Annotated in this window: 98 protein-coding genes and 2 pseudogenes; 53 read left to right on the forward strand and 47 right to left on the reverse strand. The window is 38.2% G+C overall.

Annotated features, from left to right (window positions below; genetic code table 11):
• On the forward strand, nt 1-295 hold a 295-nt coding region (locus UXI14_RS04500), incomplete at its 5' end, for a hypothetical protein (RefSeq protein ID WP_335965061.1).
• Between the two features lie 7 nt (nt 296-302).
• Here UXI14_RS04500 and UXI14_RS04505 read toward each other — a convergent pair.
• From UXI14_RS04505 to UXI14_RS04540, 8 genes are all read right to left on the reverse strand, one after another.
• On the reverse strand, nt 303-971 hold the full coding sequence (locus tag UXI14_RS04505; RefSeq protein WP_277900078.1) for a response regulator transcription factor: 669 nt from the start codon (nt 969-971) through the stop codon (nt 303-305).
• A gap of 8 nt (nt 972-979) precedes the next feature.
• Nucleotides 980-3,013, reverse strand: coding sequence for an ATP-binding protein (locus UXI14_RS04510; RefSeq protein WP_335965062.1), 2,034 nt, complete (start codon nt 3,011-3,013; stop codon nt 980-982).
• A gap of 12 nt (nt 3,014-3,025) precedes the next feature.
• Entirely contained in the window at nt 3,026-3,262 is a 237-nt protein-coding gene (locus UXI14_RS04515) for a hypothetical protein (protein WP_277900076.1), read from the reverse strand.
• 210 nt (nt 3,263-3,472) lie between these two features.
• Entirely contained in the window at nt 3,473-4,366 is an 894-nt protein-coding gene (locus tag UXI14_RS04520) for a UPF0489 family protein (protein ID WP_277900075.1), read from the reverse strand.
• Nucleotides 4,367-4,370: 4 nt separating this feature from the next.
• Complete coding sequence (locus UXI14_RS04525) at nt 4,371-6,797, reverse strand: outer membrane beta-barrel protein (protein WP_277900074.1); 2,427 nt, start codon at nt 6,795-6,797, stop codon at nt 4,371-4,373.
• A gap of 172 nt (nt 6,798-6,969) precedes the next feature.
• Entirely contained in the window at nt 6,970-7,101 is a 132-nt protein-coding gene (locus tag UXI14_RS04530) for a hypothetical protein (protein ID WP_277900073.1), read from the reverse strand.
• A gap of 720 nt (nt 7,102-7,821) precedes the next feature.
• On the reverse strand, nt 7,822-8,115 hold the full coding sequence (locus UXI14_RS04535) for a hypothetical protein (protein WP_335965063.1): 294 nt from the start codon (nt 8,113-8,115) through the stop codon (nt 7,822-7,824).
• Between the two features lie 347 nt (nt 8,116-8,462).
• On the reverse strand, nt 8,463-9,017 hold the full coding sequence (locus UXI14_RS04540; RefSeq protein WP_335965064.1) for a hypothetical protein: 555 nt from the start codon (nt 9,015-9,017) through the stop codon (nt 8,463-8,465).
• 223 nt (nt 9,018-9,240) lie between these two features.
• Between UXI14_RS04540 and UXI14_RS04545 the strand changes: the two genes are divergently transcribed.
• From UXI14_RS04545 to UXI14_RS04650, 22 genes and pseudogenes are all read left to right on the forward strand, one after another.
• Entirely contained in the window at nt 9,241-10,458 is a 1,218-nt protein-coding gene (locus tag UXI14_RS04545) for a site-specific integrase (RefSeq protein WP_335965065.1), read from the forward strand.
• A 41-nt stretch (nt 10,459-10,499) separates the two neighbouring features.
• Nucleotides 10,500-10,687, forward strand: a pseudogene (locus tag UXI14_RS04550) (IS5/IS1182 family transposase); the annotation flags it as partial.
• Nucleotides 10,688-10,721: 34 nt separating this feature from the next.
• The gene (locus tag UXI14_RS04555) at nt 10,722-10,868 is read left to right on the forward strand and encodes a hypothetical protein (RefSeq protein WP_277900068.1); all 147 of its coding nucleotides are present in this window, start codon (nt 10,722-10,724) and stop codon (nt 10,866-10,868) included.
• 191 nt (nt 10,869-11,059) lie between these two features.
• On the forward strand, nt 11,060-11,572 hold the full coding sequence (locus tag UXI14_RS04560; RefSeq protein ID WP_335965066.1) for a hypothetical protein: 513 nt from the start codon (nt 11,060-11,062) through the stop codon (nt 11,570-11,572).
• Nucleotide 11,573: 1 nt separating this feature from the next.
• Entirely contained in the window at nt 11,574-11,999 is a 426-nt protein-coding gene (locus UXI14_RS04565; RefSeq protein WP_277900066.1) for a hypothetical protein, read from the forward strand.
• A 272-nt stretch (nt 12,000-12,271) separates the two neighbouring features.
• Nucleotides 12,272-12,520, forward strand: coding sequence for a DUF6364 family protein (locus UXI14_RS04570; RefSeq protein ID WP_335965067.1), 249 nt, complete (start codon nt 12,272-12,274; stop codon nt 12,518-12,520).
• Nucleotides 12,517-12,951 carry a PIN domain-containing protein gene (locus UXI14_RS04575; protein ID WP_335965068.1) on the forward strand — a complete coding sequence of 145 codons (435 nt, stop codon included), beginning with the start codon at nt 12,517-12,519 and terminating at the stop codon, nt 12,949-12,951. The genes UXI14_RS04570 and UXI14_RS04575 overlap by 4 nt, the downstream gene beginning before the upstream one ends.
• Before the next feature lie 399 nt (nt 12,952-13,350).
• A complete protein-coding gene (locus tag UXI14_RS04580; protein WP_335965069.1) occupies nt 13,351-14,034 on the forward strand; it encodes a galactosyltransferase-related protein in 684 nt (227 codons plus the stop codon).
• Nucleotides 14,027-14,740, forward strand: a complete 714-nt coding sequence (locus tag UXI14_RS04585) for a glycosyltransferase (RefSeq protein WP_335965070.1) — start codon at nt 14,027-14,029, stop codon at nt 14,738-14,740. The genes UXI14_RS04580 and UXI14_RS04585 overlap by 8 nt, the downstream gene beginning before the upstream one ends.
• Before the next feature lie 2 nt (nt 14,741-14,742).
• Nucleotides 14,743-15,513 (forward strand): glycosyltransferase family A protein, encoded by a 771-nt coding sequence (locus UXI14_RS04590; protein ID WP_335965071.1) that lies wholly within the window; start codon nt 14,743-14,745, stop codon nt 15,511-15,513.
• 8 nt (nt 15,514-15,521) lie between these two features.
• Nucleotides 15,522-16,364: a hypothetical protein gene (locus tag UXI14_RS04595; protein WP_335965072.1), complete on the forward strand. Its 843-nt coding sequence runs from the start codon at nt 15,522-15,524 to the stop codon at nt 16,362-16,364.
• A 188-nt stretch (nt 16,365-16,552) separates the two neighbouring features.
• On the forward strand, nt 16,553-17,149 hold the full coding sequence (locus UXI14_RS04600; protein WP_335965073.1) for a DUF6088 family protein: 597 nt from the start codon (nt 16,553-16,555) through the stop codon (nt 17,147-17,149).
• 3 nt (nt 17,150-17,152) lie between these two features.
• Nucleotides 17,153-18,163, forward strand: coding sequence for a nucleotidyl transferase AbiEii/AbiGii toxin family protein (locus UXI14_RS04605; protein WP_335965074.1), 1,011 nt, complete (start codon nt 17,153-17,155; stop codon nt 18,161-18,163).
• A gap of 715 nt (nt 18,164-18,878) precedes the next feature.
• On the forward strand, nt 18,879-19,607 hold the full coding sequence (locus UXI14_RS04610; RefSeq protein WP_335965075.1) for a GntR family transcriptional regulator: 729 nt from the start codon (nt 18,879-18,881) through the stop codon (nt 19,605-19,607).
• A complete protein-coding gene (locus UXI14_RS04615; RefSeq protein ID WP_335965076.1) occupies nt 19,604-20,515 on the forward strand; it encodes an ROK family protein in 912 nt (303 codons plus the stop codon). The genes UXI14_RS04610 and UXI14_RS04615 overlap by 4 nt, the downstream gene beginning before the upstream one ends.
• Nucleotide 20,516: 1 nt before the next feature.
• Nucleotides 20,517-21,659 carry an MFS transporter gene (locus tag UXI14_RS04620; RefSeq protein ID WP_335965077.1) on the forward strand — a complete coding sequence of 381 codons (1,143 nt, stop codon included), beginning with the start codon at nt 20,517-20,519 and terminating at the stop codon, nt 21,657-21,659.
• A gap of 6 nt (nt 21,660-21,665) precedes the next feature.
• The gene (locus UXI14_RS04625; RefSeq protein ID WP_335965078.1) at nt 21,666-24,038 is read left to right on the forward strand and encodes a GH92 family glycosyl hydrolase; all 2,373 of its coding nucleotides are present in this window, start codon (nt 21,666-21,668) and stop codon (nt 24,036-24,038) included.
• 75 nt (nt 24,039-24,113) lie between these two features.
• Nucleotides 24,114-27,122 (forward strand): TonB-dependent receptor, encoded by a 3,009-nt coding sequence (locus tag UXI14_RS04630; RefSeq protein ID WP_335965079.1) that lies wholly within the window; start codon nt 24,114-24,116, stop codon nt 27,120-27,122.
• 11 nt (nt 27,123-27,133) lie between these two features.
• Nucleotides 27,134-28,705, forward strand: coding sequence for a RagB/SusD family nutrient uptake outer membrane protein (locus tag UXI14_RS04635; protein ID WP_335965080.1), 1,572 nt, complete (start codon nt 27,134-27,136; stop codon nt 28,703-28,705).
• Nucleotides 28,705-29,934: a SusE domain-containing protein gene (locus tag UXI14_RS04640; RefSeq protein WP_335965081.1), complete on the forward strand. Its 1,230-nt coding sequence runs from the start codon at nt 28,705-28,707 to the stop codon at nt 29,932-29,934. Before UXI14_RS04635 ends, UXI14_RS04640 begins: the two co-directional genes overlap by 1 nt.
• A gap of 11 nt (nt 29,935-29,945) precedes the next feature.
• The gene (locus UXI14_RS04645) at nt 29,946-31,169 is read left to right on the forward strand and encodes a glycoside hydrolase family 76 protein (protein ID WP_335965082.1); all 1,224 of its coding nucleotides are present in this window, start codon (nt 29,946-29,948) and stop codon (nt 31,167-31,169) included.
• A gap of 8 nt (nt 31,170-31,177) precedes the next feature.
• The gene (locus UXI14_RS04650) at nt 31,178-32,947 is read left to right on the forward strand and encodes a class I mannose-6-phosphate isomerase (RefSeq protein WP_335965083.1); all 1,770 of its coding nucleotides are present in this window, start codon (nt 31,178-31,180) and stop codon (nt 32,945-32,947) included.
• 424 nt (nt 32,948-33,371) lie between these two features.
• On the opposite strand, the gene UXI14_RS04655 is transcribed toward UXI14_RS04650, so the two are convergent.
• The 20 genes from UXI14_RS04655 to UXI14_RS04750 all read right to left on the reverse strand — a co-directional run bounded on the left by UXI14_RS04655 (nt 33,372) and on the right by UXI14_RS04750 (nt 63,311).
• On the reverse strand, nt 33,372-34,037 hold the full coding sequence (locus UXI14_RS04655) for a TrkA family potassium uptake protein (protein WP_335965084.1): 666 nt from the start codon (nt 34,035-34,037) through the stop codon (nt 33,372-33,374).
• Between the two features lie 12 nt (nt 34,038-34,049).
• On the reverse strand, nt 34,050-35,609 hold the full coding sequence (locus tag UXI14_RS04660) for a TrkH family potassium uptake protein (RefSeq protein WP_335965086.1): 1,560 nt from the start codon (nt 35,607-35,609) through the stop codon (nt 34,050-34,052).
• A 27-nt stretch (nt 35,610-35,636) separates the two neighbouring features.
• Nucleotides 35,637-35,987 (reverse strand): hypothetical protein, encoded by a 351-nt coding sequence (locus UXI14_RS04665; protein WP_335965087.1) that lies wholly within the window; start codon nt 35,985-35,987, stop codon nt 35,637-35,639.
• Nucleotides 35,988-36,107: 120 nt separating this feature from the next.
• On the reverse strand, nt 36,108-36,785 hold the full coding sequence (locus UXI14_RS04670; protein ID WP_335965088.1) for a response regulator: 678 nt from the start codon (nt 36,783-36,785) through the stop codon (nt 36,108-36,110).
• Entirely contained in the window at nt 36,778-37,872 is a 1,095-nt protein-coding gene (locus UXI14_RS04675; RefSeq protein ID WP_335965090.1) for an ATP-binding protein, read from the reverse strand. Before UXI14_RS04675 ends, UXI14_RS04670 begins: the two co-directional genes overlap by 8 nt.
• Before the next feature lie 440 nt (nt 37,873-38,312).
• On the reverse strand, nt 38,313-38,675 hold the full coding sequence (locus UXI14_RS04680; protein ID WP_335965091.1) for an RloB family protein: 363 nt from the start codon (nt 38,673-38,675) through the stop codon (nt 38,313-38,315).
• The gene (locus UXI14_RS04685; RefSeq protein WP_335965092.1) at nt 38,676-39,935 is read right to left on the reverse strand and encodes an AAA family ATPase; all 1,260 of its coding nucleotides are present in this window, start codon (nt 39,933-39,935) and stop codon (nt 38,676-38,678) included.
• 385 nt (nt 39,936-40,320) lie between these two features.
• Nucleotides 40,321-41,367, reverse strand: coding sequence for an HlyD family efflux transporter periplasmic adaptor subunit (locus UXI14_RS04690; RefSeq protein ID WP_335965094.1), 1,047 nt, complete (start codon nt 41,365-41,367; stop codon nt 40,321-40,323).
• A gap of 955 nt (nt 41,368-42,322) precedes the next feature.
• Nucleotides 42,323-44,509 carry a peptidase domain-containing ABC transporter gene (locus tag UXI14_RS04695; RefSeq protein WP_335965095.1) on the reverse strand — a complete coding sequence of 729 codons (2,187 nt, stop codon included), beginning with the start codon at nt 44,507-44,509 and terminating at the stop codon, nt 42,323-42,325.
• Between the two features lie 176 nt (nt 44,510-44,685).
• A complete protein-coding gene (locus UXI14_RS04700; RefSeq protein ID WP_335965096.1) occupies nt 44,686-44,847 on the reverse strand; it encodes a hypothetical protein in 162 nt (53 codons plus the stop codon).
• 191 nt (nt 44,848-45,038) lie between these two features.
• Nucleotides 45,039-46,673 (reverse strand): vitamin K epoxide reductase family protein, encoded by a 1,635-nt coding sequence (locus UXI14_RS04705; RefSeq protein WP_335965097.1) that lies wholly within the window; start codon nt 46,671-46,673, stop codon nt 45,039-45,041.
• A 284-nt stretch (nt 46,674-46,957) separates the two neighbouring features.
• Nucleotides 46,958-48,376, reverse strand: a complete 1,419-nt coding sequence (locus UXI14_RS04710; protein WP_335965098.1) for a TolC family protein — start codon at nt 48,374-48,376, stop codon at nt 46,958-46,960.
• A gap of 117 nt (nt 48,377-48,493) precedes the next feature.
• On the reverse strand, nt 48,494-49,165 hold the full coding sequence (locus UXI14_RS04715; protein WP_277900059.1) for an ABC transporter ATP-binding protein: 672 nt from the start codon (nt 49,163-49,165) through the stop codon (nt 48,494-48,496).
• A 75-nt stretch (nt 49,166-49,240) separates the two neighbouring features.
• Nucleotides 49,241-51,661 carry an ABC transporter permease gene (locus UXI14_RS04720; RefSeq protein ID WP_335965099.1) on the reverse strand — a complete coding sequence of 807 codons (2,421 nt, stop codon included), beginning with the start codon at nt 51,659-51,661 and terminating at the stop codon, nt 49,241-49,243.
• Between the two features lie 21 nt (nt 51,662-51,682).
• Complete coding sequence (locus UXI14_RS04725) at nt 51,683-54,082, reverse strand: FtsX-like permease family protein (protein ID WP_335965100.1); 2,400 nt, start codon at nt 54,080-54,082, stop codon at nt 51,683-51,685.
• A gap of 21 nt (nt 54,083-54,103) precedes the next feature.
• Nucleotides 54,104-56,491 (reverse strand): ABC transporter permease, encoded by a 2,388-nt coding sequence (locus tag UXI14_RS04730; RefSeq protein ID WP_335965101.1) that lies wholly within the window; start codon nt 56,489-56,491, stop codon nt 54,104-54,106.
• Nucleotides 56,492-56,502: 11 nt separating this feature from the next.
• Entirely contained in the window at nt 56,503-58,884 is a 2,382-nt protein-coding gene (locus UXI14_RS04735) for an ABC transporter permease (RefSeq protein ID WP_335965102.1), read from the reverse strand.
• 11 nt (nt 58,885-58,895) lie between these two features.
• Entirely contained in the window at nt 58,896-61,322 is a 2,427-nt protein-coding gene (locus UXI14_RS04740) for an ABC transporter permease (RefSeq protein ID WP_335965103.1), read from the reverse strand.
• 28 nt (nt 61,323-61,350) lie between these two features.
• On the reverse strand, nt 61,351-62,028 hold the full coding sequence (locus UXI14_RS04745; protein WP_277900052.1) for an ABC transporter ATP-binding protein: 678 nt from the start codon (nt 62,026-62,028) through the stop codon (nt 61,351-61,353).
• Between the two features lie 32 nt (nt 62,029-62,060).
• On the reverse strand, nt 62,061-63,311 hold the full coding sequence (locus UXI14_RS04750; RefSeq protein ID WP_277900051.1) for an efflux RND transporter periplasmic adaptor subunit: 1,251 nt from the start codon (nt 63,309-63,311) through the stop codon (nt 62,061-62,063).
• A gap of 208 nt (nt 63,312-63,519) precedes the next feature.
• On the opposite strand from UXI14_RS04750, the gene UXI14_RS04755 reads away from it, so the two are divergent.
• Together UXI14_RS04755 and UXI14_RS04760 are read left to right on the forward strand one after the other, a co-directional pair.
• Complete coding sequence (locus UXI14_RS04755) at nt 63,520-64,866, forward strand: sigma-54 dependent transcriptional regulator (protein ID WP_335965104.1); 1,347 nt, start codon at nt 63,520-63,522, stop codon at nt 64,864-64,866.
• A 49-nt stretch (nt 64,867-64,915) separates the two neighbouring features.
• A complete protein-coding gene (locus tag UXI14_RS04760; protein ID WP_335965105.1) occupies nt 64,916-66,199 on the forward strand; it encodes a HAMP domain-containing sensor histidine kinase in 1,284 nt (427 codons plus the stop codon).
• Nucleotides 66,200-66,397: 198 nt separating this feature from the next.
• Here the strand turns inward: UXI14_RS04760 and UXI14_RS04765 are convergent, their stop codons facing one another.
• Entirely contained in the window at nt 66,398-67,003 is a 606-nt protein-coding gene (locus tag UXI14_RS04765; protein WP_335965106.1) for a mobile mystery protein B, read from the reverse strand.
• The gene (locus tag UXI14_RS04770) at nt 66,994-67,458 is read right to left on the reverse strand and encodes a mobile mystery protein A (RefSeq protein WP_277900047.1); all 465 of its coding nucleotides are present in this window, start codon (nt 67,456-67,458) and stop codon (nt 66,994-66,996) included. Before UXI14_RS04770 ends, UXI14_RS04765 begins: the two co-directional genes overlap by 10 nt.
• A gap of 619 nt (nt 67,459-68,077) precedes the next feature.
• Between UXI14_RS04770 and UXI14_RS04775 the strand changes: the two genes are divergently transcribed.
• The 7 genes from UXI14_RS04775 (at nt 68,078) to UXI14_RS04805 (ending at nt 73,711) form a co-directional block, all read left to right on the forward strand.
• A complete protein-coding gene (locus UXI14_RS04775; protein ID WP_335965107.1) occupies nt 68,078-68,287 on the forward strand; it encodes a hypothetical protein in 210 nt (69 codons plus the stop codon).
• A gap of 892 nt (nt 68,288-69,179) precedes the next feature.
• Nucleotides 69,180-69,521 carry a single-stranded DNA-binding protein gene (gene ssb, locus UXI14_RS04780; protein ID WP_335965108.1) on the forward strand — a complete coding sequence of 114 codons (342 nt, stop codon included), beginning with the start codon at nt 69,180-69,182 and terminating at the stop codon, nt 69,519-69,521.
• Nucleotides 69,522-69,594: 73 nt separating this feature from the next.
• Nucleotides 69,595-70,050 (forward strand): JAB domain-containing protein, encoded by a 456-nt coding sequence (locus UXI14_RS04785; protein WP_335965110.1) that lies wholly within the window; start codon nt 69,595-69,597, stop codon nt 70,048-70,050.
• Between the two features lie 11 nt (nt 70,051-70,061).
• Nucleotides 70,062-70,220 carry a hypothetical protein gene (locus UXI14_RS04790; RefSeq protein ID WP_335965112.1) on the forward strand — a complete coding sequence of 53 codons (159 nt, stop codon included), beginning with the start codon at nt 70,062-70,064 and terminating at the stop codon, nt 70,218-70,220.
• Nucleotides 70,221-70,680: 460 nt separating this feature from the next.
• Nucleotides 70,681-71,073, forward strand: a complete 393-nt coding sequence (locus UXI14_RS04795; protein WP_335965113.1) for a BfmA/BtgA family mobilization protein — start codon at nt 70,681-70,683, stop codon at nt 71,071-71,073.
• 12 nt (nt 71,074-71,085) lie between these two features.
• Nucleotides 71,086-72,072 (forward strand): MobB family relaxase, encoded by a 987-nt coding sequence (gene mobB, locus UXI14_RS04800; protein WP_335965114.1) that lies wholly within the window; start codon nt 71,086-71,088, stop codon nt 72,070-72,072.
• 55 nt (nt 72,073-72,127) lie between these two features.
• Nucleotides 72,128-73,711: a type IV secretion system DNA-binding domain-containing protein gene (locus tag UXI14_RS04805; RefSeq protein ID WP_335965115.1), complete on the forward strand. Its 1,584-nt coding sequence runs from the start codon at nt 72,128-72,130 to the stop codon at nt 73,709-73,711.
• Nucleotides 73,712-73,771: 60 nt separating this feature from the next.
• On the opposite strand, the gene UXI14_RS04810 is transcribed toward UXI14_RS04805, so the two are convergent.
• Nucleotides 73,772-74,035, reverse strand: a complete 264-nt coding sequence (locus UXI14_RS04810) for a hypothetical protein (RefSeq protein WP_335965116.1) — start codon at nt 74,033-74,035, stop codon at nt 73,772-73,774.
• A gap of 246 nt (nt 74,036-74,281) precedes the next feature.
• Between UXI14_RS04810 and UXI14_RS04815 the strand changes: the two genes are divergently transcribed.
• From UXI14_RS04815 to UXI14_RS04825, 3 genes are all read left to right on the forward strand, one after another.
• On the forward strand, nt 74,282-77,038 hold the full coding sequence (locus UXI14_RS04815) for a hypothetical protein (RefSeq protein ID WP_335965117.1): 2,757 nt from the start codon (nt 74,282-74,284) through the stop codon (nt 77,036-77,038).
• Nucleotides 77,039-77,194: 156 nt separating this feature from the next.
• Nucleotides 77,195-77,671 (forward strand): SRPBCC family protein, encoded by a 477-nt coding sequence (locus UXI14_RS04820; RefSeq protein WP_277901427.1) that lies wholly within the window; start codon nt 77,195-77,197, stop codon nt 77,669-77,671.
• A gap of 248 nt (nt 77,672-77,919) precedes the next feature.
• Complete coding sequence (locus tag UXI14_RS04825) at nt 77,920-80,214, forward strand: restriction endonuclease (RefSeq protein WP_335965118.1); 2,295 nt, start codon at nt 77,920-77,922, stop codon at nt 80,212-80,214.
• A 94-nt stretch (nt 80,215-80,308) separates the two neighbouring features.
• On the opposite strand, the gene UXI14_RS04830 is transcribed toward UXI14_RS04825, so the two are convergent.
• Nucleotides 80,309-80,578, reverse strand: coding sequence for a transposase (locus UXI14_RS04830; protein ID WP_335965119.1), 270 nt, complete (start codon nt 80,576-80,578; stop codon nt 80,309-80,311).
• 147 nt (nt 80,579-80,725) lie between these two features.
• Between UXI14_RS04830 and UXI14_RS04835 the strand changes: the two genes are divergently transcribed.
• The 5 genes and pseudogenes from UXI14_RS04835 (at nt 80,726) to istB (UXI14_RS04855) (ending at nt 85,821) form a co-directional block, all read left to right on the forward strand.
• Nucleotides 80,726-81,052, forward strand: a complete 327-nt coding sequence (locus tag UXI14_RS04835; protein ID WP_335965120.1) for a helix-turn-helix domain-containing protein — start codon at nt 80,726-80,728, stop codon at nt 81,050-81,052.
• A gap of 230 nt (nt 81,053-81,282) precedes the next feature.
• Nucleotides 81,283-82,806, forward strand: a complete 1,524-nt coding sequence (gene istA, locus UXI14_RS04840; protein WP_335965121.1) for an IS21 family transposase — start codon at nt 81,283-81,285, stop codon at nt 82,804-82,806.
• Nucleotides 82,807-82,828: 22 nt separating this feature from the next.
• Nucleotides 82,829-83,548: an IS21-like element helper ATPase IstB gene (gene istB, locus UXI14_RS04845; RefSeq protein WP_335965122.1), complete on the forward strand. Its 720-nt coding sequence runs from the start codon at nt 82,829-82,831 to the stop codon at nt 83,546-83,548.
• 101 nt (nt 83,549-83,649) lie between these two features.
• Nucleotides 83,650-84,888, forward strand: a pseudogene (gene istA / locus UXI14_RS04850) (IS21 family transposase); the annotation flags it as partial.
• Between the two features lie 75 nt (nt 84,889-84,963).
• On the forward strand, nt 84,964-85,821 hold the full coding sequence (gene istB, locus UXI14_RS04855) for an IS21-like element helper ATPase IstB (protein WP_335965123.1): 858 nt from the start codon (nt 84,964-84,966) through the stop codon (nt 85,819-85,821).
• 68 nt (nt 85,822-85,889) lie between these two features.
• Here istB (UXI14_RS04855) and UXI14_RS04860 read toward each other — a convergent pair whose 3' ends face one another.
• Together UXI14_RS04860 and UXI14_RS04865 are read right to left on the reverse strand one after the other, a co-directional pair.
• Entirely contained in the window at nt 85,890-86,243 is a 354-nt protein-coding gene (locus UXI14_RS04860) for a helix-turn-helix transcriptional regulator (RefSeq protein ID WP_335965124.1), read from the reverse strand.
• Between the two features lie 308 nt (nt 86,244-86,551).
• Entirely contained in the window at nt 86,552-86,908 is a 357-nt protein-coding gene (locus UXI14_RS04865) for a hypothetical protein (RefSeq protein WP_277900559.1), read from the reverse strand.
• Nucleotides 86,909-87,013: 105 nt separating this feature from the next.
• Here UXI14_RS04865 and UXI14_RS04870 point away from each other — a divergent pair, with 105 nt between their 5' ends.
• From UXI14_RS04870 to UXI14_RS04880, 3 genes are all read left to right on the forward strand, one after another.
• Nucleotides 87,014-90,040 carry a SusC/RagA family TonB-linked outer membrane protein gene (locus tag UXI14_RS04870; protein WP_335965125.1) on the forward strand — a complete coding sequence of 1,009 codons (3,027 nt, stop codon included), beginning with the start codon at nt 87,014-87,016 and terminating at the stop codon, nt 90,038-90,040.
• A gap of 10 nt (nt 90,041-90,050) precedes the next feature.
• Nucleotides 90,051-91,469 carry a RagB/SusD family nutrient uptake outer membrane protein gene (locus UXI14_RS04875; protein ID WP_335965126.1) on the forward strand — a complete coding sequence of 473 codons (1,419 nt, stop codon included), beginning with the start codon at nt 90,051-90,053 and terminating at the stop codon, nt 91,467-91,469.
• A 112-nt stretch (nt 91,470-91,581) separates the two neighbouring features.
• Nucleotides 91,582-94,455 carry an insulinase family protein gene (locus UXI14_RS04880; RefSeq protein ID WP_335965127.1) on the forward strand — a complete coding sequence of 958 codons (2,874 nt, stop codon included), beginning with the start codon at nt 91,582-91,584 and terminating at the stop codon, nt 94,453-94,455.
• Between the two features lie 49 nt (nt 94,456-94,504).
• Here the strand turns inward: UXI14_RS04880 and UXI14_RS04885 are convergent, their stop codons facing one another.
• From UXI14_RS04885 to UXI14_RS04910, 6 genes are all read right to left on the reverse strand, one after another.
• Complete coding sequence (locus UXI14_RS04885; RefSeq protein ID WP_335965128.1) at nt 94,505-94,822, reverse strand: DUF6520 family protein; 318 nt, start codon at nt 94,820-94,822, stop codon at nt 94,505-94,507.
• A gap of 198 nt (nt 94,823-95,020) precedes the next feature.
• A complete protein-coding gene (locus tag UXI14_RS04890; protein ID WP_335965129.1) occupies nt 95,021-95,464 on the reverse strand; it encodes a MauE/DoxX family redox-associated membrane protein in 444 nt (147 codons plus the stop codon).
• Nucleotide 95,465: 1 nt separating this feature from the next.
• Nucleotides 95,466-95,726 (reverse strand): MauE/DoxX family redox-associated membrane protein, encoded by a 261-nt coding sequence (locus UXI14_RS04895; RefSeq protein WP_335965130.1) that lies wholly within the window; start codon nt 95,724-95,726, stop codon nt 95,466-95,468.
• Nucleotides 95,727-95,888: 162 nt separating this feature from the next.
• On the reverse strand, nt 95,889-96,659 hold the full coding sequence (locus tag UXI14_RS04900) for a response regulator transcription factor (protein ID WP_335965131.1): 771 nt from the start codon (nt 96,657-96,659) through the stop codon (nt 95,889-95,891).
• Between the two features lie 3 nt (nt 96,660-96,662).
• Nucleotides 96,663-98,477 carry a tetratricopeptide repeat protein gene (locus UXI14_RS04905; RefSeq protein ID WP_335965132.1) on the reverse strand — a complete coding sequence of 605 codons (1,815 nt, stop codon included), beginning with the start codon at nt 98,475-98,477 and terminating at the stop codon, nt 96,663-96,665.
• A complete protein-coding gene (locus UXI14_RS04910) occupies nt 98,464-99,006 on the reverse strand; it encodes a hypothetical protein (RefSeq protein WP_335965133.1) in 543 nt (180 codons plus the stop codon). Before UXI14_RS04910 ends, UXI14_RS04905 begins: the two co-directional genes overlap by 14 nt.
• Nucleotides 99,007-99,335: 329 nt before the next feature.
• Between UXI14_RS04910 and UXI14_RS04915 the strand changes: the two genes are divergently transcribed.
• Complete coding sequence (locus UXI14_RS04915) at nt 99,336-100,367, forward strand: hypothetical protein (protein ID WP_335965134.1); 1,032 nt, start codon at nt 99,336-99,338, stop codon at nt 100,365-100,367.
• A 354-nt stretch (nt 100,368-100,721) separates the two neighbouring features.
• On the opposite strand, the gene UXI14_RS04920 is transcribed toward UXI14_RS04915, so the two are convergent.
• The gene (locus UXI14_RS04920; protein ID WP_335965135.1) at nt 100,722-102,422 is read right to left on the reverse strand and encodes a helix-turn-helix domain-containing protein; all 1,701 of its coding nucleotides are present in this window, start codon (nt 102,420-102,422) and stop codon (nt 100,722-100,724) included.
• Nucleotides 102,423-102,748: 326 nt separating this feature from the next.
• Here UXI14_RS04920 and UXI14_RS04925 point away from each other — a divergent pair, with 326 nt between their 5' ends.
• The 7 genes from UXI14_RS04925 (at nt 102,749) to UXI14_RS04955 (ending at nt 107,020) form a co-directional block, all read left to right on the forward strand.
• Complete coding sequence (locus UXI14_RS04925) at nt 102,749-103,429, forward strand: hypothetical protein (RefSeq protein ID WP_335965136.1); 681 nt, start codon at nt 102,749-102,751, stop codon at nt 103,427-103,429.
• Nucleotides 103,430-103,526: 97 nt separating this feature from the next.
• Complete coding sequence (locus tag UXI14_RS04930; RefSeq protein WP_335965137.1) at nt 103,527-104,330, forward strand: helix-turn-helix domain-containing protein; 804 nt, start codon at nt 103,527-103,529, stop codon at nt 104,328-104,330.
• 98 nt (nt 104,331-104,428) lie between these two features.
• Nucleotides 104,429-104,743 carry a hypothetical protein gene (locus UXI14_RS04935; protein ID WP_335965138.1) on the forward strand — a complete coding sequence of 105 codons (315 nt, stop codon included), beginning with the start codon at nt 104,429-104,431 and terminating at the stop codon, nt 104,741-104,743.
• On the forward strand, nt 104,724-105,272 hold the full coding sequence (locus UXI14_RS04940; RefSeq protein ID WP_335965139.1) for an RteC domain-containing protein: 549 nt from the start codon (nt 104,724-104,726) through the stop codon (nt 105,270-105,272). Before UXI14_RS04935 ends, UXI14_RS04940 begins: the two co-directional genes overlap by 20 nt.
• Nucleotides 105,273-105,536: 264 nt before the next feature.
• A complete protein-coding gene (locus UXI14_RS04945) occupies nt 105,537-105,815 on the forward strand; it encodes a helix-turn-helix domain-containing protein (RefSeq protein ID WP_335965140.1) in 279 nt (92 codons plus the stop codon).
• Nucleotides 105,816-105,818: 3 nt separating this feature from the next.
• Nucleotides 105,819-106,361, forward strand: coding sequence for a hypothetical protein (locus UXI14_RS04950; protein ID WP_335965141.1), 543 nt, complete (start codon nt 105,819-105,821; stop codon nt 106,359-106,361).
• Nucleotides 106,358-107,020: an ATPase gene (locus UXI14_RS04955; RefSeq protein WP_335965142.1), complete on the forward strand. Its 663-nt coding sequence runs from the start codon at nt 106,358-106,360 to the stop codon at nt 107,018-107,020. The genes UXI14_RS04950 and UXI14_RS04955 overlap by 4 nt, the downstream gene beginning before the upstream one ends.
• Before the next feature lie 16 nt (nt 107,021-107,036).
• Here UXI14_RS04955 and UXI14_RS04960 read toward each other — a convergent pair whose 3' ends face one another.
• The 4 genes from UXI14_RS04960 to UXI14_RS04975 all read right to left on the reverse strand — a co-directional run bounded on the left by UXI14_RS04960 (nt 107,037) and on the right by UXI14_RS04975 (nt 110,684).
• Nucleotides 107,037-108,419: a Sau3AI family type II restriction endonuclease gene (locus UXI14_RS04960; protein WP_335965143.1), complete on the reverse strand. Its 1,383-nt coding sequence runs from the start codon at nt 108,417-108,419 to the stop codon at nt 107,037-107,039.
• Nucleotides 108,412-109,650, reverse strand: a complete 1,239-nt coding sequence (dcm, locus tag UXI14_RS04965; protein ID WP_335965144.1) for a DNA (cytosine-5-)-methyltransferase — start codon at nt 109,648-109,650, stop codon at nt 108,412-108,414. The genes UXI14_RS04960 and dcm overlap by 8 nt, the downstream gene beginning before the upstream one ends.
• A complete protein-coding gene (locus tag UXI14_RS04970) occupies nt 109,640-109,948 on the reverse strand; it encodes a helix-turn-helix transcriptional regulator (RefSeq protein ID WP_335965145.1) in 309 nt (102 codons plus the stop codon). Before UXI14_RS04970 ends, dcm begins: the two co-directional genes overlap by 11 nt.
• Nucleotides 109,949-110,150: 202 nt before the next feature.
• A complete protein-coding gene (locus UXI14_RS04975; protein ID WP_335965146.1) occupies nt 110,151-110,684 on the reverse strand; it encodes a dihydrofolate reductase family protein in 534 nt (177 codons plus the stop codon).
• Nucleotides 110,685-111,065: 381 nt separating this feature from the next.
• On the opposite strand from UXI14_RS04975, the gene UXI14_RS04980 reads away from it, so the two are divergent.
• Nucleotides 111,066-111,869 carry a hypothetical protein gene (locus UXI14_RS04980; protein ID WP_277900042.1) on the forward strand — a complete coding sequence of 268 codons (804 nt, stop codon included), beginning with the start codon at nt 111,066-111,068 and terminating at the stop codon, nt 111,867-111,869.
• A 735-nt stretch (nt 111,870-112,604) separates the two neighbouring features.
• On the opposite strand, the gene UXI14_RS04985 is transcribed toward UXI14_RS04980, so the two are convergent.
• Nucleotides 112,605-112,859 (reverse strand): DUF983 domain-containing protein, encoded by a 255-nt coding sequence (locus UXI14_RS04985; RefSeq protein WP_277900041.1) that lies wholly within the window; start codon nt 112,857-112,859, stop codon nt 112,605-112,607.
• Between the two features lie 277 nt (nt 112,860-113,136).
• Between UXI14_RS04985 and UXI14_RS04990 the strand changes: the two genes are divergently transcribed.
• Nucleotides 113,137-113,940, forward strand: coding sequence for a helix-turn-helix transcriptional regulator (locus UXI14_RS04990; protein ID WP_335965147.1), 804 nt, complete (start codon nt 113,137-113,139; stop codon nt 113,938-113,940).
• A gap of 91 nt (nt 113,941-114,031) precedes the next feature.
• On the opposite strand, the gene UXI14_RS04995 is transcribed toward UXI14_RS04990, so the two are convergent.
• Entirely contained in the window at nt 114,032-115,264 is a 1,233-nt protein-coding gene (locus UXI14_RS04995; RefSeq protein ID WP_335965148.1) for an NAD(P)/FAD-dependent oxidoreductase, read from the reverse strand.
• Nucleotides 115,265-115,343 lie beyond the last annotated feature (79 nt).

Consider the following 115,343-nt stretch of genomic DNA (forward strand, 5'->3'; position numbering starts at 1 on the left):
TATAGCAGTTGACTTTTTAAGCCGAAATAAGATAGCTTTTTTTACTGCTGATAGTCCAACTAGGAAGGATAAGGAATTATTTAAACTCTATGATATCTGGTACAGAAATTATTTAACCCAATACATTAATAAACTCAATAAGGTTGTGGTGATAGGTACAAATGAAATATACTTCTCCTGCATTATGCGAAAGGATTTCGTACTAACCCATGAAGAATTGGATAAAATTTTTGAACAAGTGCTTTTAGAATTATATCCAAATTCTTATATCAGAAAATATGAAGATTCTATATAGTCATTTTTTAGATAAAGCCATTCTCTCTCGACCTTTCGATCAGTGCCTGATCACCTGCCGAAGAGACATCGAAAATAATTTTTAGATTCTTTTTCCTCTTTTCAATAGCAGCTAAGGATAATGGGACATAATTAGGCAAATCCTTAGTTTTAACACCCTTTGAAATATGAAATAGAATTCCCCGGTCAAAGTCATCCAATAAAAAATCATTAGATATTTGAGTCCTCAAATGCCTATTTACCGTATGGCTATAATATGGTGGTCTCTCAAGTATCGTTTTAACAGCTGTTATTATTTCTTCTGAATCTACATCCGATTTAATTAACAAGCCTTCTGGGTCTATATTTTTTAGAATATTATATATTCTGTAATTATTGTTGAACATAGTTAATATGGCAATTTTAGCCTCAGGCAACAGTCTTTTTGCTCTTAATGCTAAATCTTCCCCTGAAACTATTTTACCGTCTTTGGAAGGGGGGAGTTTTATGTCTAAAAGTATAATATCATAACCAATGGATACAGACGCTTTTTTAATTTTATGCAAACCCGTATCACAGGAATCCGCTATATCAATTTTAAAAATATAATCACCGCCATCCATATTTTCAATAGCATTTTTGTATCCTTCAACAATCATTGGATGATCATCCACAATTAAAATTTTAACTTCTTTCATAGCCTTAATTAATTTACACTTGGAATTGTAATAATAATTGATGTACCCTCTTTTTCTTTGGACTGGATACTTAAAATCCCATTCATTTTTGAAACCCTATTTCTCATACTATTAATACCAATGCCTTGAGCGTTTTTAGCGGTATTGAAACCTTTTCCATCGTCTGAAATAGTTAAAATCAAGTCATTCTTTTTATTCTCAAAATTAATATAAACATTTTTTGCATTAGCATGTTTAATGACGTTTTGTAAAGCTTCTTGAATAAGACGATAAATATTAATTTTCAAATCATTCCCTAGATAATGCCAAGGTATATCATTTGCAATATGTACATGAAATTTGAATTTTCCTAATTTTGACTTCCTTTCAATCAATTCTTGGATTAAATCACCAAAATCAGTTTCTTTAATTTTAGAGTCATTGAATAATTCATGTGATAAATCCCTAATTTCTTCTTCAATTTTGCGAATTTCATCAATATAACGGGCCCTTACCCCTATAGAATAGTCATCCTTCTTGTTATTCAGACCATCCAAGCTTAATCGAAGTCCAAATATTTTCCCCAAAATGCCATCATGTAATTCAGAGGAAATCCTATTTTTTTCCTGCTGTCTGACCTCTTGCAATTTTGATTGCAGTGATAGCATCAAGGCGTAAACTTCTTCATTTGCTTGTTGTCTTTCCCTTTCAGACTGTAATATTTTATATTTACTACGGTTATTTTTGATAACGAAAACGAGTCCAACGGAGACAGCAAACATTACTAATAGTCCAATCAAATAAATTTTTTGTTTTCTTAACTGCTGATTCCTATATTTAAATTGCTCTGTCTCGTAGGCTATGCGTATAAACTTATTTCGTTGTGCTCTTTCAACCCTGTTTAGGCTATCGGCAATCTTCGAATATTCATTTAAATATTTAAATCTGGTTACAGCTCGAATTTCGGATAAAATTTTTAATGACCTCAATAGATTTTTATAGTCCTCTATTTTTTTTGAAATGTCTCTAGCGTCTAATGCATATTTATATGCTTCAACTGAATTACCCTGTTCTTTAAAATATTCGGATAAATGAATATTGCTAATGGCAAGACCATTATAATCTTTAATGCTATCTCGGATATGTTTTGCTAGTTGAAAGTTATGTTCTATTTTTTTATTTATAATCTTTCCTTTGAACTGATTGTAGGTCAGGTTATCTAAGATCATAGCATATAATTTTATATTTCTATGCCGTAAATTATTATCTTGAAGCAATCCCTTAAATATGGCTATTGCCTGAGGGTAAAAGCCCTGATTTTGCCTAACAATCCCAATATTATTTTTCGTGTTTTCTTCAAAATTATTATTGTTATCTGTTCCCTCAATAATATTTAAGGCTTTTTCATGATAGGAAATAGATTTCTGGTATTCTCCCAGCTCATTGTATATAATACCCAAGTTATTATAGCACCTATAAAGTTGAAAAGGTTTTTCTTCATTTGCCTGATTTAGTAATTCGAGCGCCTTTATAGAATTAATTTCACTTCCTACATAATCTTTTATTGAACTTTGAACAATGGCTTTATTTATCAACATTCGACTTTCTAAAAAAGATCGATCCAAATTTTTAAAGAGTTTTTGAGCTTGAGAATAGTAAAAAAATGCACTATCCTTCAGTATCCCTTTCGCATAATAATTTCCAATATCCCAGTATAAATTCGCTAAAGAAATGGAATCTTGCTTTTCTCTGGCAATTTTCTGAGATTGATGATTGATTGCCAAAAAGACAGAATCTGTATGTTCCTTATATAAATTATAGGATATTTTGCTAAGCAGCCTTGACTTTATAGAATCGTTTGCATTTTCAATGATAAGATTATAAGCCTTTACAAGGCTATCCTTTCTTGCCGAGGAAGTTTCCAGATTGTCTAGATTATCAATTAATTCTGTAATTCTACCAATCAAGTGATCCTGTACTGAGGGATCATTCTTTTCCAAAAATTCTTCAGTACAGGATATTAATAAAAAAAGTAAAGTGAAAAGAAATAATTGTCTTTTCATAAATGTTAAAATTTAGTCTTCAGTTTCTCTATCGTCATCTATAGGATTTCCTTGGTCCCCGGTATCATCTGCTCTTGTACTATCTACAACATTATTAACTAAGCTATCAATCGTTTTTTCCGGGATAGAATCAACAGGCTTGGATTGAATTTCTACAGGATAATAATCAATTTCTTCTGGTTCACAGGAAACAATAAAAGTCAAAGATAATAATACAGTTAATACCGCGATAAAATTTAGTTTATTCATTTTAGCTTTATTTTTAAGTTATTATATGCTAAAATTAACATCGATTTAACGGTTTATGGAACGTAAAACTGTATCAAAAGTACAGATAAACAGTACTTTACAATATCTCGATTTATAATGTATATTCACTTTTAAAATCACTAAGGACGACATAAAATGTCGCCCTTAGTGATAGATTATGATGATCTGACCGTTAAATATATAAATTCATTAAAAACTTGCGATGGAGTTTTCTCTCATCTTATATATTTGACTTAAACCATTCTTTAATTCCTGTTCTATAAATCTCCACTGATCTCTGGGAGTATATCCGCTATAAACAGATCTGCATATAGTAATTAAATCTGGATTGATGGAAAATTCTTTTAATTTCCCTATGAAATCCTGAATTCTTTTTTTAATAATTGCCTCACTCACCTTTCTAGGACTGGGAAATATATCTTGATAATAATTAATAATTAAAAAATATGAGTTTTCATGAACTCTGGATTGTATACTATTACAAATAAATCTAATAGGATGATATTTATCGTGGTTAAAATTCAAGTATTCTTCTTCGCTTACTTCAATTATAATTTCATTATTATTTTCTGGTTGTATAATACATGAAAAAAAATCTAAATCAATATCCAGCAATACTTTTTTAGCATCATGTTCTTCAAAATCTTTTAACCCGACAATTTCGTAATTTACGATTTGGTGAGGGTTATTTAATAATGGATTAGCGTCCAATTGGTTGCCTGAAATTAAATTTTTCGCATCATTATTATAAGAGGTGATAAAAAAATCTTTTTTCATTTTGACCTTATGGTCCACTTTGCACCAGATAATTTTATTAAACACACCAATAAATGATGCTACTTTTATGAAAGATGCGATTGTTAATTCTTCGTATGTAAATCTGCTTAACTTCTTATCTGACCATTCAAAGACGTTTTCGAGTGGAGTATTCACCCTTAGCGTTGTCATATCACTATGATCATCAAAATGCAATAGGGTATAATTTTTTTTATCCTTTCTATGTTTTAAAAAATTAATCCATATATAAAAAGCTTCATTGTGCTCTTCAACAATAAATAAAGGAATAGTGGCTTTATTTTTCATATATCTAATTCTTAAATCTCGTTATCTCTTTTGAATTATCCGTAGATGTTGATTTTTTATTTTTATTCCATCCCGTTGAAAAAGAATATACTACCGATAGTTTAAATCTGGTAAGGCTTAAATCGGTTTCATAATTATTTTGATAGCCATCAAAATAGGAGATATTGTCATAATTATAAGTATTAAATATGTCATCAACACCTGCGGTAATTTTTAAAGAATCATTAAATAGATTTCCTGTAACCCCTAAATCAAGTCGCCATCGACTGGCCTGATAAATCTGGTAAAATGTTGAATTGGATCGGTACGAAAAACGATTGAATATTTCAATATTTGGAGTAATCTCATAACTATTATTAAATTTTACGGAGTAATATTGAAATTGATCCAAATCCCTCGTATCTGTAACGAATTGTGGTTTGATATCGTAATTGTAGGTTTCTCCATAGAAGCTTAACTGACCACTCCATTTATTATCAAGTAAACGATAATAAATACCTACACTAGCATAAAAATCATTGATAGAAGTGGCATTTTCGGGTCTAGTTCTGGTATAAAGACTATTCTCAAGTCGACGACTAACCAACATAATCATATCATTATAACGATGGTAGCCCAAATCAATATCCAAAAAATCAAATAGTGAATTTTCCAAAGAAATGGTGTTTCTTTTAACTGGTTTTAAATCTGGATTACCTACCCTATAAGAAAATTCTGAGATATAATATTCATATGGATTCAAATAAACATAGTCAGGTCTAGTTAGTCCTGATGTGAATTTTAAAGCAGAAGAAAGATTTTTTGTTTTGTAACTTACAACAAAATTAGGCAAGAAATTTGTATAAGAGTTCGCAGAGATGGTTTGCGTTGATAGAAATGCGGATGCATTCTCTGTATGTTCTATTCTAACGCCTCCTTTAAATGACATATTACCAACAGAGGTACTCAAAAGACTATAACCTGCAAAAACCTTTTCATCGTATATTAGACTATCTGACCTACTACCGTTCAGCATTTCTAAGCCATCAATATCGTCAAAATAGGTTGCGTTATTTTCAATCTCACTATCGGTATATTTTGCACCGGCTTCAATTAAAAAAACCGAAACGGGTATTTCAAAATCAAGACCCATTATAAATTGGTGTCCATCTAAAGGAATTTCTGCACGGCCTTTATTAAGAGAATCAATTGTACTTCCCGTAATAAACTTATTTTCGAAGTTTTGTGTTTCATCTATAAAACCTGTTAGGTATCCTATATTTGATTTAATTTTAAAATCAGAGCTATCTTTTGTGTAAGTATGTGAGAGATTCATACTTGTTAGGTTGTCCTCAGCATTTTTTAAATTTTTAAATTTTAGGATAAAATTTTGTTCGCCGTAATAAGAATTTTGCTGTTGTATGTTGGTCTGCTTATTTGTACTATAGCTACTAAAATTGAAATTCAACTCGTTGCTTTGATCTATTTTGTAATTTAGATTTGAATATAAGCTGAGAACCTTACTATCTATATCATAGTTTTTTAGGTAGTCTTGTTGAGTATCTTCATCAGAATTATCGTAAAAAATATTTCCGTTTTCAGTTCCATAACTTTTTGAATTTCTATAGCCAACAGATGCTGACCCGCTGAATCGTCCGCTAACTAAGTTTACATAAGCATTTTGAAAATCACTTATCTCTTCATTCACATATGAATAACTTGATAGATTAACACTCAATCCATCTACAGCCTTATTCTTGGTTATAATATTTACTATTGTCCCTCTATCTGCGTCATATTTGGCCGATCCACCCGAAATAACCTCAATCTTTTTAATGTTATTTGCAGGAATAGTTTTAAGAAGATTTAAGTCTTGGGAGTTTTTAAACCCCTGCCTTCTACCATTTATAAGAATCGTTACTTCACTACTGCCATTGAAAGCTATGGAAGATTCATTTTCAATCCAAAACCCAGGTAATTTTCCCAACAATTCTATTCCATTATCTCCCTCAATACCCGGAATTCTCTCCACATAAATACTCTTTTTATCTCCATCCAAAACCGCAATGGGTCTAGTTGCTTCAACGATCACTTCGTCTAATTCATTTGTGTTTTCTTCAAGTGAAAAAATTTTATTGCTTACATTGTGAACAAGATTAATTGGCTTGCTTATATATACAGCATATAATGGATGCGATATTCTCATGAAGTATTTCTCCTTTTCTATTCTTGAAATTTTAAAATTCCCCTGATCATCTGTGTTTTGAGCAAATACGAAAGTTGAATCGCTCATCTTAAATAATTCAACAAATGCATTTTTCAAGGGTTCACCGCTTTGATTTACCTGTACGACCCCGGCTATTGAATGTAGAGATTCTTGGGCATGGAGATTGTTTATAATTAAGGAAAGCCCCAACATTAATTGACTAAAAATTATAACTTTATTCTTCATTGTATTCTCGAATTATTAAGGAGCTTCTAAGTTTTAAAATCTCTTTTTATAATTATTTTAGGAATATCCCAGCCCCTTGTGAGCTGGAATATTTCCATTGAAATGACAGGCTACTGAATATATCGAATCCTAGCCTGATCTAAATTCCAAATTTTCATTGCTGATTTGAAGGTTAACATGACCTTCTGCAACAACTTTCTTCAACCGCAGGCAATTTTATTGTTGCATCGCAAGTGGCTCCAGAATCTCCGGACATATCTTCAGCACCAATTAGTGATTTCATTTGGTCTTCCTGAAGATTCATCAGGGACGTTTTTTTAAGAGTTATCTTCTTTTTTTTCATTTTAATGAATGTTAAGGTTGTTAATTTCGACAGGATCTTCTACAACAGGAGTCATCTACAGCTTCTAATTTTACCGTGGCTCCACAAGTTGCACCCGAATCATCGGACATATCATCCGCCCCTATAAGGGATTTCATCTGATCGTCCTGTAAATTCATTAAGGAGTTTTTCTCAAGAGTGATTTTCTTTTTTTTCATAAAAAAGTTTTAGGATTAATAATTAACAAGATCTTCTGCAGCATGATTCATCAACTACTGGTAACTTAATAGTTGCATCACAGGTCGCTCCTGAATCGTTAGACATTTCTTCGGCACCGATCAGAGATTTCATCTGATCATCCTGAAGATTCATTAGGGATTTTTTCTTTAAAGTGATCTTCTTTTTTTTCATCACATTATTGGATTTAATTAAACATTTAGTTCTACTTCTTGGCCTTCGAAGCAATTTTGTTGAAAATCAACATTTCAAACTTATGCTATGTCATAAATTATTAGATGAGTTTTACCAATGTGAATTTTAGGGGAATACCGTAATTTTTTATATTAGTTCCTGCATTTCATGAACTGATCGTGTGATTAAAAGAAATGTGGCTGTATATGTTTCTGAGAATTTATGCCTTAATTTTACAAAAGTATTGGAATGCAGCAGGTAAAAGGATCACTAAAAATGCCTTTATAAACTTCAATTACCATTAACAAAAAAGAAAGATCTTCTGGTCTTTTGGGATGATTTGTCTATTAATAATAATACCATTAAATAAAATGAAACTTTCAAATGGTTGTATGCAAAAGGCACAATATCCTGTTGAAGCGTATCTTTATAAATGAACCGTTGCTTTTGGTCATTGTCCTTGGTGAAATTTTCAAGCTTTAGGAGTTCTTGTTCAACGCTTAACCATTGTTCCCAATCGTTCACCGTAATCGCAATATCAAGATCGTAAGTTAAGCGTCCGGACTGCATATGGTGTAATTCCATAATGATATCCCGTGCGGTGGCACCGATTACAAAAAGAAATACCTGCTTCTTTGTAATATTCTGTAAGTTCCAACAAAATAGGTTTTAATAGCGGATGCGTAAATTTCCCGCTAGATATACGGTAGTTCATTCTCTAGTATTTTTTTGCGGTCTCTATATTTCTTCCATAGCCACTATTTATTAAATCTGCATATACTAAAAGTGGGGGGCGGCTTGGTTGTTCGTATTGTTATCTTTCCAAAATTTTTGCAAGATTTCAACGGTACCGGTTTCACTTGGAATTAAACGTAATGTTTTTGCGACTTGAGAAAGTTCTAAATCTGTAAATAGGGTAAATTGCTCAGGTCTTAAATTGTCTGTATAAAGCCCCCTCCAGGTTCACCTCCCCAAAGGATAGAACCATTTTCTGAATGTAAATCTATAGTGTGCCAGTTTTTTAGTTGTTCCTGATCTATAAAACGCATTCGTTTTCTGAGAATTCGAGGTCTAAGGGTTGCATTAAAATCGACCACCCAACGTTCTAATAATTCTCTTTTATTTTTAAGAACTCGTTTATTACTTGTTTTCAATAAGTAATTTAAGGCTTCTAGTTCGTCCATTACATTGCTTACCGATCCTATGGACACATCAGCTCGTTCCGAAATTCTTCTGTAAGAATCATGGAGGCCTTCGGGCTTATTTAATAAATGAAAAATAATTTTTAACCCTGTTTCTTGAAAAGCTCGTGATTGATTTGTCTTGTCTTTCTTTGCATTCTTTTGACCTTCTACGAAGATCGTTAAATCATTATACCTTATAAACGCATTGCCGGCAACATCGATATAATTAATCCCACGTTCCTTCAGTTCCTGAGCTGCTTTTTTTGAAATATATTCAGCTATTAATATAATTTTAAACCGCAAATGAATCGCTGCTTAACCAATCTAAGTAACTATGTGTACACAACAAAATATTTAGAAATATACCTTTTTTAGGAGTTTTTTAAAATAGGGATTTTCGGAAACTTATAAAATTGCAATATACTTATTGTCAGTATATTGATAATTTTTGTGTTTAAATCAATACAGAAAACATCAAACTTTTGTTTGCAAATGGCGTGCAAATTTTTTCAGTAACTTGTTGCTTATGAAAACATTTTTATCACTCACACTAGATACGCGAAGATGCAAAATGGACGGGACTTTTCCAATTATTTTGCGGTTGACCCATCACCGAAGAAGTACTTCGATAGCCACCGGATTTTCAGTGAAGGAGATGTACTGGGATTCCAGAAAAAATGAAATCAAAAATAAGTATGAGGGGACCGAGTCGGTAGGAAGGCTTAACAATATTTTGCTGAAAGAGAAAGCAAAGGCCGCCGATATCATAAACAAGCTTCACGATAAAGGGATGCTGAACTATATGTCCATCAATCAGGTGAAGTCCCGGATAACAAGAAGCGATGTGTACAGTTCCTTTTTTAAATTCGGGGAGGCCAAGGTCAGGGAACTTAATGAAATGCAGCGTTATGGTTCTGCCAAGGCATACGGTGTGCTGTTATCGGTGCTTAAGAATTTTACCAAGGGAAAGGATGTTAAGTTCCATGAGGTGAATTATGAATTTTTAATACAATTTGAAAAACACCACCTCTCCAAAGAGGGCAACTCGATCAACGGCGTTGCTTGCTATATGCGTACCTTAAGGGCCATCTATAACAAAGGGATCAAAGAAGGACTTATCGAACGGGAGGCCTACCCTTTTTACCATTATAAAATCAGAATGCAGCCCACACAAAAACGGGCCTTGCCCCTGGAGAGCATCCGTAAGATTATGCAATTGAAGACCAAAAGGGGATCGGCTATCTTCCATTACCGGAATTTCTTTTTAATATCCTATATGCTGTACGGAATGTCCTTTGTGGACCTGGCTTTTTTAAAAAAGAAGAACATCGTAAACGGACGGGTTCAGTTTCGCAGAAAGAAGACCTCTAAAATCTATGACATCAAGATCTCGGGCCAGTTGCATGAAATCCTTAAGTATTACCTCGAGGGCAAGAAGAAGGAAGATTTTATCTTTCATATCATAAAGCGGACGGATTTAAAAGCGCAGTACAAGGATATCATGTGGGAGCGACACCGTTATAATAAAGGGCTCAAGACCATAGCCGGGAAATGTAATATAGAACACAGGCTTACCTCTTATGTGGCCAGGCATAGCTTTGCCACCCAGGCGATGCTCCAGAACATTCCTTTGGAGGCTATTTCGGCGATGATGGGGCACAGTAAGTTGAACACCACGCAGATATACCTAAAATCACTACCCACGGATATTTTAGATCAGTATCATGAAAAGCTTGAAATATAAGTTTTCAATATTTTAGTGAACAGCAACATCAATAATGGGGACAGCCCTGTGCGGCCAGTGACCTGGTGCACTTTAGGCAACGTATTGGTGAGCCCGGGATAGCAAAAATCCTGAAGCATTTGATAGACAGGCGCGGTAAGGACAGGCCACCCGTGTGAGTGTAGATAGCACCGCTCAGGAAAAGAACATCACGTATCCTACCGATGCCAAGTTTTACAAAAAGATTATCGACCAATGTGTGAAAAAGGCAAAAAAGGGAGGATTTGTTTTACTCAGCAGCTTCAGCCGATTTTGGACTGATCACCTTGGTCCATAATGTACGTAGGCTGTCCAATAGTAAAATCGACTTACAGCAACTGATCGTAGCACTGTTTTTAATCTCTAAGGAGCTTATAAAAGCCTCTATATGACTAGAATAAAGCTTTTACTGAATCGCAATTAAGCAAAACATCACACACAAAACGGCAGAAGGCTATATCACCAAATTTATAGAAGCAGGATTAATATATAGAGAAAACACAATAACTATCTTGTAGTTGAAACCAAATAAAAATTTATTAAATTTGCATATCGCGAATCGCGAATCACAAATATATAGGTAATGAAAAAACATAGTGGAATGCGACCTCATGACATAGTTATATTATTGAAAATTATAGCCAAAGGAAAGGAACAATGGTATATGAAAGATATAGCTAATGAACTTTATATAAGTCAAAGTGAAGTAAGCGAGTCCTTAAACAGAAGTATGATGGCAGGTTTAATCGCAAGTAATAAGAAAAGAGTACTAATGTCAGCAGTTCAAGAGTTTGTATTTTTTGGCCTCAAGTATGTGTATCCGCAAAAACCCGGAGCAATGGTAAGAGGTATGGTTACGGCTCATAGTGCTATGCCTTTGGTAAATAAGATTCAAAGTAACCAAAATTTTGTTTGGCCATATAGCGAAGGGTGTCAAAGAGGTTTTTCTGTTGAACCGTTACACCCGAATGTTCCAAAGGCTTGTTTAAAGGATGTAAAACTTTATGAATTATTATCTTTATTAGACGCTATACGTATAGGTAGTGTAAGAGAACAGAAAATGGCTATGGATGAATTAAAAGAGAGACTTAATTAGAATGAAAAATACCATCATAAATAGAAAAGTTATCCAAAAGGTTGCTAAAGCTTTAGGAGACCTCAATAGTCAAGTAATATATGTAGGAGGAGCAACAGTAAGCCTATACATTAATGACCCAGCAGCAGATGATGTTCGTCCTACAAAGGATGTTGATATCAGTATAAAAGTAGCTTCCGTAGCTCATTTAGAAGAAATAGGGGAAGAACTATCTAAAAGAGGTTTTAAACAAACAGCCGATTTAGATGTTATATGTCGTTTTAAATTTGATGATGTTTTGGTTGATGTTATGGCAACGAAACCTGTAGGTTGGGCACCAGCTAATCCTTGGTTTGAAGACGGCTTTGATAATCTACAACAAGTAGATATTGATGGTTTAACCATTCAAATAATGCCATTGAATAATTTAGACGAAGCAGTTTGTTGAGTTTCCATATCTTTTGATTTTAGTGAATCTTAAAGATATTCGATAGGCTCTTTTTCATAGATGCTAACCGTAATTACGGCGTGCTGACTGTAAATGTCAGCACGCTCGGAAATAGACAAAACTCGGTGATTTTAGTTATCTTAGTTTTTAACCAATCAGCAACTGATTGTTATAAGACAGTTGGGTGTAATTAAAGCGCATATCAAAAATCATTGGCAAAACAAATCATACGGATTATTTTATTATATTTGTACGTATAAATTAATTTTGTTATGGATACTAAATTAACACTAAAGCTTGATCAACATATTATTGAAAAAGCTAAAGCGTATGCTTCTAACAAAAAAATGAGTTTGTCTCGTATTGTAGAAGCCTATTTACAATCTTTGACTTCTGAAAATGACCCCGCTGAGTTCGAAATTTCACCTTTCGTAAAAAGTATCACAACCGGAACTGAAATTCCAGTTGATTTGGACTATAAAAAAGAATATTCTGATTATTTATTTGAGAAATATAAATGAGCAAAAGGATTTTTATAGATACAAATGTGATGTTGGACTTTTTAGGGGAGCGCAAACCTTTTTACGAACCGATAGCTAAAATAGCAACCTTAGCTGAAAAAGAGAAACTAACAATGGTTGTTTCGCCTATTTCGTTTGCTACAGTTAACTATTTTCTAGCAAAATTTGAGAACGGAAAAATAGCGAGGGAAAAACTAAGAAAATTTAAGATAATCTGTGAAATATGCTCTCTCGATGAACAAACGATTGAAAAAGGACTCAATTCTTCGGTTAAGGATTTTGAAGATGCTTTACAATATTTCAGTGCAACAGAATCAGAATGTGAAATAATAATAACAAGAAACGGAAAGGACTTTAAAAAATCATTATTACCTGTTATGACGGCAGATGAATTTTTAAAATCTTTGGATAAAAATAACTACACCCAATAACTAGAACACCGGCTATAGTTATCATTGCTTCTGACTTTCCTCTCGGAAAGTCCTCGCGGATTTTCCCTCAACGAGCCATACACGAGAAACATCGGCGGTAATTTGGCAAAACTTAAAAACCTAGGGCCTAAGAATTAATTTTTTACTATGAACCTTTTTAAAACAATAGAAGTGAAATTATTGATTTTATTCATATCTGCACTTGATTCTATTAGTTTCGTGCCAAGAAAAAATCACAAAAACTCAAAAGAATACTGAAATTAGCACAAATTTTGTTTTCAATCCCAATTTCAATTATTTTTAAACCAAATCAGGTGGTTTTGAGACAGGCTGCCCCTCAGCAAATATTTGAATTCAAAATCCGACAGTTATTGTATGATAATTAAAACAATCTAATACATGATAAATATTATCATACCGACCAAAAAAAAGCAATGTTTAAAAGAAACTTTAGAACATTTCTCTAAATATTTCCCCTCAGAAAAAGGAAAAATAATTTTAGTTATTGATTTAGATGATGATGAAAATATTGCTAGTCTATGCAACAGTCTTGATATACATTATGTCGGATTCTACAGTGAAAAATTTAACAAATCTTTAGCTTTAAATATTGGTATTAGCAAAATAGTAAAACTAGTTCATGAAAATGATAGTCTTCTTATTTGTGATGCAGATGTAACCTTATCAACAAAGACTATTAGCTTATTTAAAAAACATTCTCATATTATTCTTGATAAAGTTATTGAGACAAAAGATAATTCTTCAAGAGATGCTTATGGGATAATAAAGTGCCCATTAAAAGACTTATTAGAGGTTAATGGTTATGACTCGAATTTTCGCGGATGGGGTTTTGAAGACCATGATGTTATATGGAGAATATCTCAATTAGGAAGGACATTTATTAGACTTGGGATTGGAAAACATAAATCACATGATGATATTGAAAGAACTAGAAATTATCATTCAAATAATAGATTATTAATGCGAGAAGAAAATAAAAGGTATTTTGAAAAGAAAAAAAAGAATAAAACTTTAATAGGGACGCTAATACAAGACACGCAAATTTTAAAATCAAGTGAATAAAGATACGTTAACATTAATTATTCCTTACAGGAATAGAGAAAACCATTTGGGAATTTTTCTAAAGTGGTTTAAAGAATACTCCAACAAAGAATTAATTGAGGTGCTTTTTATTGAATCTGATATAGAAGCATATTCAGAAGATGTCGTTAAAACGATTCCTAATGCTAAGTACATACATGTAAAGGAGAGTAGAAACAGCCAGTTTCATTTAGCTAGGTATCTCAATATTGGGCTTAATAACGCAACTGGAACTTATATTTGTCCTTACGATATTGATTTAATCCCCTATAAGAATTCATTATTTATTCATCTCGAAAGGGCAAAGCAAATAAATGAAATAATATGTGGATATAGACTTGACATACACGAAAAGGATTGGTTAAAACCAAATTTAAATAATACATGGCAATGTTCTGAAGATTCTGAAAAAGCTTTAAAAAAACATTTATTAACAACAGAAAAATTTGGTGTTTGTCCAATATTTAAAAAAAGTATCTCTGAAAAAATAAACGGTTGGGATGAAAATTATATAGGCTGGGGAGGAGAAGACCAAGATTTCATTGAAAAATATATGAATGCAACAAATCAGATAATATTAAGGTCCCCAAACATCTTATATCTGCATATAAAGCATGATTACGAAGAGTACTGGAAATCGAATAGTATTGTAAATAAGAATCGTGAATATTATTATAAAAAATTATAATTATGTCTGCTCATTTCTATATAATTTGCACATGTCGAAATGTAGAAAACTGGATAGAAAAAAACATAAATTCAGTTAAAAATCAACACATTAAAAGTTTTACATTTTTAATATGGTTTGACAACCCTACGGATGATAGTGTCAATATTGCAAATAGATGTATTGGTAATGATGTGAGATTTAAAATATTCGTTTCAAAGGAACAGGTTTACGCGACAGAAGCTAGATGGAACCTCTTAAAGTCCATTAAGGGTGCTAAGCCTACAGATATAATTATACTTCTTGATGGAGATGACTGGTTATACTCAAATAATACGCTCTCAATTTTATTTGAAGCATATAAAGAAAATGAAATAATTACAACTCATGGTAATTATATATCTACAAATAATATTGTTTGTTCATGGTCTAAAGATTATAGCCATGAAATAAAGAGTAATAATACTTTTAGAGAGTCTCCTTGGATTGCAACACATCTTCGAACTTTTAAATATGGAATATTGAAATACGTTAATGAAGAAATCTTAAAAGATTCTTCGGGTGATTTTTTTAAATCTGCCACAGACATGGCCTTGTTTCTTCCTATTTTAGAATTATCAGGAAAATATTCCATGTTTATTAATGAAGTGTTGTATGTATACAACCATAGAAATAACTTAGCGAATTCTAATCTACGAATAGCTAACCAAAGAAAAAGTGAAAAAGAAATCCGACAAAAGAAAAAATTACTTTCTTTAAATAAAGATATAGTAAAAAATATGATAGTAAAATGATATACTTTTTGACATTTAAAGAACATTCTTATACAGTAAGTCCATTTATTGACTATACAAAAGCTAAAAATCTTACTGTAATAGGGTATGAAGATTTATATGTAAATCAATTAAGTGTTGATGATATAGTAATTTTTTGTGATATTGATAGGTGTAATACTAAAAGGCTTAACACACTAAAAAAAATATTTGAAGAGGTAGAGAAGGTCGGCTGTAGGACAATGAATAATCCGAATAAAGTACTGAGAAGATTTGATTTGGTAAATCATCTAAACAGTCTAAATTACAATCTCTTTAAGGTATACAGACCTCAAGAGGTCGATGTACAATCAATAAGATATCCTGTTTTTTTACGTGATGAATTTGAGCATAACGGCCCCAATACGGATTTGATTTATAATCATACAGAACTAACTAAAGTTATAGAAAAGATCAATCATAAAGATATCCTAATAACAGAGTTTGTAAACACCTCTGTGGATTCGTTATTTCACAAATATGGAGCATTTATAATTGATGGAGAGATAATACCTAGACATTATTTCATATCAGAAAGATGGAATGTAAAAAGCTCAAGTTCTATAACAAATGAATCAATCATAAATGAAATCAAATACTTAAATAATAATCCTCATCGAGAATTGCTTCAAAAAATTTCAGAAATAACAAATATTGAGTATGGGAGAATTGATTATTCATTTTTAGAAAATCAGATTGTAGTCTTTGAAATTAATACAAACCCTACAATCATTGACCAATGGGATATCGAAGAGGAATCTTTAAGATATGCTGTAACAAAGCAATTTGTTAATAATCTAACAATAAAAGTTAATTCAATGAAAAGAGCGTAATTTGAAGTTTGTCCGAGACTTTATATATTAACAGAAGAAGCATATACCAATAACCAAGTATAAAACATCTTGTAACCTTTTTAGTTACAAATATTTGAAAACAATTAAAATTGATTTTGTAATGTTTTTTGTTATTTTTGTAATGAAAAGATACTACTTTATATTACAAAAAGTATAAAATAAACAATATGGTAAGCATAGAAGACCAAGTAATTGCACAAATAAAAAACAACGAAGAAGGAACCATTTTCCTTACAGAAGATTTTGCACATATAGCCAATGCCAATGCGCTACGTGTAGCTTTATATCGTTTGGTAAAAAGAGGTGTTTTATACAGGTTGGCAAGTGGTATTTATGTTAAACCAAAAATAAGCCAACTACTAAACCAAATGGTGCTGCCAAGTTTAAATGAAATAGCACAAGCTATTGCTAAACGTGATAAGGCACGCATAATCCCAACGGGTAGTTTTGCTATGCACGCTTTAGGTTTAAGTGAACAAATACCATTAAACGTAGTGTATTATACAGATGGTAAAGCCCGAAAAATTAAAATAGACAATAGAAGCATCACCTTTAAAAAAGTTAGTCCTAAAAAATTAGCATTAAAGGGTAAAATAAGCAAATTGGTAGTATTGGCATTAACAGAGATAGGCAAAGACAACCTAACCAAAAACGAGGAAGCTAAAGTTGTAAAGCTTCTAAAAGATGAAAAGCTCGAAGATTTAAGACACGATTTACAATTAGCACCACAATGGATAGCAGAAATTATGGCAAAAGCATTATAACAAATGAGTAGTCTAACATTTTATAAAGCAAGTGCAGAAGAAAAACGATTGGTTTTTCAAGAAATTGCAAAACAAAGAAAAATACAGGATTTTGCTGTAGAAAAAGATTGGTGGGTAGTACAAACCCTTGATATTATCTTTTCGCAATTAGATGTTGCCGAACATCTATTATTTAAAGGCGGTACGTCATTAAGTAAAGCGTGGCATTTAATACAGCGCTTTTCAGAAGATATAGATTTGGCCCTAAACAGAGAGTATTTAGGTTTTGATGGTGGTTTGATTAGCAAATCGCAAGTAAAAAAATTAAGAGAGAAATCATTTGAGTTTGTTACCACTACATTTTATGAAGCCTTACAAAAAGCATTCGCAGATAAGGGTTATACAAACGTTACTTTCGATTTTGAAAATTTAGGTGATGGAGACCAAGACCCAGTATCTATTTTAATCTATTATCCTGCGGTTACGGAACATTCAGAATATGTTTTACCAAGAGTAAAGGTAGAATTGGGCAGTCGCTCGTTAAAAGACCCTTTTACACATTGCGAAATTATATCATTTGTAGGTGAACAATTTCCTAAACGTCTATTTGCTGATTCACCCATAACTGTACCTTGTGTAAACCCAGAACGCACCTATTTAGAAAAACTGTTTTTGTTACACGAAGAGTTTAAAAAACCTAACGACAAAATACGTGTAGAACGCTTAAGCAGGCATTTGTACGACATTACCAAAATCTACAATAGCGAACATAAAGACAAAGCCTACGACCAAGAATTAATAATTTTTATTATTGAGCACAGAGAACGATTTAATGGAATGCGTGGCGTTGAATATGGCACATTATATCCACCAAACCTAAACCCTATTCCACCAGACGATTTTATAAAAGCTTGGCAAGACGATTATAAAACGATGCAAACCAATATGATTCCAGAAGACAGTCCAAGTTTTACAGCCCTTTTGGAAACCGTTAAGCAAGTAACCCAAGAATACAACGAATTGAAATTTGAATAAATGAGTAAAAGCTGTATACGGACACCTTTTGAGGGTATTGGAAAACGCGAAGCTTTAAAGGGCGATTTACAGGCTTATTGATCAAGACGAATCACATCGGAACATTGATTGGTCTACAAATATGTAAACGAGCAGTTATTGATTGCAGTGTGTTGTTACCATTACGGACAATAATCTCCGGGATAGTAAAATCCAAACCGATCATACTTCACGGAGCGTTCTGTCTATTTTGTACTTCCCGAGCCACGCAGGAAAGGTACCGGCTTTTGTAAACAAAATCAAAAATACGGGAGTAAATACCATTTAACAGCGATGGGTGGGTCTTGTCAAAGACCTAACCAAGGGCAGGTTCCAGAACACAGAATTAAGAAAGCGGTCTGTTTTTACCTCGTAATACCGTTTTGATATGGGAAGTTTAACAACAAAACTTACGGGACGCTCAATCGGCGCTTGCCTATCATTTTTAAAACGGATGATTTACAAAGCGCAGCCCACGGCAAATCATCCGTTTTAAAAACGGTTTATGTATGATGTTAGGTATAATCGGTGATTTCTCTAGGTTTTGTGTAATGGTTTAACTATGAATTCAATATAATTTGTACAAGATGTCATATAAATCCATACTATTTTACATCAAATTTTACCATTTGTTTAAATAAATAATAAAATATTTATATATTCGCACTTTGTGCATACATATGAACATTTATAGTTTGTGAAATTGGAATTAAAAGTAGATCACCAAAACCCTATTCCCCTGCATCTTCAGGTAGAGCAGTTATTGAGAGAATTAATTGAATTGCCCGAATTCAAAAACGGGGCATTCCTTCCGCGGGAAGTGGAGCTGGCCAAAAAGCTCGGGGTTTCCCGCAATACAATCCGCCAGGCGGCCAATAAGCTCCATAATGAAGGGTTGATTGTCCGCAAGAAAGGAGTGGGCACCAAGGTAGCGGGGAAAAATATCACAACCAATTTATCGGAGTGGCACAGCTTTACCCAGGAGATGAGCTCGAAGGGGATTCCATTTAAAAATTTAAAGATCAATGTAGAATGGGTGAAAGTGAAGGAGGCCATTGCCACTTTTTTTGACATAAAACCGGACACAAAAATTTTAAAATTATCCCGACTAAAAGGAGATGCAGAACCTTTGGTCTATTTTGAAAGCTATTTTCATCCCCGTATCGGCCTTACCGGGGAAGAGGATTTTCAACGGTCCTTATACGATATCCTTGAGAAGGATTATCACACCATCCCGTCGGTGTCCAGAGAAAAGATAAAAGCGGGAACGGCCGGAAACTTTTCCGGGATTTTACAGATCGATAAAACGGAACCGATATTAATCCGGGAACGGTTTGTCTCCGATCCGGGAGACCGCCCCATAGAATATAATATCGGGTATTACAGAAATGATAAATTCACCTATTCAATAGAGATAAAAAGATGAAGTACAGTATTGGCGTAGATATCGGAGGCAGTCATATATGTTGTAGTATGTATGAACATTCTAACATACAAATATTGAAAAATACCTTTATCCATCAAAAAGTGGATTCCAAAGGGGCTGCAAACGTTATTTTAAACGCTTGGGCAGACGCTGTTACGCAAACGATTAAGCTGGCCGGCTTTCCTGCAATGGGTATTGGCATCGCCATGCCGGGGCCCTTTGATTACAATCAGGGGATTAGCGAAATTAAGGGTTTGGGAAAACTCGGTACCCTATATGGCCTCAACGTACGAAAGGAACTATCCGACCGGTTGGGTTTCCCGGGATCTCAGGTACGATTTATAAATGATGCGGCGGCCTTTTCCATAGGGGAATCCATTGCCGGAGAGGCAAAAAAGTATTCCAAGGCATTGGCCATCACACTGGGGACAGGTCTTGGGGCATCGTTTTTGAAAAATTCATACCCTGTCATAAGCAGTCCCGATGTTCCCCGGGGCGGGTTCCTGTACAATCAAATTCACAAAGGCCATTTGGCAGATGAGGTATTTTCCACACGCGGTCTCATTACCCATTATCAAAAAATATCGGGGCATCAGGTCAACAACGTAAGGGAATTGTACGAAAGAGTGCCGTACGATCAAAAGGCGGTCGATTGCTTTCAATGGTTCGGAAAGGAACTGGGACAGTTCATACGCCGTTATGCCCAAGACTTCGGTGCAGGGGTTTTAATTATCGGCGGCAATATTTCAAGGGCCTTTGATTGTTTTGGGGATAGTTTGCAACACGAAATACCGGATGTGAAAATATATGTGTCGAAACTCGGGGAAGAAGCTGCCATCATAGGAAGTGCATTGCTGTTGGACGACCACTATTATAAAAACATTCAACCAACATTTAAACTCATGTAATATGCAGCCAAAACAGCTTTTTAAAATAGCCTCCGTGCTTTTGTGCTACTTTGTTATGGGCTTTGTTGATATTGTCGGGGTGTCAACGGGATATGCACAACGGGACTTTGACCTTTCCCCCGAACTATCTCAATTGATTCCGTCCATGGTCTTTGTGTGGTTTTTTGTACTGTCGATTCCGGTAGGGGTGCTACAGAACAATTACGGAAAAAGGAAGCTCTTACTGATCGGTATCTTTATAACCGCCATTGGGATGTTCCTTCCCTTTATCTTATATACCTATGGGAGTTTATTGGCCTGCTTTGTGTTACTGGGTGTTGGAAATACGATTATACAGGTATCGGTAAACCCTTTATTGCAAGAGGTAGTGTCCAAATCGAATTTTTCCAGTTTTATGAGCCTCTCCCAGTTTATAAAAGCCATAAGTTCCTTACTGGGGCCAGTGCTGGTGACCTTTATGGTAGGTTGGATGAGTGATTGGAAATATGTCCTTATTTTTTACGGGGTTACGGCTGTGTTATGTGGTCTCTGGCTTGCCCTGACCCCGGTTCAGGAAACCCGCTGTGAAGAAAGAGCTTCTTTTAAGACCGCCTTGGCCCTGCTAAAAAATAGGTTTATTGCCTGTATGGTATTGGCTATCTTTCTTATAGTGGGCTTGGATGTTGGAATGAATACCAATATTCAAAACCTGTTGGTACGGAAATTTGACGTGAGCCTGGAAAATGCCTCATTGGGGATCAGTGTTTATTTTTTAGCACTTATGATAAGCAGGTTTGCCGGAGCGCTTATACTCGCCAGGGTGGATACTGTAAAGTTTCTGTGGTGGTCTGCCGTCCTTACCGTTGGTTCGTTGATATTGACCATACTGGCCCCAAGTCCGCTGTCTGCATCTGTTTTTATATTCATGACGGGACTGAGCTCGGGAAACCTGTTCCCCCTTATTTTTTCGATTACCATCGGGAAGTACCCGGAGCGTTCCAGTGAAATTTCGGGACTTATGATCATGGCCGTTGTAGGGGGGGCGGTCATTCCGCCGCTCATGGGTGTAGTCAATAATTATTTTGGGGTCTCCTGGAGTTTTGGAGTGCTTTTAATAGGTGCACTCTATGTATTGGGCGCGTATTTTATAATCAAATCAAACTAACATATTATGAATAAGTATACAATTTCTGTGCTTTTATTGTTTCTGATGATTTCCTGTCAGACCACAAAAGAAGAAACGGTTGGCGAGAAAACGAAAACCAACCCAACGGACAAGCTTTTGAGTTATGTGGACCCCAATATTGGAACCGCACACAGTCGGTGGTTCTTTTATACCCCGGCGGCCGTTCCTTTCGGGATGGCCAAATTAGGGCCCTCTACCAATGGTTCGTATGGAAATGAACAAGGATGGGAAGCCGTGGGATATGACCAAAGGCACCAGAGTATTGAAGGTTTTGCCGGGCTTCATGAATTTCAGGTCGGGGGATTTTTGTTTTCGGCAATGACCGGGGCATTGAAAACGGTCCCAGGCACCCTGGAAGACCCCGATATGGGCTATCGCTCGCGCTTTGACAGGGAGGATGAACACGCCCAACCGGGGTATTATCGCGTCAAACTCAAGGACTATGATGTAGTGGCGGAACTGACCGCTACCAAAAGAGTCGGGTTTTTACGGTATACATTTCCCGAAACCAAGCAGGCCTACCTTATCATGGACATCGGAAACCAATTGGGGGAAAGCGGAGCGGTAAAAGATGCTTCGGTATGGTATAACAAAGAAGAAAACAGGATCGAAGGCTGGGTGGTCACCTATCCCGAATATGTAAAAAAATATCAGCCTGAGGGAGAGGTTCGCATGTTTTTCTCAGGGATGATCAATAAAAAACCTACCACAGTGGGGACATTTCTTAAAGAGCGTCAGTTTAAGGATAGCTTGTCGATACAAGGAAAAGGCGCCGGCATGTACCTGCAATTTTCAACAAGGGCCAAGGAAACGGTTGAGCTAAAAATGGGGTTTTCTTATACCTCTGTTGAGAATGCCCGATTAAATTTGGGGAAAGAAGCCGGAGGGCTCAACTTTGAGCAGGCAAAGAAAAAGGCAACGGAAACCTGGCTGCAGGAATTGGGAAAAATCAGGGTGAGCGATACCTCGGAGGTCAATAAGGTCAAATTTTACACAGGACTTTACCACGCGCTTTTAGGGAGAGGACTCGCCAGTGATGTCAATGGGGCTTTTCCGCAAAACGACGGGAGTATCGGACAGATCCCGCTAACGGAGCAGGGCGTCCCTTCGTTTAATTTTTACAATACGGATTCGGTTTGGGGGGCCTTTTGGAACCTGACCCAATTATGGGCACTGGTATGGCCCGAATATTACAACGATTTTATTCAGACCCACCTTGCGGTATATAAAAACTCGGGCTGGCTTTCGGATGGATTGGCCAATTCCAAATATGTATCCGGTGTGGGGACCAATTTTGTGGGATTGGTGATTGCCGCTGCGTATCAATCCGGAATACGGGACTATGATGTCGATCTGGCCTTTAGGGCAGCTTATGAAAATGAGACCCGTTATAGGGACCGAAATGAAGGTGCCGGAAAGACTGACCTGGGACAGTTTATAAAGCAGGGTTATATTGATTATATCCCGGGATGGGATACTTCTTCGGAAGGTTCGGGCTTTTCGGTATCCCATGCACTTGAGTACAGTTACAGTAGCTATGCCGTGGCACAATTTGCCAAATCGATTGGGAAAGATAAGGCGTATAAAGAGCTTCTGGCCTTATCCGAGAACTGGAAGGAAGTTTATGACAGCGAAACCGATTTTGTAAGGCCGAGACTGGCCTCCGGGGAATTTTTAAAAGATTTTGACCCGTTTGCGCCTTGGGCCGGATTTCAGGAGGGAAATGCCTGGCAGTATACCTTTTATGTGCCGCATGCCCCTAGGGCCCTTGTAAAGGAAATGGGAGAAGAAAAATTTGTTAGAAGGCTGGACTCTATTTTTACCATTTCTGAGAAGACCAAATTCGGAGGCGAGGAGATCGATGCCTTTGCCGGGGTGAAATATCTGTACAATCAAGGGAACCAGCCCAATCTTCACATTGCCTGGCTGTTCAATTTCACAGACCATCCCTGGCTGACCCAAAAATGGGTGCGGAGGATTTGTGATGAATTCTACGGAACCGGTGGGATACACGGTTATGGTTACGGACAAGATGAGGATCAGGGGCAACTCGGCGCCTGGTACGTGATGTCCTCCTTGGGACTGTTTGATGTAAAGGGCTTGACCGAAAGCAATCCTTCATTTCAGATTGGCAGTCCACTGTTCAAAAAAGTGACCATTGCAAACGGTTATGGAAAGACCCTTGTCATTGAGACTGAAAATAACGGGTCGAACAATTATTATGTGCAATCCATTGAAGTTAACGGGCAACCGTATGGTAAGCACAATATAGCACTCTCCACATTAAAAGACGGGGCAAGGTTAAAGTTCGTGATGGGGGATGTACCCAATAAAGAGCTTTTTAATTCCTGGAAATAAAACGAATGCATTAAAACAATACGCATATTATAATTATATATATGTTCAAACATATGGACTTAATAACGTTGAATTATGAAAAACAAACACTTTAAGTTAGTACTGACCTTTGTACTGTTGGCCTTGACCGTCAATGTATTTGCCCAAGGAGGCCATGTGTCCGGAATTGTAAGCGATCAATCTGGACCTTTACCTGGAGCGACCATTATGGAGAAAGGAACCGAAAACGGCACCGTTACGGATTTCGACGGGCATTTCGATTTGAATTTAAAAAACCCGTCTTCACAATTTATAGTGGTGAGCTTTATCGGATTTAAATCCCGGGAGATCGCCATTGTATCCGGGAAGACGAATTACCGAATCACGCTAGAGAGCGATCTTAACCAATTGGAGGATGTGGTGGTAATTGGTTACGGGACCGAAAAACGTGCCAAGCTGACCGGAGCCGTGAGTTCCATAGATGAAAAGGCCATACAGGGGAAGCCCGTTGCCAATTCCTATGAAGCCTTACAAGGTGAATCCTCCGGTTTGGTAATTCAGAATACCTCTTCAAAACCGGGGTCGGTCCCGAGAATCAATATTCGCGGGGTAAGCACCATCAATGGAAATACCCCCCTGATTGTAGTGGACGGTGTCATTAGTTCGTTGAACAATATCAATCCCAACAATATTGAAAGTATCAGTGTCCTAAAGGATGCCGCCTCCTCGGCCATATACGGTTCCCGGGCTGCCAACGGGGTCATACTGGTAACCACTAAAAACGGAAAAGAGGGCAAGGCTAACTTTACCTATCAGACCATGATGGGGGTACAACAACCGACCAACTTTCCCAAGTTCGCCAAATCCTGGGAATATGCGACCCTTAGAAATGAGGCATTGATTAATTCAGGGATGGCACCTGCGTTTACGCCGGAGCAGATTTTGGAGTTTAAGGAGAACGGACCGGATGTGAACTGGAACAGGGAGATATATAAGGACATGGCATTGCAGTCCAGTCATAACCTTTCCATGAGTGGCGCGAATGACGGCCTTAATTATTTAGTGTCCCTGGGGTACCTGGATCAGGAAAGTATGTTCAAGGGGCCTGATTACGGGTATAAAAGGTACAATGCAAGGATTAACATTGATAAAAAAATCAGTGATAAATTTAAAGTGGGGGCGCGGTTGTCCTTTGCCCGTAATGATATTAAAGACCATGCTTATTATGAAGAGTTTATTATAGAGCCCACCGTTCGGATCCCCCCTATCTATAACATCGTCGATGCAGCCGGAAACTATACGCTGGTTAGCGGAAGCAACAGCAACCCCTTGGCACAATTAGAGCAGGGAGGGGTTACCGATACACAAAATGACGAGACGCTCGGAAACTTTTCCATGGCCTATGAACCGGTGAACGACCTTATTATAAAGGGCGTATTGGGAGGTAATATCGTAAGCAATAAAACCCACCAGTTCCGCAAGGCAATTGCGTTTGCCTATCCAGGAGGCGGGAACAACCAGAATTCCGTTACCGATAATTATTTCCGGTCCTTATACCTGAACCCATACCTGACGGCTACCTATAAAAAAACCTTTGCCGATAAACATGATATCAATGTGCTCCTGGGAGGATCTACCGAACGGTTCAAAAGTGAGTTTTTTGATGTGACCGGTCTGGATATACCCGGAAACGATCACGGAGTACTGGACAATGCCGGGGAGATTCAAGAAGCCAATGGGTCCGGCGATGAATGGGCCATTACTTCGTATTTTGGAAGGGTTGGATATACGTATGATGATAAATACATCGTAAATGGAAATATCCGTTATGACGGCTCTTCTAGGTTTTCCTCCGATCAACGGTGGGGGGTGTTTCCTTCTGTTTCCGTAGGCTGGGTACTCAGCAGGGAAAATTTCTTTAAACCTATTGAAGATATCGTATCCTTTGCAAAAATACGCGCTTCTTGGGGACAGTTGGGAAATCAGGACATTTCCGATTTGTACGGGTATCAGAGCCTGATAAGTGCAAGTAGTAATGTCTATAGTTTCGGGGGTGTCGGTGTTTCCGGTTCGTACTATTCGGTCTCGAACCAAAACCGTACCTGGGAGACTTCAACGATGAAGAACATCGGGTTGGACCTGTCCTTTTTTAAGCGAAAATTGGATGTGACCATTGAGGTATTTGACAATTTAACCGAGGATATTTTATTACAGCTTCCCGTGCCGGCGACTTATGGACTGGGACAGCCATTTCAAAATGCGGGATCAGTCAGGAACCGGGGCTGGGAACTCAGCATGAATTACGATTTTCATACAGGGGCCGTTAATCATTCCCTGAACTTTAATCTATCGGACAACCACAATGAAATAGAAGACCTAAAGGGAAGGGAGTTTATAAATGGAGGCGATGTGAACACGATTCTTCGTGAGGGATACTCCATAAACTCTTATTATGCCTTAAAATCGGACGGGTATTTTAATTCGGAAGAAGAAATCCCCACCGGTGCCACGCCCTTATTTGTCAATGATGTGGACCCGGGGGATATCAAATATCTCGATCGCAATGGTGACGGCCAGATCGATTATGAAAATGACCGGTTTGTCCTAGGAAATGAATTTCCGAGATATACCTACGGAGCTACCTATGCCGCCAATTGGAAGGGATTTGACTTTTCGGTATTTATTCAAGGGGTAGGAAAAAGACAGCAATGGCTTCGGGGAGAGATCATCGAAGCATTTCACAACAACAACGAAGGACCTGTTTTCGAAAGGCACCTGGATCGATGGACCCCGGAAAACTTAGATGCGTCCTATCCGAGGCTGACCGTTGGGTCGGAGTCGGTCAATAATGCCGCTAAATCTGATTTTTACATCTACGATGCACAGTATGTAAGGGTGAAGAACGTACAAATCGGTTATACCCTGCCTTCTCAGGTAATGGAGAATATAGGAATGCAAAGTATGCGCCTGTATCTGACAGGCTTAAACCTATTGACTTTTAGTCCGTTAAACGACCTTGGGGTGGATCCGGAGAATGTCGGATACAGCGGAAGGGTTTATCCGGTGAACCGTGTGTTCTCCCTTGGTTTGAATATCAATTTCTAAAAACGAAAAAAATGAAAAAAATTATAGCACTTATCATGTTTTACTCGGTCCTAACCGGGTGTACATCAGATTTGGACATTGCTCCCATTGATTCGGAAAGCGAGTTGACCTATTGGCAGACGGACGAAGATGCGCGGATATTTCTTAACTCCATGTACGCAGACCTTATGGATGCGGATACGTACCTGTTTTTAAATGCACTCTCCGATGATGCCTACACCAAAGGAAGGGAGGATTACCGGAATATTGCAAGCGGAAGTTATGGTCCCACTAACGGGGTTGTCAGTGGGATATGGAGTTCAAGATATGAAGCGATTCGACGAACTAATATCTTTTTTAACAATATTGACGGGGTGACGGAAATTGATGAGGCACAACGAAAATCCTACAAAGCACAAGGAAGGTTTATCAGGGCATTACACTATTTTTATTTGATTGAATTGTACGGGGATGTCCCTTTTATCACTGATGAGATTAGTATAGAGGAGTCGCTTTCGTTGGAAAGAACGGATAGGGCCACCATTCTTTCTTTTATCCATGAAGAATTGGAGCAGGCGATTAAAGACCTTCCGGATTCTTATCCGGCCGACCAGAACGGCAGGATTACCAAAGATGCTGCCATTGCACTGCAGTCCAGGATTTATTTGTACAACGGGAATTATGAAAATGCGGCAGACCTGGCAGGGGAGCTCATTGGACGGCATACGTTGTTTCCGGATTATGCGGGACTGTTCAGCACCGAAAATGAAATGGCGGACGAAATTCTTTTGAGCCTTCAATACATTCCCACCAACCGGGAGCACAACAATCAGTACTCCCTTGTCCCTCCGAGTCTGGGAGGCTATGCAAATTTTTCCCCGCTTCAGGAATTGGTGGACAGCTATTTGACCGTTGACGGATATGCTATAGGGGACCCGCAGTCCAATTACGATCCGGAAAACCCCTATCAGAACAGGGATCCGCGGTTAAGGGCCACGGTAATCTATAACGGGTATCCCATGACGGATTATAACGGCAATCAAATCATCATAGATACTTCTCCCAATGCCGATCCCGATGGATTAAACTACTCTTCCAATACAACCCCGACGGGGTATTACGTGCATAAATACTTTGATCCGCAGGCCCGAAACCAAACCTATTCCGGTTTAAACCTGATCTTGATACGTTATGCCGAGGTCCTTTTGAACTATGCCGAGGCGAAAATAGAATTGGGAACCTTTGATCAGCAAGATTGGGATACTACCATTGGAGCGCTTCGTCAAAGAGCCGGCTTACAGGGACATGCGCTGGAATTCCCCGGGAATAACCAAACACTGCTCAGGGAAGTTGTCCGAAATGAACGCCGTGTAGAATTGGCCTTTGAAGCCGGCCATCGTTTTTTTGATATCCGTAGGTGGAAACTGGCAGAAACGGTTTTAAACGGATGGACACACGGTATGAAGACCGGGGCATCTTCGGAAGATGACGGGTATATAAGGGTGAGTTCCAGGTCCTTTGATCCCGAGAAGCATTACTTGTGGCCAATCCCACAAAGTGAACGAGATATCAATACTAATTTAACGCAAAACCCTAACTGGTAATGAAAGCAAGAACTATAGGGATGTTTATGTTATTGGCAGTAATAACATTGACATCATGCAACGATGAGAACTATTCACTTGATCCTGAGATTGTACGGACAGGGAGCCTTGAGTCCCCTGCCGATAACGAAGTGGTAACCATTGATACGGCCAATGACGACCGCATTATTTTTTCTTGGTCAGCTGCAAAATCAGCCGATGGGGGCGCCGTTAGTTATAAAATACTTTTTGATGAGCACGGAGGGGATTTTCAAGATCCTATCTATGCAGCGGTTTCGGACAATGGTGGTGCGTCGACCACCTATACCGCGAGTGCTGCCCGTTTAAATGTGATGGCCGCCCAGGCCGGGATTCAACAATTGGAAACGGGAAGCCTGGATTGGACCATTGAGGTAACTAGCAGTTATTTTGTAAATCCATTCGATACCGTTTCTACCGTAAAGTTGACACGGCCCGAAGGATTGGCCATATTTCCGGAATATATGTATATGTACGGAAGTGCTACCGAGGCTCCGGACCTGGAAAATGCGATTGCTTTTAAAGAGATTTCAAGTGAATTACCGAACCAGGATATTCAGCCGGGTGTTTTTGAATCCATCACCCGACTCACTCCCGGAGATTTTTTTATAGCAAGTTCGGACAACCCAAGTGCGGAGGAAATCAATTATTATTACATCAATGAAGAAGGTAAAATAAGAGGAGGATCGGATCCTTCAAGCTTTGCCCTGAAAGAAGGGGTCTACAGGGTACGTATGAATTTATCGCAGGCCACGATTTCCTTTACAGAAATTTCTGATGTGAAGTTGTATATTATGGCCAATGAGGTTGTAAAGGCTAATCTTAACTATGTCGGAAATCACACTTTTGAAGCGACGGACGGTTATTTTGAGTTTTTAACCCCCGGGGCCCCCGAGGCACCTTCATGGCTTGGATGGGAGGAAGAGCGCTACCGTTTTAAGTTTCTATTGGAGGGCCAGGCCTCTTATATAGGGAGTTTCCATAACGATAATATGGATGGTTCTTTGGTGCAGGGGGTTGAGGCTTATAACGGGCGGCCCAATGGCGATCAGCCGGACTATTACTACAATACGTATTTCTTAGGGCCGGATGCCGGGTATTGGCAAGGGGCGTGGAAGTTTCCCGATCAGTTAAACGGTGTTGACTTTACAGTCCGGATTGTTTTCGATCCGAAGGCCGATCATTATTACCATGAATTTGAGATGAATTAAAAATTGGGACCATGAATATTTTTAAAAAGAATGCAGTTTTAACGGCCGTATCGTTGTTGTGCTTTTTAAGCTGTAGTAACAATGCATCCATAGAAGATCAAATGATGGCCCCCCCAACAGATGGGGATAACCCACCTGTGGAGGAGGATACGCTGAGTTATGGCGAAAAGGCCAAGGCCACCTATGATATGATACAGAAGCTTTATAAAAGCGGTGATTTGTATAAAGAAAACTTTCCTCAACAGACCGGAGATAATGAGTACAGCTACCTCTGGCCTTATGTAGGGATGTTAACGGCCGGGAATATTTTATATGAACTGGGGTATGACAAGGCCATTTTTGAAAAGGAGTTCTCGGGACTCAATGCATATTATGACAATAGGAACACCCTGCCTACCTATCAGGCTTATCCCACCACCGGTGGCAGTACGGATCATTATTACGACGACGCATCCATTGTAGTAATGGAATTGTTAAAGGCCTACTCCCTGACCAAGGAGGCTTTTTATTTGGAGCGAGCCAAAACGGTCACGGATTTTATTATGTCCGGGGAAGATTCCCGGATGGGAGGTGGATTGTATTGGTTTGAGGGGCAATCCAAAAACTGTACGGAAGGTACGCATTGTATAAAGGCAGCCAACACCAGTGCTTATGCGGCCTATATTACTACAGAGCTGTATAAATTAACCAAGGAAACAAGGTATTTAACCTTTGCCGAAAGCGTGTATCAATGGGTTTATAACACCTTAAGGGACCCTTCGGATAATTTGTACTGGAATGATATCAATATAGGAACGGAAGAGATAAATACGACCAAATGGACCTATAATGCCGGACTGATGATCATGTCCGGAATCAACCTCTATGAAATAACCGGGGAACAGATGTATTTGGATCATTCCATAAATACGGCAAGAGGTGCCTATTCCAAATTTACCAAGGTAATCGATGGCCAATTTTTTTATCAGACCAATGACCCTTGGTTTAATGTTGAGTTGCTGTCAGCTTTTATACAACTGGCTCCCTACGATTCAAAAACGGAAGTATATATCGATGTCTTTATCCAAAATATGGACTATGCCTGGGAACATGCCAGAAATGATGACGGGCAATTCTACGAGGACTGGTCCGGAAACCGAAAAGGGAGGTATTATTGGCTGTTGCATCAGGCTGCTTTGATTGAAGCATATGGCAATATCGCCCTTTATAAAAATGAGATGAAAGAAGAAAAATAAGTAGTATAATGAATGAAATAGAAGCAAAAGTTCGAAAGACAAGCCAACCGGAATTACCGGTGGAAAAGAACGATCAGGTATCAGGGTACGATATATATCCGACCTTTGATATAGGCCCTGATCTTATACATAGCGGGTATGAGTCCCTGGCACGGGCCTTGGCGAAATCGCCCGTGATTAAAATTGACGGATATGCGGGCGTACTTTTTGAAACGGTTAAAGTGCGTTTGGACAATGCTTTCCAAGCCATTGGAGTATGTCCTGAATGGGTTGATACTCAAAAGGCCTATAAGCCGGAGGCGGCTATTGATCAAATGATTGCGCCTTATTTAGGTGGGCACGACCCCGTGTTCGGTAAAATCGCCCAGTTGGAATTGCTTGATTTTTTTGAGACCGATATTTTGAAAAGTTTTAATGGCGTGGATTCATCAACACCGACCATTTTTTATGGTACAGGAGCTTCCCTGATTCCTGTTGATGGTACCAATGTATATATTGATGTTAGTAAAAATGAAATCCAGTATCGATCCCGTGCAGGTTCTATATTGAATCTGGGAGCAAAACAATTAGGATCGCCCAAGGAAATGTACAAACGGTTTTACTTTGTGGACTGGGTGGTATTGAATAGGCATAAGAGAAAAATCAAAGATGGGATAGACTTTCTTATAGACGGACAGCGAAGTACATCCATCACATGGATGAAAGGTGATGACTGGCGCAGTGGAATCAATTCTTGTGTTCAAAATCCTGTCAGGGTCCGACCGTGGTTTGAACCCGGTGCATGGGGCGGTCACTGGATAGAAAATAAAATTGAAGGCCTTTCGGGGGATGTGGAGAATTATGCATGGTCCTTTGAGCTTATTGTTCCGGAGAATGGGGTCATTTTTGAAAGCTCCAAGCTCTTATTGGAATTTTCATTTGATTTTTTGATGTACCATGCCGGAGAGGATGTTCTAGGCAATGATTTTGAGCAATACCAATACGAGTTCCCTATCCGGTTTGACTTTTTGGATACCTTCGACGGCGGGAATTTATCCATTCAGTGCCATCCTCAAAAGGCTTATATCAAGGAGCATTTCGGGGAAAACATAACGCAGGAGGAAACCTATTATATTCTGGACAGAAAAGATGATGCAAAAGTCTATTTGGGCTTTCAAAAGGGAGTTACCCCGGAGGCCTTTCAGGCGGCTTTGGAAAATAGCTATAAAAATAAGACCGAATTGGAAGTGGAACAATTTGTTCAGGTTTTTGAGGCTGAAAAACACGGGCTGTATTTAATCCCTCCGGGGACCATCCACAGCTCGGGAAAGGATAACCTGGTTTTGGAGGTCAGTTCCACTCCTTACATTTATACCTTTAAAATGTACGATTGGTTACGGGTGGACCTGGATGGCAGCCCCAGGCCTATTAATATCGATAGGGGGATGGAAAATTTGGTTTTTGAACGCTGCGGGGAAAGGGTCGAGGAAGAGCTCATTTCATCACCAAAGGTGCTGGGTTCGGATGCTGACCGTACATTGGAACACTTGCCCACCCATACGGAGCATCTGTATGATATCCATAGATACACTATTCATCGTAAAATTACGATACATACTGAGAATAAGGCGCATGTAATCAGTCTGGTTGAGGGGCAAAAGATGGAATTGACCATTGATGGAAAATCCTTTGTATTTCATTATGCTGAATCGTTCATCATTCCTGCAGGGGTAGGTTCATACACTATCGAAAACCCTGGTGCCATGCCGATTATGGTGCTAAAAGCATTCATTAAATAAGAACAAGAAAACGATCTTTTAATAGCATCTGTAGCTAGTGATTATTATTTTAGATTAGTTTGAGTTAAGGCCATGTTCATTTTACATGGCCTTTTTTGTTTTCAATTTGATGAAATCAAAAAGTATAAAAATAAGAACGTTCCCTAATAATGGCACCATTGCACTCATGGTAAAATAAACATGTCCTATATGTTATGCTGCGCTTTTTTATACTATCAATTAACTTACTAAAGTGCGTTATATAACTCTTTTAAGTCAAAAAAGGCCAACTAATCTATAAAAAACAATAAAAAGTGCACTATTGTGCACTTTTACAGGTCAATTTTAAGCAAAGGGCATAAGAGGCAATATCGTGGTATCATGAAAATCGTTGACGTTCGGTCGTTTTTGCAGGGGCTTTTTCATTCTGTTGCGCGAACTTCTTTTAACCCTGCCTAAATACCCTGGAAATTTCCGCGACCTTATTTTTTTTGGACAGGACCACCAAAATATCATTGACAAAGATCCTGGTATCGCCTTCCGGAACAATCACCTGATTATTCCTCTTAACCAGTACGACCAAAGAGTCTGATGGCAGTATTTTGTCTTTGGACAGTGATTTGATGTATTTATTGGAAATAACCGCATCCTTTTCCACGGCTACTTCCAATAACTCATAGCCGTCCCCCAAATCCAAAAATTCCTTTACATTGGGCCCGAGCATGGCACGATACAGGTATTTACCGTTAAGCCGGTACGGGCTTTCCACGGTGTCGATTCCGAGTTGTTCGAATACCGGTAATAAATCATCTTTGTTGACCGAGCTGATCAGGCGCTTTATCCCCATCTCTCTGGCCAGCAGGATAACGAGTGCGTTTACGGCATCGTCATTGGTCGTTACAATAATGGCATCGGCCTGATGTGCTTTGGCTTCCTTTAAAGCTTCGGTCATGGTAGCATCTGCATTGATAACCACACAGTCATAATTGGTAGCGGCCCAATTGGCAGCTTCTTTGTTCTTTTCTATTACGTAAACATTCTGCTTATCTTTCAAAGCGGCTTCTATCACATGTTTACCTGTTTTTCCCGAGCCTACGATAATTATATTCATCTTAACAATTTTTTATATGTTTCTTGTTTTTGTTCCATAAAATAAAATGCGTACCAATACCAGTACGGGTATAATTTCAATACGTCCCGCCCACATTTGTATGATGTAAACTAATTCGAGAACCGGAGACATCGATGGGTCTGAAATCCCTGTGGAAAGTCCTACTGTTCCTTGAGCGGAAGCAGATTCAAAGATGGCATCGGAAAGTGTATAATCAGGTCCCATAAAATAGACCGTTATACATGTTGAAAAGAATACGAACAACAAATAAATGAGCGTAAAAATCCCTGCTTTTGCCAATTCCGAATTCATTTCATGGGAAAGTAGGTATCGATTGTTGAATTTTACTTTTTTTATTGTGTTTTTGGATAAAAATATTTTATTGATATGCCACCGTAATCCCTTTTGCAGTAAAAGTGCCCTAATAATCTTCACGCCTCCGACTGTTCCTCCCGCACAGCCACCAATTATCATAGATCCTGCAACGATAAATAGCACCGGAAGGTCGTCCCACTGGCCTATATTGGAAGTTTGCCACCCTGTGGTTGATAAACCGCTTATAAACTGAAAAGCACCTTCCCGGATAGGATCTGAAACACCTTCAGAATTCATCAATAAAACGGAGAGAAAAATACCTCCCAATACGGAAGCAATCAAGAATGCCCGCGTTTGGATATCCCTCCATAGTTCTTTGTAGTTCCCTAAAAAGGTAAACCGGTACAAAAACGGAATGGAAAGACCACCGATCAGCATCGGCAACATGAAAAGAATCTCCATTTTTTCCGATTTATAACCTGCAATACTATCGTCAAGTGTGCTAAATCCACCTGTAGATTGCCCGGCCATGGCATGGTTAACGGCATCAAAAAGATTATCAGCTATTGGATAATCAGGCAATATACAATAGGTTCCAACAAAAATATATATGATCATGATGCATGTTATAACCACATAAACCTTCCAAATGGAACGGGCTGTTTGGATGACATTTGTTTTTAATTTGGTACCACTGGCCTCGGAACCATACAATAATATGGCCGACTGCCCCGGAATTTGCTTAAAAACAGCCAATGCCATCACTATAAATCCTGCACCGCCGATCCATTGAGAAAAACACCGGTAAAAAATTACTGCCTTACCTATTGATGGTTCATGGTAAGACATGGTAAGTCCGGTTGTTGTAAAAGCACTGGTACTCTCAAAAATACAATGCAAGGGGTTTTTAAAATTTAATAAACTGGATGGGTAATCAAAACCATGGGGAACAAATCCCTGCATGACTTCCAAAGGTGTGATCTGGGCAATTACAAAGTAAGGTATGGCTCCCATCACAATAATCATTAACCATCCAAGTGCTGCTATCAACAGTGATTGTTGGTATTGAGGGTCATCTACTTCTTTTAACGATTTAAATATGATATAACCAAGACCGGAAACTATAGCAGAGGCTATTAAAAAACCAAGAAAGGAATACCATTCCCCATATATCATTGCCACTACACAAGGAACTAAAATGACGGCGCCCAATATGAGTTGCAAACCGGCAACCTGTTTAAGAATTGTTTTGAACATTTAAGTTTAAATTGAAATATTATGATATTATTCTGCGGGAGTATCTATTTTTAATAACAGTGATTGTAGCTTTCTCAGCGTTTGTTCTAGATTGGCTATATGAAGGCTTTCTACAACACTTTTCATATGAAAGCCCTTTAGGGCCTGACCGACAACCTCTTGGCTTTCTTTTAAGTTTCTAGAAAATTCCTTGGAAGAAACAGATGCCAGCATGGCATCAATTTTTGTACGTATAAGCGTGTCACTGGCAAGTGTTTTTTGTACTTGAAGGACGTTCTCATTTTCTAACTGATGCTTTACATCGTTTATCAAAAAGCAGATTTCAACAATGGTTTCTGCTTCTAATGGACTTATTGAAATTTCATCTTTTGCACTCATAATTTGAAATATTATTCATGACATATCGTATGTCAAGAAATAATCAGAGTGCAAATTTCGGGGTTGATAACCGATTGAAAAATCAAGATATAACTGAAAAGGATAAAGATTTTATAAAGATTATTGAAAGCGATATCCTATACCACTTTCAGTAATAATATGTTTAGGATTGTTAGGGTTGTCCTCAATTTTTTTACGAAGGGTTCCTATAAAAACCCTCAAATATTGTGTCTGTGACTGGAAACTATGCCCCCAAACCTCCTTGAGAATATATTGATGCGTAAGGACTTTTCCTTCATTTTTTGTTAAAAGCGCCAATAATGAATACTCCGTAGAAGTAAGGTTAATTATCTCGTCGTTTATCTTTACGGTCCTCGCTATATAATCAATCGATAGATTTCCGGCATTTACAACGGTATCGTTTTGGGTATTCTGGTTTTTTCTGATAGCTGCACGGATACGGGCCAGCAATTCCCCGGTTCTAAAAGGCTTCGTTAAATAATCAGTAGCCCCGTTGTCCAAAGCCGAAACAATATCAGCCTCATTGTCCTGTACTGATAAGATAATAATAGGCTGATTGTACCATTCCCTAAGCGCTTTCAAAATTAGGTGTCCGCTTTTATCCGGTAAGCCAATATCCAGTAAGATCAAATCAGGGGGGTGATTGGCAGACACTATCAAGCCTTCTTTACCTGTAGCGGCCTGAAGCACCTTATAATCATTGCTTTCCAAACTAATCTGTAAGAGCTTACGGATCTGCGGCTCGTCATCTATAATCAATATTTTTGGACTATTCATCTTCGGCAATTTGTATGTTTGAAGTTTTGGAAGGGATTTCTATATGAAAATGCGCTCCCCCGGTTTTTTTGTTCTCCAAAGTTATTTTCCCGTTTAAAGCTTCTGTAAATCCTTTTACAATGGAGAGCCCCAAACCGGTTCCTCCCGTGGCGGTTGCATCGAGCTTGTAAAACTTATTAAAAACAAAATCTATTTCCTCTTTTGGAAAGCCCTTTCCATTATCTGATATATCGATAATTAATTTTTCATTTATGTAATTACAATCAATCAATACATTCGATTTTGGTGGGGTGTGCTGCATCGCATTATGAATAAGGTTGTACAATATTATCTCTAAAAGCCCGCCATCCATATACAATAGTGATACATCATCATTGGGTTCAAAAATTACATACCGCTCCGTTGCCGGGTAATTACTCTCCTTAACGGCATTGAATACAAGCTCATTGATATCAAACCAATCAAAAGTAGGTTTGAGCATTCCGGCATCCAGCCGGCTCATGTTCAAAAGGTTCTCAACCTGCCCGTTCAATCGATTTCCTGCTGTTCCTATTTCGGCATACAGTTCTCTAATGCTTTCTTTGGATAGCTTCTCTTCATTGTCCACAATAGTATCAACTGCACCGATAATGGTAGAAATGGGCGTTCGAAGTTCATGTGATAAGGAGTTTAACAATGTATTGTAGAGCGCTATCGTTTTTTCCTTCTCCTCCTCACTTCTTTTTTTATCTTCAAATTGCCTAATCTTAATTGTTAAAACAGCATTGATCATGGCGATGAGTAGGTACATCAAAAACATTAAAACATCTTCGGCTGATGCAATCTTAAACGTATAAAGTGGCGGGATAAAGAAAAAATTGAGTATTAAGGCACTTAAAACGGCACATATCAGTACCGGTAGTATATCAAAAAGCATTGCGGAAAGAGAAACTGCCAACAATAAAATTAAAGCGACCGCCCTGTAACCTATATAATCATGAAAAATGTATGATACTATTGAAGCTATCCCAATAAGGGAAATGCTTATTACGTATTGCTTTGTTGTGCTTATGTTCCTATTAAAAACCGGCCCCACTTTTATTTGCAAAATTAGGCAATAACTTATAAAGATTTTATAAAGATTACACTCCCGGGCCGTTTAATTATTGCTTGTAGTGCTGTGATTTGTTCTTCTGTGAATGTGTTCCCTTCAATTTTCAAAAGCGTAATTCATAACAAACTACCTGTTTGGGAAATGTGATTTTGAACCGCCGTATCGCTGTAAAACAATGTAAAAGACTTGCCATATGCTTGTGAATGATGACCGTCTGCCCGACTCGGTTGTGTATTGTTCATGCTTTATTTTTTTAATTCGATTAATTTTTCCAAAAACTTAAATATACTAGTACTTGGGTTTCCATTTTCATTCAGTTTTTTGGCTCTTTTAATAGCGTCATTCAGTTTCGTAGTTAATTTTTCATTCAGTTTTTTATCAATAACACCTTTTTTGTACCCTTTATTCCTATTATTTAGCTCTTTACATAAGTATTAGCATTTCGAATTCGCAGTATGATTTTTATAATGTAAAAGGAACCACAATTCAATACAAGGATTGGATACCAGCAGTTCACAAGTTTCAATTTTTTTTAATCTGTTCAGAATTTCAGGAACATCTAAATCATACATTAAATAATTAATATCTTTATCATGGATTGGCTTACCTTTTTTATAGTTGGCGATATATTTAGAGGTTATATTATTTCCACCTATTTTTGAATGTATCTGAATTGAAGATAATCTAAAATGAGATTTTAACATATTCACATACGCTTCTTCGGTATCGCCCTCACAAAAAACAAATAATGTAGGGTTGATCATTTTACCTTTAGACTTTCTTCTCCCTTTAGCCATTTATTCAACGATGATTGATTTTAAATTTTTGATTGAATCATCCACTATTGGAATTGAATCAAATCGACCTTGTAGGTATGCCTTTTCTAAATCCATAGTATCCCTAAAATCACTGTAGTCGTAAAGTGAATAAAGGTCGGAATTGCCATCAGTAGTTTTATTCACAAACCATATTTGGTCTTTCCGGAACTTGCTTAAGTCTAATAGGTTGGTATTATATGTCGTAAATATTAACTGAGCTTTCTCACCGGTATTGAAAAGTTTTATAATATAATCAACAATTTTTGGATGTAAACTGTCTTCTATTTCATCAACCAGTAAGGTTTTATTATTTCTCAATATATCAAGAATAGTAAGTAGCATGAAGAACAACTTTTTAGTACCATTAGATTCTTCAGTCACAAAGTCAAAAGCTATATTGGGTGAATAACGATGATACGTCTTTATTTCAATGCTTTCTAACTCGTCATCTTCAATGAAAGCTTCCTGCGTATCCACATTTGCTCTGATTTTTTTTCCTTTTTCCTTTATTAATCTATGTTTAAAATCGACAATATCACTATCAGCCATATGTAATCCTTTTAAGAGGTAATATTTGTAGGTTTTAATAAGGCTATCTATATTACTTATACTATAACTTGAGTGTCTCCTGATGAACATGCCGTGGAAAAAGTGAAAAATCTTTTTTGGAATTTCTCTATCCATTTGACTTGCCCTTGAAATAAAAAGCGTTTTATTGGATGTGCTTTCTACAACGTCAAAAGGTCTTTTTATTACAGAGGTACCAAATGAATATTTATCCCTTTTACTATTGCCTGCTTTTTCGTCACGAACAAAAACTTTTGCTTTTCTTCCATTTGGATAATGATAAAGGCTTTCACTTATGATTTCATTTCTTGTAAGTGAGAAGGAATATTTGTATTCAATGTCCTCATATACAAAACGGATAAAAAAGTTACTTGGTTTATTGGAATATCCTTTGAACTTAAATGGCCGGAAATTGAATATAGAGTTTTCATTATGTTTATGGGAATCATACACCATAGCAATACAAAATCTAATAGCTTTAATAATATTGGATTTTCCAGATGCATTTGCACCATATAAAGCAACAGTTTTTAGTACTTCTATGTCATCAAATTCAAAAACATTATCGTTTAAAGAACGAGATTTTTCAGTGTTGATATTTCCAGCTCTTAAGTCTAGTATAATTTCATCACTGATTGAAAAGAAATTACTTAATTTGATTTCTAAAACCATTTTAATGTATTTATTTGTAAAATATTTACAAATATAAGGATTAAAATTTATTAATTTTTGAACTTAATAAAAATTAACAATAAAAGAGGACTCCATTCATTACCTCAAAAAAATGCAAACAACTTGCTTTAAGACATATTTTTATCGATATATAGGTACTACAGGAGGGGGTAATCGGTCCAATAAAGCTACGTTCCTGTTTTTACTGTACTTGTCATGGCTAGTAGTACTCTCTCGTCTTTGCGTCCAGTCTAATTATAGGAAGTCAAACTATTGAAATATCTTTATTCATTAAACCAAGACGAAAATTTTTATATAACCTTAAAATATAGTAAACCCTTGAAAATGAGCATTTTTTTCATGATTTTTAAAATTTGTTTGTGCCTTATTCCTTATATATATTTTTTATTTTATAAAATAAACGTTCAAGAAGACGGAGGTCTTCAGTGATGATCTCAGCTGATCCGCTTAAGTCTTGTTTGAAATTTATACTATTGTGATTGGTAGTTACTAAATTACCGGGTAAAGATGCTTCTATCAAATAAAAGCCATCCTTATTCGGAAACGGTGATTTTTTGACGATTTTACTTTTAAGAACCCCATACTCGGATGCGGGGTAATTATCTAAGTTAATATTCACTATTTGTCCGGTTTTTATTTTGCTTGCATTTATAGTAGGGACTTTTAACTTTGCTATATATCCAGAATGTAAAGGAATGACTGTGAATATTAAATCTCCTTTGTGTACGATTTGATTTTTCTTCCAATAATTTAAAAATGCCACCTGCCCATTTATTTTGGCCCTGAGGACATATGCATTATCCCATTTCTTAATATCGTTTTTAAGTTGATTGTACGATTGAATAACATCTTTTGATAGTTTGAATTCTTGATTTATCATATTAATATCCATATTGTTGTTTTCCAATAGTCTAGCTCTTTTATCATCACCGGAACTTGATTTTTTGTTAAGCAGATATTGGAGGTAATTATTTTCAAACAAGGCATAGCTTGTTTCTATACTTCCCAGAGAGAGGATGGGCAAATCATGTACCGGGAAATCAAATGCTTGACTGTTAATATGAATCTTGTCGGTTAATGAAATTAATTTAAAAACATCTTTATAATCCGCATTATTTTTGATAATTGCGATTGGTTGATCCCTACGAACGAATTCGTAATCCTTTACAAGAATTGTGGCTATCCTTCCGGTGGTTTGAGCATCTATTTTTTGAAGGGGGGGGTGCGTTGTAATGAGTGCCTGTGAAACGATGACATCTGGATATTTAATGAACCAGGACCCTATAAGAAGCATGAGGATTAAACATAAAAATAATAGGTTCCCCCATCGAATCATCCAGTTGGGAATTTTAGTGAGGATTTCCTGAACCTGTTCACTTCTTATTTGTATAGTTTCCTTGCTTTTTGACATGTGATTGATTTGGAAAAGAGATTATAATCTGAAAAACAGCAATAAAGACTTACCGAGCACTTCTTTATGCTCGGTAAATCCATACTGCAATGCAATTGATTTGTTAAGCATAGGCCTACATAATATGCACGTTGGCTACTACTATCAGGATCTATCGGACAGCAATAACCCGGGAGCATTTGTAACCCATTCCACATGTGTAAACACCTCCGTGAATACTTCTTTGCTCGGACTTTGATAAAACTTAAGATTTTTCATGATTAAATCTTTTATGTTTATAAAACCTTTTGAACATTTAAAGACACTCAAAGCTTGTGTCTATACTTAAAAGGCGATTTAATGCAGGGACCTTATTAACAAGCAAGCCCTCCAGAATAGTAATGACATTCATCTCGAATGATAATACAACTTAAAGTGTTGTAATCAGGGCATTGTGGATAGTCATGACAACAAACAGGTCTCCCACCTGTAATGGATTTTTTTTCTGATTTACTCAAAACTTTGCCTAGATGGACTAAATTTTTCATGATTAAAAAGTTTAAACATTTATAATGCCTTGAACATTTAAAGACACTCAAGGTTTGTGTCTATCTTTTTAAATATTTTAAACATAGAATTATGTATTAACATAATTCTATGCTTAAATAATACAATTAGAGAGATTACTTAACAAGAAGGAGCACTTCCCGTATGATAATTACATTCCCCAGCAACAATAAGACAGCTTATTGTGTTGTAGGCGGGACATTGTGGGTACTCATAACAGCAAACCATTCTTCCTCCTGTAATGGATTTTTTTTCTGATTTACTCAAAACTTTACCTAGATGAACTAAATTTTTCATAATTAAAAATTTTAGATATTTATAATGCCTTGAACATTTAAAGACACTCAAGGTTTGTGTCTATCTTTCGCGAAAAATATTATATGTGAATCATGACTGTTTCAATGATTTATCAGTTACCAAGGTTAAGCTGGTTCTTTACTAGATTATAGTAGTCCCCTTGTCGTTCGATCAATTGTTTGTGATTTCCGATTTCGACAATTTTACCTTTGTCCAACACAACAATCTGATGTGCATTTTTCACAGTGCTCAGTCTGTGTGCAATGACAACAACGGTTTTATTCGCAAAAAAACCCTTTAAATTTTCCATAATCACCTTTTCGTTATTGGCATCGAGCGCCGAGGTAGCCTCGTCAAAAAATAAAAACTTGGGATTCTTATAAACAGCCCTGGCAATGAGCAACCGTTGTTTCTGTCCCGTACTTAAACCGATGCCTTCATTCCCTATTTTTGTATTGAAGCTTAGCGGTAACCCGTCAATATAATCGGCTATATTTGCAATTTTAACGGCATGATTTAATCTTTCTTTATCAATGATATCTTCACCAATTGCTATGTTACTGGCAATGGTGTCATTAAAAATATAGCCTTCCTGCATGACAACCCCGCAATGGTCCCTCCATACTTTTTGAGAGATAGTATTCAGATTGAAATTATCAATCAGTATTTTGCCTTTATCTGGGGTATAAAAATGAAGCAACAGTTTCATCAGTGTTGTTTTCCCGCTGCCTGAAACCCCTACAATGGCAGTTGTTTTGTTTGCCGGGATGGTTAATGACAAGTTTTTTAAAACAGGCTCCAGTCCACCCGTATAGCGGAATGATATTTTTTTTAGATGGATGTCGGCATTTTGGGGGATGGTGGTAATATTGTTGTCTTCTGGCCTTTCTTCATCTTCCTTATTATGAATTTCCCCCAAACGGTTTAAAGAAATTTTTGCATCCTGTACTTCCCTCATAAAGGAAATGAGCTGAGTGATAGGCGCATTTAATTGTCCGATGATATAACTAATGGCCAGCATCATTCCCAAAGTAATATCTCCCTCAATAACCAGCTTGGCCGATAGTATCGTTATAAATATATTTTTAAGCTCGTTGATAAAATTAGAACCTATTGTCTGGGTTTGTTCGAGAACTAAATTTTTGGTAGCCACTTTAAACAGCCGGGCTTGTACATATTCCCAGCCCCAGCGCATACGCCTTTCGGCATTGTGGAGCTTAATCTCCTGCATCCCGTTGATAAGCTCTATAACTTTGCTTTGTTCGGTGCTTATTTCTGAAAATCGTTTATAGTCCAGTTCTTTTCTCCTTTTGAAAAAAAAGAGCACCCACGCAAAATAGAATATGCTCCCCAATGCAAAGACACTAAATATCTGCATGCTGTAATAACCTAAAACAATGCTGAAAATGACCAGGTTAAATAATGAGAACAATACGGTTAGGGAGGATGTGGTCAGGATATTCTCAATTCGTTTGTGGTCATTGATCCGTTGTAAAAGGTCCCCGGTCATCCTAACGTCAAAGAATGCGATGGGCAATTTCATAAGCTTGATGAAGAAATCAGAAATGAGAGAGATATTAATACGGGTACTTAGGTGCAGTAAAATCCAGCCCCTGATAATCTCTAGGCAAGCCTTTCCTATGAATAAGAACAATTGCGCCATTAAAATTAAATAAATGAAGTTGATGTCTTTATTTTTAATGCCGACATCCACAATACTTTGTGTTAAAAAGGGTAGCACAAGCTGTAATATACTTCCTGCAAATAGCCCAATAATTAGCTGGATAACAAATTTTTTATATTTGAAGAGGTATTTAAAAATAAATCCAAAACCAAAGTTCTCATCTTCTTTAAAATCGGATTCATAAAATAGCGGTGTAGGTTCTATTATAAGTGCGATCCCTTCTTGAATAAATTCATTTGCATTATTGCCGATCCAATGTTTTAAAAATGCTTCTTTATTATAACTCAGTAGCCCGTGAGCAGGATCGGAAATATATAGCTTTTCATTTTTTATCTTATAAAGAACGACATAATGGTTTTTATTCCAATGTAAAATACAAGGGAGTGGGGCTTCTTGCAGTTTTTCAAATGAAAGCTTGATTCCTAAAGAACGGAACCCCATACTTTCTACGGCTTCACTTAACCCCAGTAAGCTGCTCCCTTCCCTTGTCGTCTCACTAAGGGTACGAAGTTGTTGTGTATTAATTGTTTTTCCATAAAATTTGGAAATGATCTTAATACAGGTCGGGCCACAGTCTTTGGCCTCAGTTTGGGTATAGTGAGGGAATTTTTTCAATGCTTTATATGTGTTTTTTAGCTAAGGTTCAGGGGGTGTGCCATGAACTATATAAAATCCGGTTTAAAGGATGCATTTAAATAAGAACTTAAAATTATATTGGGAGCTTGTATAGCGTGATGACTCATGTGATATATGTTCGGGTCATCTGCTCCTTCATTTGGTCTGTTTTAGCTTCACTTCATAGGTTGGGCATGGACAAAATAAAGAGCTCCTGCTTTCTCTTGAACAAATTTTCGGGACAGGTTAAGGCAATCTGCACCCGGCACCCGGACCGCTTGGGATACAGACATACCCAGGAGGACATCCGTCCAGTGCACAAATATGAATTCCTCCATGAATCTTTTTTTGTTCCGTTCTATTTAAAGCGGTTCCCAAGTCCAATAACTTTTTCATTGTAAAATAATTTATAAGATTATGCTTGCTTTGAACATTTAAAGACACTCAAAGTGTATGTCTGTCTTTCGTGAGATGAAATGTTTGTTATGCCACACTTTTCCGTATTGATGAAAAAGTATGTGCTTCATGGTTAGCTTGCAGCTATATTTTGTTGTTTTAAATCCTTGTATGCCTTGGTTTCGGCTTGTTCTATTAAATCATCTATAAAATAAGAGAGATCGCTTTTTTCATATTCTCTTGGAAACAATCTGCCATTGATATATAGGGCCGGGGTGAAATTAATAGCATTTTTTTGACACCATGATTGATGGGATTCCAGTACCTTATCAAATACGTCGTTGTTGGCTTCTTTCCACTTAAGCAACCATTGGTCCATAGGGTTATCTTCTTTATAAGCATCATTTAAAGCTTCCATGCATTGCGATTCGGATGCTGTATTGTAAATTTCGATAATCCTGCATGCGATTTTATAACCGGGGTCATTTTTATCGATTTTGCCTAAGTTAAACCTGACCGTTAGTTTAATGGATTCTGGGTTTTTCCTTAAAATATTGGCAATGACGGTATGCGCTTCTTTACAATAGTGGCATTTTGGGTTGGTTACCAATAATATGTGTAACGGGGCTTCACGGTTTCCAAGAATAATTTCTGCATTATGGGCGTGACCTAAATCAATAAGTCCACCTTTGTTATACATGGAATTAAACAGCTCAAAGTTCCTTTTGAACTTATGGTGTTGTATGTGTATTTTTTTAAAGTCCTGTTGCACTTTAAGAAGTGGTTTGATTAATAGCCACATTGAACAAGCCAATAACATGCCAAGCAAGAGGACATATGTACTGATAAAATCGAATTGGAAGTTTGAAAAGGGGGTTCTCTGAAGAAACAGTGTGCCAATTTGTGCCCATAAAACAATTACAATTGCAATACATAACGGGCACCATTTTTTTATAATGCCATACTGATAATAAAGTGAATATAAAGTTGCGGGGATTGTCAAAAAGGAAAGGAGTAAAATGCTGCTGTCATTAGTGCCAAAATTTATTGTAATGAGCCATGATACCGTTAAGCCAACAAAATAGATAAGGCTAAAATCACTTAATTTGAAATTTTTTAAGACGGTGGCCCCTTTTGAATTTAAAACGGCATCACAACTTGTAGATTCGTGAGCTGTGCAAAATTTATTTAAGGTTTTTGACATAAAACCTAACTCATGTCTGGTAATTAAAACGCTTATGAAAGCACCGATAAGGGCTAAGGTAAAGTGGAGTGATTGCACCAGTGTGGGACTTGCCAGAAAAAAAGTACTTATTAAAATTATACCACAACATATAAATAAGCTATTGGACATAGTTGTTGCGGTATTGGTCGATGTGAAGTCTTCATAGAGTTCGTCCTTTTCTACCACTAGAATGATTCCGCTCCAAATAGACAAGAATTTTTCTACGGTAATTTTTTCTTTCTTTTTATTTCCGTAAGTAAGATTGATAATGTTATCAAATTGTGTAACCACTGCAAATTCCCTGTTTTCTTCCCCGTCAATTAATGTAATAAAGGTCTTTGGGAGCTGTTTGAGTGTTTGTAAATCTGCGGAAACTTCGAGGGCAATATTGCTGATATTAAAATGATCTAAAACGCCGGTAACCGAGTGTAGGCTTGGGTATGAAGGATGGCTTAAAATTTGAAGTTCAAGTTCAGTGTGGTTAAGGTGAATATCTGAATTTTTTAAATATTCATTTAACACAGTAAATAACTGGTCTTTCATTTTTGAACATGTTTTATTTGGGGGGAGTTAATAACTAATAAGTGGCAAAATGAATGATAAGCACGCAAAATAGAATTTAAATATAAGAATAATAATACAAACCCCTAGAGTTTCTGCAGTCATTTGATCTCTTTGGACCATGTTAAATTGCATTGCCCCAGGGTTTATCATACAATTTTGCCCCGCCAGAGATGCCATATCAGGCGAGCCTTAAAGCGCAGGATAGTCTATTGATTTCACTGTGTTTTTAACGATTTTTCATAAAAGAGGGATTGCTTTAACCATCATACGCCTCTGTAATATTCCAATACCCGAACCCTTAATAAATATTCATATTTGGCATTGGATAAATTGATCATGGCATTATCCATATTGTTTTTACTGGTGAGGTAGGCTACGATATTGGAAACTCCATTATTGAATCGGATTTCATTAATTCGAAACGATTCATCAAAGGCCTCTGATTGTTTTTTATAGATGTGGTACCGTTCGAGCGCCGATTCCATTTTTATATACGCCTGCTCAATAGCATTTTTAAATTGAAGTGTGGTGCTTTGCAGGTCTATTTTAGCCGATTCAAGCTTTATCTTTTCCAGGGCCACGTTATTTTTTGATTGAAATCCGTTTAATAGCGGAATCGTAACGGCAACCCCAAAAGAGGTATAGACATTATTTTTAATTTGATCCATATAACGGATGTCCTCTCCAAAAAAAATTGTTTCATTCGTCAGTACCGGATAGTCGGTACCATTCACGGTAACGAACCCGCCGGTTTCTGCTATTGAAGTACCTGTTTCCGTAAAGAACTGGGCAGCGCTTGAATAATTAGTGTTTAACTGACCGAATAGGGAGATTTTGGGAATGTAGCCGGATCTTGCTGCTTTTATACCACTTTCGGCGGCATCTAACCGAAATTGTTTTGCTTTAAAGGTCGCCATGTTTGCCAAAGCATCGGAGAATACTTCATCGGCGGTATACGGATATTCCTTAATGATGTCGGTAACGGGTATCGAAACAAAATCAACATCGGTGTCCATAGCGGTATTTAATAACTGAAATAGGTTTAGTTTGGCTTCTTTTAAGCTGTTTCGGGCATTTATCACACTGGTCATATCCAAAGCAAGTTGCCCCTGCATATCGGTATAATCGGCGGGGTTGCCGAATTCTTCTTCGTACAGGGACTCCAATCGCTTTAATTGATTTCTGGTAGTTTCCAGTCGGGATTTCGCCAACGTTAACAAATCCCGGTTGTTTAAGATCTGAAGATAGGTCAGGGTTACCTCCAAAATTAAATTTTGCCTTTGTTCTGCTACCTCCATTGCTGCGGCATTTAAACTATATCTTCTTTGCCGGATGCTGTTTAAAAGCCTAAACCCGTTAAAAACGGTAAAGTTAAGGTTCAGTCCGGCATTGGAAAAGGTTAACTTTTGATCCACATAATCATTGGTATAGGGGTCAATACTGCGCCCGTTACTAACCCCTAGATTGTAATTGGCATTCAAGGTAGGCAACAGGGCCGCTTTTGATTGGTTGAAATTAACCTGTGAGGCATCTTTTGATAACGTTGATTTTTTTAAGTCCAGGTTATTATCCAAGGCCATTTCAATACAATATTCCAAGGTCAAGGGCGCTTGCACCTTCTCTTGCGCATACAGTTGAATGCCCATGAGGATGCCTATATAAATAATATGCTTGTTTATCATGATTTTTATTATTTTGTTTAAATAAATGCATGAAAAATGCTTCTTCCGTTGGGTTTCAACAGAAGTACGATGAGATGAGCGCATACAACGAATGAAAAATGTATGTTCCCAAAATGGTTATTTGCTTATGATTCTTCCATCTAATAATTCAAGGATTTGCGAGCCGTAAGCAGCATTTTTTTCGGAATGTGTTACTTGTACGACCGTAACACCGTCTTCTTGGTTTAACCGTTTAAAAAGTTCCATGATTTCCGCTCCTTGTTTTGAATTAAGGTTTCCGGTGGGCTCGTCGGCCAGTAAAAGTTTTGGTTTGCTTATCAATGCCCGGGCAACACCTACCAATTGCTGTTGGCCGCCACTTAATTGAGCAGGAAATAAATCTTTCTTTCCGACGATATTAAAGCGGTCCAACATATCGGATACCAGTGCTTTCCTTTCAGGGGAACTCACTTTTTTATAAAGTAACGGGGTTTCTATATTTTCATAAACGGTGAGTTCGTCGATTAAATGATAGGCCTGAAAAACAAAACCGATATGCTCCTTGTATAACCGCGACCTGTATTTTTCTTTTAATTGATGCACGGGCTGCCCGTTGAAATAATAATCCCCTTCATCGAAAGTATCGAGCATTCCCAAGATATTAAGCAAGGTGGATTTTCCTGATCCGGAAGGTCCCATGACCGAAATAAAAGCGCCTTGCTCGATTTTGAGGTTGATGTCTTTCAAGAGAAAGAAACGGTTCCCCCCGGAGTTTACCCATTTAAAAATATTTTTAAGTTCTATTAGCATGTTTTATTTGATTTTAATGTTGTTATTGGTGTTTTGACTTTCGGCTATCGGTATCCGGGGCTTTTGCCACGCCCCTTATTCGGTACGTAAACTTTTTGCAGGGTTTTGCAAGGCCGCTCCGATGGTTTTAGTGCCGATGGTTGCAATGGCAATAACCAACACAATACCACCGGCAAAAAGGAAGGTCAAAACACTTAGGTCTATTCGGTATACGTATCCTTGTAACCATTGAAAACTAAACCACCAAGCTAGGGGGGCGGCAATTAAAAAGGCTATCCCGACCAACTTTAAGAATTCCTTGCCCAACAGGATGGTAATTGTAGCGACACTCGCTCCCACGACTTTTCGGATCCCGATTTCCTTCCTTCGTTGATTGACCACGAGCAATGACATGGCAAACAGCCCCACACAGCTTAAAATGACAGCTAGGATGGAACCACTACCGATCATTTTGGTCATCAAACGTTCCTTTATGAGGGTGCGGTCTATATTTTCATCCAGAAAAGAGCCCAGGAATTCGGCATTGGGCTCAATTTTTGCCCAAGCTCTTTCTATTCGGTCCATGGATTGCAAAGGATTGCTGCCCGATACTTTAACATACACATTACGCATGTTCCATTTGGGGTTAAGAAACAGCGTCAGGGGCGCAATGGTTTTATCAAAACCTTGGAAATTAAAGTCCTTGACCACCCCGATTACGGAATAACGCACGGTGTCATTGAGAATTATATGTGCCCGTAAGGGGTCTTTTTCCTGTAACGCATCTGCCATGGCCTGATTGATGACCAGTCCCAAACTGTCACTTTTATGGTCCCTGCTGAAAGAACGCCCTTTTAAAAGCTGCAAATCCAGGGTTTCTGTATAATCATGATCTACGATCAGGATATTGGTAGTTACGCCGCGCCCTTTGTAATCAAACCCCATTGCGCTGGTAGAAGATGTGCCGTCTTTCCCTAATCCTAAAATATTATTGGATGCCGTGATGTTGACAATCCCCGGGGTATTGGCAAGTTCATTTCGCAATAACTGCATCGCTTGGGCATCTTCTCTTTTTCCGTTTAGCGGAAAGGCAATGACCTGTTCTTTGTTAAAGCCCACATCTTTGCTCCGCATATACTCCAGTTGATCCCATAAGATCATGGTACCACTGATAAGGAGAATGGTAATTCCGAACTGTACTATCAAAAGGCCATCCCGCAAACGGTTTTTACCGGAGGCCTCCATTTTTCCCTTCAAACTCTGAAGGATGCCTAGTTTGGTCATGAACAGAGCGGGATAACCTCCGGCAATAAGGGTAATTACCACAACCCCTGTAAAAAAGGCAAAAATGGTCAACGGGCCCATTACATTAGTGAATGAGGCAGCTGTTCTAAAAACGGTTTGGAACTGTCCGCATAATAAATGGGCCAGCCCTATTCCCATGAGAACAGCCAACGAATAGATCAGGACACTCTCTCCCCAAAATTGAAAGAAGAGCTGAAACTTATTTGCCCCCAGGGTTTTTCGCATCCCTATCTCCCGAAGCCGTCCGGAACTTTTGGCAATGCTCATATTAATAAAGTTGGCACTTGCAATAAAGAGTATCAAAAAAGCAATGCCTAAAACCAGATAGGGATATAAACGGCTGGTCCTGGCAGTACCGTTTTTTTCGGTTGCAAAATGGATGTCTTTATAAGGTAAGAGCCGTTGTTGGATATATTGCCCATTCGTATCGGGCAGCACCCCGTCCCTTTTAAGATCGTTGATAAACTTCTCACGATGCAATGCCGTAAAACTTCTGGTGGCCTTTTCAAATTGCGATGGTTTTACCCCTTCGGAGAGTTTTAGATAAACCCTGTGATTGGATTTTTCCCAATTAGTTAGGTTATCGGCATATACAAAATCGGACTGATTTTTAAAGTTTAAGGCCAAATGGAACCGCATGGTGCTTTGCGTAGGAATGTCTTCTAAAATGGATGAAATGGTATAAGGCCGTTGCCGTCCTTGCTGTAGGATATTGACCGTTTTTCCCAAGGCATTTTCTTCCCCGAATAAGGTTTTAGCCGTTTTTTGGGTAATAACAATGCTCGATTCATCTTCAACTAAATGCTGCTCGTTCCCTTTAATTACCGGAAAACTAAAAATGGAAAAAAAGTCGGGATCTACATAGGCGGCTTCCATCCTTAACTGTTTATCCCCGTAAGTTACCAGTACATTGCCTCCGTTATATTTGGTGATTTTTTCAACGCCCGGTACTTCTTTTTGAAGTGCCAGTGCAAAAGGAATCGGTTTGGCAGTGCTCACTTCGGGACCGTCAGGGGATTGCGCTGTCGTGTAGACATTATATATGCGGTCGATATTTTCATGGAAGCGATCATAAGAAAGCTCGAAAAGGGCATATATACTTAATAAAATGGCTACGGTAAAGGCCACAGTAAGCCCTAACATATTAAGTCCGGTAAAGGTTTTATCTTTCCAGAGGTTCCGTAGGGCTATTTTAAGATAATTCTTGATCATACTGCTTCGTTTTTTGATGTTTTACTCGGTTCTAAGGTTTTGCGATGGTTTTTCAAGAGCGGCCTTGAGGGTAAGGAAGCTCATGGTGATCATGGCGATGCATACAATGATTAAACTCCCAATAACAAATACTTTCCCGCTTAAATCGATACGGTAAACATAGCCTCTGAGCCATTGATCCAATCCGTACCATACCACAGGAACCGCAACTAATACGGCCAGAATAATTAGCAGGATTGCCTCTTTTGAAAGCAATACTAAGATCTGGGTTACGGATGCCCCCAGTACTTTTCGTACACTTATTTCTTTAACCCTGTGTTGAACCATGTACATTATCAGACCGAAAAGCCCCAGACAGGATAAAAGGATAATGATACCTCCAAAGACCTGTATAAAGGTTTGCAATTTTGCTTCCGCTCTGAACTCTTTCTCCAAGCCGTCTTTCACCCAAGAGAGGTTAAAACTGTTGTTGGGATAAAATTCTTGGTAGGCAGCCTTGACTTTATTGATGACACGCGTAGAGGCCCCCGAAGATAATCGCATCAATAAATACCCGGAATGTGCATCTTTCGATAAGGAAATAACCGTTGGCAGCATCGGACTTCTCAGCGATTGATTGTGAAAGTCCTTCACAATGCCAACCGGAATGGCATCCAAGTGCTTATTGGGCTTATTCAATTCAGCAATCCCGAATCGCTTTGCGGTAGATTGTGTTATTAAAATTGGATTAGCAATGGGATTTGCTACGGTATCATTTTCAGAAGTATTCGAAGGGCCGCCAAGAGAAGGGTCGTCCAGATTTCGCCCTTGAACAAGGTGTAATCTTAGGGTCTTTGATAAATCCTTATCGCCGTTTATAAACCATACCTTTACTTTGTTATTGGAATTCATGGGGTCTTCCATTTCCATGCTGCCCGTTCCACCGTTTTCGGGAAGGTACCACCGGGAAATACTGACCTGTTCCACCTCCGGTATTCGTAGCAGTTCATTTTTAAAAAATGCGGCCTTGCTGCCATATTCGGTATAATCAAGCCTGACTAAGTTTTCCGCTTCATAGCCCAAATCTTTACCGAATAAATAATTCATTTGTTCATGAACGGTCAGGGAAGCAATCAAAACCCCCGAAGTAATGGCAAATTGCAAAATCACCAATGTTTTTTGAAAGACCACATTTCTTCTCTTTACCTCATGTCCTTTACTGACGGTTACATGTGGATCCGGTTTGGAAAGCAGTATGGCAGGGTATATTCCGGTTATGACACTTAACAGGAATAATGCAATGACACTCGTATAAACGGAAGGGGCGTGATTCAATAAATTCATGGAAAGCGGATGCCCTATAAAAGATTCCACGATCGGTAATAAAAACAGATACAGCACAAGGCTTGCACAAAAACTGATGAAAAAAAACAAAACAGATTCACACAGATACTGTACAAACAGCACCTTTCTGTCGGCACCTAGAATTTTACGAACTCCGGTTTCTTTGGCACGGACGTCTATTCTGGCGGTTGTCAGGTTAACGTAATTAATGCAGGCAATCAAAAGTAGTAAGATGGCAATCCCGCTGAGGACCTGGAGGTGCATTAAATTTCCCTTTGTCTTTTGCGAAGTGATGGCCCCGGATTTTAAATACACCTCTTGTAACGGCTGAAGGGAAAATTCCAGATTCCAGCTCGTGCCCTTCATTTTCTGGTAAAACCAGGTGTTTAACTGCTTGGCGACTTGCGTGGGCGATGCATCATGACGGAGCAGGAAAAATTGTTGGGTCCAAGTACTTGCCCCCCTTGGATTTAAAACATTATTGCCGGAATTTAATTTCTCCACAACGATCGCCTCTGATTGAAAAAAGGAATTTGTGGGCAATGTTTCTATAACGCCTGTTATTAAGTAATTTTTGGCTGTTTCATAATTGGAGACACTTTTAATGACCTGACCCACCGGATCGGTGTTTGGAAAAAACTGCTCCTTTAATTTTTGCGTAATAATTAAATTGGGATAGCCCTCTTTATAGACGCTGGGATTTCCGTTTAGCACTTTAAAGTTTAAGAGGTCCCATACCGTTTCCTCGGCATTGAGATACGTAATGGAAGTTTCCCCTGTTTTATTGAATTTAAATGCGCCCTCCTGGCTAACCATCCTGCAGTAATTTTCAAGTTCTGGAAAATCTTGTTTAAATTCCGGAGCGATCGGCACGGGTGCATATGCGGTCTTTGTATTGAAATTTTTATCCGTTGTAATTAAGCGGTAAATCCTGTTTGATTTTGACCAATTTCGATCATAGCTCAGTTCATTCAACACTACCGTAGCAATCAAAAGGCATGAGGTTAACCCCAAAGACAACCCGATAATACAGATCAAGGAATGGGTTTTGCGCTTCCATAGGTTCCGCCAGGCTATTTTCAGATAATTCTTGATCATACTGCTTTGTTTTTTGATGTTTTATTCGGTTCGTAAACTCTTTACAGGGTTGGCCAGCGCTGCTTTAACGGACTGAAAACCAACGGTGACTGCTGTTATGCACAGGGCAATAACCCCTGCCAATAGAAACATCCACCATTTAATGGCGATGCGATATGCAAAGTCCTGCAGCCATTTGTCCATGACATACCAGGCAATCGGGAATGCGATCAGGCAGGCCAATAAAACCAGTTTTATAAAATCCTTTGATAATAAATAGGCAATCTTTCCAACCCCGGCCCCCAGGGTTTTACGGATTCCGATTTCTTTTATACGTTTTCTGGCCATCAAGGAAATTAACCCGAACATGCCCAAAGATGAGATGAGAATGGTCAGGAAAGCAACATAGTTCACCGTGCCCAGGATTCCTTCCAAGAGTTTGTATTGCCCGTGTATACGACTGTCAAGCAATTCATAGTCAAATGCATGTCTGGAGGGGATTTGATCAAAGGACTTCTTTAACGTATTTAAAACCACCGTTTCCTTTCCCGGGGTTGTTTTTATGCTTAAATACCTGTTATTGTATCCAAGACCACGCTTTCCGCCGTAATAATGCAAAATAGGCTCGACGCTTTTTTGCATGTCCTGATAATGGAAATCTTCCATGACCCCGATGACATTATAGGTTTCTTCCGCTCCGCCTTTTTCTGTCAATTGCTTGTTTTTAATGTCTTTCCATCCCAAGGCCTCCATGGCCTTTTTGTTGATCATAACCGAGTTGTTTTCAGAGGCGTCTCTTCGTTCATCAAATTCCCTGCCCTGAATGAGCGGAATCCCAAATGTTTTGGAATAACCGGTTCCCGTAAATCCTTTACGGATATTGAGTTCGGCTTTTGTTACCGGATCATAGAAATCATTGTAATTATAATGGTAGGCCGTAGGAATCACTTCGGTGGTAGCGAAACCCTGTACATAGGGATTGTTCTTTAATTGCTCCAGTAAAATTTGAATTCGTGAGTTTGCAGCTTCCCTGTCCTTAAAATCTAAATTTAATTTTACAATACTTACCCCTTGCGCGTCATAACCAAGGGGGACGTTCTGCATGTAGTGTATCTGATTGTTTAAGATCAATGCCGTACATATAAAAATAATGGCCAGCGCAAATTGAACCGTGATAAAGGCATTGCGTACAAAAAAACTGTTTTTGGAGTTGTGTATCTTTCCCTTGATAGCCGTAACGACCGGAAAAGAAATAATTTTAAGCGTTGGCAGGACCCCGACTGTCAAAGTGATTAAAAGCCCGATAAGGAAATAGCCAAAAAGCAAGGGATAATCGCTGCCTAAATTAAAATGGATGTTTCCAAACCTGAATCCGTAAATAGCATTCATGGCCGGCAAAAGCACTTGAACGAATAAAATTCCGGCAAGCAGGAGCGCGGTAAAGACAAGGATTCCGTTTTCAATACAAAACTGCATAATGAGACTGCGTTTACCGCTTCCTATGATTTTACGCACGGCCAACTCTTTATGGCGGTTGTATATAATGGAGGTGTTTAAATTCAAAAGGTTTATTACCACGATTAACAGAATGAAAAAGATCGTGGCCAGGGAACCTTTTATTATTTTTCCGACCGTGGGATTGTAACCTTCCCGGTAATTTAAAAAAGAGTCAAGTCTTAATTTTTTAAGGCCCTCGGTGTTTTGATAGTTTCTCATGGCAATGTCGAGAACAGTGTGCTCAAGAGCCTCGATATCAGTATCTTTTTTCACCCTTAAATAGTTCGTTGCAAAGGTGTTGTACCAATCGGCCCCTTGCTTAAACCCGGGGTTTAATTCGAGCAACGCCGTTGGCAGTAAAACATCAAACGCTACCGAAGAATAAGGATTTATAGGCTTAAAAACACCTTGTACCGTTAAATTTAAGCTGTCGTCTGCCTGAATGGTCTGCCCCACCGGATTGATATCTCCAAACAATTGCCGGGAAACTTCTTCTGAAATAACAATATCGTATTTGTTTTTTAATGCAGTTTTTGAATTTCCGTATTTTAAGGGTAGTGTAAAAACTTTAAAGAAACTTGTATCTACATATTTTGTGTTTTTTTGCGTTTCGATGTCTTTTACTTTTAACCAAGGCCAATTCCAGCCCTGTATATGAGTGGCTCCTATAACCTCCGGAGCGGAATGTACAATTTCCCCTAAGAGCGGATAGGTAGTTTGATCGGAGACATTTCCATTGGTTTCAACGGTTTTTAGCGTATATAGGGCCTCTTTATTTTCTATAAAGGCATCGGCGCTGTGATAGGCATACACGCCAAAACCCAATGTCATGATACTGGCCAATCCCACGGTAAGCCCCACAAAATTTAAAGCCGTTGAAAGCCTGTTTTTCCATAGATGCCGGAATGCTATTTTAAAATAATTCTTGATCATGATGCTTTGTTTTACTCAGTTCTCAGGTTTTTTGTAGGGTTTGTCAATGCTGCCTTCATCGAATGGAAACCAATGGTGATTAGCGCGAGAAATAACGCGATAACACCAGCTATGACAAACATCCACCATTGGATGTTGATACGGAAAGCAAAATCTTTGAGCCATTGGTTCATTGCCAGCCATGATATGGGTATGGCTATTAAAAAAGCAATTCCTATTAATTTTAAAAACTCTTGGGATACAAGGTTGACTACCTTTGATACCGAAGCTCCGAGTATTTTTCTAATACTTATTTCACGTTTTCGTTGAATGATACTATAGGCGGTTAGTCCTAAAAGGCCTAAACAGGAAATTGTAATGGCCAAAATGGCAAACCATAAAAAGAGGGTTCCAAAACGTTGTTCGCTGCGATATTGCTTATCCAAAAGCTGGTCTAGAAAATAAAAATCGAACGGCTCTTCTGGAAATGCTATTTCCCATTGTCTTTTGATCTGGGATATTGATTTTTCAATGGTATTTGCTTTTATTTTAGCAGTAATCAGATTTAGTCGCGTTTGTTCAATCCGCATACTTAAAGGTTCAATCTGTTGTTGTAAGGAATTAAAATTAAAATTTTTTACAACCCCTATTATTTGTCCTTCACGACCCCATTGCTTAAACCTTGCTCCCAGAGCACTTTCAGGGCTTGTATAACCCAACAACTCCACTGCAGCTTCGTTCACTATCATCGCCTGTGTCGAATCGGAAGCAAAGTCCCTGGAAAAGCCTCTGCCGCTTATAAGCTCGATATCGAGTTGAGAGAGGTAGTCAAAATCGACAAAATATAAGTTGACAACTGTTTGTAGTAGATCCCCGTCTTTGTTTTCTAATTGAGAAAGGGCTTCTGAATTGTCACCCCCCGGGACACTTGAAGAACTACTGGTACTAATAATACCGGGAAGTTGATTAATGGCATCCTTAAAGGCTTTTTGAGCCGGGGATACCTGTGTCTCCATAACCAATACCTGCTCCTTATTAAAACCGAGTTCCTGACTGCGCATATAGTCGGTCTGCATATAAATAACAATCGTTCCGATAATCAGCGTAATCGAAATGACAAACTGCAGTACAACCAAGCCCTTTCTTAAGGCGACCCCTCGACTGCTCTTAGAAAAGGACCCTTTTAGCACATTTACTGGATCATAAGAGGTCAATACCAAAGCAGGATAGGCGCCTGCCATAAGGCCTACCGCTATAGAAAAAAGAAATAAAATAATGATTTGATTGGGGTTTGAAAAAATACCTTCGCTAATGACCTTGCCTGCCAATACATTAAAGGATGGTAATAGCGCCTTGAGTATAACCAGTGAAACCAAAAAAGCCAAAACACTGATAATAGCAGATTCCCCTAGAAATTGATGGCCTAATTGTTTTTTACTCGCACCCACCACTTTGCGAATGCCGACTTCTCTGGCACGTTCTACGGAGCGTGCCGTGGTTAGGTTGATAAAATTGATACAGGCTATTAAAAGGATGAAAACGGCAATAATCGAAAAAACATATATGTTATGGATGTTCCCGGTAACAGGACCACCTCTGGTTGCATGCATATATATTTCTTTGAGGGGAACTAATAGCAAGTCAATATACATTTTGGAGGCTTCCATTTGTTTTTCGAAATTTTGCTTCATAAATAAAGGAAACTTCGATTCTAATTGGGCTACATCCACATTGGGTTTGAGCAGCACATAGGCATAAGGTTCGAAATTACCCCAGTCAGTGTCTAAATCTTTGTCTAAAACTTGGGTAAATGTGGTCATTGACAAGAGCATGTCTGCTTTTATATGGGAGTTCCCGGGAATGTCCTTCATAATGCCCGTAACTTTAGCCTGGAAACCCTTATCGAGTATCTGCAACGATTTTCCCATTGGATTTTCATTTCCAAAATATTTTTTGGATGCGGTTTCAGATAGTACTACACTAAAGGGGGTTTTTAAGGCCTCTTTTTTATTGCCGGAGCGCAGCTTAAAATCAAAAACTTCAAAAAAGCCGGAATCAACCGCTATGGCATTATTCTCCCTGAACTTCAGGTGATTGTTACGCACAGTCAACGGCATATATAAGATACGTACCGCCGACTGAATTTCAGGGAATTGAGATGCCAATAGAGGAGGGGTTGCCCAGTCCGGCTTATTGGCTTGATTTTCTTTGGAATTAATTTCGATATCCGAAGCCACCCTGTAAATTCGTTCTCCTTTACTGTGAAAATTATCATAACTGAGCTCAAAATCGACATACATCAGTATCAGAAATCCTGCAGTAAAACCAATGGCCAAACCAAAGATATTCAACAAAGAAAACCCGCGGCGTTTCCAGAGATTTCTAAATGCTATTTTAAAATAATTCTTGATCATGATTTCTATAATTATTCCATTCGTAAACTTTGTACAGGGTTCTGTATTGCGGCTTTAATGCTTTGATAACCTACAGTGAGTACTGCTATTATTATTGCTATAGCGGCTGCCATGACCAGCACCCACCAGCCAATTTCTGTCCGATATGAAAAATCTTCCAGCCATTTGTTCATTACATACCATCCAATGGGCAACGAGACTAAAATAGCGATCCCTACCAGTTTTAAAAAATCAGCGGTAAGCCTGTAAGAAATCTGACTTACGCTTGCGCCCAATACTTTCCGTACCCCAATTTCTTTGGTTCGCTTTTCGGCATTGAATATAGCCAGGCCAAAAAGGCCCAGACAGGCAATAAGAATCGATAGTATGGTAAAAGTGATGAAAATTTTACCCAGACGACGTTCGGATTTATAGGTAGTATTAAACGATGCGTCCATAAAATTGTAGCTGAAAGGTTGCCCGGGGGCTACCTTCTTCCAGATATCCTCGATTTGTGCAATGGTGTTTGTAAAATCACCGGCGCTTAACTTTACAGCCATTCCATTGGCAAAATTTCCTAAAGACATACTTAAGGCCCCGATATCATTGCGGAGCGATTCGTAATGAAAGTTTTTTACCACGCCGATTACCGTATAAAATGAAGTGTTTTCTCCCTCTAAAACTTTAGTGACCCGCATTCCCAATGCTTCCTTGGGCTCCATGCCAAATAAGTTAAGGGCAGCTTCATTGATAATTATGGCCGTAGAATCAGCGCCAAAAGCACGATCAAAATCCCGCCCGGCAATAATTTTGAGATCCATGACCGAAACATAATCATAGTCTACGCCCCAGTCCTGCATACTTATCGAGTGCTCCGCACCGAGGGCCCCTTCTCTGTTGAATGATTCTTGGCTTCTATTGGAAGGAGTTGGAAAGAAACTGCTTACACTGGCATTTTGTACCCCCTTTAATTGCTTTACCCGCTGCTTAAAAGAATGAACCTGTCCGCCAGCAGCATACACATCTTGAAGGAGCAGCACCTGATCTTTTGAAAATCCCAGGTCTTTGCTCTGAATAAAACGCATTTGCTGATATACGACCAAGGTGCTTATTATTAAAAAGACGGATATGGCAAACTGAAAAATCACCAAAACGTTTCGCAATCGAGCTCCGCCTACATTTCCGCTTCCCTTTATAACCTTTACGGGAACGAATTTGGACATGAAAAAGGCAGGGTAACTACCGGAAAGTAAGCCCAGTAAAATAGTTGCTAAAAGCGCTACCGCCCAAAAGGAGGGATCCACAAAAGGAATAGCCAACGATTTACCCGATAGCTGCTTGAAATAAGGCATGCCAATCAATGCCATAATGAGGGCCATGACCATAGCTCCCAAGGCAATTAGGCAGGATTCGGTTAAAAATTGAATTCTAAGCTTGGCCTTGTTAGCACCGAGGGTTTTTCGAATACCTACTTCTTTTGCCCTTTTTAAAGAGCCTGCCGTAGACAAATTCATAAAATTGATACTGGCCAATACGATTAGAAATAAGGCAATAAAAGATAGGATGTAGATGTTTTGGATGCTATTGTTAGGGCTGATCTCTGCCGCCCTATTGGAGTGGAGCCGAATATCCTTAAGTGCGATGGTACTATAATTCAAATAACTGCCCGAGGCTAGCAACTGTTCTTCGGTAATCCCTGGAAAGACTTCCTGAATTCCCGGGATCACATACCTGCCTACAATAGCTTGTAAACGCTGTTGTATGTCGCTGGCATTTGTTCCGGGCATCAATTTGATGTAGGTCTGAAAATTATTACCGGCCCAATTGGGAACCCGGGCATCCCTATAACCGGTCATGGCCATAAATACCCCATAATCCCTTAGAAACGAATTTTTCGGAAAATCATCAATTATTCCGGTAACGGTATAGGTGTCACCATTATTTAAAATAAGGGGCTGTCCTACAGCATTATTAATGTCGAAATGTTTTTTAGCGGCAGTTTTGGTCAATATCAATGTGTTCGGCTCTTTTAAAGCCGTTTTTGGATCTCCGACCAACAAATCAATTCCGAACATGTTAAAAAAAGTGGAGTCCACATAGGTTGCATGTGTTTCCTTTACATTGATGACCGATCCTGTTTTTTTAAGAAGCATGGTTCCCACGGTCCGAAATCTCGTAGTCATTTCAACTTCCGGGATATCACTTCGAATGGCATCGGCCATAGGAGCGGTTACGGTCGCAAAATTATGGATGTCGCCTCCAAATTTCAGATCCGCGTTGATACGGTATATGCGATCGGCATCGACGAACATTCGGTCATAACTGAACTCATCATAAATGTATAATGAAACCAAGAGCCCCCCAGCCAGACCAATGGCCAGGCCAAAAATGTTCAGTATGGTGAAAAAGGGTTGGCTTTTAAGATTCCTCCATGCTATTTTAAAATAATTCTTGATCATAACTGGTCCTGATTGCTATGTTAGTGGTTTAGACCAAAACGTTTTCCGTTACTTTTTGCCCGTCCAGCATCCTGATGATACGGTGACTGAACTTGGCATCGTGTTCACTGTGTGTTACCATGATGATGGTGGTCCCTTGTTGGTTGAGGTCGGTAAGCAGGTCCATTACTTCATTTCCGTTACTGCTATCCAGGTTCCCCGTTGGCTCATCTGCGAGAATTAGTTTTGGGTTGTTCACCACGGCCCTTGCTACGGCTACCCGCTGTTGCTGGCCCCCGGAGAGTTGCTGCGGGAAATGTTTTCGCCGGTGCATGATCTGCATCTTCTCCAATACTTCGTGCACCCGTTTTTTTCTCTCTGACGGCTTTATGCCTGTATAGATCAGCGGGAGTTCGACATTTTCAAATACCGTAAGCTCATCGATGAGGTTAAAGCTTTGAAATACAAAACCGATGTTGTGCTTTCTCAGGTTCGATCTTTTACGCTCATTAAAGTCCGAGACCTCAATTCCGTTAAAAACAAAACTTCCTCCATCGAGGTCGTCTAAAAGCCCTAAAATGTTTAACAAGGTAGATTTTCCACATCCCGAAGGTCCCATCACAGCGACAAATTCCCCTTCCTTGACTTCAAAAGAAAGCTTGTTCAAGGCAACGGTTTGTACCTCTTCTGTTCGGTAAAATTTTTCTAAATCGGTGATTTTTATCATGATGGTAGTATTGAATTCTTTTTATAATGCTATTAATTTAAAACAAGTTCCTGGATTTCTTCATAATTATCATATCCGGAGGTAACTACTTTATCGCCCGGATGTAAGCCGTCAACAACTTCGTAATATTCGGTGTTTTGATTTCCTAACTGTATGGGTTGTCTATAGGCGGTATTGCCATTAGCTTCCAGTTTAAAAATCCAGTTCCCTCCGGTTTGTTGAAAAAACCCGCCTTTAGGAATCAATACGGCCTGTTTTTCCTGACTAAGGGCCACCCGTATCTGTAGGGTCTGCCCCCTTCTTATTCCTTCGGGAACATCTCCCTGAAAATGCATATCTACCTGAAAGCGACCGTTGGTCACCTGTGTGTATACTTTTTTAATTTCCAAAGTGTAGGCCTTCCCGTTAAAGGAAAAAGTACCCACTTGCCCGCTATAAATCCTGGCAATATAATGTTCGTCTATTGCTACCCGTACCTTAAACCCGCTGAGCACATCAATTTGTCCGAGGCGCTCCCCTTTGGTTTTTGACTGACCAATTTCGGCATCCAGGGAAGTTAACCGCCCGTCTACAGGTGCCTTCACCACCAAATCGCCCACTTTTTTACGCATAAGTTCCAAGGCGGTTCTTGTCCTTTGATAGGAGCTTTGTGCCTGCGATAATTCCTGGTTGGTAGCAATAGAGTCTTGCGCTACTACCTGTTGCGCCAGCTCCATTCGTTGTTTTTGATAGTTGTATTCGTTTTCAGAAGCTATTAAGTCCTGACGTCCGATAGCATCTTTATCATAGAGCCGTTTGTTTAAATTATAGACCCGTTCTGCCTCGATAAGGCTGTTCTTTACATCGGTCAATTGATTGAGCCTGTTAATGGTATTTTGTCTGGCGGAATTCTGTTGAATTTGCATTTGGGTGAGTAAGTTGTACACTGCCGTTTCCTGATTGACCAAACTCAATTCTAAATCCGTATTGGAAAGCCGGAGTATCGGCGCTCCCTTTTTCATCATGGCGCCGTCTTCAACAAATTTTTCCTCTACCCGGCCGCCTTCTACAGCATCGAGATAAATAGTGGTGATGGGGAGTACAATTCCGTTGACGGGAATAGCTTCCTGAAATGCGCCTTGTGTTACTTCACTAATGGTAATGCGTTCACGCTCCACATTTAATTTAGAGGCTCCTGAAGAAGAAATAATCACAAAAACGATAAAGGCAAAAAGCAGTATACTTCCTCCCAAAATCAACATTCTTGATTTGGTAAACCTTTTCTTTTCTAATGGGATGTCCATAGCATCAATTCAATTTTATATAGACGGTATAGGGATTTGTATGCCAAAAACATAAAAAGCTGATTGTCATTAGATTGAATTTATGCAGCGGAAGGAAGGTGTTCGAAAACGATACACTTTATGTACGGAAATGTTACAGTCTTTTGACTTTTGAAATTAAACAATAATCCATTTTTAGTAAGTCTGATAATATTGTAATATTGTATGTATGCGCTTAAAGGACATTAAAATATTGATTCTTGATGATGACAGTGATGTGCTCATTGCCCTTCGTCTGTTGTTAAAATCTAAAGTAAAGGAAGTTGTTGTGGAAAAAAGACCAAACAACATTATGTCACTTTTTGAAAAAAACAATTTTGACATTGTTATTTTGGATATGAACTTTAACGGACTTGTAAATACGGGAAATGAGGGGATTTACTGGTTGAAAAAAATAAAGCAATTGAGTCCCGCTACCGATGTTATTTTAATTACGGCCTATGGCGATATAGATCTGGCCGTCAGGTCGCTTAAAGAGGGCGCTTCTGATTTTATTGTAAAGCCATGGGAGAATGAAAGGCTCGTGCAAACATTACACGAACTTACCGAGAAAAAAGGCAAGAAAAAACCAGCGCGCAGCTCCCTGAAGACCGAAGCAAGAAAAATTATCGGTGAAAGCGCGGTGATCAAAGATGTTTTTTTTAAACTTGAAAAAATAGCTCCTACCGATGCCAATGTCCTTATACTCGGTGAAAACGGTACCGGAAAAGACCTTATAGCCAGTGCTATTCACGAGAATTCCCTGCGAAAAGACAAACCGTTTGTGAAAGTAGATGTAGGGGCATTGACGGCCTCCTTGTTTGAGAGTGAATTGTTTGGGTATAAAAAAGGAGCTTTTACCGATGCCCGTGAGGATCGGAAAGGAAGGTTTGAAATTGCATCGGGGGGCACCCTTTTTTTAGATGAAATAGGGAATATTTCACTTCAGCAGCAAGCCAGGCTTTTAACGGTACTGCAAAACAGGCAAATAACGCCTCTAGGGTCAAATGAACCAATTCCTGTGGACATCCGGTTACTATGTGCCACTAATTTGGAATTAACCGTCCTGGCCGATGAAAATAGGTTCCGCAAAGATTTGATATACCGCATCAATACCGTAGAGCTTACGATTCCGCCTTTAAGAGCTCGCGGAGGCGATATAAAATTATTGACAAATCATTTTATAAACATGTATGCGGAAAAGTATTTTAAAGATTCCTTTACCGTAGATGTAAACTTTATGGAAAAACTGAAGGATTACAAGTTCCCGGGAAATGTAAGAGAGCTCCAGTACGCATTGGAGAGGGCTGTTATTATGGCGGAAGGTCAAACATTAACGGCTGGGGATTTGATGTTCTCTCCTATCGAGAAGTTTCAGGACACGGTTTGTGAAAATGATTTAACGCTCGAGACCATGGAGAAAAATACCATCCTAAAGGTCGTGGAAAAAAACAACGGAAACATATCCAAATCCGCCAAGGAGTTGGGAATTACCAGAACTGCACTTTACCGAAGACTCAACAAGTATGGTTTATAACAACTACAAAATTGTATTCATTACGAGGATCATCATACTATTTATACTGTTGGCATTACTGGCGTATTCCGTTACTATTTTAAATGGATACATCATCATCGTGGCCGCTACAGGTAGTTTTATGGCCGCTTATAGCCTCTATAAATTCACGGTGAAACGGTTTGTGGAAATCGATGATTTTTTTGAAGCGGTCAGGTACAGGGACTTTTCCAGGTGGTATTCAGAGAAACACGGTTCTAAAGATATGCAAAGGCTTCATCGGGGATTTAATGAAGTGAACAGGACCATCAAGGATATAAACAGCCAAAAGGAGACACAATACCTGTACCTGCAAAAAATTCTGGAGGTAGTACAGGTGGGGATCATCGCTTACGATATAAAAACGGGCGGGGTATTATGGATCAATGAATCCTTAAAGAGAATGCTTGACATTCCTTCCATAAAAAACATCAGTTTTATCGAAAGCAGAAAGCAGGATCTGTATGAGCGCCTTTTTGTTGTAAACCATGCCAATTCAGCATCGGTCACACTCGAGATAGGAAATGAAAAAAGTAAAATGTTGGTTTCGAACGCTATCTTTGAAGTGGCTTCCAATACGTTTAAATTAGTGGTGCTGCAAAATATTGATGATACCCTTAACAAAAATGAATCGGAAGCCTGGAAAAAATTATTGAGCGTGATGACCCATGAAATCATGAATTCCATTGCGCCTATCAGTTCACTGGCGGAGACCTTAAAAGGAAGTATTCAGGAATCTATGGAAGCCCCTGAGCTCTATCCGTTGATTACAGAAGATTTATACGAGGGTATTGAAAGTATTAAAAAACGAAGCGACGGCTTGATGAAATTTGCCAAAACGTATCGAAGTTTAAATAAGATCACGCAGCTGAACCCGCATCTTACCAAAGTTGAAGAACTCTTTCACAGCATCAACAGGCTGATGCTACCTTCCCTAGAAGCAAAAGGGGTTTTGATAGCTTTTGAAATACATCCGTTGGAACTTGAACTGGAAATCGATGCCTACTTAATCGAACAGGTTTTGATTAACCTGATCTTAAATGCAGTTGACGCCTGTGTAAAAACAGCAACACCTACAATTAAGGTTTTGGCCAATCAGTCTGTAAACGGAAATACGATCATTAGGGTTACCGATAACGGAAGGGGAATCCCGGAAGAAATTATGGATACGGTATTCGTGCCTTTCTACAGCACAAAAAAAAATGGAAGCGGTATCGGTTTGAGCCTGTGCAAACAGATTATGCTATTGCACCGGGGAAAGGTTCAAATACAAAGTGTCGTGGGCAGAGGCACAACCATTAGTTTGGTATTTTAACCTGCTAACACCCTTAAGAATTGCTCCTAATTGAATAAAGAACGACCCAAGAGCCAACACACAGGCAGCCGATACGTTCCATGTGATGAGGTAGTCAATCCCCCAATTCATGTATTTCAATAAATCTTAATTCAAGACAAATCCTTAATTGGATAAAAATGAATACAAGTTGGATATATCCAAAGATAAACCTTGTTATTATGATCGGGCAAAAGCAATCAAATCTTTTAAATCCCCATTATCGGCTTTTTTTAGCGCTTTTATATACGTGTCACGTACTTCACTTTTATTGACCAAGTTATTACGCCCCCAAGTAAATTTTGGCTTTTTGAAAATATGCTTCATAACGATGTCAGCCATTAAACGGGAATGCCGACCATTACCATTGGGAAACAAATGAATGGCAACCATTTCGTGTTTAAAGCGTATTGCAATCTCTTCTTCGGAATATGTACTGTTTTCAATCCAAAACCTACAATCACCCAACAGTTGGCGAAGCCTTATAGGTACTTGGTGCCATGATATATCAATAGTCTTTTCACTTTGTCTGAACTGTCCTGCCCAAGCCCAAACATCGCTTAGCATCTTTTTGTGGACACCCATAATAAAATCTTCGGTGAGGATTTTATCGGTTTTAAACTTTCTTCTAATAAGATAATATTCAACAGCTTTTTGGATATTGAGTTGCTCAAATTCGTCCAGTTCTTCACGTGTGGTAATCGTTGGAATGAGCAGCCCTTCCATTTCTTCTTCGCTCAAAGGTGTCTGACCTATGACGTAACCCATATCGTCTTTTAATCCCATAGGTAGCGTGGCATTTCTTCAACTATTTCTTTTGTCTTTTCATCAATAGCTTTTTGTAATCTTTTATCGGTGTTTTCTTGGTCTTCCAATGCCATCGTATTCGATGTTGCCCTGACGATTTCCAAAGCCAATGCTCTTGCTCTTTTTTCGATTGTCTTTTCAATGGAACCATCCACGGGAACAAAACCATAGACAAGTTTCATATTTAAAGCTTTCCCGGCTTCCTCTAAACTTTTTAAGGTAATAGAGCCTTCTTTTTCTCTTTTTTCATACCCTTCAACGGCTGGAGGTGTTACCCCTAAACGTTCGCCAAATTGCCTTAAAGACATTTTATAGGTTTTGCGAATAACATGTAACCAACCTTTGTCAGGTATGGTAATATTTAGCAAAGGTGTATAAACTTTTAGTTTATTGTCCAATTGTTCTATTATTAATCTATGTTTTGAATCTTTCATAAGATGAGTCTTATTTTTTTTAAATTTAAAAGGTTATAAATAATATACAAATATATACTTATATATTTATAAAAATATTTAAAATATAAATTTATAGCTATATATTAAACTATTTAAAACAAACTTATAAGTTTATGAATTAAAAAACGAAATATATAAAAAATCCATATAATCTACCTTGCTGATACCGGTACAGGAGTCGATAAAAAAATAGAAAACAAGGTCTTTTTGCCTTTTTTTACCACCCGGAAAGATGGTGCGGGAATCGGCCTCACCCTTTCCAGAAATAGTAGAGGTTCACGGAGGGTATTTAAGCCTTGACCAAGTCAGGCGCACACTACCTTTGTTATCTCCTTTCCTTTATGATTTCCGGTTCGTTAGCAAAAACACAAAAGACATATTCTTTTGCAATTTTGGATTGTTGCTCAGGTCTTTTTATTATGGCAATAAATAGTGCCCTGTCAGTGTCATTCATCATTTTAAAATGATAGCAGTTTTACGACGATTGCGTAAAATAATTATGATTACAGAAGTGTAGAGTGGATTTTAACTAAATGATTACCTCTTTTTGGTATCTTTGTCTTATGGATATGCAAGCACTTAAATTAGATCTTATCAATTGGTTAGTCAAAAGGATGAAGCTGTTTTGAGCAAACTAAAATCGCTCAAAAATAGTACGCCCAACAAAGATTGGTACGATGACCTTTCCGAAGCATACCAACAGGATATTCAAAAGGGATTGGACGATATTGCCAATGGACGAGTAGTTCCCCATGAGCAGGTTATGGCTAAAGTTAAGTCTAAAATCAATCAACTTAAAAATAGCTAATGTATCAAATCGTCTGGTCTATCCATGCTCAACATACGTATTTGGATATTATTGAGTAAATTTTTCCTAACTGGAACATTGATATCGTTGAACGTTTTGAGAATCAAACTTACGAGGTTATCGACACGCTCAGAACACAGCCCTTTTTAGGTAAAACTTCTGATTTTGAGGGGTTGCACAAATATGTTATAAATACGCATGTATCATTGGTTTACAGGGTAAATTCCAATACCATAGAACTGGTTACTTTTATCTTCAACAAAAGCGACCATATTTTTTAATATCAAAATTTATGATGTCAAGTTTAGTTTATTGGATGGAAGTTGTTGACGATTTCGTGCAGGTTTTCCAATGACCATTTCAGGAGTATGTTCCATCACGCCCAACTTTCCATTTTTCTAAAAAGCTATCCTCGGTAAATCCTTCTTGGGGATTTTCTGTCGAATAGCTGAAAATGGGAAAGTTGCTTCCCGCCATTTTAAGGGTTTTATCATAAAAGAAGCCTTCTCTTGTTTTCCGGGTCAGCGGAAAAACAAGGCAGGGAAGTAAGGGGTTCTATGCCGCTACGATTTTTTTTGTTCACTTAACTTTCCGTAACGTTCACACAAAAATGAACCGCCCAAGAATCCCTAATCCCCTCATGGAACCTCTCAAGGTTATACTAAGTTTTGCTCACAAATAAGGCTTCTACTTCCTTGTGAAAACCCAACAGGGTTTACCTGCGTCGCAGACACTCCTGATTTCTTCCCAAAAACCTTGACAGAACCCACTTCTTTTATGGGTGCTGTGCACGCAAGAAGGCAAACAAACACCCCTTAAAATGTAAATGCTCGCTATCCAGAGCGAGGTACACGGAACAGGGGAAATTAGTAACCTTTTAAATTTTTTAGTTATGAGTACTTTAAAAAATCAAGTGCAACTGATCGGAAATGTGGGGCAGGAACCACAGGTAACCGTTTTGGAAAACGGCAAAAAAGTAGCCCGGATCTCACTGGCCACCAATGAGAACTTTAAAAACTCCAAAGGAGAGAAGCAGACCAATACCGATTGGCACCAGCTCGTGGCCTGGGGAAAAGTGGCTTCCCTTATCGAGGAGTATGTGTTTACCGGCAAGGAAATCGCCGTACAGGGGAAACTCTCTTCCCGCTCTTATGAGGATAAAGAAGGCGTGAAACGCCATGTAACAGAGGTCATTGTATCGGAAATCTTATTCCTGGGCGGGAGTCCCAAGTAAGCAGCAAACCCAGGGGCAGGTTCCGGCCTGCCCTTGGGACCTGTTTTGTAGCAATCCTAAAAATGGTAGCCTTATGTTAAGCAAAGTAAGTGAAATACAACTCTCCTATAAGGAAGTTTTTTTGACCAGTCATCCCACCGCCCTTAAATGCAGCCGGGATGCCGCCGCCCTTTTGTATCAGTCTTTCGATACCAGGACCATCGGTTTGCAGGAGACCTTTAAAATCCTGCTCTTGAACAATGCCAATAGGGTAAAGGGGATTTATACGCATTCCATCGGTGGCATTACCGGTACCCTGGTAGATATCCGGATCATTTATGCAGTCGTGCTGAAAAGTCTTTCTACCTCGATTATTTTATGCCACAATCATCCAAGCGGTCATTTAAAGGCCAGTACCTTGGATAAGGAATTGACGGAAAAGATCGTCAAGGCCGGACAGTATCTGGATGTCAAAATCCTCGATCATATCATAGTAAGCCCGAAAGGCGAATATTTCAGTTTCGCCGATGAAGGCCTGTTGGAATTTTAAAACCAAACCGTATGAAAACCAACGTAAAAAAGGTGCTGGAAATTCCGGCACGCAGTCGCAAAAGAAAAACGGGCCCTCAAAGGGACCCTGCTTGTAAAACCTTCCTGCTGATCATCAATTTGTGGATTTTCAGGTATGAGTATTCCAAGGAACAATACCCCTCCAAATAGGGAGACCGACCCCCCAAAAAGGCGCTTTAAAAAGGCGTCTTTTTTTACACTCCGCTCACGGATTTTCGCCCTTCGAAAACTGCCGTAATGGACATTCCATTTTATAAGCCTTCAAAAAACGGGATTTGGCCCCAAACCCCGTTTTTATATCCCCCGGAATGTCGATATATTTATAAAGGAAGCATAGGTCCCCTGTATACGGCAACGATTTGATTTAACTTTCCTAAAGTCCGTATACGGTGTAGAGATTTAAAAACAGTTCCGGCCGTCTTGTCAGTCCGCCGGAAATCAAGCAAGAGGATAACCCACTACCCAGTGGTCACCCATTTAAAGTAGTGGATATTGATAGTGATTGTGTGCAATCGAAGTCAAAATAAATAATATCGGCAGTGCCCAGATGCCTGCTTTTTACTAAAAAAGCCAGCAAACCCGGTAAAACCAACAAATTTTTTACTAAAAAATGGATAGAGGATATGAAAAAGAACCCTTTGTAACAATCAAAATAAAGCGTTCGGTAGTGGTAAAATTCAGAAAGTACAGCAAGTACTTAGGGCATTCCCAATCGATGGCTTTGCTTATGATGCTGGAGTTTTTTGAGAGTAACGGGATTTCACCAAAGGAACAAATGGCCCCCAAGATGCAAACGCTGGAACGGCTTTTAAAAAGACGGATCAACCATGTCATTGGGGTCATCCGGGAACTGGAAAAAAACCAGACCCAACCCACCGTATCCATGCTCCGCAACCTGTTTGAGGGAGCCGCATTAAAAGACCGGCCCAAGTACAGGGAAAAGGGACAAAGGAAGCGGCCCCCCAAGTTTGTGGAAAAGAAAAAAGATATCGATGAATTTTAAAAACACAAGAGTATGTACGTAACCATTTCAGGACAGAAAACCGCCGGTAATTTCCCGCAAAGCGTGAGCGGTTATGCGGAATATCTGGAGAAGGAAAACAAAGGGCTATCCATGGAAGAAAAACAGTATTTCTTTGACCAGTACGAGGATGGGATTGAAAAACAGGAAGTAATCAAAGGGATTGATGAAAATACCGCCCATCTCAAGAAGAACGAACCCAGGTTTTATTCGATCACTGTCAACCCGGCTCAAGGGGAGCTCAAACATTTAAAAAACCCGAAGGAGGATTTAAAGAAGTATACCAGGGCCCTTATGAAGTCTTATGTAGAATGTTTTAACCGTGAAATAGACGGTCGGAAGCTCACCATCGATGATATAAAATATTACGCCAAAATAGAGCATATAAGATATTACAAGGGAACCGATACGGAGGTTAAAGCCAATCGGGAACATGCCGGGAAGGTCCCCAAAAAAAGACTAAAAGAACTGCAAAATAAAATGGATGGACTAACAAAGGAATTCCCCTATAGGTTAAACGGAAAAACGATTGTCCAGGGAATGCGGAAGCCGGGGAACCAATCCCATATACATATCATCGTCAGCCGCAGGGATGCCTCCAACCGGATCAGCATATCCCCGGGAAGCAAATACAGGGCTTCCAATGTTATAATAAACGGCAAGCAGGTAAAACGGGGCTTTGACAGAGACCGGTTTTTTAAAAGGACGGAAAGGGACTTTGATCAATTGTTCGGTTACAAGCGTAACTATATCGAGCGCTATAAAGCCCGAAAACTGCTTCGGCACCATCCCGAAAGATATTTTTTAAAGGTGCTTAACCTTCCGGAGCACGAAAAAGCAATCGCACTAAGATTACTAAAAAGACAAAATGTCCCTGTTACAAAAATCCCTATCCATAAGGTCCAGTTGGCCCTACAGGCATTCAAACAAGTAAAGAGAAGTATCGATACCGGGATTCAATCTTCTTCCATCAACTATTAAATGATAAACAAGCAATAAGAAATGCAGTAAGAAACATATGATAAAGTAAGAAAAGATGGATACCATAGGGACTTATATAGGATTTACGGCAATGATAAGCGCCATATGTTTTATTATTATCAGGCATTTTAAATACGGATTCCTCCTTTCCCTTCTGTTTATGACCATTTTATGGATGTACGGCAGCCTAAAAGATACCCTGCTCACCCTTCCCGAGAGCGTATTGTGGCTCTATTGCCCCCTGTTGTTCATCAATGTACTGTTCTATGGATTTTTCGCAACGGATTCCAATCCAGGTACCCATAAAAAGTTTAAGGTAATATTAAAACTCAGGTCAGGAAAGCTGGTTCTAGACAATATCAGAAGAGGCATTTCTGTTATTGCTTCCGCGGGAAGCGGGAAGACCGAGAGCATTACCTATGCCCTGTTGGAACATTTCCAAAAACAGCGGTTTTGCGGAATCATCCACGATTACAAACATTTTGAGATTACCAACCTGGCCTATCCCTTATGGAAAGATACAGCAGTTGATTTCAAGGTAATTTGTTTGGATACCATTTACAACAAGGTCAATCCCATCGCCCCCAAGTACCTTCCCAATGAAGAGAGTGTCTACGAGGTTTCCAGGGTACTTATTGAAAACCTGTTGGAGCACAAATCCGAGGAGCATCTGGGAGCAAACCGCTTTTTTACCGATGCGGCAGAGGGATTGATCAGCGGTCTGATCTGGAAGCTTAAATCCACCTATCCGCACTATTGTACCCTCCCGCACCTGATCGTACTTTACCAAATGCTGGACACCGAAAGTTTGGTGTCTTTTTTGCAGACCAACCGCATAGCGGCAGGAATGGCGGCCGCTTTTATTCAAGGGGTGGAATCCGAGCGGCAGACAGCAGGGGTCAAGAGTACCCTCTCCAACGCCCTAAAAAAAATTAGTAGCCGGCTTCTTTTTATGGCCCTGTCCAAAGATGAAACCCCGCTTAATATCAATCAATTGGAGAAACCAACCATTCTCTCCATAGTGAATAACCCCCTTTACGAAGCTGCCCATTCCCCTATAATTGCCACGATCATCCATACGGTAATCAAGCAGATGTCAGTCAGAAGTACCCCTAACCCTTCCTTTCTGCTTATGGAAGAGGCACCGACACTAAGACTTTTAAATATGCACCGCATACCGGCCACGCTCAGAAGCTTTGATATTGCCACGGTATATGTATTACAGGACAAGGTCCAAAACGATATGATGTACGGGGACAAGGGGAGCAGGGCCATCCTCTCCAATTTATCCTATCAGTTTTTCGGAAAAGCCAATGACCCGCTCACCGCCAGGTATTACGAGCAATTCTTTGAAATGATCAAAACCAAAACCAAAAGTGTCACGCGAAGCAATTCCGTAAGCTTTGAAAAGAGGATTACCACCGGAGAGCGCGAGGTAGCAAAAAACAGGGCCAGTATCTTCTTCAGGCTCAAGGAAGGGGAATTCATCAGCTTTGCAGACGGAAAAGACAAAAAGATACGATTCCCAACACCCCATCACCAAAAACAAAAACCATTACCCCACAAAGTACCTACAGCCAAAGAACTAAAAGAAAACCACAAAAGAATTTATAAAGAGGTAAAGGGAATATTTGAGTGAATGTATAAGACTTGTATAATTCATTCAAATATATTGGTCTTGGTTATCTATAAATAAATGTTATCCATTATTATTCGCAATAGTTAGCATAGGTTTTATAACATTTTCAAACTTCTGTTTATTAATTATTAGGTCTGGGAATAACGTCAGGTAATCTTGAAAGAACTTATTTTTTGGACTTACTTTTTTTATGCTATCAATAGCAATAAATTGAAGATTATAAAATCCTTCAAAATAGATTTCGAAGTTGGGTAGCTTATCACCTTTTTTAGAATTAAAACTACCATCCGCTGGAATAAGATTCCACATTAAGTCATGTGCCAAAAACTGAAAGGGTATAAAGTACTCTATAGCATAAGTTCCAATTTCTAATGGAGTTGCTACCTTAACTGGAACATAATTCGTCTAAGACCATAGAGATATATACACATGTGGCTACCAATACCTTTATGAACGTAAAAGATTTATTATCTTAGTTCCCATAATAGAAATATAGTTACCTTGGTAACTATATACAATTGTTGTGTGTCATGTAAAGACAACCTAGAACTTTAAAACAAAAAACTCTAAATGAATAAAATCCTTTCCTCTGAAATAATTTCACTAGTTCATCACGTAAAATTAAATGAAAGTGGTTGGTGGGAAAAATCAGTACAGAATATTATAATTTCTACTTTCGGAGTAACTAAGAATTCACCTCAAAACGAAAATGACATTCTAAATAACCTAAAAAATGAATTGAATAGTGATTTCGATAAGGGAAGAATAATAAGTCAAATAAATATACTTAAGAGTAATCAACAGTTAATTCCAATATCTGGCGACTTGTATAGTTTGTCGGAAGATGTCTATTCTGAATTCAACGCTGCATATGCTCAGCAAAAAGAAATTGAATTTGAAGCTGAAAAAAGATTCAATGAATTAGCCAATAAAATATATCCAAATAGTTCAGCCAAACAGTTATGGAATGATTTAAATCAATTCTTAATTATTCCTTTAATTAGAGAAATTGGGGCAAAAACATACGAACTAATTAGTGGGAAAGATACAATATCTATAGAACAGTATGGTCAGTTTCAAAAATTTGTGAACAGATACAATGGAGATAAAACATTAGTTCACACTTTACTTTTAAACTATTTTGATTTTAAAAACACATATGTAAAAAATTATATTTTGCATCAGTTAAACGCGTATTTCTTTGTTGAATCTGCTAACTTAAATATATCTGCTGTAGAAGAAGTTTATGCCTTATCAAAGTCACAAGTAAATCTAAAAATTTTTGTTGATACCAATTTTTTACTTACCCTTCTTGACTTACACGATAATCCATCAAATGAGGCAGCATTTTCGCTAATCGAACTTATAAATGAGATAAAAAATAAGGTGAAGGTAAAATTCTATGTTTTACCAGTTACCATATTAGAATTTCAGAATTTAATTCAACGCTTCAAAGATTATTTAAAACGAACAAAACCAACACTTAATCAAGCTATTGCAGCTGAAAATACTGATGACTTTTCAGGTATAATTAAAAGGTATTTTCAAAAATGCCATGAGAAGCAAACAATGCTCAATATAGACGACTATTTTGACCCTTATCTTGATAATTTCACAGTTAACATAAGAAAAAAAGGTCTTGAAATACAACAAGATAACATGGACAACTATTCTACTGACCAAAGAGTGGTTGATGATTTACTAGAGCAAGTAGAATATCGCCATGAACGTAACGAAAAGTCAAAAAAATACAAAGGTCTTAATGCAGATGAGAAAGAATTAAAGAAACAAAAAATATACGATAAGTTTAATCATGACTGCCAAATTTGGCATTACGTAAAAGACAAAAGACCAACTTATATTGATTCCCCAAAAGACGTTAAAAATTGGGTGTTAACATTAGATTTTAGCTTTCTTGAATATGATAAGTTCAAACAATATAATGACACAAACAATAAAATAAGTGTTTGTCTTCATCCTAATGAATTTATATCAATGCTGCAATTTTGGATTCCTAGAACTGAGAAATTTGAAAACGCAATACTTGGGAATTTCAGGCTTCCTTTTTTATTCAGAGAAGTTGATAGTGAATCAGAAAAAATTAGCATGGAAATACTAAGAGCCATGTCTCAATATGAAGATAATGAAAAGTTTGACAGTGAATTAGTTACCGAAATATTAACAAACAAAGCATTAAGACAAAAAATTAAAGTTAATAATACTATAGAAGAAAATGCTGCTTTGATAAAAGAAGAGCTATTTAAAAAGTATGAACAGGCTAAAAAATTACTTTCAGAAGAAACCGCAAAAAAGGAAAATTTATCAGGTGAATTAGATTTAGTAAAAGTTGAAATTGGCACATTAAGTAAAAAAATTGAGGACTTTAGAAAAGAGACAAATGCCAAAATAGTTAAAGAATTGGATTTAGTCCGAAAACTAAAAACCCAAAAGATTAAATCACTACACGATTCCTTAAAAACAAAAAAAGACCAACTCAAACATCGACTAGACGATTACGAAGAACAAATAATAAAAGTTGAGCAAGAATACAAAAAAGCTTCTTCAACAATAAATTCAAAAATAATGTCAGCTTTGACTGGAAAGGGAAAGTACCTAAATAATTTAAAAACACAGATTCAAAAAAAATACTATAACCATTCGAAATATGAGGAAATCCAAAAGGAATATCAGTCAACCGTTAATCAGTTGGAAGAATTGACCATTCCTAAAATTGATGAGAAAATTATTATTTACTGTGAAAATCAAAACTCTATTTTTTTCAATAAGTTAAACTTTAACAATGTTCATTTTATAGCTGAGAATAACAGCAATAGTGTATTCATAAAAACTGTTGCTAATCAAACCCATTTTGGAGTTAGAGATAGAGATTATCTGACAGATAATGAAATAATAAAAATTCAAAAAGTTTATGCGAATTATATAATCCTTGAATATTACTGTTTTGAAAATTATCTATATCATCCAGACAATATAGATGAACTTAAAAGAGATGGTTTCGACAAAGAGGATTATATCAAGGAACTGATTAAACAAAAAAAATCGAAATATGATTCAATATTAATTAAGTTAAAAAACGCCAGAAATGGTTATCAAGAATTTAAAGTTCCAGATAATAAATTTAGAGAAAACGATGAAGTCATTTGTCAATACTTGAAATCGGATGAACTTGAACAATTCCTTAAATCATTTAGTTTAAAAACTGAATTTGATAAGACCATTATATCTAACCTGCAACTAAAAGAGGATGAATTATCATCAACTGATTGGTTTAGGAGAAAAATGGAAAGTTTATTAACCTTTAAATAAAACACGAACACACAACAATGGCTATACGTAATGCGGGTTTAAGTACTGATATTAAAGTGGTTACATTATATAAAGTAACAGCTAATCTGAAAGTGAAGTGCCTTGAATTCCCGCACTACGCATAGCCGAGACCGTTGCCATCCATACCCAAACCAAATGCCGAGAATTGAATTACGAACTGAAATTAAAGCTGAAAAAGAAATAGTTTTCGACCTTTCTCGGAGCATTGATTTACATAAAATTTCGACTGAACACACAAACGAAACTGCAATCGCTGGAAAGACAAGCGGATTAATCGGGCCGAATGAAAGCGTGACTTGGCGAGCAAATCATTTTGGGATTTATCAAAAACTCACTTCCAAAATAACGGAATTTGACCGACCGAATTACTTTGCGGACGAAATGGTTAGCGGAGCGTTTGCGGAATTTAAACACGAACATCACTTTGCAGATTTGAATGGCGGAACGCTAATGATTGATTTTTTTGACTATAAATCTCCATTTGGTATTCTAGGCAAATTAGCGGACAGAGTTTTTCTCGAAAAATATATGACTGACTTACTAATGGAGCGAAACCGTATTATGAAAAAGTTTGCGGAATCTGATAAATGGAAACAATTATTAACCGGATAAAAGTACGTATGGCAATAACTACTATAAGTAATGCGGGATTAGGTGCTTAACCCAAAAGAAATCGTTAATTTGCAATGACCGCCAAAGCCTTGTTTTGGCTCATTAAAAATAAAAGATAATAAGCAAGAAACAAGGTTTTGGCTCTGTGCTCAACCGAAAGGAAAGTGCGTCTTTGCGCCTGCACTACTCATAGCCACGGCCGTTGGCAACAATTTAAAACAACCGAATCCGCAATAGCATAATAATATATGAATTATGATTTTTCAAAACTTAATGACAGGGAATTTGAAGCTCTTGGTGCTTCAATCATTGAAAAAGTCTTAAAGAAGAGGGTTGAGAAATTTAAAGCTGGCAAAGATGGTGGTGTAGATGGAAGATTTTGGATTGGAAAAAATAAAGAAGGTATACTTCAATGTAAACACTATGTTGAAACACCTTATACCACTCTTATTACTAAACTTAAATCAGAAGAGGTAGCTAAAGTCAAAAAACTTAATCCAACAAGGTACATTTTCATAACTTCCAAAAAGCTCTCAAGGGTTAATAAACAAGAAATAAAAAAAATATTTCAGCCCTACATTGAAAGAGAAGATGACATTTTTGGATATGATGATTTAAATGATTTTTTAATTAAAAAGGAAAATCAAGATGTAGTTGAGCAAAATCTTAAATTATGGATTACTAGCACTACAGTTTTGGATTTAATATATAACAACGCTATTAAAGGCAGAAGCAAAAGCTCAGTAAGAGATTTACAAGAAAACACATATAAATATGCGCTTACTGAAAACCATAAGAAGGGATTAAGAATCTTGAACAAGAATAACGTTGTAATTCTGACTGGCGAACCTGGGATTGGAAAAACAACTCTTGCTGATAATTTAGCACTATATTTTGTTGCTAAAGGATTTGAATTTTGCGATATAGAAGAGAATATTAGCGAGGCTGAAAGTCTTTTTAGAGAAAAAGAAAAGAAGAAAATTCTATTTTATTGTGATGATTTTTTGGGCAGTAATTTATACGATGCAATAAATAATAAAAAAGACTCACATATTGTTAAATTCATTAATAGAGTTCATAAAGATAATTCCAAAAAATTCATTCTTACATCAAGAACAAATATTCTAAACAAAGCTTATAGTCTAAGCCACATATTTCAAAATGGGAAAATTCGTGATAATGAATTTTTGCTTAAAGTGGAAAATTTGACAAGTATAGATAAAGCAAAAATTTTATACAATCATATTTATCATTCGAATCTAAGTAAGGAATATATTGACCAGATTTATCAGGATAAAAGATATAGAGATATAATTAATCATAGGAATTACAATCCTAGGATAATAGAGTTTATTACAGATAGTATAAGAGTTGGAGATGTATCTGCTAAAGATTATTGGATATATATAAAAAAGAGTCTTGAAGAACCTGAAGCTATTTGGGCTGATTATTTTCAAAATCAAACAGATGATTGTGTTAGAGCGTTAACATTTTTAACTGTTTACAACAATGGAAAAATAAAGGAGAATCTTCTAAGAAATGCCTACAATACTTTTCTAAAAATTCACCCTGTGAATTTAGGTGACTTCTCGGATAAAAGTTTTGAAGCAGTCAGAAAGTTAGTTACAAAGTCATTATTAAATAGAAATCAAATTAATGAACAAGAATATGAGTATGTGCTATTTAATCCATCTATTACGGACTTTGTACTTAGTACTTATGCAAATGAGAGCGAACTAATATCAAACATTGTAAAATCTTTAAAAACAGAAACCTCTATAAGCTTTATAAATACACTTTATCTGTCAAAAAAAATAACCAGTCAATCTTTAAATAAAATTCAAGAAAATTTATTTGATTATTTCTCTCAAGAAAAAACAATTGAAGAGAACTGGGATTTTTTAATATTAGTTACATATTTAAATTTATTCAATGAAAAACTAAATAAGAAAATTGAGAATTTCTTGATTAAACTAAAAAATGCCGAGAGTCCAAATGGCAGTAAGTTATTTGAACTAATATTAATATTAACCGAATTCGAATCGAAAATAGAACTTGAGAATTATGAATTCTTATACAATTTCATAGAAAGAACTTTAGATGAGGACACTCTAAAAAGTCTTCTAAATTTCATTGAAGAATTCAATATTGATGACCAACACATTCTATCTTGTGTAGAGGAACATTTAGATGTATATCTGGATGATGTAATAAAAAATAGTGATTTAGGAATTGATTTTATAGGACATTTGAATCATTATTATTACCCAGATGGTGAACCTTTCTACGAGTTTGACATATCAGCCATTGAATCTGAATTATATCAAAGCCTAGACTCATATTTAGAAGACTTTAATCCATCAGTTCTAGAGAAAATTAAATTTGATACATCAAGAGTAGTTTCATCTGTAGACATTGATGAGATGGCTAATTCTTATTTAGAGAGCTATGAACCTGATTATGAGCGTGAGTATGGGCCAAGTGGTAGAAGTTATGATGGTTATTCATCTCAAGATGATATAGATAATATATTTGAACGATAAAAACTGTTGCCAATAAAAGTAACCGTTGCACAAGCCATTAATTTTATAAAAATAAGATAGATTTAAGCCCTTTTAAGGGCTTTTATTTTACAATCTAATTAAGTTGTACGTTAAAATTAGAGAACTTAAAACAGCATAAAATATGTTCTTGAAGGGCTTTTAAAAAAGAAGACGAGACTTTTAAGCTTCCCACTCCACTTTTAGCATGTTTTTGGATGAACTTGAGATACTTTTTAAGGTTGTAGGCAATGGCAGAGAGCTGCATACACTTATTGGCTTGTTTAATGCCAATGGTATTGACCTTTCTAAGTCCCATAAATTGGGTCAGTGTGCCGAATGGATATAACGGATCAACTTGTGCCACCCATATCGGAGTGTTAGTGCCAGTTATATCGGTTCAAAACGTGCCACTTTCAAAAGTGTACTAACGTTTCTATTTGTGCCAGTATAACGGTTTGATTTGTGCCACTAAGAAAGATCAAGTATTAATATCTTACTGCTAAAAAGCAGTATGGCAAACAAACTTGATCCAATGGATTTAAAACAAATCATTCAATTACACTTGGACGGGCTTAGCAATCGCAATATAGGGGTTACACTTGGGATCTCCCGCAATACGGTAAACCACTATATAAAACTCTTCAAGGCCAGCGAATACTCCATAAAAGAGCTACTGTCCTTTGATCAGGCTGCTTTACGAAGCCAGTTCCCAGTCCATACTACGATCGACAATGAACGTTACAATGCCTTGATGCTCTATTTTGAGAAGGTAAATCAAGCCCTGAACCATCCCGGGTTTACATTTTTGCATCATTATGGATACGCCGGAGCATGTTGACCCCTCTACCGGAAGCTCTTTAATGCACTGTCATTACGGCGGATGCTGACCCCTCTATAAAAAAACACAGTCATCAAGGTGATATCATATTCCGGAGCATGTTGACCCCTTTATTGGGGAAATGATTAAAATTCCGGGTATATTGCCCCCTCTAGTGATTGTTTTATTTGATTTTGGTTTTTTTGGTGGGAACCACCAAAAGATATGTAATGGCAGGAAAACCAAAACGAATGAGTCAAGTAAAACAAATACTCCGTATGCATATACAGGGCAAAGGCATTAAGACCATTGCCCGGGAATTATCCATTAGCAAGAATACAGTAAAGAGCTATATCAAAAAAGTAAACCGGGGCGAACTCTCTATTGCTGAACTTTTACATGAAGAAGATCCTGCCTTGGAAGCTAAACTCTGGTCTGGAAACCCTTCTTATAAAGATAATCGTTATGAATACTTAAAACAGCGCCTTGATTACTATAACAAGGAACTTAAACGGGTAGGTGTAAACCGCCAACTTTTATGGGAAGAATATTGCCAAGGTACTACAAGGCCCTATAGTTATACTCAATTTTGTTATCATTTGCAGCAATTTAGGCATAGCAGCAGCCCTACGATGGTACTGGAACATCATCCCGGTGATAAACTTTATATCGATTATGCTGGAAAACAACTCTCCTATTTTGACAGGGCTACCGGCGAAGAGATCTTTGTGCAGGTTTTTGTTGCCTGTCTCCCTTATTCTGATTATTGCTTTGCACTGGCCGTCCCAAGTCAGAAAACAGAAGATTTTATTTACGCTTTAAACTGCTGCTTACAATTCTTTGGAGGGGTCCCACAAACCTTGGTCCCCGATAACCTGAAAGCAGCGGTGGCACAGGCCAACAATTATGAGCCCACCATTAATCGCGTGCTGGAGGATTTTGCCAACCATTACAATTGTTCGGTCACCCCGGCACGCCCCGGAAGGCCCCGGGATAAATCTTTGGTGGAGAATCAGGTAAAGCTGATCTATAGTCGGGTATATGCCAAGCTTCGGGACCACACCTTCTTTGACCTGCATTCCATGAATGTGGCCATAGCAGCGAAAACCAAGGCCCATAACCAGACCCGGATGCAGCATAGGGAATATTGCCGGGAAGAAAAGTTCTTAGCTGATGAGAAACAGCACCTGCAACCTTTACCTGCCACCATCTTTGAGATCAAGTATTACCGGGAACATAAGGTCGCCAAGAACAACCACATCCGATTGGGGATTGACAAACATTATTACAGTGTCCCCCATACCTATATTGGGATGCAGGTCAAGGTAATCTATACCCGGTCCCTGGTGAAGGTATACCATAAGGGGGTACTTATAGCGACTCATCCCAGAGGTCATCGCAAAGGTGGTTATACTACACAAAAGGAGCACCTGTGTTCTCACCATCGGTATTACAAACAGCGGAGCCCTACGTATTATCTTCAGCGGGGATACAAACACTCTGAGACGCTTTATAATTATATGGAAGCTTTGTTCAAGCAGGATAAATATCCGGAACAACTTTACAGGACCTGTGATGGTATCCTGAACCTGGCCAGAAAAACACCTGCTGAAACTTTTGATAAGGCCTGTCAAATGGGTTTAAGGTATCAGAACTATACGTACCGCTTTTTAAAACAGGTATTGGAGAACAGAATGACTGAATATCCGGAAGAATCCAAGGAGACACCACTTCCAGGACATGATAATATCCGCGGACCACAAGCTTATGAATAATCATTTTTAAATTTATCTATATATGAGTACTATTGAAAACCAATTTACTGATTTACGGCTCCATGGGATGTATACCCGTTGGAAAGCCATGGTTGAAACCCGGGAACACCATAAGCTCTCTTTTAGTGAAGGTATCGAAGTCCTGCTGCAAGCAGAGGTACAAGACCGGATGAACCGGCGTTTTGATCGGCTGACCAGAGCAGCACAGTTTAGGTACCAAGCTACCATTGAAGAGCTCAACCTGGAAAGTGCCCGGGGCATCAACAGCTCACAGATCACGGAACTGGCCACCGGCACCTACCTAAATCAAGGGGAATGTGTCCTGATTACGGGAGCCACCGGTTGCGGAAAAAGCTTTTTGGCTTCGGCCTTGGGGTACCAGGCCTGCGGACAAGGGAAAAAAGTGTTGTATTTTAATACACAAAAACTATTGATGAAAACCAAGATGGCACGTATTGACGGAAGCTTCCTCAAGCTCTTTAATAAACTTGCAAAAACCGATCTGTTGATATTGGACGATTTTGGACTGGCCCATTTGGACAAAAAACAGCAAATGGATCTGATGGAAATCATTGAGGACAGACATGCCAAGTCATCGACCATTATTGCAAGTCAATTACCGGTAGGCAGTTGGTATGAAATTATTGGGGAAGCCACTATTGCCGATGCTATTTTGGATCGGTTGGTACACACCTCACACCGCATCGAATTAAAAGGTGAAAGTCTAAGAAAAAAACTGTAAGTTTGTCAGTAACATATCTTTTTGACCAAAATCTTCACAGGGGTCAATGACGTCCGTTACGGGGGTCAACATTAACGGAATATCCACATTATCAGGAATATGAACAAACCACGGATCATCCCTATAGTTACACCCAATTTATGGAGCATTACCGGCGCAAGTATGCCAAGGTAAAAGGGTCGATGAAGTTAGAACACCCGGCCGGCAAGGAAATGTTCATTGACTTTGCGGGAAAGAAACTGCAAATTGTGGACAGGGCTACAGGAGAAGTGATACCGGTAGAGGTTTTTGTTGCCATCCTTCCCCACAGTCAGTACACCTATGTAGAAGCTTGCCGAAGTCAAAAACGCGAAGATCTGATACAATGCTGTATAGGTGCGTTGCGTTTCTATGGAGGGGTGCCCAAGGCCATTGTATCGGACAACCTGAAGTCGGCCGTGAGCCGTTCCAGTAAGTATGAGCCTGAGATCAACCGTACCTTTAAAGATTTTGCCCGCCATTACAATTGTGTAATCAATCCTACCAGGAGCTATGCACCACAGGACAAGGCTTTGGTGGAAAATGCCGTTCATTTGGTTTACCAACGTATCTATTATCCATTACGAGAGATGACTTTCTTTTCGCTGTCAGAACTGAACAGGGAGATCCGTAAGCTTTTGGATAACTACAATAACCTTTTGTTCCAACGAAAGACCGGGAGCCGTAAAGAACGTTTTCAATCCGTGGAGAGAGGCTATTTAAAACCCTTGCCGCAAACGCCCTACCAGATCAAAGGATATAAACGGGCCAAAGTACAGAAGATGGGCTATGTGTACTTCTCTCCGGACAAGAGCTATTACAGCGTCCCTTACCGTTATATAGGGAAGCATACCATGATCCATTACACCCAAGATACGGTAGAGGTGTATCACAATCATGGGCGGATTGCTTTGCATAGCCGTCATCACGCTAAAGGGAGTTATAACACCAATAAAGAACACCTTAGCAGTACACACAAAGCGTACACGCAGTGGAGCCCGGAATATTTTAAGCAACTGGCCTTGCGACATGGGGATTTTGTTGTCAGCTGTGTGGAACGCATATTAGCGGTTACCGATTATCCTGAAACAGGCTATAAGCGCGCTATGGGTATCATACAACTCTCTAAAAGTTATGGAAGTGAACGGCTCAACAAAGCCTGTCAAAGGGCTTTACAGGGCGAGGCCGTCTCCTATAGGCATATCGGTAATATTCTTAAAAATAACCTGGATAGGGCCACCTTATTTGAACAAGAGCTAGAACAGGACAAGCCTCATATCCCTAAACACGGGAATATCCGAGGGGCTTCAGCATATCAATAGAACAGATGTTTAACCTTTATATTATATATTTTTAAAACAATGAACAATCATCAAACCATTGAAAAACTACAACAGATGCGCTTTAGAGCCATGGCCGAGCTTCATCGCCAGTACATGAGCGATAACCAATATCAAGACCTGACGGCAGATCAATACCTGGCCCTATTGGTCGATCATGAATGGGAAGATCGACAAAATAAAAAAATAGAACGCTTGCAAAAAGCGGCACATTTTAGACAAAAAGCTTCTCTGGAAGAGATCGATTACGCCCAGCCACGCAATCTGGATAAAAACATGTTCCTTCGATTAGCTACGCTGGACTTTATCTCCCGAAAGGAAAATTGCATTATCACCGGGGCCAGTGGTACCGGCAAAAGCTATCTGGCACAAGCCTTGGGATACCAAGCCTGTAATATGGGACTCAAAGCACATTATGCCGTTACGGCAAGACTGTTGAAAAAATTTAAGCTCTCCAAAGTAGATGGTACCTACCTGAAAGAACTCCAAAAACTACTCAAATGTGATCTACTGATCCTTGATGACTTTGGCCTGCAAGCCTTTGATAACCATGCCAGGGAAACACTCATGGATGTTATTGATGATCGCTACAATAAGACCTCTACCATTATCGCATCCCAAATCCCGGTCTCCGCATGGTATGATGTCATAGGGGAAAGTACCATTGCCGATGCCTTACTCGACCGTATCGTAAACTCCTCACATCGTATTGATCTAAAAGGGGGAAAGCTTGAGAAAAGGAATTTTAAAACAAGAAAAGTAACTATTTTTTTATATCATTGTATGATCTTTTTTAGTGGCACTATGAGACCGATATCAGTGGCATGGTCACTCCGAAATACCCACCGAATACCGGTTCTACCGTGCTTTGCCGTTTGGCTTTCATATAACGACCCTGTGGACTTATCGGGCTAAACAAATTATATTTTGAGAAATGAAATACACAGGAAAGGGCTAAAACTAATTAATTACTTTACCTCAATCTATGAGTATTTTTTTGAAACAATTTTTTTAAGAAAGCTATAGTAATCCTTTTTATCTTGATTGAGTCTTTCCTCCAGATTAAAAGAATCTTCAATAATAATTAATAGTTCCCTTTTGGTTTTTAATGAAAACAAACCAGTGAAATCAATTTTTAATTGTTGACATATTAAAAGTAATTTATCCCAACCACTTATATGCTCTGCTCTTTCAATTCTTCCAATTCTTGTAGAATTTGTCCCTACCAATAGTGCAAGTTCTTCTTGAGATAGTTTATTTTCAAGCCTTGACAGGCGTATAATGCACCCTATTTGGATTGCTAATAATTCTAACTCTTCAACATTATATTTCTCCATTTAGTAAAAGTTGAGAAAAACGTTTGAATTATTCGATACAAATTTGTATTGTATAATATTATTATCTATATTTGCTTTAGATTACATATTTTTGCAATTCTTCAATTAGGAAAATATTAGAAGCAATTGCTTTGAATCTCGTTCTCAAAAACTGGCGTTTTTAAATTACCACGAGATAATAAGCAGATTGCTCACGACCGCGGGCGTGGGCTCTCTTATTCGTGGTATAGGTACCGCCAGTGCCTTGAGAACAATAAGTTGAGTTTCACGCCTTTTTTATACTAATAATTTTAGGCTTTCCCAACTATTCATAGCGCTTGTTTCTTGGTTTTATTCGAAGTTTTGCGATCAGATAAAAAAACAGGATGAAACACCAACCGGACAGCTTGATTATCAGGGCACAATACAACGTTGTGTTCACGGTGTATTACATCCTGTTTGCCAAAAAACCGAAGTGCCCCATATAGGCACATATTTGTTACGGGAGCCACGCCAAACATTTTCTTTCCGGTATACGATATCTTTTCTCCCGTAATCAACAACTGCACATGATCATGGCATCCGGCCATGTGGCCAAACGATGGTTCAGACCTTAAGGCCGTTCTTCCCATGGGAGCTGACCTGCCGATAACACCATTCCCGGCAAGGGAGGCAGGCATATCCATGGCCAAGGATGGGCATGATGATTAGATTTTGAAAGGCCCTTTAGGGATAAAGAGGACATAAGGGGCCAATACCAACAAAACCGAAGTTTTATAACAACTAAGATTATGCAAAAAAAATATATTTTAAGGGATAGGTGCACCCTTTTATTTGCCCTTCTCATTTTTTCTACGGGCACCTGTTCCCTCTTCGGGAATACCAGGGGCGTTAATTTGTTTGATTTGGCTACCTATCAGCATCGGATCAAGGGGACGGTCACCGATTCGGGCGGCATTCCCATCCAGGGAGTGAACGTAGGGATAAAAGGTTCTTCAAGTGGCACTTTTTCGGATGAAAAAGGGACCTTTTACCTGGAGGCCGCCCCTTCCGATGTTTTGATACTGAGCTATATCGGGTTCAAGAAACTGGAGGTTGCCGTGGGAAGCTCGAAGGAACTCTCCCTGGTGCTGGAAGAGGACGTAATGGATTTGGGAGCAGTAACAGTTAATGCCGGCTATTACACGGTATCGGAAAAAGAACGTACTGGTAACATAGCCAAGGTAACCTCTAAAGAAATCGAGCTGCAGCCTATTGTTAGCCCATTACAGAGTTTAGAGGGCAGGATGGCCGGAGTAGAAGTGGAACAAGGAAGCGGAATTAACGGTCTTGCACCGACCATACGGATACGGGGGCAAAATAGCTTGCGGAATAGCCGAAGTAACAATGGTAATTATCCACTGTACATTGTTGATGGGATTCCAATAAGCTCAACTCCTATAAGCAGCATAGGTTCTATGACAAGTGGTTCTGGTATAGATCCGTTAAGTACCTTAAACTTAAAGAACATTGAAAGCATCGAGGTGCTAAAAGATGCGGATGCGACCGCTATATATGGTTCCCGGGGAGCCAATGGGGTTGTTCTAATAACAACTAAAAGGGGCAATAGGAATCAAGATGAAACAATATTTTCAGTGGATTTTTATTCTGGCATATCCAATGTGTCAAATAAAGTAAGCCTACTAAATACACAGGAGTACATTGCTGTTAAAAAGCGAGCATTTGAAAATGATGGTGTTGAGCCTACAGAAAGTAATGCACCATATTTGTTTTTATATGATCAAAACCGATACACGGATTGGCAGGATGTGTTGCTCGGTAAAACAGCAACAACAAGCAATATTAATATGTCGGTTTCCGGAGGTAACGAAAATACCTCTTATTTAGTAGGTGGTTCATATCTTAAACAGGGTTCGGTTTTTCCGGGAGATTTCGATTACAATAAAATTACGTTAAACTTTAATTTAAATCATCTATCGAGCAATGGGAAGTTTCGGTTGGATTTTTCGGCAAATTATGGAATTGATGACAACCGTATTTTTATGGGGGGCGATTTTATCAACAAAGCACTTCGAACGCCACCAAATTCCCCTGCTATATACAATGACGATGGCAGTCTAAACTGGGAAGATTGGATTACAGATAATCCTTTGGCAGAACTGAACCGCCCACAGGATATTGAAACATATAACCTTTTTGCCAATTTAAGCATGTCTTATGAAATAATAAATGGATTAAGGTTAAAAGTTAATTCAGGCTTTTCAAAATTGGATAGTAATGAACTGATAAGAACTTTTAAAGATTATTTTAACCCCGATATATGGTATAGGGTCAATTTATACTCGCTCAAGGGTAATACTAGCAGGCAGTCATGGATTGTAGAACCACAGCTGACATACAATAAAAAAATCGGGGGTTTATACTTGGATGGACTTGTGGGAAGTACATTTCAAAAAAGTAATTCGCATTATTTTGCAATACAAGGATCGGGATATATCAATGAATCTTTAATGAAGAATATTGAGGCAGCTGACCAAGTCAGTGTACTAAACGATGATAATTTGGAGTATCGTTATGCTGCTATTTTTGGTCGAATTGGAATTAATTGGAAAAAGAAGTACTTTTTTAACATTACTGGTAGACGAGACGGCTCTTCCCGGTTTGGTCCAAGGAACCGCTTTTCTAATTTTTGGGCTTTGGGAGGAGCCTGGATATTCTCCGAAGAAAATATATTTAAACAACATTTGCCTTTTATAAGTTTTGGAAAGTTCCGTGGCAGTTATGGTACAACAGGAAATGACCAGATTCCAGATTATGGCTTTATGGATACGTATGAACCAACAGTTGGGGCAGGAGGTTTATATCCAACTCAGTTGTTTAATGCGGATTATTCCTGGGAAGTCAATAAAAAATTGGAAGTAGCATTACAACTAGGGTTTTTAAAAGACCACCTAAACCTTGAGGTAAGCTGGTACCGTAACCGTTCCTCCAATCAATTAGTGGGCTATCCACTTTCCGCTACTACCGGATTTGCTTCTGTACAGGCCAATCTTCCGGCTACTGTTCAAAATACAGGTTTGGAGATTCAATTTACTTCGACAAATGTTCAGAATAAAAATTTTTCATGGAAAACTTCCTTAAATGCCACTTTCCCGGATAATAAGTTGTTAAGGTTTGATACTATCGAAGAATCATCGTATGCCAACAATTACCGTGTAGGGGAACCGCTAAACATATCATTGCTCTATGCCTATGACGGAATAGATCCGGAGACTGGGTTTTATAATGTTTTAGATGCCAATGAAGACGGTAGATATGATAATGACGATAGGGTGGTCATTAAAAATATGGGAAGAAAATACTATGGTGGTGTCAGCAACCAAATTGCGTATAAGGGATTATCCTTTCAGTTTTTGTTCGAATATGTTAAACAGTCAAATACGAACTTTTTATTAAGGACGGCCCCAATGGGAATAAACAACCTTCCAAAAGAGTATTTAAGTTCTTGGGAACAGCCTGGAGATGTAGAGCCACAAAAGTTATCAGAATCCATAGATGCCATATATGGCCATGTTTACGCAGGAAGCAGTTCGCTTAATGTTACCGATGCATCGTTTTTACGATTAAAAAACGTTTCCCTGTCTTATCGATTTCCGCAGGAACTCTATAAAAAACTGGGGATTGAATCAGGGATGATCTATATCAACGCACAAAATTTATTGACAATTACGGACTATTTAGGTCCGGATCCCCAGGGAGGGGCAAGTGTGGTGCCCCCTTTAAGGACCATAACCTGTGGGATTCAAGTAAACCTGTAAAACATTAAGTATGAAAAAGCATAAAATACATATAGTATTGACGATTGTTTGTCTATTGCAAATCTCTTGCGAGGATTTTGTAGCGATTGATACGCCCAATGACAGAATAGTAAGCGAAGTGGTTTTTAACGATGACCAAACTGCCAACAGTGCGGTAATAGGGATCTATAACGAACTCTTTAGGTCAGATTTTTCAAATGGGGGCATTGCTTCTGTAACGATGTTAGGAGACTTATCTGCAGATAATTTGAATACAGCATATATAGATAACGTTGAATTGAAGGAATTTGAAAATAATCAAATCCTAATCAATAATAGTTATAATTTAAGGATATGGTCCAGTGCATACAACATCATATATATGTGCAACGCAGTTGTAGATGGCTTGAATCGGTATAGTGGTGTTTCACAGGCATTAAAGGTACAGCTCATCGGAGAAGTACAGTTTGTCCGGGCTTTTGTATACTTCTATCTGGTTAATATGTATGGGGAAGTACCACTTGTCCAATCTACTGATTACAGAGAAAATGCAACGGCTTCTAGGGCAGCTGTTGAGGAAGTTTATGATGCAATTGTTGCTGATTTGGAAAGTGCCATCAGTGTATTGGGAGAAAGTTATGAAGATGAACAATATGGACGTTTACGCCCCAATAAATTTGTGGCAACTGCTTTATTGGCCAGGGTATATCTCTTTTTGGAAAACTGGGAACAGGCAGAAGCATTGAGTTCAATAGTTATAAACAACTCTGATGACTATGGATTGTTGTCAAACCTGGATGATGTTTTTTTGGCCAATAGTAGGGGAGCCATTTGGCAGATTACTCCAGCAGGGGGAGGTGCACTGAGTACGGTAACCAATGAGGCGGAAAAATTTATTTTGATGAGTAATCCCATGCTATCCAGCCAAACCCCGGTTGTTTTAAGCCCCGATTTAATAAGCTCATTTGAAGAAGGTGATTTAAGGTTGGCGAATTGGATTGGAGCCTATAGTACTGATGACGAACTGTTTTATTATCCTTATAAATACAAAAAAAATAGGGCTTCAGAAGTAGCTGTCACCGAATATTCCATGGTATTGCGTTTGGCCGAACAGTATTTGATTCGGGCAGAGGCCAGAATACATCAGGGAAAATTGATGGAGGCAATAGATGACTTGGATAAAGTGCGCGGACGGGCAAATTTGGAATTGCTTTCAGGGTCAATCCCAGGTATCGATGAAGGGGCACTTTTGGATTCTATTAATATAGAGCGAAGACGGGAATTGTTTACAGAATGGGGGCATCGATGGTTTGACCTAAAACGAATGGGATTGGTCAATAACGTATTATCGCCGAGTAAACCTTCTTGGGATAATACCGACGTGTTGTACCCTATTCCCGAAGAAGAAGTAAATAAAAATCCATACTTAGATCAAAACGATGGGTATTGAATAAGATGAAATGGAAAAGGATTTCTATAGAGGGACCATAGCAAAGGCTTTATAAAACAACTCTAGAGAAGTCATAAATTAAAGTATTAAGTCAACAAATAAAAAGAAACAGATGAAAAGTACAGGACAAGCAATTTTATATATTTTCCTTTTTTTGGTTACAGGCCTAAATGGGGAAAGCATGGTTTTACAAAGAGGCTCACTCTCGTTGGATCCATCCATTCGTTATGGGAAATTACACAATGGACTGACTTACTATATAAAATCGATAGACAATAGATCGTCGGAACTACATATTCGATTATTGATAAAGGCAGGTTGGGCGCAGGAAGGTCTGGGGCAGAATGAGTTGGCTCATGTTATGGAACATTATGGGATAAATGATGTAGCGCATTCTCCAAATGGGAAATTTTATGATGCTGCCAAAAAGGCCGGTATCAGGCATACCGATATTCGGGGGTGGACATATCCAGAGGCTACCATTTATGGTTTCAAGACGACCAAAGAGAACAAAAAGGCGCAGGGGATAGGATTCCTTTTATTTCAAGATATTTTATGGAACGTTGAGTTTACCACTCAAAATATCAATAAAGAGCGCTTAACGGTATTGAACGAGTATGATATGAAAAAGGGCGGGAAAACTGCATTTAGTATAATGAACCATATAAGGAGTTCGATTACGGGCTTTGGTGCAGCGTCCCCAAATGATTTTGAACAGCATATGAAATCCTTTAAGGAATCTGCATTGGTCCGGTTCTATGAAGATTGGTATCACCCCAATTTGGCAGCAATTGTTATTGTTGGGGCTATAGATAATGTGGATGCCATGGAAAGAAGTATAAAACAAAAATTTTCCAAGGGAAGTAAAAGTTTTGATGTTTCCGGTTATGATCGTCGCAAAAAATATAGAAATTACCTTGAACGTCAACCTCAGTTCATAAAGAAAAGTTATTCTGGCTTAATGGATGAGGAGGTCGACAAAGTATATTTTGATCTTTATTTTAGGCAACAGGAGGCCTATAAAAACGGGCGTTCAGAAACCTTGGAGGAGCAGTTGAAAAGAAAACTGTTTTTAAATCTTATAAACAGAAGGTTCAGTGAACTCCAACGATCGTATGATGTAAGGCATGTTGTAGGTGCAAAATTTATAGAAAGACCACTAACTGCACTACAATTAAGAGTCGCACTGGTGGATGGGATTGAAGAAGAGAAAAAGAGTTTGGTTAAAATATTGAAAACTTTAAAGGAGATACAAAGTAACGGTTTTACCCAAGAGGAATATGATAGGGAAAAAGAAAAACTTTTATCATCACTTTCTTCAGGGGGTACTGGACAGAACCCTTATTGGATTGAGGAAATCCAGAATCATTTTATCCATAACGAACCACTCCCCGGAAAAAAGCGGGAGATTTTATATAGGTTTTTAAAAGATCTAAATAGAGAAAGTTTTAATGGATCGGTACAACCTTACCTCAAGGATATGCCGGATGATATAACTTTATTGGCCCAAGAGGACTCCAAGGCCATATCTTATACTGAAAAGGAAATCCGAAGTTGGTTCAATGAGGTAAAGAATATGGAGTTGACTGCTTATAAGCCTTCAACCACTCCTTTATTTTTAATGGATTCTTTAGCTATAGAAGGTTTAAGAAATGTAGCTTATACAGAAAAAGAAGGGCGTGTCCCTGAAAGTAAGGAGTTTAAATTTAAAAATGGGTTGACGCTGGTTTTTAAATCCCTGGCGCCTGAAAATAAGCTAAAAAAGGGGAAAGATATGCATCTAGTCTTTAATGGATATTCCCAAACTGGAGCGGCATGTTATCCTAAAAAGGATTTATTTTCTGCCATACACAGCGCCAACATTGTACAACATGCCGGGGTTGGGGGAATTGACCATTTTGAGCTGATGAGGTATTGTGCAAAAAATGAGTTTAAGGGGGCAATTAGGCCTTATGTAAAATATAATGAAAGTGGGATAAAAAGCAGGGATTTATCTTCGCTAAAAGATTTGGAAACAGCCTTACAATTGGTGTATTTATATTTTACCGCTCCGAATAAAAGCAATGAAGCTTTTGAGAATTGGAAATACCATACCCTTTCCACTCCCAGGTATAATGTTATAGAGTACGATATGGAGGATGGTATAAAAAATATTCTTGGGGATAAAACTCATATCCCCATGGGCACGGCAGCGCTTAAAGGGGTTTCGTTAACAGATATGGAGCGTTCTTATACTATATACCGGGAAATATTTGGTGATGCAGGGGAATTCACTTTTTTGTTCACAGGGAATTTTCCTGAAGATAAGGTTTTGTTCCTATGCCAAAAATACTTGGGAAATTTACCATTTTCAGGAAAATCCACTACCTGTAAAAATATAGAGACCCTTAAGAAAATCAATTTGCCCCAGCCTTTTTCAAAAACCTTTTTTACAAAGAAGGATATGGATGATATTCTGGTAAAATTGGTTTATACTTGGGACACCCCAAATACTAGTAAGGATTGGAAGGAGAAAATAAAACTTGAGATTTTGGGGTTGTGCATGAATCCTTATTTGTATAAAAAGTTACGCTATGATTCGGTAGAAGGAAATACTTATGTTACAAGGACTTTTTCAAACAATGAAAAAGATCGGTTGTTTAATCAGTATACCATAAGTTTTAGTGCCAAAGAAGAACACATAAGTCACTTAATATCCGAAGCTAAAGGGGTTGTTCAATTATTTAAAAAAGGGCCAATTGACGAAAGTGAGTTCAATTCAGCTCAGAAAGGGTTATTGTCGATTTTAGAAGCCACAAAAGCAAAGCTTCTGTCTAAAGCAATTTATAATTGTTACCGATATGGTAATGATTGGGTAACTTATAAGGAACAAGAGGAGTTTATACAATCCTTTACTGCTGACGATATGTTGCGAACAGCTCAAGAAGTATTTAAAAAGGAGCCTTTCGAATTCCGGATGCGGTCTCGATCTGGAAGAGAATTTTGAGAAAAGGAAAGGGCCACTGTGTTAATGGCCCTTTCTAAATAATACCAATCTAATTAAGAGTGGGAGGCGTTCCTACTATTGTGACAACCTCAGTGTTGCTTTCGGCTCTGTTATTTAAGCTAGGGGTATCGTACACCTCGAAAGTTTCTCCAGATGGCTGATACGTTACTGTACAATTTTGTGGGCCAGCACCACACTCTATTTCAATGGCAGCCCAACTCTCAGGATTAGACGGGTCAGAAGGATCAAGGAGAACATACTTGGTAGCATAGAGGTTCTCATCGGAAGCTTTGTTCACAAATGCAAAAGACATTCCAATGGCCATGATAAAGGCCAACATCGGTAACATTAATTTTAAATTTTTCATGATTAAAATAATTTTAATTGTTAATACTATGCCTACTTCTATGGGGGCAGGTTTTCGGCTTTTTCTTCCCTGCTTTTGTTGCGCAACAAAATATCGTGGCGCCTAAAAAGGGCCTAGGCGGACTTTTAAACAATCGAGCAGGAACGGGGGAATACACGGGACGGCCCATCGGGGTCCGTATTGCTGCCCCGACGTACTTTAGGGGAACGCTAGTTTCTTTTTCCCGTACAGCCTTATACCGGTTATAGCCAGTAAGATGAGCACTGTATTGAGCACCAGGTGCTGCGGCCAGGATAACAGCGTGATCACCCCGCCACAGGAGCAAGGGACATAGGGGCTGAAAAATACGATGCCCGCTACATAAAGGGTGAAAAAGGCCATAAGGGCAAGGGCGCCGTAAAGGCCCTTGAGCCGGGTGGCGGGCCAAGCGATAAGGGCGGCCACTGCAATTTCCAAGAGGGGTACCGCCCAACTGAGCACAATGGCTATTGCTTTGCCGGGGATAATAGGGGAGTTGTTCAGGTTATTGAAAAAACGGTCCCCTTCCATAAGTTTGGTCGCCCCCGTAAAGACAAAAAGCAGTATGAACAGATAGCTGATGGTTTCAGTGATTAAGCCCGTATGTTTTTGATACCATTTCATGTCATTTGCGATTGTTCGGTTTGTTTTCCCAGGGCCGTACGCCAACAGGGCGCAATTCGGGGATCATGAGAAACAGCGTGATAATTATTCCGGGCAAAGGGACCGGCCAGGACGATATATCGGCATGTTCGCCTATCATAGGGGACTGCCCCAACTGTATCCTGAAATTCTGAAAATCCAAAAACTTGCTTACCGAAGCATAAACGAACAACAAGACATAGAAGAGGCGAGTCCCGTATATGAATGTTTCCCCGTACTTCATTTTCTTAATTTTAAATGAGCCTGTTTGGGGGAGTTTCCTTTTATAGGGGTGAAATTAATATAGGATTTTCAATAATCGTTTACATAAAACGATACTATTGTTATCAAAAACGATCTTTTTATGGATTGTTACAGGTATTTTGGATATAATTAAAGTAAGTTCTTATATCTTGGGCAGAAGGCTGAATATCTGCTCCCTGTGATTCTTGCTTACTGGAATTTTTCGGTTGTTTATAAAAAGGGTATTTCCCTCAAAGCCTTTTATAGCCGTTAAATTTACCACATAGCTTCGATGAACACGCTTAAAAAATTTAGTGGGGAGCTGACGTTCTATTTTTTTTAAAACCGTGGAATATAAAAAGTTTCCATTGATGGTATTAATAGTTGTATAGTTGCTGTCCGCTTCCAAAAACAAAATTTCTTTTAATATAACTTTTTCAAAATGGTTCTCCTTTTTAAGGAAAAGGCTGTCATTTATATGTAATACCGTTCCTCCTTCTTTGTTTTGATCATTTTCATCTTTCCCCGGTCCGTGTTCCATTCTTTTATGATAATTCACCAACCCCAGTTCAAGAGCGATATTGACTTGATGGGCATTAAAAGGTTTTAGGATATACGCATAGGGACGTACGCTTTTAGCGCTTTCAATCATGGATTTATCCGCATGAGAGGTTAAAAAGATAAAAGGTAGGCCATATTTGGTATTTATTATTTCGGCCAGTTCAATGCCATTGATGCCATCACCTAAAATAATATCCAACAAAATGATATCGATAGCATGGTCGCTTTCCAATACTTTTAACGCATCTTTTGCGTTGTGGACCGGTTTTAAAGCATCATATCCCATTTTTGAAAGTTTTATGGAAATGTCTTGTGCCAGTATGGCCTCATCTTCTACTATTAGGACGCTTACTTTATTTTTTTTATTGGACATTGTTCATGGGGTTTTTAGTTTAATGTGCCAGAGGGTCCCTGGATTTGACTTTTTTTTGATGATACCGCCTATCTGATCAACAAGGGAGTAAATCAATTTTATTCCAAATGAATCCGTTGTCTCCAGTTTATTTATCTGAAAACCGTTTCCATTATCCCGGATAGTTATAAAAATGAATGCCTCGCTTTTTACAACACTGATTTTCAGTTCCGGATTAGAGATGTTATCATATGCATATTTTAAAGCATTAATAACGATTTCGTTTATGATCAATGCCAGGGGAACGGCTTTGTCTATGTTTAGTTTTATTTTTTGAATATGAAAGTCCGGACTAAAAGAAGCTCCATATCCATAAAACAATCCTTCCACTAATTCCATAATATATTCTTTTAAGGGGATATATGTTCCGGAATTATCCTGATATAACTTCCGATGCACCAAAGAAAGTGCTTCAACCCTGTTTTTGCCTTCCGAGATTGCTTCCTTAGCTGGATGCCCTGATAATTCCTGTTCTTGAAGACTCAACAAGCTGGAAATCATCTGAAGGTTATTCTTTACCCGATGATTCAATTCTCTCAGGAGAATAACCTTCTCTTGTTCCCGATGGTATAATTCATTTTTTTGAAGAGCCAGGTTTTCATTGATTACCTTGATCTTTCCATTGGCCCTTGTAATAAGATATAATAAAAAAAGAAGAGTGGTTAAGCCCAGGCTTAATATCATCAGGAGTTTTTTTTGATTGGAATTAAGTCGCCCCAATAGTTTAATCTCGGATTCTTTTTTATCGATTTCGTATCCGCTTTTTATCCTTTCGATTCTCTGAATGTTCTCTTTATTGACAAGGCTATCCTGATACAGTTGAAATTGTTTCTGATAATTAAGGGCCATTTTGTAATTTTCCCGATCGGCATAGAATTCGGCAAGTATTTGGCTGAGATCCCTAACCTGTTCTTTTAACCCAATACTTTTTGCAATTTGAAGTGCCTCTAGATAGGTTTTCTCAGATTTAACTAAATCCCCCCCTTTTTGATATACCTTTCCCAGTTCGATCAAATATATCGATGAGGAATATGAGTCTCCCAAGGAATCTAATATCTTAATGGCTTTTGTCAGCATTTCTTTTGAAGGGGCCTGTAACCCTTTTGCAGAATATATCATCCCAAGATTACCAAGGGCATAACCTTCAACAATTGGATTGTTTTCCTGTTGATTTAGTTTTAACCCCTTATTGAAAAAGACCTGTGCACTATCCAGATAGCCACTTAGGCGATATGCCTCACCAAGGTTTAGCAATGTATACAACTTTTTTCGATTGTTTTCTGCCTCGTTATATAGTGTGTAGGCCTTCTTTAAGTATTTGATGGCTTCTTTAGGATTTCCATCTGTAATATAATTACTTGCCAATTGGTTATAGGAAGCCCCTTTTCTTTCGTTTAATTTCAGGGAGTCATAAATTTCCAGGGCTTTTATGGTCGCGCTTAGGGATTTGTCGTTATTCCCTAAACGGCGCTCGACATGGCTAATTTCTTCAAATGATTCAGCGATGGCTATTGGAGATTTAATTTTTTTGGCCAAACTGAGGGATTGTTTTGCTACATAGAGCGCTGTATCCAGATCAGGGTGGTAGTATGCAAGGACGCTTAATTCTTTCGCTCTGCGTTCTTCGCCGAGTTTATGATCATTTAAAAGCTGAAGGATACTATCCGCTTTTTTTCTATCCTGCGAAACAATATCATGGGAGATCAGACAAAATATAGATAGAATAAAACAGGTTAAGAAACGGGGTTCACGGCTAAACTTGTTTCTATATACCGACACCTGAGCTTACTTTGATTAAAGGATCAATAATAAAATAGTATTCTTTTTTTCTTTTACTTTGATGGTGGTCTTTCATTTCAGCAGAAAAAAGGATGCTATAACTTAAAAAAGAATTTTCAGGGCTTTTGGTCTTTACAGTGCATATTTCAGATGCATCCGGCGTTATATATAGGACCCCGTCCGGACTGAACACAACATTATTTTGGTCACAATCAAATATTGTATTCCAATTTTCATTATCAATTCCTTTTTTTTGATTGAAAGCGATTCCAATGTTCATCACTTTAACACAAACCAGTTTTATTTCTAAATGCCTTTCCTTCTCTTCCTTTTTTAAGGACAATTCGATGGTAGTATTCTCTTTTATTTCAGGGAATGTATTTCTAATGTAGATGAAATCATCGATTTCTATTGGTTTATATGAGGTTCCTATACCAAGTTCACAATATTGCAAAACTTGTTCTATTTCAGTCATATTAATAGGGAAGCTTGTGGAATCATTTCCATTCAGGACGACTTGTATTTCCATAGTTGTAGGTTTTTAATTACTCAATACGCTCATCTTCAAATTTACTTAATTTATTTAAGATGTAAGAAATTACCTCGCTAAGTATAGAGGTGCACTTCAATCGTATCCCTGCCGATCAATTTTAAAAGGACCCAAAAATGGACGTGGCCCTAATCCGTCTACTCGATGTATCTGGCCATTTACTAAAAAAATCCCGTGTCTTACATATCTTTTTTCCTTTTCAAAGCATTCGAAATGACCTTTACCTAAGTATATCCAAAAAATGGAGCTCTTAAAAAGTGTTCCACCCAAAGGATATGAAACCGATTATTAACTAAAATTTTAAAATTATGTCATTTTTAAGAGATGCAATCCAATCGTTGGACCCGACACCGGACAAAAAAAAGGAACTAACCCTTGCGGTTAATTTGCTTTTTGAATTAGCAGAACAAAAAAATGCCTTGCAAAAGGAAACTTTAAAACAGTTGCTCAGAACTGCAGGCACGCCCGAAAACCCGACAATTCCTATAACCAATACCCTAGCATTCCATGGGGAGACCAGGGCTTATGTGTCTGAAAATGCCGGCACCCTTGTCGATACGGTTACCGGTGCGATTAAAAAATTCATTGGGGGTGAAGCCGATGGTATCGTTGATGGTATTGGCGAACTTGTTACCGGAGGCTTAGAAGCTATTTTAGGTGCCGGGGAAGGCTCCCAATCAGAAATGCACTCCTACTATATCATAGTAGATGGGCTTTCGATTACCAGGCTTGATATTATGGCCTGGCAGCGAAAAATTGAAGCTACGGGAATTACAAGTGCCATTGAAAATGCAATGACATTTACTGCCGTAAAATCCAGTGTCGATGTTGATAAGATAACCTTCAATACCTTTTTACAGGCATATAAGGAACAATTGGAGAAAATGGATTTTAGCGATAAGGAGCTGATAGAGTTTATCAAAAGATCTAAAGAAATCTTTGAGCTTTTAAAGGATGAGAATTCAAAAAGCAAAAAGCTTGTATCTGCAGGCGCAACGGAGCTCATGAATCCAGGGACTATAAGCAGACTCGATTCTACGGAATTGGTTTCTAAAGGATTTTCTAACGTTCCTTTAATAAAAAAGGGATATACGTATTCATTTCGATTAACCTATGATGTTTACCAAGGCAAAGATTATAAAGGCACGGTAAGAACAGACTGGGAAGTATTCTATAAAGGACATCACCATGGAGTAAGGCCTTCGGATAGGGACATCCACAATCAATTGGTGGTATTGACCGGAGAAGTTGAAGCCTGGTGTGATTCAAGGGATATCCCCTTCCCGGGCGTTGAGGATATTCATGAAAACTATGATTTGGACACAAAATCAGCTCACTAATACATAGGTGAATTATTCTATATAATAGATACGGTCAGGCGGAGGGTTAATTTCTTTACCTGACCATGTCTATTTAGTGCAAGTTATCGACTACTCATAGGACTTCTATCTATCAAGTCCAATTGCCCCTTGGGAGGTCTTCGGTTTTTAATGGGATCATTATATATTTTTTAAAAACCAACCCGAGATAAAAACTCAAATTACTCATTGAATATTCAACGAACCTTAACTTAAGGTTCAGGTAGCTAGATAGATAGCTCATCGTATAACTTTAAAAGTATGCCAAAGTAATAACCGGCTGGTATTTGGAATAAGTATCCTTTTTATTCTTAATAGCATTTTTAGATAAAAAAATCAGCTATGGATATCGCTAAAGCTATTATCCTTCTTCTTGTCCAGCTCCTTTATAAAATATGCCGCCGTAATATCGGTATTGGCCTTAAAAGCAGCCGCAAAGCGAGGGGTAGTGGTAAACCCTACCTCTTTGGCCAAGGCATCATAAGTATAATTTCTAAGTTTTTTGTCGGTTTTTAAAAGCTTGATAAGATGGGCAATCTTTAAACTGTTTACATATTCCTGAAACGTCATCCCCCGGTGTTTCATAATAAGCTGGGAAAGGTATTTGGTATTGGTATCAAAATCATGGGCCACTTTTGGCGAGTTGACATCCTCCGGTAAATACTGTTTTTTGTCTTCAAAGACCTTTAGTTTTTTTAATAATTTAACCTCTGTTTTAGGGCTTAATTGAAAACTTTGTTTTTTAAGGACAGGCTTGGACGCCTTTTTTAATGGAAGTTTCTGGTCATCGGACATAAGTTCCCCAAATCTTTTTTGATACTTCCTTTTAAGATATAAATACCGGATGACCGTAAAGATCAATAAAACAATAATGGTAACCAGGGCCATTTCCAGTAATTTTTCACCGTTCTTTTCAATAAAAAGCTGCCGTTCCACCTTTTGTTTTTCCCGTAATAGATTTTTGAAATCATATTCCTTATGTATTTTATATGCCAGGTACCTGTAGTACTTGTTGATCCGCCTGTCGAATTCGATCAGCCTATCCTTATAAAAATCCTTCTTCCCCGGCTCCGATTTTGAATTGTAGTAAGCAATCAAAAACTCATAGGTTTCCCTTAGGTCAGGCCGTAAATAGCCCGTCCTTTTATAAATGCAGTCCACTTTAATAAGATATTTTACAGCGGTTTGAACCTGGTTCAGGTCTAAGTAGTCCTTTGCGATATAAAAGTAGGCACTGCTTAAATTGGCACTGTCTTTTATAATGGCCGGAGTTTTAACGGATTCGGTCAATAGTCGTAACGACTCTTTGTATTGCTTTTTAAAATACAGGTTAATGCCCTCCGAATGACTGAAGTAAGCATCCATTGAATGGTTGGCCAACCGTTTAGCTTCTTTCAGGCCCAATTCGTTGATCTTGGAAGTAATGCCGTAATTGTGCATCCGGTTATAACAGAGGCCTAAACAATGGAGCGTATTTAGGTACGGTCTTGAATCGGAATTTTTAAAAAACAAGGCACATTGTTGCAATAATGAGACGGCTTCATCAAAATATCCCAGAAAATATTTTGCCATAGCGATATGGTATTTGATTTTATTTCTCAGGTAGCTGTTGGAAGAGTTAAATAAAAAGGAGTTGGCCTTTAGATATAGGTCCAGTGCCCTATCGTGTTGCTTTAAATTATAATATACAATTCCTTTGGTAAGGTAACTGCTCCCGATAAGCACAGTGTCTTTGGCATGGGTAGCGGTGAGGATCATACTATCCGCATATAGGAGTCGCAGGTTTTGTTTTCCGTGATGGAGGTAGTTTTTGTACCCATTGACTGTTTCCGTTATGTTGTGTTCATTTTTGGCTTTATCCAAGAATGCCTCTAGATAGCGTAGCTGCACAGGGTTGCCGTCGTTAAAATTTCTGATACTGTCAAAAAGCGCATCATAGGAACTGTCCGTTAAATGCATATTGGCTACAGAAATATTTTCCTGACAATATCCTTGCATCCGTAATAAAAACAGAAGAATTAGTAAAGCATTTTTCATAGCATTGGTTGTTTTATGTTCAGGGGGCACATAGGAGTACCTCAGACTTTTGTATTTGATAGAAAAGTAGTTGAGGGGACTTCAAATTTAATATAAAACATTGAAAATCAGAATTCAGGTTGTTTGGAGTAGTGCTGTGATTTTCAGAAAAGCAACCCTTATTTTCAGAAAACCGGGGTATAAGTAATTGGCAGGACTGATGCCAATATTTAGCTTTACCGGGAATTCAAAAACAAAAAGATAGCTGTAAAAGTACGGCTATGGTTCTGCTTATCCGGGTAAACTGAACATCCAAAAAATTTTCAGTATTTAAAAACCAAATAACAATGAAAACAATCATAACATATCTTTTTTTGACAATCATAGTAGCCTCCTGTACCCAGGAAGGAATGGCACCCCTGGAGGAATTCAAAACACCTTATCTGACCACCGACCAACCCCTGGTATCCGATTCATTGGACTATTACTACAATAAACTTTATAATGAGTTTATAAATGTGCGAACGGCGGCGATGACACCTGAAGATCACTATGAAACCATTGCCGATCTTTGTACCAATGCCTTTGGGGAACACCTATGGGAGCTTCCCTCAACAGTTCCCACAGATTCCGCGGCAGTCTATTTTGACAAACTAATCGATGATTCAGCGCTCAGTACAGTAGCTAAAAGGCGCCTACGGATAATGACCGACACCTTATTGATACCCAGGGAAAGTTTTCAATACGGGCAGCTTTATGACCATTACGGGACTGGGATTGAAAACGACACACTTTTGCAACCCGGAGATAAACGGGTACTACTTGGAACCCTCTGGTTTATAACCGAGCTGACCCAAGAGGAGCCGATTGTCGGAACTTTAAGTGAAGATGAGGACGACGATGAGGACCGGGAAGATGAGGACTGGGACTTATCGGTAGGCCATGTATACAAATGGCTGGAAGGAAACCTACAGAGTGACGCCCAAGGGATATATAATGCCCTGATCATGGCTCTCGATAATGATTGAGCGGCCCATGAAAGCATAGCGGTTAAGGTGGTTCAACTGCTTTAACCGTTTTATCCCATTCCAATTACGGTACACGGTCACTATATAATACACCTATATGGAGTTTTATTTAAGCCGGTTAAAGGGAAACATATCTTTTATGGAACAATACAGCAGTTCCTATTTTTTATGTATTCTTTTATCGGGAAAATTAACGGTCCGGATCTATGGAGAAACGCATACTTTGAACGACGGTCAATATATAGTGATAGCACAAATCAACAGGACTATATGTACCTTACACGGCAGGGTCCGATTGGCTTTTATACTCATAGGAGGTATCGATTTTCTAACACCTTATTTGACAAATTACCCATTATTATTTATAGCTGTTATTACCGATTCCCATTTAGCGGTATTTTCCCTGAAAAAGGGACAACGGCTGCCGGTGGCAGGATTGTTAAGCTATCTGTGGTATAGATTTCGTAAGGAAATGCCCATCGAACACAAATTCCCGGAATATCTTTTTGCCGGCCTCCGGTTGCTTTTTCGGGAATTGCATGAGAATTTGATTATAAAATTACTGGCTCGATCTTATCATGCTGAGAAACTGTTTTTAGACTTCCTTACAGAGCTTAAGAGAAATAAGGGGAAAAAGCATCGTGTTGGTTATTATGCTTCAAAGTTATATGTAAGTAAGACTTATCTACGCAAAGTAGTTAAGGAGGTCAGTGGAAATCCTCCTCGGTTTTATATCGTAACAACAATCCTTTTTGAATCGAAAAGACTGCTCTATACAGCTAAACCGATCAAAGAGATATCGGACGATATGGGGTTTAATACAATATACCATTTTTCGTCATTCTTCACCAAATATGTCGGTATACCACCAAGCGTCTTTCGAGAACAATCAACAGATTGATAGCATATCAAAAGAAAATACCTCCATAAAGACGCCGGTGCCAGGGAACAGGGAAAGGCAACTGCAATGATTTTAATTAGTATCAAACAAGCAAGACAATGGCGGAAACTTACCAGGAAATTGTCGAGGAGTTTCAAAAGACAAGAACCGAATTACAACTGGACATCTTTATCTCATTTGAACAACTGGAGAGTGGGATCAAGTTTTGTCACCATGTCCTCCAACGTTTAAAGCGGTTGATCATCTTAAAAGGGTTTCAAAACAGCAGGGAGGAGATCCGGTTCTTTAAAAGCCTAAAACCCAAACCGGAATCGTGTTTGCTTTATTTGTATATGGTGCGCAGTTTTAAGCTATTGATGCCGCACATCGGGTATGGAAAGGCAACTTCATTTCATGAACAAGGAAATTCGTAAAATCAATAAGTTTTATAGAAAGCATCGGGAATTTATCTATTACATGAACCGAAAACTTGTCGATAGGGACGATCGCTATTTTATGAGAAAGGCCGAAACGATCCCTGTAAAAATTAAAAAGGGGCACTATCGCAATATGGGTTTTTCGACCCCTTGCGATGTGTTATGGGCCAGGACCAAAGCGATGGATTTATACACAAAATTTATTGAAAAGGAATATAGTGTCCTGAAAAGACAATCGCCCCACCATGTTTCACCTTCCATTGAAAATAAACCATTGCGGTGGACAGCCTCCAAGGCTTCATTAACCGAACTTATTTACGCATTGCACGAGGGCAAGGTCTTTAATTATGGAAATGTTGATATCCAGGAAATAACTTCGCTTTTTGAAGCTTTTTTTGATGTTCGACTACCACATATCTACCGTACCTACGCTGCCATAAAGTCCCGTAAGGGCGCACGGGCACGATTCCTGGAAGAACTTGTATTTCGTCTGTCACAAAAGATGGACAACGAGGACGTTGTGTAATTACATGCCATCTTACCTAAAAGTATACACAGGAAATTTTTAGCATTTCTAAAATATAAAAGCGGTAGTTTTCCCCGATATGTATTCAGATAACCACAAAAGGGCACAGGTACGGCACTTTGTTAAAGTTTCCGGTAATGACATAAGGGCTCTGATAAAAGTTTAACGTTTGACCCGGAATTTTGGCAAAGAAGTTAAATCACGGCAAGGTCGTCATATATGGCATAGGATTATGGCGGCTTTGCTTTAAAAAACCAAAGATGTATGGGAGCAACAATTATTACCACCGAAGATCTGCACCAGTTTAAAATGGAATTGATCGATGAATTAAAACAAGTACTGGACCAGTACAACGGAAATCCTTATAAAAAATGGCTTAAATCCAACGAGGTCCGGGAACTTTTGGGGATTTCTCCCGGGACCTTACAAAACCTGAGGGTCAACGGCACCCTTCCCTATACCAAAATCGGCGGGGTTTTGTATTATGATTACCAGGAAATCATGCAGGTCCTGGAAAACAATAAAATCAACAACCGTTTTTAGGAGATGAAAGGGGAAGTAAACTATATAAAGCACCTTAACGGGGTTTTTGATGTATTTGCTGCGGATTCACGATTAAATCCGACCCATATCAGCTTGTATATGGCGCTTTTCCAGCTATGGAACGCAGCCCGTTTTACCGAGAGCTTCTACATCAGTAGGGAAGAAGTGATGCACCTGTCTAAAATCGGTTCCAAAGCTACCTATCACCGTTGTATAAAAGAGCTGCATCACAGAAATTATGTACTGTATATCCCTTCTCACAATCCGTATAAAGGAAGCAGGATAAAGATGTTCCGATTTGAAACAGCAGGGGAACAAGCTGAGCACCAAAGCTGTATTCATATCGGTACAGGCACTGAACAAGCCTTGGTACCTAAAGATAAACATATACAAACCAAAAGAAACGATAAAACAATAAGGACCCCTGAATTTTTTAAAAATGTTGGTCTCAAAAGTTTTAAGGAAGGCAGAAGACAAAAAAAAAGGATGTCGTTTTCGGACCATCTGAAGACACACTCGGAAAAAAACTACAACGATCCCTTATGAAAAATTACCGGCCACATATTATCAAAGAGGGGGGCGTTGAATTTCAAATTGGAGAATTCAGGGGGGGAACGGTAATGTATGATTTTAAAAAAATGCTCATCTATATGGAGGCCAAAGGGAAACTGCTGTTCGGAAAGAAATTCCGGATCTATAAAAAAGACTACAAGACCCTTTATAAATTATGTGTCTATTACATCCGGGACGAGGACAGTTGCAGGAAACTGGGGATTGACTTCAACAAGGGACTGTTATTGTCCGGCCCGGTAGGGTGTGGCAAAACCACCCTTATGAAACTCATGCGGTATCTGGTACCCCACCGTAAACCCTGTGATCTGATCCCCTGCAGAAACATCGTGTTTGGATTTAACAATATCGGATATCGGATCATTGAACAATACGGAGACCATCGGTTTTATTGCTTTGACGACCTTGGGGCAGAACCGACGGGAAGGCATTTCGGAGTGGATTGCAATGTGTTGGGAGAAATTCTGTTGTCCCGACATGACCTTTTTTTCAAATACAAAGTAAAGACTCACGTCACCACTAATTTAAATGCACAAGAGTTGGAGGAACGCTATGGAAAAAGGGTCCGTAGCAGAATGCGCGAACTCTTTAACTTAGTGGCTTTTGATAAAGGGAGCGGGGATAAAAGGAAATAAAGGAGTTCCGGGCTTTTTACTCATAAATTTCATTCTTCACATAACTAGCATTCAACCAAAAACAATGTTTTGTAAATTCAGTGAGCCCTGTTATTTTATCCGCAACAGGCAGCTCATAGATGTCAGCTGCATTTCTTGCGTGCGGCCGAACGTGACTTATTCGATGCGCTGATTTTTTCGGGAAATATGTTTTTCTAAGGCCCTTATCCGTTACTTCTTTTACAATTTCACCTCTGGAAACCGTTTTGGTCATATGGTCCCAAACTGATTTTGCTTCAAGGATGTCAGAATATGGCATGTTCCAAAATCTCACTTTCCTTAAGATTAAATCCTCACCCTCAAATTGATAGAACACAAAGAAAAACCTACTCTCTAGAATGTTTTTGAAATCCGAATTGTCCCAATCGTTTTCAATCAATTCCCGGTATTTAAAGGTAGGGAATGAAATATCTTCTTTTGGCATGTTGTTTTCTTTAAGGCGAACAGTTTTTACACGAATATCGGCTTTTTCAAATTCTTCGATTTTTTGGCCAAGTTCAAGGCCGAGAATAGCATTCGTAAGATCTGCAAAATAACTTTTGGCCCTTTGGTTCAATTGTAGGCCTAACTCCATTTCAATTTGCACTGCTGATTTTCCGTAAAATGGCTGAAATTTTGATATGACAACCTCTTCAATTGACTGAACGGTATCTAGGATTTCAGGCCGTTTGATTATTTTTCCATAAACGGCACTTTCTTCTTGAGCGATATTGGCAATTATATGATTTACATAGCCTTGTTTTAGCGAATAGGCTCTTTGTTTTGCCTTTTCTTTATTGAAGGGTTGGTCGCGATAAGACTTTAAGGCTGTTGAGCCTTTTGTACAAGCACCAAGATAAAATGTATCGCCTTCTGATAGCTCATGGGCCTTTCCGTCTTTTATCTTTTGATTGATGGTTTCCCAGTCATGCTTGATAATCTTTAAATCTTCGTTGGGGTATTGCCAGCCGTCAATCAATTTTATCGTGTAGTCTAATAAATCTATCTTTTTATCATGTAGATAAAATACCAAAAGCAAATGGGCGTTTTTTTTCAAGAAAGAACTGTTTTCAAAGGCCTCTTTATGGACTTCCAAATAGTTGATGATATTTAAGACAAGCCTTTCTTTGGAGCGGAATTCTCCATTTTTCAGGGTTTTTAAGGGACTTGATTTAAGTTCAAGGCACGCTTCTTTAAAATCAGGTTCGGCATCAGAATTTGGTTCATAGCCGAAATAGAACTTTTCTAAAATTTGACCATAATTCCCTTTTCCTCTATAACCGTGCTTCTTGATCTCTTCTCCACAAGCTTGTCTTAAAGATTGGTCCTTTAACTTTTTAGCAAACTCAATTATTGAATCTGCCGAAGTAATATCAAGCATATTCAAATTGATTTATTTGTTTATAGAGCTCTTCCCCGATTTTTTCTATTACCCCAACAACAAGTGCGTTTCCCATAAAGAAAGCCCGTTTTGTATCTGTAATCCCTTCGAGCTTGGTGTGATTATCTGGAAACATATTCAGCCTTTCCAATTCTATTGGCGTTAATCTTCTCAAGCCCCTGTCCGAGGTGACTACATGTTTGAATCTTGATGGGGTTTTCCCACCTTCTCCCGTAATAATTGTTCTCGAAGCATTATCCAAGGCATCCGGGTATATCATGCCCCCTTCAGAATATTTATATTTATGTCCTTCGCTCGATATCCGTTCAATAGTTTTTGAACCTTTTAAATACTCCCATTTCTCTTGGTCTTTTTCATCAATGAAAAATTCACTTGTGACTTCTCCATTTTGTAAAATATCACCTAAAACCATATAGTCCCCGTCATAATTGGGTTTTGTATTCGTTGTTAAAACTTTTCCCTTTATCAGTAAGCCGGTATTTTGAAAGGGGGACAATTTTCCTGTTTTATTGAAGTTGTTTGTTATTTCAACTAAATCTCCCTTTAATTGGACTTCTTGAATGGGGTTTGTTTTAGTAACCGGAAAGGTACTTGCAATAGTGCCCTGTTTTGTTAGCCAGTCAATTTTGTCGGTTTTTAGAATTTGTTTATAAATTTCTGTGGATTTATGATAACCAATAAAAAAAACCCTTCTTCTTCTTTGCGGCATTCCGTATTCGGCTGCATTTATTACTCGCCATTCGACGGCATACCCGAGCTCATTTAAACTTTGAAGCATCACGGCAAAATCACGCCCTCTCTGTTTTGCCGGTGATTTTAAAAGCCGGTCAACATTTTCTAGGAAAAGATATTTTGGTTTGTTTTTTTTCTCTTCCAGAATTCTGTGGATTGACCACCAAAGAACGCCTTTTTTCCCTTTCAACCCTTTTGAATTGTTCAAGGTTGTCGCAACCGAATAATCTTGGCAGGGAAAACCTCCGCATAGGACATCATGGTCTGGTATCTCGTCTGTTGGCACTGTTGCAATATCTTGATTTGAATGGTTCTCTTTACCGAACCTTGCTTCATAAACCATTGAAGCATGTTGTTTTTTGGTAGATGGTTCCCATTGATTACTCCAAACAACTTTATAGTTGCTTTTCTCAAGCCCGAGACGAAAACCACCGACCCCTGCAAACAATTCTACTACTTTTAATGTCTTATTTTCCATTCGCTTGAGTTTTATAATATTTGATTTTCTCTCCGGCTACTTTGAGTATTTCAAACGTTGATTCTGTATATTTTAATTCGTCCGCAATTTTTTCTGAATACCAATTTATTGTTAGTTCACTCTCTGAGAGCCCATAAAACCTTGAAAGTCTAATGAGTTGTTCCATGGTTGGTTTTCTTTCATTTTTTTCGAACTTACTGATAAGTGATTGATCGATATCTACTTTAGCCGCCACTTTTCGCAGAATCAATTCTTTTTCTTCTCTGGCAGATTTCAATATTTCACCTAATGTTTTCATTGGTCAAAATTATTTTAGACATATATTGTCCAAATCTATAGAAACGTTTTGGATTTTTAATCTTTTAATCCTGATTATTTTTTCGCATGTTGATAGCAGGTGGGGAAGCACTTTGGTTTTATGGTATTGCCTCAACGATTACCACTGTTGTGGGGATAAAAGGAAATAAGAGGCGGTTGTTTCATGACTTTTTACCTCTTAACTATTTTTTTCGTTTGTAATGTAACTGCGTTAACCCAGTGTCGAATGCTTTTACAGTGATAAATTCAAGCAATTGTTCGGGCCTGCCGTCTTTGAACAATCGGGTTCCATTACCTAATAATACGGGGATAACTGAAATGATAAATGTATCGATCAAGTCATTTTTTAGAAGTTCATTTATTACTTCTGCACCTCCATCACAATAAATACCCTTCCCGTTCTCAGCTTTTAATTGTTGAACCAAATCGGTCAAGCTTCCTGTATAAAAGGTTGTCCTGCCTGCTTTTGGTTTTTGGGTCCGGGTAATAACATACACATCCCTTTGCCCATTGTCGTAATGAGATGGACCAATTTCCTTAAGCACGTAATCATAGGTTTTTCTACCAACGATTAGGGTATCAATTGTATCAGTAAATTGCGTGTATCCGTAATCTTCACCTTCTTTTTCTACTAATTTTAAGAAATTGAGGTCGTCATTGGGTTTTGCGATATAGCCGTCTAAACTTGTGGCAATGAAAAGTGATATTTTACGCATTTATCCTAAATTTTAATGTGACTGCAAAATTAATGTATGCAAACTGTAGTGCCTTGTAAAAATACAATAATTTAAAGTTGCGATAGCTCATTTTTTTATTTTGTGGGCGGTATTGGTCAGACTTGAGTGGTCTGGCAATCATGTTCTAGAACAAGGACTGAAAGACGGTAACAAATTGTCATTTGACTCGTCTAAATGGAACTAATATGTTTTTATATGCGAATGACCCTCCTTTTGATATCGACCATTTTTTATTTAAATGCTTTTGCCCAAAGCCCTACTATAGAACCATTTAAAAGGGACCGTTTATTAATTGTCAAAAAGAAACCTAAAAAGGGGTTTTATCACGACTATATTATATTTGTCCCAAAGGGGACGCCTATGGACAAAGAAACATTCCTGCTGGTGGAACCAAACAACACTGGTAGGGCTTCGGACAGTATTACGGTCCACAGAGATCATGCAATTGATTTGGCATCGGTAAGTTCTGTAGGAAATAATGCCGCCACGATGCTAAAAATACCCTTGCTTGTCCCGGTTTTTCCGAGGCCGGCATCCAGGGAATTAATATATACCCATGCTTTGGACAGGGATGTTATCTTGGAAAAATCAGTTGAGCTAAAGCGCCTAGACTTACAATTACTGGCCATGGTAGACGATGGGAAAAGGGTATTGGACTCTATGGGGATTAAAGTTGACTCAAAAATTTTCATGAATGGTTTTTCAGCCTCGGCTACGTTTACAAATCGGTTTTCTTTTATTCATCCGGAGCTTATAAAAGCACTGGCCATTGGGGGATTTAATGGAGAACTTATGCTTCCTCAAAATAAAATCAATGGGGTCTCATTAAATTATCCCATTGGGATAAATGATTTTACGGAGCTGTTCGGGAAAGAATTTGCTATTCATGCCTATCAAAAGATTCCTCAGTTCATTTATATGGGGGAGTTAGATCAAAATGATGCTGTACAATTTACTGATGCCTACAGTGATGATGAACGCCAGGCAATTAACCACAATATTGGGGCAAAGGTACAGGAGCGGTATCTGCAATGTCAGGAACTTTATCGGGAAAAGAGGATCTTCCCAATTTTCAAAACCTATAAGGACGTAGGTCATTGGACTGCCCCGGCGATGAATTTTGAGGTCATAAAATTCTTTTTTAGTCAAATGCAGGAAAAATAAAAAATCAATGCAATCCATAGCCCATTCCTTGGCCCATATCCAAATCCCGCATGGATTCCCATGCTAAACGCAAAAACCCATTCTCCGCCCCAGAACTCATTATACCCCATACCCCGCCCAATGCCGATTCCACACTTTTACATCCTTAAAAGCCGCATCCGTTAATAGCAATTCCCAATCATTTAAATAGTTTCTCTATACCTGTTTATTACCCTCAAAACTCTCCTTCAGCCAAAATCACTTTCGTTTCCAATACGCATATTCCTGTCCGTTTTAGGGAGGGCTACATTATCAGCACCCTTTTCCCCAAATCTTTCCATGGCTAATACTATTTTGCGTGGTATTAGGGATTTCCATATAAATATTTCTCTACTTCAGCTACGGTATACGGATGTATTAATTCGACCCTTAGGTCATTTGAAAAAAGTTATGCAAACTGCTAAATAGCAGTAAATTATAATTCATTATTTTTATGCTTGTGCAGCGTGCAAAAATACTTGTTTGTCCAATGGTAAAATGAATAACTAAAGAAGAATGCCTATAGCTATTTACCGCAAGGGTTTGTCAATTTAATAAAGCGGGGCGGGTTGAATGCCTGCATTATAAAAACCATGGAAATATCTATGAGGAGATTGGCAGAAAACGGATGGATATTGCCATGATTGGAAAATATGTTTAATATCTACCTGATTATTGTTTTAGACCCAAACAGGGTTTGCTGCGGGGATGTTCGAATCAGCTTGAAGGCTTCCTTAACAAATACATCCATATGACCCTTGATTTCCTGAAGTTAAAGGTACTTGCCAAAATAGCCATTATACATATGATGGACAAGGTGTATAAATAGCTCATGCCAAACACAAAAATGCTTAAAATGAAAACGCTGAACATTTCTGAAACTGCCAAGGCGTAACTAATGTACATGGCCCCAAAGAAATAACCCGGTTCTCTTTCAAAACTATACCCGCATTGGTCACATTGTTTTTTCATCTTTGGCATTTGAAAAAGTATGGGATTGCCTTTTGTTAAGAAAACGGAACTGCTTTTACAATTGGGACATTTTTCTTTTAAGATGTTTAACATTGTATCCATTTTAAATTATTTAGATGCTGGCAAAGGTCAGTATTTAATATAGTTAATTTGTTGTTCTATTGGAGTTATAATTTGTACTTTTAAGACATTATATTAGGTGTAAGGTTTGATGCGGGATATTAAAATATTACAACTCAGGGATTTTGATCGACAAGAAATTAAAGGGCATTTTTATGTGAATCTCCTTGAAGATCATTTAGTACAGCATGATCGTGAAATCAGGGGTTTGCATAAACACGATTTCTTTTTGGTAGTGATTTTTACCTCAGGATCTGGTTTTCATGAAATAGATTTTAACACCTATGAGGTAAAACCGGGAAGTATTTTTATGCTCAGACCTGGACAGACCCACTATTGGAAACTTTCAAAAAATAGCAGGGGGTATATTTTCTTTCATGATCAGTACTTCTATGAATCTCCTTATTTAAAACGCTCTGTTTATGACTTTCCTTTTTATGGCTCCATTCACAATCCTCCTTTTTTATATTTAGATGTTGAATTGCTGTCCGGAACCGTTGTGAAATTTAAAGAGCTGCTTTCCATTTATAAAGAGGCTGCATATATGATAAACAGGAGGTTACAAAGCTTGACGGATTTGATATATAGTGAAATCTCTGAAATGTATTTATTACAGGAAAATGTTGAAAAAGTAAAATCAAATGTATACTTAAAGCAATTCAGGGCCTTTGAAGGGCTGTTGGAGGAATTCTACAGGGTTAACAGATATCCGTCTTATTATGCGGAAAAGATGCACATCACTCCAAAGCACCTCAATCGAATCGTGAAGACTACTATTGGTAAGAGCGCTACCGAATTAATTAATGAGAGGGTATTATTAGAGGCCAAGAGGATGATCGTGTCCGCTGTTGGGTCATTGTCAGAGATAGCTTATAGTTTGGGTTTTGAGGATTATGCTTATTTTTCAAGGTGGTTTAAATTAAGAACCGGAAAGGAACCGTCAAAAATGATAAAAGGCTGATCGTGTTGTCAGAGAATTGAATATCCCTGTCTTTATTTTCTTTTGATATTTTATATAGATATGGCATAGGGTTAGAATATTTATAGAAAGATTATTGTAAAGTAAGATACTGTGCTATCATTTTAATAATCCTTTTATGTTTCGTTACAAAGGGGTTTGTTTTGTCCCATACGTAGCCCGCCAAAACAGCACATATTTGCTCTTTAATTTTTGGATTTTCGGGACGGTGGAAAAATAACGTTTGAAGATTTCCAGCATACCACTCTTTTACATAAGAAGCAAATACATCCACACCTTCTTTAATATATTGAGTATATTCTTTTTCCCAGTTTACTGTATTTTGATTTGATTCTTTAATGATAAGTTTTGCTGCTTTTAATGCAGATTCTGTTGCAAAAGTAACCCCCGATGAAAATACGGGATCGAGAAATTCAGCACTGTTCCCTGTTAATACATATCCCTTGCCATATAGTTTTTTCACCGATTTGGAATAATTTTTAATGTATACGGGCTCAAACAGATATTCTAGTTCTTTAAAACGTTCATGATAATAATTGGATAATTGAAGCATTTGGGAGAGCCTCTTGCTTGTAGAGCCCTTGTACGATTCAACAAAGTCGGTTTTTCCTACATAGCCAATACTAGTAACCCCATTGGAAAATGGAATTACCCAAAGCCATGTATCTTTGTCGATTACGTCAAAAGTAATGAGTGTCCCTTCTTGCCCCTTTGGGCGCCTTACATCTTTTACGTGGGTAAAAATGGAGGAATGTTCTGGAATGGCCGATGGCTTATCCAGATCAAGCAATCTCGGGAGCACTCTTCCATATCCGCTTGAATCTATAATATAATTTGCCTTGATGGTATATTTGTTTCCTAGGGGATCTTTTATGGTTGTTGTTGAAATTCCTTCATCGTTAAAAATCACATCCACAACTTGATGTTCAAAGCATATATCAACACCTCTTTTAATCAATTCGGAAGCTAGGACATTATCAAAATCGGCTCTGGGGACCTGCCAGGTCCAATCCCAGCCAGGAGTGTGTTTTTTACTGAAATCAAAATTGCATATAATGTCATTTTTTAAAAACCGCGCCCCAGATTTAACCTCAAAATTAGCGTCTTTTAAACAATTCAATAGATCAACTTCTTCAAAATGATCCATGCATCGCGGCAATAAACTTTCTCCAATAACAAATCTTGGGAATTTGGATTTTTCTATTACCTTGATATTTATTCCATTATTGTGAAGGTGTGAAGCGGCAACGCAACCAGAGGGTCCAGCCCCTATTATTAAAACATCAACATTGGTATTTGGTATCATTTCTATAGGATAGTACTATTTATTATTAATAAATTTGTAAACCAAAATAACTATTTTATTTTTACTTTTTTAAAATTTA

This window comes from Galbibacter sp. PAP.153 (genome assembly GCF_037029175.1).
Classification (GTDB): domain Bacteria; phylum Bacteroidota; class Bacteroidia; order Flavobacteriales; family Flavobacteriaceae; genus Galbibacter; species Galbibacter pacificus.

Coding starts and splice junctions, on each gene's coding strand:
- UXI14_RS04955 (WP_335965142.1), top strand. CDS start 106,358: ATGAAAAATTACCGGCCACATATTATCAAAGAGGGGGGCGTTGAATTT.
- UXI14_RS04565 (WP_277900066.1), top strand. CDS start 11,574: ATGAAAAATACCATCATAAATAGAAAAGTTATCCAAAAGGTTGCTAAA.
- UXI14_RS04975 (WP_335965146.1), bottom strand. CDS start 110,684: ATGCGTAAAATATCACTTTTCATTGCCACAAGTTTAGACGGCTATATC.
- UXI14_RS04885 (WP_335965128.1), bottom strand. CDS start 94,822: ATGAAAAATTTAAAATTAATGTTACCGATGTTGGCCTTTATCATGGCC.
- UXI14_RS04765 (WP_335965106.1), bottom strand. CDS start 67,003: ATGGGATTAAAAGACGATATGGGTTACGTCATAGGTCAGACACCTTTG.
- UXI14_RS04925 (WP_335965136.1), top strand. CDS start 102,749: ATGAAAACAATCATAACATATCTTTTTTTGACAATCATAGTAGCCTCC.
- UXI14_RS04705 (WP_335965097.1), bottom strand. CDS start 46,673: ATGAAAGACCAGTTATTTACTGTGTTAAATGAATATTTAAAAAATTCA.
- UXI14_RS04625 (WP_335965078.1), top strand. CDS start 21,666: ATGAATAAGTATACAATTTCTGTGCTTTTATTGTTTCTGATGATTTCC.
- UXI14_RS04640 (WP_335965081.1), top strand. CDS start 28,705: ATGAAAGCAAGAACTATAGGGATGTTTATGTTATTGGCAGTAATAACA.
- UXI14_RS04820 (WP_277901427.1), top strand. CDS start 77,195: ATGCCGAGAATTGAATTACGAACTGAAATTAAAGCTGAAAAAGAAATA.
- UXI14_RS04895 (WP_335965130.1), bottom strand. CDS start 95,726: ATGAAGTACGGGGAAACATTCATATACGGGACTCGCCTCTTCTATGTC.
- UXI14_RS04690 (WP_335965094.1), bottom strand. CDS start 41,367: ATGTCAAAAAGCAAGGAAACTATACAAATAAGAAGTGAACAGGTTCAG.
- istA (WP_335965121.1), top strand. CDS start 81,283: ATGAGTCAAGTAAAACAAATACTCCGTATGCATATACAGGGCAAAGGC.
- UXI14_RS04815 (WP_335965117.1), top strand. CDS start 74,282: ATGAATAAAATCCTTTCCTCTGAAATAATTTCACTAGTTCATCACGTA.
- UXI14_RS04740 (WP_335965103.1), bottom strand. CDS start 61,322: ATGATCAAGAATTATTTTAAAATAGCATGGAGGAATCTTAAAAGCCAA.
- UXI14_RS04750 (WP_277900051.1), bottom strand. CDS start 63,311: ATGGACATCCCATTAGAAAAGAAAAGGTTTACCAAATCAAGAATGTTG.
- UXI14_RS04915 (WP_335965134.1), top strand. CDS start 99,336: ATGTCATTTTTAAGAGATGCAATCCAATCGTTGGACCCGACACCGGAC.
- UXI14_RS04860 (WP_335965124.1), bottom strand. CDS start 86,243: ATGGAGAAATATAATGTTGAAGAGTTAGAATTATTAGCAATCCAAATA.
- UXI14_RS04655 (WP_335965084.1), bottom strand. CDS start 34,037: ATGAATATAATTATCGTAGGCTCGGGAAAAACAGGTAAACATGTGATA.
- UXI14_RS04995 (WP_335965148.1), bottom strand. CDS start 115,264: ATGATACCAAATACCAATGTTGATGTTTTAATAATAGGGGCTGGACCC.
- UXI14_RS04660 (WP_335965086.1), bottom strand. CDS start 35,609: ATGTTCAAAACAATTCTTAAACAGGTTGCCGGTTTGCAACTCATATTG.
- UXI14_RS04930 (WP_335965137.1), top strand. CDS start 103,527: ATGGAGTTTTATTTAAGCCGGTTAAAGGGAAACATATCTTTTATGGAA.
- UXI14_RS04745 (WP_277900052.1), bottom strand. CDS start 62,028: ATGATAAAAATCACCGATTTAGAAAAATTTTACCGAACAGAAGAGGTA.
- UXI14_RS04635 (WP_335965080.1), top strand. CDS start 27,134: ATGAAAAAAATTATAGCACTTATCATGTTTTACTCGGTCCTAACCGGG.
- UXI14_RS04545 (WP_335965065.1), top strand. CDS start 9,241: ATGAAAACATTTTTATCACTCACACTAGATACGCGAAGATGCAAAATG.
- UXI14_RS04825 (WP_335965118.1), top strand. CDS start 77,920: ATGAATTATGATTTTTCAAAACTTAATGACAGGGAATTTGAAGCTCTT.
- UXI14_RS04630 (WP_335965079.1), top strand. CDS start 24,114: ATGAAAAACAAACACTTTAAGTTAGTACTGACCTTTGTACTGTTGGCC.
- UXI14_RS04805 (WP_335965115.1), top strand. CDS start 72,128: ATGGATACCATAGGGACTTATATAGGATTTACGGCAATGATAAGCGCC.
- mobB (WP_335965114.1), top strand. CDS start 71,086: ATGTACGTAACCATTTCAGGACAGAAAACCGCCGGTAATTTCCCGCAA.
- UXI14_RS04865 (WP_277900559.1), bottom strand. CDS start 86,908: ATGGATATGCCTGCCTCCCTTGCCGGGAATGGTGTTATCGGCAGGTCA.
- UXI14_RS04590 (WP_335965071.1), top strand. CDS start 14,743: ATGTCTGCTCATTTCTATATAATTTGCACATGTCGAAATGTAGAAAAC.
- UXI14_RS04790 (WP_335965112.1), top strand. CDS start 70,062: ATGAAAACCAACGTAAAAAAGGTGCTGGAAATTCCGGCACGCAGTCGC.
- UXI14_RS04755 (WP_335965104.1), top strand. CDS start 63,520: ATGCGCTTAAAGGACATTAAAATATTGATTCTTGATGATGACAGTGAT.
- UXI14_RS04720 (WP_335965099.1), bottom strand. CDS start 51,661: ATGATCAAGAATTATCTTAAAATAGCCCTACGGAACCTCTGGAAAGAT.
- UXI14_RS04600 (WP_335965073.1), top strand. CDS start 16,553: ATGGTAAGCATAGAAGACCAAGTAATTGCACAAATAAAAAACAACGAA.
- UXI14_RS04735 (WP_335965102.1), bottom strand. CDS start 58,884: ATGATCAAGAATTATTTTAAAATAGCATTTAGAAATCTCTGGAAACGC.
- istB (WP_335965122.1), top strand. CDS start 82,829: ATGAGTACTATTGAAAACCAATTTACTGATTTACGGCTCCATGGGATG.
- UXI14_RS04970 (WP_335965145.1), bottom strand. CDS start 109,948: ATGAAAACATTAGGTGAAATATTGAAATCTGCCAGAGAAGAAAAAGAA.
- UXI14_RS04535 (WP_335965063.1), bottom strand. CDS start 8,115: ATGGAATTACACCATATGCAGTCCGGACGCTTAACTTACGATCTTGAT.
- UXI14_RS04980 (WP_277900042.1), top strand. CDS start 111,066: ATGGACAAAGAAACATTCCTGCTGGTGGAACCAAACAACACTGGTAGG.
- istB (WP_335965123.1), top strand. CDS start 84,964: ATGCGCTTTAGAGCCATGGCCGAGCTTCATCGCCAGTACATGAGCGAT.
- UXI14_RS04835 (WP_335965120.1), top strand. CDS start 80,726: ATGGCAAACAAACTTGATCCAATGGATTTAAAACAAATCATTCAATTA.
- UXI14_RS04650 (WP_335965083.1), top strand. CDS start 31,178: ATGAATGAAATAGAAGCAAAAGTTCGAAAGACAAGCCAACCGGAATTA.
- UXI14_RS04890 (WP_335965129.1), bottom strand. CDS start 95,464: ATGAAATGGTATCAAAAACATACGGGCTTAATCACTGAAACCATCAGC.
- UXI14_RS04910 (WP_335965133.1), bottom strand. CDS start 99,006: ATGGAAATACAAGTCGTCCTGAATGGAAATGATTCCACAAGCTTCCCT.
- UXI14_RS04685 (WP_335965092.1), bottom strand. CDS start 39,935: ATGGTTTTAGAAATCAAATTAAGTAATTTCTTTTCAATCAGTGATGAA.
- UXI14_RS04710 (WP_335965098.1), bottom strand. CDS start 48,376: ATGATAAACAAGCATATTATTTATATAGGCATCCTCATGGGCATTCAA.
- UXI14_RS04605 (WP_335965074.1), top strand. CDS start 17,153: ATGAGTAGTCTAACATTTTATAAAGCAAGTGCAGAAGAAAAACGATTG.
- UXI14_RS04530 (WP_277900073.1), bottom strand. CDS start 7,101: ATGAATCTTCAGGAAGACCAAATGAAATCACTAATTGGTGCTGAAGAT.
- UXI14_RS04880 (WP_335965127.1), top strand. CDS start 91,582: ATGAAAAGTACAGGACAAGCAATTTTATATATTTTCCTTTTTTTGGTT.
- UXI14_RS04715 (WP_277900059.1), bottom strand. CDS start 49,165: ATGCTAATAGAACTTAAAAATATTTTTAAATGGGTAAACTCCGGGGGG.
- UXI14_RS04620 (WP_335965077.1), top strand. CDS start 20,517: ATGCAGCCAAAACAGCTTTTTAAAATAGCCTCCGTGCTTTTGTGCTAC.
- UXI14_RS04560 (WP_335965066.1), top strand. CDS start 11,060: ATGAAAAAACATAGTGGAATGCGACCTCATGACATAGTTATATTATTG.
- UXI14_RS04700 (WP_335965096.1), bottom strand. CDS start 44,847: ATGGAGGAATTCATATTTGTGCACTGGACGGATGTCCTCCTGGGTATG.
- UXI14_RS04960 (WP_335965143.1), bottom strand. CDS start 108,419: ATGCTTGATATTACTTCGGCAGATTCAATAATTGAGTTTGCTAAAAAG.
- UXI14_RS04875 (WP_335965126.1), top strand. CDS start 90,051: ATGAAAAAGCATAAAATACATATAGTATTGACGATTGTTTGTCTATTG.
- UXI14_RS04665 (WP_335965087.1), bottom strand. CDS start 35,987: ATGAGTGCAAAAGATGAAATTTCAATAAGTCCATTAGAAGCAGAAACC.
- UXI14_RS04940 (WP_335965139.1), top strand. CDS start 104,724: ATGAACAAGGAAATTCGTAAAATCAATAAGTTTTATAGAAAGCATCGG.
- ssb (WP_335965108.1), top strand. CDS start 69,180: ATGAGTACTTTAAAAAATCAAGTGCAACTGATCGGAAATGTGGGGCAG.
- UXI14_RS04870 (WP_335965125.1), top strand. CDS start 87,014: ATGCAAAAAAAATATATTTTAAGGGATAGGTGCACCCTTTTATTTGCC.
- UXI14_RS04945 (WP_335965140.1), top strand. CDS start 105,537: ATGGGAGCAACAATTATTACCACCGAAGATCTGCACCAGTTTAAAATG.
- UXI14_RS04615 (WP_335965076.1), top strand. CDS start 19,604: ATGAAGTACAGTATTGGCGTAGATATCGGAGGCAGTCATATATGTTGT.
- UXI14_RS04935 (WP_335965138.1), top strand. CDS start 104,429: ATGGCGGAAACTTACCAGGAAATTGTCGAGGAGTTTCAAAAGACAAGA.
- UXI14_RS04520 (WP_277900075.1), bottom strand. CDS start 4,366: ATGAAAAATAAAGCCACTATTCCTTTATTTATTGTTGAAGAGCACAAT.
- UXI14_RS04515 (WP_277900076.1), bottom strand. CDS start 3,262: ATGAATAAACTAAATTTTATCGCGGTATTAACTGTATTATTATCTTTG.
- UXI14_RS04570 (WP_335965067.1), top strand. CDS start 12,272: ATGGATACTAAATTAACACTAAAGCTTGATCAACATATTATTGAAAAA.
- UXI14_RS04575 (WP_335965068.1), top strand. CDS start 12,517: ATGAGCAAAAGGATTTTTATAGATACAAATGTGATGTTGGACTTTTTA.
- UXI14_RS04670 (WP_335965088.1), bottom strand. CDS start 36,785: ATGAATAGTCCAAAAATATTGATTATAGATGACGAGCCGCAGATCCGT.
- UXI14_RS04920 (WP_335965135.1), bottom strand. CDS start 102,422: ATGAAAAATGCTTTACTAATTCTTCTGTTTTTATTACGGATGCAAGGA.
- dcm (WP_335965144.1), bottom strand. CDS start 109,650: ATGGAAAATAAGACATTAAAAGTAGTAGAATTGTTTGCAGGGGTCGGT.
- UXI14_RS04730 (WP_335965101.1), bottom strand. CDS start 56,491: ATGATCAAGAATTATTTTAAAATAGCATTCCGGCATCTATGGAAAAAC.
- UXI14_RS04900 (WP_335965131.1), bottom strand. CDS start 96,659: ATGTCCAATAAAAAAAATAAAGTAAGCGTCCTAATAGTAGAAGATGAG.
- UXI14_RS04795 (WP_335965113.1), top strand. CDS start 70,681: ATGGATAGAGGATATGAAAAAGAACCCTTTGTAACAATCAAAATAAAG.
- UXI14_RS04680 (WP_335965091.1), bottom strand. CDS start 38,675: ATGGCTAAAGGGAGAAGAAAGTCTAAAGGTAAAATGATCAACCCTACA.
- UXI14_RS04770 (WP_277900047.1), bottom strand. CDS start 67,458: ATGAAAGATTCAAAACATAGATTAATAATAGAACAATTGGACAATAAA.
- UXI14_RS04645 (WP_335965082.1), top strand. CDS start 29,946: ATGAATATTTTTAAAAAGAATGCAGTTTTAACGGCCGTATCGTTGTTG.
- UXI14_RS04580 (WP_335965069.1), top strand. CDS start 13,351: ATGATAAATATTATCATACCGACCAAAAAAAAGCAATGTTTAAAAGAA.
- UXI14_RS04505 (WP_277900078.1), bottom strand. CDS start 971: ATGAAAGAAGTTAAAATTTTAATTGTGGATGATCATCCAATGATTGTT.
- UXI14_RS04525 (WP_277900074.1), bottom strand. CDS start 6,797: ATGAAGAATAAAGTTATAATTTTTAGTCAATTAATGTTGGGGCTTTCC.
- UXI14_RS04725 (WP_335965100.1), bottom strand. CDS start 54,082: ATGATCAAGAATTATCTGAAAATAGCCTGGCGGAACCTATGGAAGCGC.
- UXI14_RS04985 (WP_277900041.1), bottom strand. CDS start 112,859: ATGAAAAAACAATGTGACCAATGCGGGTATAGTTTTGAAAGAGAACCG.
- UXI14_RS04785 (WP_335965110.1), top strand. CDS start 69,595: ATGTTAAGCAAAGTAAGTGAAATACAACTCTCCTATAAGGAAGTTTTT.
- UXI14_RS04950 (WP_335965141.1), top strand. CDS start 105,819: ATGAAAGGGGAAGTAAACTATATAAAGCACCTTAACGGGGTTTTTGAT.
- UXI14_RS04510 (WP_335965062.1), bottom strand. CDS start 3,013: ATGAAAAGACAATTATTTCTTTTCACTTTACTTTTTTTATTAATATCC.